The 113,100-nt window shown below is 67.6% G+C and carries 103 protein-coding genes, 1 tRNA gene, 3 pseudogenes and 1 riboswitch (2 of these 108 cut by a window edge); of the genes and pseudogenes, 67 read left to right on the plus strand and 40 right to left on the minus strand.

The features are described from left to right. The 6 genes from galU to QFZ69_RS04620 all read left to right on the plus strand — a co-directional run. Positions 1-554, plus strand: partial view of a UTP--glucose-1-phosphate uridylyltransferase GalU gene (galU, locus tag QFZ69_RS04595; protein WP_306915901.1) — the 3' portion only. 364 nt of this gene lie to the left of the window's left edge; only the last 554 of its 918 coding nucleotides appear in the window; the start codon falls outside the window, past its left edge; the stop codon is at positions 552-554. A gap of 5 nt (positions 555-559) precedes the next feature. After that, a complete protein-coding gene (locus tag QFZ69_RS04600) occupies positions 560-1,180 on the plus strand; it encodes a GNAT family N-acetyltransferase (RefSeq protein ID WP_306915903.1) in 621 nt (206 codons plus the stop codon). A gap of 142 nt (positions 1,181-1,322) precedes the next feature. Beyond that, positions 1,323-2,279, plus strand: a complete 957-nt coding sequence (locus tag QFZ69_RS04605; protein ID WP_306999945.1) for a hypothetical protein — start codon at positions 1,323-1,325, stop codon at positions 2,277-2,279. Positions 2,280-2,449: 170 nt separating this feature from the next. Then, positions 2,450-2,611 carry a hypothetical protein gene (locus QFZ69_RS04610; protein ID WP_306915907.1) on the plus strand — a complete coding sequence of 54 codons (162 nt, stop codon included), beginning with the start codon at positions 2,450-2,452 and terminating at the stop codon, positions 2,609-2,611. A gap of 495 nt (positions 2,612-3,106) precedes the next feature. After that, positions 3,107-3,179, plus strand: a tRNA-Ala gene (locus QFZ69_RS04615). 108 nt (positions 3,180-3,287) lie between these two features. Continuing rightward, positions 3,288-3,704 (plus strand): type II toxin-antitoxin system RelE/ParE family toxin, encoded by a 417-nt coding sequence (locus QFZ69_RS04620; protein WP_306915909.1) that lies wholly within the window; start codon positions 3,288-3,290, stop codon positions 3,702-3,704. A gap of 399 nt (positions 3,705-4,103) precedes the next feature. On the opposite strand, the gene QFZ69_RS04625 is transcribed toward QFZ69_RS04620, so the two are convergent. Continuing rightward, the gene (locus QFZ69_RS04625; protein WP_306915911.1) at positions 4,104-4,997 is read right to left on the minus strand and encodes a neutral zinc metallopeptidase; all 894 of its coding nucleotides are present in this window, start codon (positions 4,995-4,997) and stop codon (positions 4,104-4,106) included. A gap of 345 nt (positions 4,998-5,342) precedes the next feature. Here QFZ69_RS04625 and QFZ69_RS04630 point away from each other — a divergent pair, with 345 nt between their 5' ends. Both QFZ69_RS04630 and QFZ69_RS04635 read left to right on the plus strand, forming a co-directional pair. Continuing rightward, positions 5,343-6,935: an ABC-F family ATP-binding cassette domain-containing protein gene (locus tag QFZ69_RS04630; protein WP_306915913.1), complete on the plus strand. Its 1,593-nt coding sequence runs from the start codon at positions 5,343-5,345 to the stop codon at positions 6,933-6,935. Positions 6,936-7,033: 98 nt separating this feature from the next. Then, positions 7,034-7,357 (plus strand): hypothetical protein, encoded by a 324-nt coding sequence (locus QFZ69_RS04635; protein WP_306915914.1) that lies wholly within the window; start codon positions 7,034-7,036, stop codon positions 7,355-7,357. A gap of 39 nt (positions 7,358-7,396) precedes the next feature. Here QFZ69_RS04635 and corA read toward each other — a convergent pair whose 3' ends face one another. Together corA and QFZ69_RS04645 are read right to left on the minus strand one after the other, a co-directional pair. Beyond that, positions 7,397-8,392 (minus strand): magnesium/cobalt transporter CorA, encoded by a 996-nt coding sequence (gene corA / locus QFZ69_RS04640; protein ID WP_306915915.1) that lies wholly within the window; start codon positions 8,390-8,392, stop codon positions 7,397-7,399. 76 nt (positions 8,393-8,468) lie between these two features. Then, entirely contained in the window at positions 8,469-8,966 is a 498-nt protein-coding gene (locus tag QFZ69_RS04645; RefSeq protein ID WP_373461792.1) for an Lrp/AsnC family transcriptional regulator, read from the minus strand. Positions 8,967-9,140: 174 nt separating this feature from the next. Here QFZ69_RS04645 and QFZ69_RS04650 point away from each other — a divergent pair, with 174 nt between their 5' ends. After that, positions 9,141-10,382: an MFS transporter gene (locus tag QFZ69_RS04650; RefSeq protein ID WP_306915920.1), complete on the plus strand. Its 1,242-nt coding sequence runs from the start codon at positions 9,141-9,143 to the stop codon at positions 10,380-10,382. Positions 10,383-10,428: 46 nt separating this feature from the next. Here QFZ69_RS04650 and QFZ69_RS04655 read toward each other — a convergent pair whose 3' ends face one another. After that, positions 10,429-10,935, minus strand: a complete 507-nt coding sequence (locus QFZ69_RS04655) for an Lrp/AsnC family transcriptional regulator (RefSeq protein ID WP_306915921.1) — start codon at positions 10,933-10,935, stop codon at positions 10,429-10,431. Between the two features lie 132 nt (positions 10,936-11,067). Here QFZ69_RS04655 and QFZ69_RS04660 point away from each other — a divergent pair, with 132 nt between their 5' ends. Continuing rightward, complete coding sequence (locus QFZ69_RS04660) at positions 11,068-12,234, plus strand: PLP-dependent aspartate aminotransferase family protein (protein WP_306915922.1); 1,167 nt, start codon at positions 11,068-11,070, stop codon at positions 12,232-12,234. On the opposite strand, the gene QFZ69_RS04665 is transcribed toward QFZ69_RS04660, so the two are convergent. Continuing rightward, a complete protein-coding gene (locus QFZ69_RS04665) occupies positions 12,231-13,511 on the minus strand; it encodes an MFS transporter (protein ID WP_306915924.1) in 1,281 nt (426 codons plus the stop codon). The genes QFZ69_RS04660 and QFZ69_RS04665 overlap by 4 nt on opposite strands. A gap of 91 nt (positions 13,512-13,602) precedes the next feature. Here QFZ69_RS04665 and QFZ69_RS04670 point away from each other — a divergent pair, with 91 nt between their 5' ends. Next, the gene (locus QFZ69_RS04670; RefSeq protein ID WP_306919593.1) at positions 13,603-14,586 is read left to right on the plus strand and encodes a LysR family transcriptional regulator; all 984 of its coding nucleotides are present in this window, start codon (positions 13,603-13,605) and stop codon (positions 14,584-14,586) included. A gap of 308 nt (positions 14,587-14,894) precedes the next feature. Here QFZ69_RS04670 and QFZ69_RS04675 read toward each other — a convergent pair whose 3' ends face one another. Continuing rightward, the gene (locus QFZ69_RS04675; protein WP_306915926.1) at positions 14,895-15,947 is read right to left on the minus strand and encodes a nitronate monooxygenase; all 1,053 of its coding nucleotides are present in this window, start codon (positions 15,945-15,947) and stop codon (positions 14,895-14,897) included. Between the two features lie 36 nt (positions 15,948-15,983). Between QFZ69_RS04675 and QFZ69_RS04680 the strand changes: the two genes are divergently transcribed. Next, complete coding sequence (locus tag QFZ69_RS04680; protein WP_373461793.1) at positions 15,984-16,946, plus strand: N-acetylglucosamine kinase; 963 nt, start codon at positions 15,984-15,986, stop codon at positions 16,944-16,946. 91 nt (positions 16,947-17,037) lie between these two features. Here QFZ69_RS04680 and QFZ69_RS04685 read toward each other — a convergent pair whose 3' ends face one another. Further along, complete coding sequence (locus QFZ69_RS04685; protein ID WP_306915930.1) at positions 17,038-18,075, minus strand: pirin family protein; 1,038 nt, start codon at positions 18,073-18,075, stop codon at positions 17,038-17,040. Between the two features lie 66 nt (positions 18,076-18,141). On the opposite strand from QFZ69_RS04685, the gene QFZ69_RS04690 reads away from it, so the two are divergent. The 7 genes from QFZ69_RS04690 to QFZ69_RS04720 all read left to right on the plus strand — a co-directional run bounded on the left by QFZ69_RS04690 (position 18,142) and on the right by QFZ69_RS04720 (position 24,772). Continuing rightward, positions 18,142-18,594: an NUDIX hydrolase gene (locus QFZ69_RS04690; protein ID WP_306915932.1), complete on the plus strand. Its 453-nt coding sequence runs from the start codon at positions 18,142-18,144 to the stop codon at positions 18,592-18,594. Positions 18,595-18,944: 350 nt separating this feature from the next. Then, the gene (locus QFZ69_RS04695) at positions 18,945-20,039 is read left to right on the plus strand and encodes an ABC transporter ATP-binding protein (RefSeq protein ID WP_306915935.1); all 1,095 of its coding nucleotides are present in this window, start codon (positions 18,945-18,947) and stop codon (positions 20,037-20,039) included. Then, a complete protein-coding gene (locus QFZ69_RS04700; RefSeq protein ID WP_306915937.1) occupies positions 20,039-20,767 on the plus strand; it encodes an ABC transporter permease in 729 nt (242 codons plus the stop codon). The genes QFZ69_RS04695 and QFZ69_RS04700 overlap by 1 nt, the downstream gene beginning before the upstream one ends. Further along, positions 20,764-21,510: an ABC transporter permease gene (locus QFZ69_RS04705; RefSeq protein ID WP_306915938.1), complete on the plus strand. Its 747-nt coding sequence runs from the start codon at positions 20,764-20,766 to the stop codon at positions 21,508-21,510. Before QFZ69_RS04700 ends, QFZ69_RS04705 begins: the two co-directional genes overlap by 4 nt. Further along, entirely contained in the window at positions 21,507-22,469 is a 963-nt protein-coding gene (locus QFZ69_RS04710) for an ABC transporter substrate-binding protein (protein ID WP_306915940.1), read from the plus strand. Before QFZ69_RS04705 ends, QFZ69_RS04710 begins: the two co-directional genes overlap by 4 nt. 161 nt (positions 22,470-22,630) lie before the next feature. Continuing rightward, positions 22,631-23,851 (plus strand): pyridoxal phosphate-dependent aminotransferase, encoded by a 1,221-nt coding sequence (locus QFZ69_RS04715; protein ID WP_306915943.1) that lies wholly within the window; start codon positions 22,631-22,633, stop codon positions 23,849-23,851. 66 nt (positions 23,852-23,917) lie between these two features. Further along, on the plus strand, positions 23,918-24,772 hold the full coding sequence (locus QFZ69_RS04720; RefSeq protein ID WP_306915945.1) for a PPK2 family polyphosphate kinase: 855 nt from the start codon (positions 23,918-23,920) through the stop codon (positions 24,770-24,772). 29 nt (positions 24,773-24,801) lie between these two features. Here QFZ69_RS04720 and QFZ69_RS04725 read toward each other — a convergent pair whose 3' ends face one another. Both QFZ69_RS04725 and xseA read right to left on the minus strand, forming a co-directional pair. Further along, positions 24,802-25,059: an exodeoxyribonuclease VII small subunit gene (locus QFZ69_RS04725; protein WP_306915946.1), complete on the minus strand. Its 258-nt coding sequence runs from the start codon at positions 25,057-25,059 to the stop codon at positions 24,802-24,804. Positions 25,060-25,139: 80 nt separating this feature from the next. Beyond that, complete coding sequence (gene xseA / locus QFZ69_RS04730; RefSeq protein WP_306915948.1) at positions 25,140-26,426, minus strand: exodeoxyribonuclease VII large subunit; 1,287 nt, start codon at positions 26,424-26,426, stop codon at positions 25,140-25,142. A 251-nt stretch (positions 26,427-26,677) separates the two neighbouring features. Between xseA and QFZ69_RS04735 the strand changes: the two genes are divergently transcribed. Both QFZ69_RS04735 and QFZ69_RS04740 read left to right on the plus strand, forming a co-directional pair. Continuing rightward, positions 26,678-27,520: a hypothetical protein gene (locus QFZ69_RS04735; RefSeq protein WP_306915950.1), complete on the plus strand. Its 843-nt coding sequence runs from the start codon at positions 26,678-26,680 to the stop codon at positions 27,518-27,520. A gap of 123 nt (positions 27,521-27,643) precedes the next feature. Next, complete coding sequence (locus tag QFZ69_RS04740) at positions 27,644-28,735, plus strand: 4-hydroxy-3-methylbut-2-enyl diphosphate reductase (protein WP_306915952.1); 1,092 nt, start codon at positions 27,644-27,646, stop codon at positions 28,733-28,735. Here the strand turns inward: QFZ69_RS04740 and QFZ69_RS04745 are convergent. Then, positions 28,732-29,955, minus strand: coding sequence for a DNA recombination protein RmuC (locus QFZ69_RS04745; RefSeq protein ID WP_306915954.1), 1,224 nt, complete (start codon positions 29,953-29,955; stop codon positions 28,732-28,734). The two genes, QFZ69_RS04740 and QFZ69_RS04745, sit on opposite strands and share 4 nt — an antisense overlap. 116 nt (positions 29,956-30,071) lie before the next feature. On the opposite strand from QFZ69_RS04745, the gene ychF reads away from it, so the two are divergent. Further along, positions 30,072-31,157, plus strand: coding sequence for a redox-regulated ATPase YchF (gene ychF / locus QFZ69_RS04750; RefSeq protein ID WP_306915957.1), 1,086 nt, complete (start codon positions 30,072-30,074; stop codon positions 31,155-31,157). Positions 31,158-31,188: 31 nt separating this feature from the next. Here ychF and QFZ69_RS04755 read toward each other — a convergent pair whose 3' ends face one another. The 4 genes from QFZ69_RS04755 to QFZ69_RS04770 all read right to left on the minus strand — a co-directional run bounded on the left by QFZ69_RS04755 (position 31,189) and on the right by QFZ69_RS04770 (position 34,087). Continuing rightward, complete coding sequence (locus QFZ69_RS04755; RefSeq protein WP_306915958.1) at positions 31,189-32,238, minus strand: site-specific integrase; 1,050 nt, start codon at positions 32,236-32,238, stop codon at positions 31,189-31,191. 147 nt (positions 32,239-32,385) lie between these two features. Beyond that, positions 32,386-32,703: a multidrug efflux SMR transporter gene (locus QFZ69_RS04760; protein ID WP_306915959.1), complete on the minus strand. Its 318-nt coding sequence runs from the start codon at positions 32,701-32,703 to the stop codon at positions 32,386-32,388. Further along, entirely contained in the window at positions 32,703-33,059 is a 357-nt protein-coding gene (locus QFZ69_RS04765) for a multidrug efflux SMR transporter (protein WP_306915960.1), read from the minus strand. The genes QFZ69_RS04760 and QFZ69_RS04765 overlap by 1 nt, the downstream gene beginning before the upstream one ends. A gap of 38 nt (positions 33,060-33,097) precedes the next feature. Further along, on the minus strand, positions 33,098-34,087 hold the full coding sequence (locus tag QFZ69_RS04770) for a LacI family DNA-binding transcriptional regulator (RefSeq protein ID WP_306915962.1): 990 nt from the start codon (positions 34,085-34,087) through the stop codon (positions 33,098-33,100). Positions 34,088-34,226: 139 nt separating this feature from the next. On the opposite strand from QFZ69_RS04770, the gene QFZ69_RS04775 reads away from it, so the two are divergent. The 8 genes from QFZ69_RS04775 to QFZ69_RS04810 all read left to right on the plus strand — a co-directional run bounded on the left by QFZ69_RS04775 (position 34,227) and on the right by QFZ69_RS04810 (position 46,234). Beyond that, positions 34,227-35,528, plus strand: coding sequence for an MFS transporter (locus QFZ69_RS04775; RefSeq protein WP_306915965.1), 1,302 nt, complete (start codon positions 34,227-34,229; stop codon positions 35,526-35,528). A gap of 14 nt (positions 35,529-35,542) precedes the next feature. Then, positions 35,543-37,300, plus strand: coding sequence for a glycoside hydrolase family 3 protein (locus QFZ69_RS04780; RefSeq protein WP_306915967.1), 1,758 nt, complete (start codon positions 35,543-35,545; stop codon positions 37,298-37,300). 796 nt (positions 37,301-38,096) lie between these two features. Then, positions 38,097-38,429, plus strand: coding sequence for an ROK family protein (locus QFZ69_RS04785; RefSeq protein ID WP_306915970.1), 333 nt, complete (start codon positions 38,097-38,099; stop codon positions 38,427-38,429). 337 nt (positions 38,430-38,766) lie between these two features. Then, entirely contained in the window at positions 38,767-40,548 is a 1,782-nt protein-coding gene (locus QFZ69_RS04790; RefSeq protein WP_306915972.1) for an ABC transporter family substrate-binding protein, read from the plus strand. A 273-nt stretch (positions 40,549-40,821) separates the two neighbouring features. Continuing rightward, a complete protein-coding gene (locus QFZ69_RS04795; protein WP_306915973.1) occupies positions 40,822-42,507 on the plus strand; it encodes an ABC transporter substrate-binding protein in 1,686 nt (561 codons plus the stop codon). A 127-nt stretch (positions 42,508-42,634) separates the two neighbouring features. After that, positions 42,635-43,564, plus strand: a complete 930-nt coding sequence (locus QFZ69_RS04800; protein ID WP_306915975.1) for an ABC transporter permease — start codon at positions 42,635-42,637, stop codon at positions 43,562-43,564. Beyond that, positions 43,554-44,504: an ABC transporter permease gene (locus QFZ69_RS04805; protein ID WP_306915977.1), complete on the plus strand. Its 951-nt coding sequence runs from the start codon at positions 43,554-43,556 to the stop codon at positions 44,502-44,504. Before QFZ69_RS04800 ends, QFZ69_RS04805 begins: the two co-directional genes overlap by 11 nt. An 11-nt stretch (positions 44,505-44,515) precedes the next feature. Then, positions 44,516-46,234 carry an ABC transporter ATP-binding protein gene (locus QFZ69_RS04810; protein WP_306915979.1) on the plus strand — a complete coding sequence of 573 codons (1,719 nt, stop codon included), beginning with the start codon at positions 44,516-44,518 and terminating at the stop codon, positions 46,232-46,234. Positions 46,235-46,326: 92 nt separating this feature from the next. Here QFZ69_RS04810 and QFZ69_RS04815 read toward each other — a convergent pair whose 3' ends face one another. Then, the gene (locus QFZ69_RS04815) at positions 46,327-47,151 is read right to left on the minus strand and encodes an SGNH/GDSL hydrolase family protein (RefSeq protein ID WP_306915981.1); all 825 of its coding nucleotides are present in this window, start codon (positions 47,149-47,151) and stop codon (positions 46,327-46,329) included. A gap of 270 nt (positions 47,152-47,421) precedes the next feature. On the opposite strand from QFZ69_RS04815, the gene typA reads away from it, so the two are divergent. The 3 genes from typA to QFZ69_RS04830 all read left to right on the plus strand — a co-directional run bounded on the left by typA (position 47,422) and on the right by QFZ69_RS04830 (position 50,853). After that, entirely contained in the window at positions 47,422-49,350 is a 1,929-nt protein-coding gene (typA, locus tag QFZ69_RS04820) for a translational GTPase TypA (protein WP_306915982.1), read from the plus strand. A 54-nt stretch (positions 49,351-49,404) separates the two neighbouring features. After that, positions 49,405-49,761 (plus strand): hypothetical protein, encoded by a 357-nt coding sequence (locus tag QFZ69_RS04825; RefSeq protein ID WP_306915985.1) that lies wholly within the window; start codon positions 49,405-49,407, stop codon positions 49,759-49,761. A gap of 282 nt (positions 49,762-50,043) precedes the next feature. Beyond that, complete coding sequence (locus QFZ69_RS04830; RefSeq protein ID WP_306915987.1) at positions 50,044-50,853, plus strand: type IV toxin-antitoxin system AbiEi family antitoxin domain-containing protein; 810 nt, start codon at positions 50,044-50,046, stop codon at positions 50,851-50,853. A 623-nt stretch (positions 50,854-51,476) separates the two neighbouring features. On the opposite strand, the gene QFZ69_RS04835 is transcribed toward QFZ69_RS04830, so the two are convergent. Then, positions 51,477-51,719: a hypothetical protein gene (locus QFZ69_RS04835; RefSeq protein WP_306915989.1), complete on the minus strand. Its 243-nt coding sequence runs from the start codon at positions 51,717-51,719 to the stop codon at positions 51,477-51,479. A gap of 167 nt (positions 51,720-51,886) precedes the next feature. Between QFZ69_RS04835 and fdxA the strand changes: the two genes are divergently transcribed. The 3 genes from fdxA (at position 51,887) to QFZ69_RS04850 (ending at position 54,884) form a co-directional block, all read left to right on the plus strand. Then, positions 51,887-52,213, plus strand: coding sequence for a ferredoxin (gene fdxA, locus QFZ69_RS04840; protein WP_306915990.1), 327 nt, complete (start codon positions 51,887-51,889; stop codon positions 52,211-52,213). An 11-nt stretch (positions 52,214-52,224) separates the two neighbouring features. Beyond that, complete coding sequence (gene dapC, locus QFZ69_RS04845; RefSeq protein ID WP_306915992.1) at positions 52,225-53,373, plus strand: succinyldiaminopimelate transaminase; 1,149 nt, start codon at positions 52,225-52,227, stop codon at positions 53,371-53,373. A gap of 227 nt (positions 53,374-53,600) precedes the next feature. After that, positions 53,601-54,884: a citrate synthase gene (locus QFZ69_RS04850; protein ID WP_306915994.1), complete on the plus strand. Its 1,284-nt coding sequence runs from the start codon at positions 53,601-53,603 to the stop codon at positions 54,882-54,884. Between the two features lie 86 nt (positions 54,885-54,970). On the opposite strand, the gene galE is transcribed toward QFZ69_RS04850, so the two are convergent. Further along, on the minus strand, positions 54,971-55,984 hold the full coding sequence (gene galE / locus QFZ69_RS04855; protein WP_306915996.1) for a UDP-glucose 4-epimerase GalE: 1,014 nt from the start codon (positions 55,982-55,984) through the stop codon (positions 54,971-54,973). A gap of 104 nt (positions 55,985-56,088) precedes the next feature. On the opposite strand from galE, the gene QFZ69_RS04860 reads away from it, so the two are divergent. After that, the gene (locus tag QFZ69_RS04860) at positions 56,089-56,754 is read left to right on the plus strand and encodes a TetR/AcrR family transcriptional regulator (RefSeq protein ID WP_306915997.1); all 666 of its coding nucleotides are present in this window, start codon (positions 56,089-56,091) and stop codon (positions 56,752-56,754) included. Positions 56,755-56,802: 48 nt separating this feature from the next. Further along, positions 56,803-57,414: a hypothetical protein gene (locus QFZ69_RS04865; RefSeq protein WP_306919595.1), complete on the plus strand. Its 612-nt coding sequence runs from the start codon at positions 56,803-56,805 to the stop codon at positions 57,412-57,414. Positions 57,415-57,468: 54 nt separating this feature from the next. On the opposite strand, the gene QFZ69_RS04870 is transcribed toward QFZ69_RS04865, so the two are convergent. Both QFZ69_RS04870 and dapD read right to left on the minus strand, forming a co-directional pair. Beyond that, positions 57,469-58,320, minus strand: a complete 852-nt coding sequence (locus tag QFZ69_RS04870) for a hypothetical protein (RefSeq protein ID WP_373461795.1) — start codon at positions 58,318-58,320, stop codon at positions 57,469-57,471. Between the two features lie 79 nt (positions 58,321-58,399). Then, the gene (gene dapD / locus QFZ69_RS04875; RefSeq protein ID WP_306916000.1) at positions 58,400-59,410 is read right to left on the minus strand and encodes a 2,3,4,5-tetrahydropyridine-2,6-dicarboxylate N-succinyltransferase; all 1,011 of its coding nucleotides are present in this window, start codon (positions 59,408-59,410) and stop codon (positions 58,400-58,402) included. Between the two features lie 131 nt (positions 59,411-59,541). Between dapD and dapE the strand changes: the two genes are divergently transcribed. Further along, positions 59,542-60,693, plus strand: a complete 1,152-nt coding sequence (gene dapE, locus QFZ69_RS04880) for a succinyl-diaminopimelate desuccinylase (RefSeq protein WP_306916003.1) — start codon at positions 59,542-59,544, stop codon at positions 60,691-60,693. A gap of 80 nt (positions 60,694-60,773) precedes the next feature. On the opposite strand, the gene QFZ69_RS04885 is transcribed toward dapE, so the two are convergent. The 4 genes from QFZ69_RS04885 to QFZ69_RS04900 form a co-directional block, all read right to left on the minus strand. Beyond that, positions 60,774-61,616 (minus strand): amino acid ABC transporter permease, encoded by an 843-nt coding sequence (locus tag QFZ69_RS04885; RefSeq protein ID WP_306916004.1) that lies wholly within the window; start codon positions 61,614-61,616, stop codon positions 60,774-60,776. Beyond that, positions 61,613-62,263: an amino acid ABC transporter permease gene (locus QFZ69_RS04890; protein ID WP_306916006.1), complete on the minus strand. Its 651-nt coding sequence runs from the start codon at positions 62,261-62,263 to the stop codon at positions 61,613-61,615. Before QFZ69_RS04890 ends, QFZ69_RS04885 begins: the two co-directional genes overlap by 4 nt. A gap of 96 nt (positions 62,264-62,359) precedes the next feature. Continuing rightward, positions 62,360-63,247, minus strand: coding sequence for a glutamate ABC transporter substrate-binding protein (locus tag QFZ69_RS04895; RefSeq protein ID WP_306916008.1), 888 nt, complete (start codon positions 63,245-63,247; stop codon positions 62,360-62,362). A 62-nt stretch (positions 63,248-63,309) separates the two neighbouring features. Further along, a complete protein-coding gene (locus tag QFZ69_RS04900; protein ID WP_306916010.1) occupies positions 63,310-64,065 on the minus strand; it encodes an amino acid ABC transporter ATP-binding protein in 756 nt (251 codons plus the stop codon). Between the two features lie 317 nt (positions 64,066-64,382). Here QFZ69_RS04900 and QFZ69_RS04905 point away from each other — a divergent pair, with 317 nt between their 5' ends. From QFZ69_RS04905 to QFZ69_RS04920, 4 genes are all read left to right on the plus strand, one after another. Then, positions 64,383-65,135 (plus strand): TIGR00730 family Rossman fold protein, encoded by a 753-nt coding sequence (locus tag QFZ69_RS04905; RefSeq protein ID WP_373461927.1) that lies wholly within the window; start codon positions 64,383-64,385, stop codon positions 65,133-65,135. Positions 65,136-65,182: 47 nt separating this feature from the next. Beyond that, positions 65,183-65,530, plus strand: a complete 348-nt coding sequence (locus QFZ69_RS04910; RefSeq protein ID WP_306916013.1) for a DivIVA domain-containing protein — start codon at positions 65,183-65,185, stop codon at positions 65,528-65,530. 77 nt (positions 65,531-65,607) lie between these two features. Beyond that, positions 65,608-66,888 (plus strand): hypothetical protein, encoded by a 1,281-nt coding sequence (locus QFZ69_RS04915; RefSeq protein WP_306919597.1) that lies wholly within the window; start codon positions 65,608-65,610, stop codon positions 66,886-66,888. 232 nt (positions 66,889-67,120) lie between these two features. Next, positions 67,121-67,288 (plus strand): DUF3117 domain-containing protein, encoded by a 168-nt coding sequence (locus QFZ69_RS04920; protein ID WP_264354580.1) that lies wholly within the window; start codon positions 67,121-67,123, stop codon positions 67,286-67,288. 126 nt (positions 67,289-67,414) lie between these two features. Here QFZ69_RS04920 and QFZ69_RS04925 read toward each other — a convergent pair whose 3' ends face one another. Beyond that, positions 67,415-68,047, minus strand: coding sequence for an O-methyltransferase (locus QFZ69_RS04925; RefSeq protein WP_306916015.1), 633 nt, complete (start codon positions 68,045-68,047; stop codon positions 67,415-67,417). Between the two features lie 279 nt (positions 68,048-68,326). Here QFZ69_RS04925 and sigE point away from each other — a divergent pair. From sigE to QFZ69_RS04940, 3 genes and pseudogenes are all read left to right on the plus strand, one after another. Then, positions 68,327-68,951: pseudogene (gene sigE, locus QFZ69_RS04930) on the plus strand (RNA polymerase sigma factor SigE). A gap of 8 nt (positions 68,952-68,959) precedes the next feature. After that, positions 68,960-70,180 carry a hypothetical protein gene (locus QFZ69_RS04935; RefSeq protein WP_306999947.1) on the plus strand — a complete coding sequence of 407 codons (1,221 nt, stop codon included), beginning with the start codon at positions 68,960-68,962 and terminating at the stop codon, positions 70,178-70,180. Positions 70,181-70,261: 81 nt separating this feature from the next. Beyond that, entirely contained in the window at positions 70,262-70,660 is a 399-nt protein-coding gene (locus QFZ69_RS04940; protein ID WP_306916021.1) for a Sec-independent protein translocase TatB, read from the plus strand. Here the strand turns inward: QFZ69_RS04940 and QFZ69_RS04945 are convergent. From QFZ69_RS04945 to QFZ69_RS04955, 3 genes are read right to left on the minus strand one after another with little or no spacing between them, the layout of a single operon-like run. Continuing rightward, the gene (locus tag QFZ69_RS04945) at positions 70,657-71,823 is read right to left on the minus strand and encodes an Mrp/NBP35 family ATP-binding protein (protein ID WP_306916023.1); all 1,167 of its coding nucleotides are present in this window, start codon (positions 71,821-71,823) and stop codon (positions 70,657-70,659) included. The two genes, QFZ69_RS04940 and QFZ69_RS04945, sit on opposite strands and share 4 nt — an antisense overlap. Positions 71,824-71,834: 11 nt before the next feature. Further along, positions 71,835-72,668: a DUF1003 domain-containing protein gene (locus QFZ69_RS04950; protein WP_306916025.1), complete on the minus strand. Its 834-nt coding sequence runs from the start codon at positions 72,666-72,668 to the stop codon at positions 71,835-71,837. Continuing rightward, positions 72,607-73,890 (minus strand): magnesium transporter MgtE N-terminal domain-containing protein, encoded by a 1,284-nt coding sequence (locus QFZ69_RS04955; protein WP_306916026.1) that lies wholly within the window; start codon positions 73,888-73,890, stop codon positions 72,607-72,609. Before QFZ69_RS04955 ends, QFZ69_RS04950 begins: the two co-directional genes overlap by 62 nt. Positions 73,891-73,967: 77 nt before the next feature. Between QFZ69_RS04955 and QFZ69_RS04960 the strand changes: the two genes are divergently transcribed. Next, on the plus strand, positions 73,968-74,882 hold the full coding sequence (locus QFZ69_RS04960) for a general stress protein (protein ID WP_306916027.1): 915 nt from the start codon (positions 73,968-73,970) through the stop codon (positions 74,880-74,882). Positions 74,883-74,983: 101 nt separating this feature from the next. Here QFZ69_RS04960 and QFZ69_RS04965 read toward each other — a convergent pair whose 3' ends face one another. Further along, positions 74,984-76,567, minus strand: coding sequence for an aminopeptidase P family protein (locus tag QFZ69_RS04965; protein ID WP_306916029.1), 1,584 nt, complete (start codon positions 76,565-76,567; stop codon positions 74,984-74,986). A gap of 71 nt (positions 76,568-76,638) precedes the next feature. Here QFZ69_RS04965 and QFZ69_RS04970 point away from each other — a divergent pair. Further along, positions 76,639-77,485 (plus strand): annotated as a pseudogene (locus tag QFZ69_RS04970) (PHP domain-containing protein). Between the two features lie 47 nt (positions 77,486-77,532). On the opposite strand, the gene QFZ69_RS04975 reads toward QFZ69_RS04970, so the two are convergent. The 3 genes from QFZ69_RS04975 to QFZ69_RS04985 form a co-directional block, all read right to left on the minus strand. Continuing rightward, positions 77,533-78,405 (minus strand): site-specific DNA-methyltransferase, encoded by an 873-nt coding sequence (locus QFZ69_RS04975; protein WP_306916032.1) that lies wholly within the window; start codon positions 78,403-78,405, stop codon positions 77,533-77,535. A 7-nt stretch (positions 78,406-78,412) separates the two neighbouring features. Further along, the gene (locus QFZ69_RS04980; RefSeq protein WP_306916034.1) at positions 78,413-80,149 is read right to left on the minus strand and encodes a DEAD/DEAH box helicase; all 1,737 of its coding nucleotides are present in this window, start codon (positions 80,147-80,149) and stop codon (positions 78,413-78,415) included. A gap of 319 nt (positions 80,150-80,468) precedes the next feature. After that, entirely contained in the window at positions 80,469-81,953 is a 1,485-nt protein-coding gene (locus QFZ69_RS04985; RefSeq protein WP_306916035.1) for an RNB domain-containing ribonuclease, read from the minus strand. Positions 81,954-81,994: 41 nt separating this feature from the next. Here QFZ69_RS04985 and QFZ69_RS04990 point away from each other — a divergent pair, with 41 nt between their 5' ends. Beyond that, positions 81,995-82,666, plus strand: coding sequence for a ferritin-like fold-containing protein (locus QFZ69_RS04990; protein ID WP_306916036.1), 672 nt, complete (start codon positions 81,995-81,997; stop codon positions 82,664-82,666). 20 nt (positions 82,667-82,686) lie between these two features. Here QFZ69_RS04990 and thiE read toward each other — a convergent pair whose 3' ends face one another. Continuing rightward, on the minus strand, positions 82,687-83,382 hold the full coding sequence (thiE, locus tag QFZ69_RS04995; RefSeq protein WP_306916037.1) for a thiamine phosphate synthase: 696 nt from the start codon (positions 83,380-83,382) through the stop codon (positions 82,687-82,689). A gap of 31 nt (positions 83,383-83,413) precedes the next feature. Beyond that, positions 83,414-83,532: riboswitch (TPP riboswitch) on the plus strand. A gap of 5 nt (positions 83,533-83,537) precedes the next feature. On the opposite strand from thiE, the gene thiO reads away from it, so the two are divergent. From thiO to QFZ69_RS05015, 4 genes are read left to right on the plus strand one after another with little or no spacing between them, the layout of a single operon-like run. Then, complete coding sequence (gene thiO / locus QFZ69_RS05000; protein WP_306916039.1) at positions 83,538-84,923, plus strand: glycine oxidase ThiO; 1,386 nt, start codon at positions 83,538-83,540, stop codon at positions 84,921-84,923. Continuing rightward, positions 84,920-85,156: a sulfur carrier protein ThiS gene (gene thiS / locus QFZ69_RS05005; RefSeq protein WP_306916040.1), complete on the plus strand. Its 237-nt coding sequence runs from the start codon at positions 84,920-84,922 to the stop codon at positions 85,154-85,156. The genes thiO and thiS overlap by 4 nt, the downstream gene beginning before the upstream one ends. Before the next feature lie 5 nt (positions 85,157-85,161). Next, positions 85,162-85,980 (plus strand): thiazole synthase, encoded by an 819-nt coding sequence (locus QFZ69_RS05010; protein ID WP_306916042.1) that lies wholly within the window; start codon positions 85,162-85,164, stop codon positions 85,978-85,980. A gap of 49 nt (positions 85,981-86,029) precedes the next feature. Beyond that, positions 86,030-86,704 (plus strand): 4a-hydroxytetrahydrobiopterin dehydratase, encoded by a 675-nt coding sequence (locus QFZ69_RS05015; RefSeq protein ID WP_306916044.1) that lies wholly within the window; start codon positions 86,030-86,032, stop codon positions 86,702-86,704. 123 nt (positions 86,705-86,827) lie between these two features. Here QFZ69_RS05015 and QFZ69_RS05020 read toward each other — a convergent pair whose 3' ends face one another. The 3 genes and pseudogenes from QFZ69_RS05020 to QFZ69_RS05030 all read right to left on the minus strand — a co-directional run bounded on the left by QFZ69_RS05020 (position 86,828) and on the right by QFZ69_RS05030 (position 88,163). Next, on the minus strand, positions 86,828-87,130 hold the full coding sequence (locus tag QFZ69_RS05020) for a hypothetical protein (RefSeq protein WP_306919598.1): 303 nt from the start codon (positions 87,128-87,130) through the stop codon (positions 86,828-86,830). Positions 87,131-87,216: 86 nt separating this feature from the next. Continuing rightward, positions 87,217-87,442, minus strand: a pseudogene (locus QFZ69_RS05025) (DUF3107 domain-containing protein). A 52-nt stretch (positions 87,443-87,494) separates the two neighbouring features. After that, the gene (locus QFZ69_RS05030; protein WP_306916047.1) at positions 87,495-88,163 is read right to left on the minus strand and encodes a TetR/AcrR family transcriptional regulator; all 669 of its coding nucleotides are present in this window, start codon (positions 88,161-88,163) and stop codon (positions 87,495-87,497) included. Positions 88,164-88,269: 106 nt separating this feature from the next. Between QFZ69_RS05030 and moeB the strand changes: the two genes are divergently transcribed. Continuing rightward, a complete protein-coding gene (moeB, locus tag QFZ69_RS05035) occupies positions 88,270-89,484 on the plus strand; it encodes a molybdopterin-synthase adenylyltransferase MoeB (protein WP_306999949.1) in 1,215 nt (404 codons plus the stop codon). Between the two features lie 113 nt (positions 89,485-89,597). Here moeB and QFZ69_RS05040 read toward each other — a convergent pair whose 3' ends face one another. Continuing rightward, positions 89,598-90,944, minus strand: a complete 1,347-nt coding sequence (locus QFZ69_RS05040) for a glutamyl-tRNA reductase (RefSeq protein WP_306916049.1) — start codon at positions 90,942-90,944, stop codon at positions 89,598-89,600. Positions 90,945-91,102: 158 nt separating this feature from the next. On the opposite strand from QFZ69_RS05040, the gene hemE reads away from it, so the two are divergent. From hemE to hemL, 10 genes are all read left to right on the plus strand, one after another. After that, positions 91,103-92,272: a uroporphyrinogen decarboxylase gene (gene hemE, locus QFZ69_RS05045; protein ID WP_306916051.1), complete on the plus strand. Its 1,170-nt coding sequence runs from the start codon at positions 91,103-91,105 to the stop codon at positions 92,270-92,272. 4 nt (positions 92,273-92,276) lie between these two features. Further along, positions 92,277-93,752 carry a protoporphyrinogen oxidase gene (gene hemG, locus QFZ69_RS05050; protein WP_306916052.1) on the plus strand — a complete coding sequence of 492 codons (1,476 nt, stop codon included), beginning with the start codon at positions 92,277-92,279 and terminating at the stop codon, positions 93,750-93,752. An 86-nt stretch (positions 93,753-93,838) separates the two neighbouring features. Beyond that, on the plus strand, positions 93,839-94,681 hold the full coding sequence (locus QFZ69_RS05055; protein ID WP_306916054.1) for a hypothetical protein: 843 nt from the start codon (positions 93,839-93,841) through the stop codon (positions 94,679-94,681). 132 nt (positions 94,682-94,813) lie between these two features. Continuing rightward, positions 94,814-95,539 (plus strand): hydrogen peroxide-dependent heme synthase, encoded by a 726-nt coding sequence (gene hemQ, locus QFZ69_RS05060; protein WP_306916055.1) that lies wholly within the window; start codon positions 94,814-94,816, stop codon positions 95,537-95,539. Next, entirely contained in the window at positions 95,536-96,816 is a 1,281-nt protein-coding gene (locus tag QFZ69_RS05065; protein ID WP_306916057.1) for a ferrochelatase, read from the plus strand. Before hemQ ends, QFZ69_RS05065 begins: the two co-directional genes overlap by 4 nt. After that, entirely contained in the window at positions 96,813-97,811 is a 999-nt protein-coding gene (hemC, locus tag QFZ69_RS05070) for a hydroxymethylbilane synthase (protein ID WP_306916058.1), read from the plus strand. Before QFZ69_RS05065 ends, hemC begins: the two co-directional genes overlap by 4 nt. Before the next feature lie 19 nt (positions 97,812-97,830). Next, positions 97,831-98,778: a uroporphyrinogen-III synthase gene (locus QFZ69_RS05075; RefSeq protein WP_306916059.1), complete on the plus strand. Its 948-nt coding sequence runs from the start codon at positions 97,831-97,833 to the stop codon at positions 98,776-98,778. After that, on the plus strand, positions 98,775-99,755 hold the full coding sequence (gene hemB / locus QFZ69_RS05080; protein WP_306916061.1) for a porphobilinogen synthase: 981 nt from the start codon (positions 98,775-98,777) through the stop codon (positions 99,753-99,755). The genes QFZ69_RS05075 and hemB overlap by 4 nt, the downstream gene beginning before the upstream one ends. 6 nt (positions 99,756-99,761) lie before the next feature. Next, entirely contained in the window at positions 99,762-100,877 is a 1,116-nt protein-coding gene (locus QFZ69_RS05085) for an LLM class flavin-dependent oxidoreductase (protein WP_373463159.1), read from the plus strand. A gap of 23 nt (positions 100,878-100,900) precedes the next feature. Then, positions 100,901-102,232, plus strand: a complete 1,332-nt coding sequence (gene hemL, locus QFZ69_RS05090) for a glutamate-1-semialdehyde 2,1-aminomutase (protein ID WP_306916065.1) — start codon at positions 100,901-100,903, stop codon at positions 102,230-102,232. A 121-nt stretch (positions 102,233-102,353) separates the two neighbouring features. On the opposite strand, the gene QFZ69_RS05095 is transcribed toward hemL, so the two are convergent. The 4 genes from QFZ69_RS05095 to QFZ69_RS05110 all read right to left on the minus strand — a co-directional run bounded on the left by QFZ69_RS05095 (position 102,354) and on the right by QFZ69_RS05110 (position 106,135). After that, on the minus strand, positions 102,354-103,196 hold the full coding sequence (locus QFZ69_RS05095) for a MetQ/NlpA family ABC transporter substrate-binding protein (RefSeq protein WP_306916067.1): 843 nt from the start codon (positions 103,194-103,196) through the stop codon (positions 102,354-102,356). 157 nt (positions 103,197-103,353) lie between these two features. Then, the gene (locus tag QFZ69_RS05100; RefSeq protein ID WP_306916068.1) at positions 103,354-104,025 is read right to left on the minus strand and encodes a methionine ABC transporter permease; all 672 of its coding nucleotides are present in this window, start codon (positions 104,023-104,025) and stop codon (positions 103,354-103,356) included. Continuing rightward, positions 104,022-105,131, minus strand: coding sequence for a methionine ABC transporter ATP-binding protein (locus QFZ69_RS05105; protein ID WP_306916069.1), 1,110 nt, complete (start codon positions 105,129-105,131; stop codon positions 104,022-104,024). The genes QFZ69_RS05100 and QFZ69_RS05105 overlap by 4 nt, the downstream gene beginning before the upstream one ends. A 293-nt stretch (positions 105,132-105,424) precedes the next feature. After that, on the minus strand, positions 105,425-106,135 hold the full coding sequence (locus QFZ69_RS05110) for a 3'-5' exonuclease (RefSeq protein WP_306916070.1): 711 nt from the start codon (positions 106,133-106,135) through the stop codon (positions 105,425-105,427). 138 nt (positions 106,136-106,273) lie between these two features. Here QFZ69_RS05110 and QFZ69_RS05115 point away from each other — a divergent pair, with 138 nt between their 5' ends. The 3 genes in view from QFZ69_RS05115 to QFZ69_RS05125 are tightly spaced (each overlapping or abutting the next) and all read left to right on the plus strand, a layout consistent with a single transcriptional unit that may run on beyond the window. Next, positions 106,274-106,690, plus strand: a complete 417-nt coding sequence (locus QFZ69_RS05115) for an MGMT family protein (protein WP_306916072.1) — start codon at positions 106,274-106,276, stop codon at positions 106,688-106,690. Beyond that, positions 106,687-110,034: an ATP-dependent DNA helicase gene (locus QFZ69_RS05120; RefSeq protein ID WP_306916074.1), complete on the plus strand. Its 3,348-nt coding sequence runs from the start codon at positions 106,687-106,689 to the stop codon at positions 110,032-110,034. The genes QFZ69_RS05115 and QFZ69_RS05120 overlap by 4 nt, the downstream gene beginning before the upstream one ends. Beyond that, positions 110,031-113,100, plus strand: the 5' portion of a protein-coding gene (locus tag QFZ69_RS05125) for an ATP-dependent DNA helicase (protein ID WP_306916076.1). It continues 578 nt past the right edge of the window; the window shows 3,070 of its 3,648 coding nt (coding positions 1-3,070); its start codon is at positions 110,031-110,033; its stop codon lies off the right edge, out of view. Before QFZ69_RS05120 ends, QFZ69_RS05125 begins: the two co-directional genes overlap by 4 nt.

Consider the following 113,100-nt stretch of genomic DNA (forward strand, 5'->3'; position numbering starts at 1 on the left):
AGCAGCACGTCGGCTGCGAACCGTTTGCTGTGCTGCTGGGCGATGACCTGATCGACGCCCGCGATGAGCTCCTCAGCACCATGATCGAAGTCCAGGCCAAGACCGGCGGATCAGTTGTTGCCCTGATCGAGGTGGACCCTTCCCAGATCAGCGCCTATGGCTGCGCCGACGTCCAGGAGATCCGGGGCGAAGACTACGTCCGCATCAACCACCTCGTTGAAAAGCCCAGCGTCGAGGATGCCCCCTCAAACCTCGCCGTGATCGGACGCTACGTCCTCCACCCGGCCGTCTTCGAAGTCCTGGAAGGTACCGCGCCCGGTCGCGGCGGTGAGATCCAGCTCACCGACGCGCTCCAGTCGCTCGCAGCCGGTGACGGCGAAGGTTACGGCGTGTACGGCGTCGTCTTCCGCGGCCGCCGCTACGACACCGGTGACAAGCTCAGCTACCTCAAGGCCTGCGTGCAGCTCGCCTGTGACAGCGATGACCTCGGTCCCGGCCTGCGTGAATGGCTGCCCGACTTCGCCTCCAGCCTCACCGCCAGCCTGACCAAGTAACTCCCGTGGGGGGCAGCTTCAACTGGCCGGTGACGCTGGAATGCGGTGACATCCGGCTTCGCCCGATCCGGTACCGGGACCGCAGGGAGTGGACGGAAGTCCGTTTCCGCAACAGCGAGTGGCTCGCCCCCTGGGAGGCGTCCAACCCCCTTCCGGGCGGCGGACTTCCCGACTACCGGCAGATGGTGCGCTCCCTCAAGGCGCAGGCGGCGCAAGCCTCGGCGCTGCCGTTCGTCATTACTGAATGGACGCCGGGCTTCCGGGAGCCTGTGATCATCGGCCAGTTGACCGTGTCTTCCATTGTCTGGGGTTCGGCGATGATGGCCACGCTCGGCTACTGGGTGGACCAGCAACGGGCGGGCCACGGCATTGCCCCCACCGCCGTGGCAATGGCCACCGACCACTGCTTCGGCACCCTCGGGCTGCACCGGATGGAGATCAACATCAGGCCCGAGAATACCGCCAGCCTCAGGGTGGTGGAGAAACTTGGCTTCCGGGATGAGGGCTACCGTCCACGTTTCCTGCATATCAACGGGGAATGGGCGGACCACCGTACCTTCGCGCTGACCTCCGAGGAAGTGCCCGAGGGCCTGTTGGTCAGGTGGCTCAAAACCCGGTCGGCCTGACCGCTGAACTCTGCCGTGATCGGCCGGAACGTCGTAAATCAAGTCATTTGCCGGTTGCCGCGCGACACACCGCGGACAATGCGGGCCGGCCGGCCGTGTTGCTCATACCGTTTTGATTGTGGACTTCCCTCTTAGCAGCTCTGTGATCCTTGTCATTGCTGTTGCGCTCTGGATTGTGTGGGTGGCCCCCTACGTGCTCCGGAACGGACGCCACCAGTTGCAGCCTGCGGGCGAGCTCCTGGCGGATGTCGTTGATATTGCAACAGCAGACCCCCAAGCCGGGAAGGTCATGATGATGACGCCCCAGCAGGAGAAACCCATGACCAGTACACAGCGCACGCTTCCTGCCACGAGCCCCACTCCTACCGATGGCCTCCGGCAGTCGGGGGCCACCGTCCCGGTTTTCCGGATCCGGTATGGGCGCCTGGCCCTTGCCCTGGCAGGGTTGCTCGCCCTGCTCACCGGCGTCATCTCGGCAGCCCTGCGAATCTTCGGGCTCGGCCCAGCCTGGTTGCCAGTCGTGACCCTGCTCGGCGCCGCCGGCGCCGTCGTGGTGCTCCGACGGCTCGCCGTGCGTGACCGCAGGCGCAAAGTGAACGAGGCTTTCCGGTCCGCCATGAGCAAGCCGTCCAGAATCGCCCCGGCGGATTCCGCTCAGCGATCGGCCGTCTCACCGGAGTCTGAGCAGCGTGCTGACAGCCCCCTCTTCGACGCACAGGCCGTTGCTGCTTCGCCGCAGCCGGAACCGAAACCGCTCACGGCCCTGGAACTCCGGGAGGCCGCCCTTGCCGAAGCCGTGGCGTCCGGTGACCTCGCAGCCGGCGGGGTCCAGGGCACCAGGCCTCCCGTTGCTGAAGCCGCCAGCTGGGAACCGGTGGAAGTCCCCAAGCCCACTTATGTCGAAGCGGCGAAAGCGGAACGGGCGGCCCCGGAGCCGCTGGATCTGCCGGAAGCCCCCAAGGCGGTCGGTAAGCCGTCGCTGAAGCAGGACCTCAACCAGAGCGCAGCTTCCGCCTCTGCCTCCGCCGACGCGAAAGTCGGTAAGGGGCAGCGGGCCTTGAGCAACCTGGATGACGTTCTCCAGCGCCGCCGCGCCTGAATCGTTCTTCGCAACCCCGGGCGGCCCACTGCGGCCGCCCGGGGTTTTTGCGTCCAGGGGACTGCCCCGGAACGCTTCTTGGCGGGAAGCTCCGGGCAGAACTCGACTTTGCGTGCCGGCGGAACCGGGCAGGTGGGCCGTGAGGGTGGTGCGCCACACGATCGGGGAGGGTGATAGCGGCGCTTGTTGGCGTCGGCGTCGTGATCGATTGCCGTGAGGGCCAGTTGGGAAAGGCCTTGAAGAACTTCGCCGACGGCGGTGCGAGGCTTCTGGCCGCCGCCCAGGACGCCGGGGTGACGAAGGGCGTGGTTGCTGTCCATCATCAACTGTGATCGGAGCGGTGTCGGTTGCCACCGTTCGAAGGGGCCAAAGAGCAGGTCTACGAACGGTCCGGTCTCGAGACAGTGGCGCTCCGGGCAGCGCTGTTCCATCCGCTGCTGGCCCCGGACGTTCGCGGCCGGATCGAAGGTCCGGATGCTCCCTGTGGTGAAGGGCGCCCGGTTTCAGCCGGTCTCGCCCGCCGAGGCTGCCAGAGCCCTGCTCGACGCCGCACTTGCGCCGCCGTCGGGCGTGCGTCACCGAGTCCGGACCATCGGGGGACCGGAGATTGCCGGCATGAGGACTGGAAGCAGGCGGCCGCTTCGCGCGGACGTCCGGTGCGGCTGCCGCTGCCGGGGCCGATGGGAAATACCTCCGGGCAGACCTGAACCTGATCCCGGAGGAACGACACGGCAGCGAGACATTCCGTGGCTGGCTGGCAAAGAGCGAAGATACTTTGTAGCCTAGGGTCACCGGCAACGCCGTTCCTCCTGGACCGGCGTTGCTTCGGGGCTATAGCTCAGTTGGTAGAGCGCTTCGTTCGCATCGAAGAGGTCAGGAGTTCGAATCTCCTTAGCTCCACTGCAAAAGCCTTCTGACCCGCGTAAACGTTGGGTTGGAGGGCTTTTCTCTTGCCTGTTTTGGGGCCGGCCTGACGTTTTGGGAACCTCGGTTTGCGAGACGACGCAAATGCGCGAGGTCTGCAAGGCACGACGCCGTCTCGCAAGTCGCGGATTGCAACACATGTTGAAAAGACAAATCACGTCCGGGCAAAATCAACTGTGGACGCTCTGTCTACCCTTTGTCTCCCAAGTAGGGGAGAACTGTTGTGAGACTCATGAGGCGGGAATCCTCCGCTGGCCTTCCGTCCAGAAAACCGAAGCCGCCGCGATCGTCGAATTCGTCACGGGGGCGCTTGCAGAGAATCCCTATCGGCTCAGCAAGCACCTTACGAACGAACTGCTCGGCCTGCACACAGCCCGACGTGGCGACTATCGGGTGCTGTTTACCCTTGATATCGAAGACCACATTTTGTACGTCCACCGCATCGAGCACCGTTCCGACGTCTACAAACCGCGCCAGCAGCCGGGTGACGACACTTCGTGACGAAGTCAGGCTGCAGCCCCCAGCCTGCACGACCTTTCAAGGGCGCCCGACGGCGGCAGGTGGAGGTATCCACGGCAAGCAGCGGCGGCGTTCCTAGTGAACTTCCGGCCCACGTTTTCTACGCTCAGCCATTCACTATCGGGGGCCAATCAGGGTTCGGCAAGACCAGCAGAGAGCTGCTCGCTGTGGCAATGAGGGGCCCGAGGCGTTTCGGATGGACGCGGTACAGGGTGACTCGCGGCTAATAGGATGCGGAGATGGCGGCCGAGATGACTGGTCCCGGAGCGGCAGAAGGCTTGGGACAGCCGGCGAACATGCGGCCCTCCCGCGGCCGCCCGGAGCCGGCCACCCGGCCCGGAGCCGGCTACCCGCCCGGAACCGGACCTGGCCCGAAGCCGGCTACCCCGCCAGGATCGGCGTCTCAGGGAAAAACGAGTTGCAGCCCGGAAGACCGCTGGTATATCCGAGCTGGAACGCAGCCACCCGCTCCGGGACCGGGATGACGTCGTCGCCCGGGCCCGGGGGAGCGACTGCTGCCATGACGGCATTCAGGTCGCCGAGATCCGCCGGGTACTCCAGGTTCCCGGCCTGTGCAGCGTGCTGCGCCCAGGCGCCCGCGATGCAGTCGGCCTGCTTTTCCAGAAGCGCATTTTCTTCGGGCGACTCCGGCTCCGGTACGTTCATGAACGTCTGGACATGGTGACCCCATTCGTGGGCGTAGGCCACCGCCGGAGCCGCCAGGCCGACCCCGCTGTAGAGGGCCCAGAGGGCGTCCTGGCCGGCGTAGATCGCCCGGTCGGCCGCGCAATAGGAGAGATCGGTGCTGGCGTACGGTTCAGGGGTTCCGTCGTCCTGGACACACGCGGTGGGCCCGGTCAGGCCCGCTGCCACGTAGTAGAAAGCCGCCGGGCGGCTCACGGTGCCGTACTTTTCGTCGAACAGCGGCGTGAGAACCGCCAGCAGATCGTCGAAGTAGCCCGCCATGTCCGCCTGGCTGCGGCAGCCTGCCGTCGCGCCTTTCGGGCAGTAAAGCGACGCCCGGTTGGCAGCGAGCTTATCGGCCGGTGCGGGGACGGCCGCCTTCAACGTTGCCGGGGGAGGCTCCGGCGCGGTGGTGGTCGGCGTCGCCGTCTCCGTCGCTGTCGGTGTTCCGGTCGCGGTGCCGCCCGGGGACACCGTCCCGGTGGCTGCGCCGGTTTCTGCCGCCGGCGGCGGTGTACCGCCTGGTGAACACGAGGTCAGCAGCATCGCTGCCAGTAGGAGAGGGATAGCTGCTGATATTTGGCGGGGCATGGGGCACTCCTTGGTTATCCATGAGACCAAAGTGATTGTCGTGTCCGACGTGACAGATGTGAGTCATTCCCAGGGGATAAGGATAGGAGCCTTCCTTCCGGGGTGTCCATGACTTCGTGCCTGCGTTATGAATCCGCAATCGCAGCGGGGCTGGAGCTGGCGGCCTTCCGGAGCATCGCCGGCACCGCCACGGTGGGGCAGCCAGTGCGCCGCATGAACTAAAATGGCAAGGATGCCGGAGCGAATTCCGGCTGCCCACAAGCGTGGCCCTCCTGGCCGGCGTATCCGCCGGCAGGGAGGGCTTTCCCTTTGGCGCCCCAGGAACACCCCTCGAGAGGACAGCCAATGAGCCTGATCAGGCTCCACGACGTCAGCGTCCGGTATGACAACACCCAGATCCTGCGCGACGCGTTTTTCCGCCTGGAAGCCGGGGACCGCGTCGGCCTGATCGGCAAGAACGGTTCGGGCAAGACGACGATCCTCAAACTGGTGCTGGACCAGGTGGCACCTGACTCCGGCACCGTAAGCCTGGAGCAGGGCACGAGGGTCGGCTACTTCTCCCAGTTCTCCGAGCTCAACGGCGAAGCCACAATCCTCGAGACGCTCGACGGCCTGTTCGTTGAGATCAAGGCCGTGGAGGCCGAGCTGGCGTCCATCGATGCCTCAATCGCCCAGGATCCCGCCGGCGCCGAACTGGACCGCCTCATCCGGCGCCAGGCTGAGCTCTTCGAGGACATGGACCGGCTCGACGGCTGGGACTATCCTCGGCGCATCGATACCGTCCTCACCACCCTGGGCTTCGATGAGGCCCACCGCAGCTGCGCGATCGACGAGCTGTCCGGCGGCTGGCGCAACCGCGCCGCTCTGGCCAAGATCCTGCTCGAAGGCCCGGACATCCTGCTCCTGGATGAGCCAACCAACTTCCTCGACGTGGCCGGCGTCGAATGGCTCGAGGGCTGGTTCCGGGACTTCCGCGGCGCGGCGATCATCGTCTCCCACGACCGGAAGTTCCTCGACGCCGTCGTGACCCGGATCATCGAGGTGGAGAACTATCATCTGCACGAGTACCCGGGCAATTTTGCCGAGTACGTGGTGCAGAAGCAGTTCCGCCTCAAGACCCTCGAGTCGCAGTTCGTGCACGAGTCCGAGCTGCTGGCCTTTGAAGCCGAGGGCATCGCCGACCGCCGCGAGGCCGCCAAGGCGGCCAGCCGCGGGCTGGGGAACCAGCTGGCCAAGATCAAGAAGTCCCGCACGCCCCGGCCGGTGGACCAGATCGTCACCGAGATCTACGGCGGCCTGCACGTGAAGGATGTGCTCTGCCGCGTGGAGGGGCTGGGCAAGTCCTACGGGCAGAAGGTCCTGTTCGAGGACCTGAGCTTTGAGATCCGCCGCGGCAACCGGATCGTGGTCCTCGGCGCCAACGGCAGCGGCAAGTCCACGCTGCTCAGGGTGCTGACCGGTGAAGAGCAGGCCGATGCCGGTGTCGTGGCCTGGGCGAAGGGGCCGGGTTTCGTCTCCTACAACCAGATGCTGGAGGACCTCGACGACGGCGACACGGTGTCCCATGCGGTCAACGCCCTGCCGGACAGCCTGGCCTTCAGCGCCACTAAGAAGTCTGTCAACAGGTTCCTGGCGATGTTCCAGTTCTCCGAGGCCGACCTCAAGCAGAAGATCGGAAACCTCTCCGGCGGGCAGAAGGCACGTGTCGCCATGGCGCAGTGCCTGTTGTCCGGCGCTTCGGTGCTGCTGCTCGACGAGCCCACCAACCACCTGGACATGTCCAGCACGCAGGTCATGGAACGGGCGCTGGTCCACTTCCCGGGGGCCGTGGTCGTGGTCAGCCACGACCGTTTCTTCAGCGAGAAAATCGCGAACCGGCATCTGGTCTTCGGCGCTGACGGCGCGGAGGCCGGTGAAATCGACGTTCGCGCCGCGTAGCCGGGGCCCAGGCTCAGCTGCTGCGGAACCGGAACCGGAACCTGACCACAGGGCGCCGTGGCAGGTCCGGGCGGACGGAACCGCAGGATAATGGAAGTATGACCGAGCAGGATCAGGACCGGGACCCGTGGGAAGAGTTTGACCGGCTCAAGCCGGCAGGCCCGGACCGCATCGCGGGGTACCCCGGCGGCGAACCGCAGGGCTTCGGCTTCCGTACCGGGGTGCGGAGCGCAAAGGTGGCCATCGGCTTCGCCGTCTACTCCCTGACGCTGGGGACCGTCCTTGTCGTCATCGGGGTAGTCGACTTCCTCGGCCGGGGACAGTGGTTGTGGCTTGGACTCCTGGTCCTGATCGAGGTCCTCTTTGTGCTGGCCTTCAACCGCTTGCTGGCACAGGCCCGGAACCGGCGCTCCTCCCGGTAGCCGGGGCGCCCGCACGGCCGGCGCAGGCTGACCTGGCGGCTAGAGCCAGCCCTTCTTCTTGAAGATGGCGTACATCAGCGCCGCCGTGGCTGCCATGAGCAGGATCGCCATGGGGTAGCCCAACGTCCAATGCAGCTCCGGCATGTGGTCGAAGTTCATACCGTACACGCCTGCCACAAAGGACGGTGCAAAAAGGATTGCGGCCCAGGACGAGATCTTCTTGACCTGCTCGTTCTGCAGCGCGCTGGCCTCATTCTGGCGGTTGGCTGTCAGCGTACCGTCGAGGGTGAGGGCGTTCTGGAGCAGGTCGCGGAAAGAATCGGCGCGGGAGATCAGCCGCTCTACGTGGTCCTCCACGTCGCGGAGGTTGTGCTGCAGCTCGGTGTCCACCTGGTACTTGTCAAAGCCGCGACGCAGCTGCTGCATCATGGCCGGGAGCGGATGGATGGCCCGCTGGAACTGGATTACTTCCCGCGCAAGTTCGTAGATACGCCGGGAGACCTTGGAGTCCCCGCTGAAGAGCTGGTCCTCGATCTCATCAATGTCATTTTCCAGGCCGGCCACTACCGGAACATAGTCATCGACCACCTGGTCCAGCAGGGCGTACAGCACCGCCTCGGGGCCGTGCCGCAGGAGGTCCGGGCGTTCTTCCAGGCGGCGCCGCACCTGCGCGACCCCGCCGGTCTCGGCATGCCGGACGGTGACCACAAAGTTCTTGCCGGTGAAGATGTGCAGCTCGCCGAACTCCACCGTTTCGCTCTCGTCGAGGTACCTCGCCGGCCGCAGCACAGTGAAGAGGTTGTCGTCGTAGCGCTCCAGTTTCGGGCGCTGGTGAGCTGAAATCGCGTCCTCGACGGCCAGCCCGTGCAGTCCGAACTCGGCGGCGACCGCAGCCATTTCCGTTGCGGTCGGCCGGTAGAGCCCGATCCACGCTATCCCGCCATGCATGTTCAGGGTCTCGAAGGTCTGCTCGAGGCCTTCCGGCTCGGCATAGCGGACGCCGTCAACGTAGACGGCGTTATCGATGATAGTCACGTCCCAATTATCCCGTCTGTGGCTCGGCACGAGCGCCAGGACACCAATGCCACGCTGCCTGTCCAGGTTCCCGCTGTCACTTGGCCGGTCCAGGTGCCGGGCCGCTGCCCTGGGTCAGGCGGCTGATGAGCGGCTCTGTCCGGTACTGGATATGGGTGTGCAGGGCCAGCACGGTCTCAGTCCGGATCACGCCCTTGATCCTGAGAATGGACCGCAGGGCGGCCTGGAGATTGTGCGTGTCGGTCGCCACCACACGGCACCAGACATCGCCGCGCCCGGAGATTTCGTGGACCTCCAGTACCTGCGCGATCAGCCGCAGCGCGCCCACCACGCCGTCGAGCTCGCGGTGGTTCACCTCGATGGTGACAAAGGCGACGACGTCGTAGCCCACCGCCTCGAGGTCGATCTCACGGCCGCCGTCGTGCAGCAGCCCGGAGCGCTGCATCCGCCGCAGCCGCGACTGCGCGGTGTTCCGCGCGATGCCCAGCGCTTCGCTGATCTCGCCGATCTGGATCCGGGGATCCCGGATCAGTTCGAGCAGGATTTTCAGGTCGGTAGGGTCCAGAGCGTTCAAATCGTCACTCCTGTTCATTCTGACAGCCTGTAATTGAGGGTTTTGATCAATCTTGGCACGGTGATCAGCTCGATAAGTCGTGAATGCCTCATTGTTTAGGTATCAATCTTCGACCGGACCTCTCGGCGACGCGACCCGTACGCCGTGAAGGCCGATTTCTGCAAGGGCACGGACATGACTGTTTTCAGCGAACTCCGCATGCGCCCGGCCACCGCTGATCGCCGGGGCTGGGATGCTTCCGTCACCGCACGGCTGGTGATGGCCGGCGTCGTGATCTTCACGCTGCTGGTCGGCGCGAACCTGGCGACGCCGCTGTACCCCCTGCTGCAGGCCAGGCTCGGGATTACCGCCCTGGATGTCACGGTGGCCTTCTCTGCCTACGTACTGGCGCTGGTGGCCACCCTCATGCTCGCCGGGCACTGGTCCGACCACATCGGCCGCCGGGCTGCCCTCGTCCTGGCGGTGCTGGTGGGGCTGGCCGGGGCTGCCGTTTTCGCCTCGGCCGACAGCCTGCTCGTGCTCTGCGTCGGCCGGGCCCTGCAGGGCGTTGCGGTGGCACTCGCCACCGGCGCCAGCTCCGCTGCTTTGCGTGAGCTGCTGCCCAGCCGTCCCGGGTGGGCCTCCCGGTTCACCCTGCTGGCGTCCGCCGGAGGAGTCGCGGCCGGGCCGGCGATCGGCGGGGTGCTCTCGCTCCTGCCGGGGCCGACGTCCACGCCTTACTTTCTGCTTTCCTGCGTCCTGGCCGCGCTGCTGGTCCCGCTGTTCCTGCTCAAGGCACGCCCGGCCATCAAAGCGGCCGCCGTTCCGCAGCCGCTCCGTGTGCTGGCGCCGCGCCGGCCATCCGTGCCCAGCGAGGCGCGTGGCGCCTTCTGGCTGGCATCCTCCGTGGGGTTCCTGAGCTTCACCGTTTTCGGATTCTGCCTCTCGCTCGCGCCGGGTTACTTTGCCCAGATCGTGCACGCCGATTCGCGGCCGCTGATCGGCCTGCTGGCCGGGCTGACGCTCGGCTCTTCGGCCGTGAGCCAGCTGATTGCCGTGCGCGGACGCTTTGTGGTGCCGGCGGGGCTGGGTCTGCTGGCGGTCTCCGTGGCACTGATCGCCGTGGCTGCCGCGTCCAGCAGCCCCGGGCTGTTGGTCCTGGCAAGCATCACCGCCGGCCTCGGCCAGGGCGTCTCCTTCCGGACCGTCTTCAATGGCGTGGCCGGAAAAGTCGAGGCGCCACGGCACGCCCAGATCATCAGCACCGTCTACGTCATCACATACCTTGGCAGCGCCTTCCCGGTCATCGGGCTGGGCCTCGCTGCCGGGGCGGTAGGCCTGCAGGCGGCTGTCGCCGGCTTCGTCGTGCTGTGCGCGATTCTGGCAGCCACCATCGCGGCGATCACCCTGCGGGCGGCGCTACGCCCGGCGGTCTGATCCCGGGACTCCCGCGGCACCGCGGGCACCTGTCGTCGGGCCGGCGTCAGTCCGGCAGCGGCCCGTGATTGCCCTGGATGTGGTCGAACACCAGCGTGGTTTCGGTATGGCCCACCACCGGGTCGGTGGCCAGGTTGTCCAGCACCCAGTCCCGCAGATCCTCCGTGGTGGCCACGGCGATATGCAGCAGGTAGTCCACCGAGCCGGAGGTGTGGAAGGTCGACAGCACGGCGGGGAGCTTGGGGACCCGGGCGGTGAAGCGGTCGATCTGCTCGCGGTCGTGGGCCCTGAGCCGAACGGCGATCAGCGCCTGCACCGATCGCCCGATGGCCGACAGGCTGAGCGTGGCCTCGAAGCCCTGGATGATCCCGCGCTCCGAGAGGGCACGGGTGCGCATCAGGGCCGTGGACGGTGCGATGCCTACGAGTTCAGCCAGTTGTTTATTTGAAATGCGGGCGTCCGCCACCAGCGCGGCGAGAAGCCGCTCGTCGACCGCATCCAGCGGCTCACTGGCAACGGCTGTCGGCCGAATATTCTTCGCACTGCTCGTCACGAATCCTCCTCAAAGTGTTACCTCTTCATCATAAGCGGGGAATTCCGGCAGTTCTATTCGCGGGGCCTGTAAAAGTCCGAATTATTGCCAGATACTTGCCGCATTCAATGGTGAATATTCATAAGGAGTAACGTGCTTTCTCAAGACTCGCTGGCCGTCCATGCCGGCCGGAACGGCCTCACCGAACTGGGCGTGCACGCCGTGCCCATCGACCTGTCCACCACGGCGCCCCTTCCCTCGGTGCACGACGGCGGCCTTGCCTATGAGCACATGGCCACCGGCGGCAGCCATGTCGAGGGCCAGAGCACCGTCTACCAACGCCTCTGGAATCCCACCGTGGCCCGTTTCGAGGACGGTGTCGCACTGCTGGAGGACACCCCGGAGGCCGTGGCATTCGCCACCGGCATGGCGGCCCTGAGCGCCGTCCTGCTCGCCGCGGTGGCCACCGGCAAAAAGCATGTGGTGGCCGTCCGGCCGCTCTATGGCGGCAGCGACTACCTCCTCGCCTCGGGGGTGCTGGGCAATGAGGTCACCTTCACGACGTCGGAGCACGTCCGCGCCGCCCTCCGTCCGGACACCGGGCTGGTCATCCTGGAAACGCCGGCCAACCCCAGCCTGGAACTGGTGGACATTGCCCGGGTAGCCGCCGCGGCGGACGGCGTTCCGCTCCTCGTCGATAACACCTTTGCCAGCCCGGTGCTGCAGCAGCCGTTCAAGCACGGTGCGGCCATGGTGCTGCACAGTGCCACCAAGTTCCTCGGCGGCCACGGCGACGCGATGGGCGGCGTGGTGGCCGCCGCTCCCGAATGGGCCACCAGGCTGCGCCAGATCCGCGCCGTCACCGGCGGCATCCTGACGCCGTGGCCCGCATACCTGCTCCACCGGGGGCTCGCGACGCTGCCGGTCCGGGTGCGCGCGCAGCAGGCCAGCGCCCAGAAGGTCGCGTCCGCCCTCGCCGGTCACGGGCTGGTCGAACGGGTCTTCTACCCCGGACTGCCGGAATGCGATCCGCTCGGCCTGATCGGGACGCAGATGGCCGGCCCGGGTTCGCTGCTGGCCTTCGAGGTGGCCACGGCCGAGCACGCCGAACGCATCCCGTCCGCTGTCCGGATGATCACCCACGCCGTCTCCCTCGGCGGCATCGACACCCTCATCCAGCACCCGGCGGGGCTAACGCACCGGCCGGTGGCCGCCGCCGCCAAGCCGCACGCGAACCTGCTGCGTGTCTCCGTGGGGCTCGAAGACCCCTCGGATGTCGTAGCCGACCTCGTGCAGGCTATCGAGGCGACGAGGCGCTAGGCCGCTGCCGCGGCCGCCTCGTGTGCCGGATGCGCCGAGGGGTGCACGACGGCGGTGATCGCCGCCGTCGTGCACGCCAGTCCGATGACGGTCAGGGCCAGCGCGGTCCAGCCGAGCGACTGGAAGACCAGCCCGCCGGCCCAGCCGATGATGCTGGAACCCAGGTAGTACGCGAGGTTGTAGAGCGAGGCGGCCTGGGCGCGGCCGGTGCTGGCGATCACTCCGGTCCAGCCTGCGCCGATGCTGTGCGCCGCGAAGAATCCGCCGGTGAACACCAGCAGCCCCAGCAGGATCAGCGGCAGTACCTGCGTGACGGTCAGCGCCAGGCCGCCCGCCATGAGTCCGGTCCCCGTGATCAGGACATTGCGCCGGCCGAACCGGAGTGTCAGGCCCGCGGACCAGCGGGCCGAGACCGTCCCGGACAGGTAGGCCAGGAAGATGAGGCTGATGGCCGTGGCGGGAAGGCTGAACGGTTCGCCCGAAAGCCGGAAACCGAGGTAGTTGTAGACAGCCACGAACCCGCCCATCAGCAGGAAAGCCTGGATGTAGAGGGCCAGCAGCCGAGGGTTCCGCCCGTGGCCGGCCAGCGTCCGGACCGCCCCGCGGAAGCCGCCTGCCGCAGCAGCCGTGAATCCCCGCGCCTTGGGCACCAGGACCAGGAACAGGACCGCGGCCGCCGTGGCCAGCACGGACACCGCCAGCGCCGCGGCCCGCCAGCCCCACAATTCACCCACGGGGCCGGCCACCATCCGCCCCGCCAGTCCGCCTAGCGTGGTGCCGGCGACGTAGCTGCCGGCGGCGAGCGCGGCATGGGCCTTGTTGACTTCCTCATTGAGGTAGGCGATGGCGATGGCCGGGATCCCGCCGAGCGCCATCCCCTCCAGCATCCGCAGGCCCAGCAGCATCGGGAAACTTGAGGCCAGCGGCACCAGGAGCCCCAGCACGGTGGCGGCCGAGATGCCCCACGTCATGGCCCGGACCCGGCCGATGCGGTCCGCCACGAACGACCACGGCAGCACGGTGACCGCGAGCCCCACCGTGGCAAGGGAGATGGTCAGCGCGGCCTCGGCCGCCGTCACCCGGAGGTCTGCCGCAAGGATGGGCAGGATTGCCTGGGTGGAGTACAGCTGGGCAAAGGTCGCGACACCGGCAAACGCCAGCCCGGCGAGGATTTTTCCGTACGCCTTCGAGCCCTTGGCATGCCCCGCCCACGGTTGCGCGGGCTTGGGGGCCGGAAGCGTGGCCCTGGGTCGGCGGAACGGGAGGAATTGTGGCATCTGCCCAGAATAGGCTTCCCCAAGCCATGCTTCCAATGCATGATTTACATAGAATCAATGCTGGAATCGGAACGATTGGGCGGTGGCCTTCATGGACGTGGAGCACAAGCAACTGGTGCAGCTGTTGCCGCTGCTGCCCCTGCTGGCGGAACTCGGCCGCACCCGGCACGTCACGGCGGCCGCCGAGGTGTTGGGTCTGCCGCAGTCGACCGTCAGCCGCGGGATCGCGCGGGCCAGCGCCATCGTTGGCACCGAACTGCTGATCCGTGACGGCCGCGGGGTGCGGCTGAGCCCTGCTGCTAAAGCACTCTTGCCGCACATCGAGGCGGCGCTGGGCGAGTTCCAGGCCGGGCTGGACCTGGTCCGGCACGAGTCCGAGGTGGTGCGCGGCCGGATCGCGGTGACCTTCCAGCACACCTTCGGCGAGGCGATGCTGCCGCTGCTGATCAGCGCCTTCCGCAGCCGCCATCCGCAGACGTTGTTCGAGCTCAGCCAGGGCGCCAGGGACGGCTGCCTGGCGGAACTCGCCGGGGGTGATGCCGACGTGGCCCTGACCGCCCCGGTCGCGGCGCCCAGCCGGACGATTGCTTCCGCCGCGCTTTACCGCGAGCCGCTGCGCCTGGTGGTGCATCACCGGCACCGGCTGGCAAAGCGCCGGCGCGCAGGGCTCGAGGAGATCCGGCAGGAGCCCTTTGTGGCCCTGGGGCCGGGGTATGGCATGCGCTCGCTGACCGACGCCCTGTTCCGGGAGGCGGGTTTCCGGCCCCGGATTGCCTTTGAAAGCCAGGATACCCATACCGCCCGGGGACTCGTCTCGGCCGGGCTCGGCGTGAGCATCCTGCCGCCGGGCGGCGCAGCGCCAGGCCGGCACCCCTCGGCGGACTCCGGCGAGCTGGGCTGGGTCGAGATCGCATTGGATTCCCACCTTGCCTACCGGGAGATCGGTTTGGCCTGGCGGGAACGCCGCGGGGGAGCGGGTGCCGAACCGGATCCGGTGCGGCTGTTCCGTGAGCTCGTGCTGAGCGAGGGTCCGGCGCTCCTGGCCGGATTCGTGCGGGAAGGCTCGGGCGGCTGAGGCCTGGCCGGGTGGCGGATTACCGCGGCCTCGCCGGATTCGCCCGAATGATGCGGGAAGGCTCGGGCGGCTGAGGCCTGGCCGGGTGGCCGACTACCGCGGCCTCGCCGGATTCGCCCGAATGATGCGGGCTCGCCGTAGCCTTCCGGCGAGCGGGCACGTTTCCGGCTTTCTCGGCGGGGTGCGGGGTGGTGGGGTGCTGGGCGGGAAGCTCGGCGGGGTGCCGGCGGGGTGCTCGGCGGGGTGCTGGGCGGGGTGCGGGGTGGTGGGGTGCTCGGCGGGAAGCCCTGCGGGGCCGCCGAGGGCGGTCAGTCCTCGGCCAGCAGTCCGGCCAGGATGCCTGCGACCGGTCCGGCCTGCGCCTGCTGCCAGCCGGTGCCCGCCCAGAGGTTCAGCCGCTCGGGGTCCCCGACGGCAGCCGCGGCCGCCCGCAGCGGTGCGGTGAGGTGATGGACGGCTGGGTACAGCTCGGGGGCGTCGGCATGGTCGCGGACGAACTCGTTCACCAGCGCCCGTGCCGGCCGGCCGGTGAAGGCTAACGTGAGCCGGGTCTGGGTGAAATGCGGGCTGGCCAGGGCGTCCTTGTGCAGTTTCCGGGCGCCGCTTTCATCCGAGCGGAGGAAGGCCGTGCCCAGCTGGGCAGCGTGCGCTCCCGCGGCCAGCACGGCCTGCAGCCTGCCCCGGTCCATCACGCTTCCGGCGGCGGCGAGGGGAAGGTCGACGGCGGACCGCACCGAAGCGACCAGCTCCGCCGTCGTGCCCGGCCGGCCGGCGTCGTGCCCGCCGCTCGGTCCGCCGGCACCGCCTTGGAAGGCCGCGCTGTGCGCGCCGGCGCTCCCGTGCTGGACCACCAGCGCATCCACGCCCTGCTCCGCGGCAGCCAGTGCCTCGTCCCGGGTCGTGACGGTGGCGAGCACCGTGGAGCCGGCCCGCTGGAGCGCGCGCACCACGTCCGGGCCCGGGAGGCCGAAGACGAAACTGACCAGTTCCACCGGGTCGGCCAGGAGCGCGTCGATCTTGCCCTGCCAGGCGTCGTCGTCGTCGAGCCGAAGCGGCGGAAGCTCCATGCCGTACCGGGCCGCATCCGCCCGGAGCCGGGTGCGGTACTGCTCCAGTTGCGCTACCTGCGCCGGGGACGGACTCAGCTGCACCGGGTCGGGGACAAAAACATTCACTCCGAACCTGGCGCCGGAGGCCCGGGTGCTGCGGATCTCGGCCTGCATCGCCGCCACGCTCTTGTACCCCGCGGCGAGGAAACCCAGGCCACCCGATGCGTCGACGGCCTGCACGAACGCCGGGGTGGAGGTTCCGCCCGCCATCGGGGCGGCGATGACGCGGGTGCCGAAGAGGGTGTGTGGCATGGCTTACTCCTGGGGACGATTCAGTAGGCTGGTCTCGTGACTAATACTGACATCCCGCCGGCGGCGGACTCTGCTTCCTCGCCTTCGGGCTCCACGGGTACTGCCCCGGTTGCGCCCGGCGGCGCCGTGATCGGGCTCGATATCGGCGGCACCAAGACACACGGTGTCCGGTTCGAAGACGGCCAGGCCGTGGCGGACGAGTCCGTGGGCAGCTCAAACGTCCAGAATGTCAGCCGCGAGGAAGCGGCCCGAAACCTCGCCGAGCTCTTCTCCCGGATCGGCGGCGGGACCGTCGCCCAGGTGTATGCCGGCGCCGGCGGGATAGACACCGACGACGACGCCGCTGCGCTCGCCGCGCTGATTGCGCCGCACGTGCCCGGCGCACGGATCACCGTGGTCCACGATTCCCGCCTCCTGCTCGCCGCCGGAGGCGCCAGTACCGGAGTCGCCGTTATCGGTGGCACGGGCTCGGCGGCCTGGGGACGGAACAGCCAGGGCGAGGAAGCGCGTGCCGGCGGCTGGGGCTACCTGCTGGGCGATGAGGGCGCCGGCTACTGGCTGGGCCGCGAGGCCGTCCGCCACACCCTGCGGCGGATGAACCAGGGCCTCGAAGCGGACGAACTCACCACCGCCCTGTTGGCATCCTGCGGGGTGGACCACCCCAACCAGCTGATCGCGCTGTTCCACTCCGCCTCCACCGGGCGGCGCTACTGGGCACAACGGGCCCGCCTAGTGGTCGAGGCGGCCGACGCGGGCCACGCAGCGAGCCGCGAACTTGTCGACCAGGCCGGCCGCGACCTGGCGCAGCTCGCGGAACAAACGCTCCGGCAGCTCGGCATCGACGGGCCGGTGATCCTGGGGGGCGGGCTGGGCATGAACGTCCCGCGGCTTCAGGAATCATTCCGCTCGGCCCTGGCCGCAGCCGGCATCAGCGACGTCCGCGTCCTGCACGAGGAGCCGGTATTCGGTGTACTCCGGCTGGTCGCCGAAAACGGCTGAGAGCCGAAACGGCTGACGGCCGGGAACGGCTGGTCGCCGAAAAACGGCTGAGAGCCGAAACCGACGAGGGCCGGCCGGGACCACGGAAACTTCAGAACCGGCGGCGCGGCCTCAACTGCACGCCGGGCAGGGGAGGGGCCGGAATGCGCCCCGCCTCGCGGCCCGCCTCAGGGCCGTGGCCACGCACCAGCCCGAAGCGTGCCGCGGCGGCTGCGGGATCCGGCAGCCCGGCCTGATCTTCCCAGTCCTGCCGGGACTGTTCGATCTCGGCATGGGTGCGGCCGACGAAGTTCCACCACATCAGCAGCTCCTCCTCGAAGGGCGCGCCGCCGAGCAGGATGAATCGGGTGCCGGGGAGCGCGTCCAGTTCGAGGCCGCCGCGGCCGGTGCCGAGGAAGCCCAGGGGGCCCGGGGGTACCTCCTGGCCGTCGAGGGTGAGGCCGCCGTCGAGCACCAGGACGGCGTGTTCAAAGTCCGGGTTCAGCGGCAGGCTGAGCCGGCCGGCGCAACTGAGGTCCACCCCGACGATGGGAGAAAACATTGTCGCCGGGGACGTGGCACCGGCGAAGCTGCCTACCATTACGGTGGCCGTGTAGCCATCCCCGGTGACCTGCGGCAATTCGCGGTGCTGTTCAAACGCCGGCGCCCGGTGCCGCTCGTGCTCCGGCAGCGCCACCCAGAGCTGGAGCCCGCGCTGCAGCGGCAACTGCCCGGAGGGCTCACCCGTTCCCTCCGGTCCCTGGTCCGGGAGTACCGCGAATTCGGAGTGTGACACGCCCCGCCCGGCCGTCATGATATTGAGTTCGCCCGGCCGGACTAGCACGTCGCTGCCCACGCTGTCCCGGTGCCGGACGGTCCCGAGAAGCGGCCAGGTGACGGTCTGCAGGCCCGTGTGGGGGTGCGGGAGTACGGACATCGCGACCCGCTCGGGGCCGAAGCTGTCCAGGAAACACCACGCGCCCACCGTGGGCAGCCCCCGCTGCGGCAGTGTGCGGGACACCTTCATGGCGCGGACGCCGCCCAGCGGCACCTCGCGGGCGGGCCACAGCTGCAGGCACGGGCCGGCGCCGGGGCCCGCGTAGGCGGGCGGACAGATTTCTTCCATCGGGAGGACTTCAAGGTTGGTCACAGTCAAACTCTAGGACGGAACCGCCCGATCCGGCAGGGCCCGCGGTCCGGACACTACGCTGGTGGGATGAGCTTGAATTTCGATACCCGCCCGGCCGCCTACGCCGTTATTGTGCGCGACGGTGCCATCCTGCTGGCGTACTGGAAACAGGGCGGCAAGGAAGGCTGGACCCTGCCGGGCGGCGGGCTGGACCTGGCCGAGCACCCGGTGGACGGGTGCCGCCGGGAGATCTACGAGGAAACCGGCTACGACGCCGAGATCGGCGCCATGCTGGGGGTCGACGTCGGACACTGGCCCGCGGAGATCCGGATCGACGGCGGGGAACGTGATTTCCAGTCGCTGCGGCTGGTCTACGAAGCGTGGACCACCGGCGGCGAGCTTCGGCATGAGGTGGACGGGAGCACCACGCACGCGGCCTGGATCCCCCTGACGGAGCTCGCGGGCCTGAACAAAGTCTCGCTCGTCGACGTCGCGCTCCGGCTCTACCGGGAACGGCCGCTGAGCGGCAAACTTCCCTGACGGTTTCCCTAGCCGAGGTGGTGACCACCTCGGCCGCACAGGGCGACGGCCTCGATGAGCTCCTGGCCAGCTCTGTTCGACGCCGACGACGGGGGCAGTGGAAAGGGTGGGGCCGACGCCGGCGCTGACCGCCGGCCCGGTGCCTCGGGCAGGCCGGAACAGGAATCCGGGCCGGCACCCATCCAAAATCGTTGTGACACCGAAGCCAAAGGGTAGCCGCGGCGCCGCTGACTTCGTCGGCCGCGCTGGCTACGCTGGGTCTTACCCGCTTTACAGCCGAAAATCAGCGCACATATGATCAGTTTGCTGGACCGTCTGATGTTGCCGTCAACAGTTAGGTAAGCCCGGAAATGGCCGAAGCCATGATCGAGTTCCAGAGCGTTACCAAGCAGTATCAGAGCGGGCAGCCTGCCGTTGACAACTTGACCATGTCCATCGACAAGGGCACCATCACGGTGTTCGTCGGACCCTCCGGCTGCGGAAAGACCACTTCGCTGCGGATGATCAACCGCATGGTCGAGCCGACGTCGGGGATCATCACCGTGGGCGGCGAGGACGTCACCTCCGTGCCGGCGGCAAAGCTGCGGCGGTCCATGGGCTACGTCATGCAGTCCTCCGGCCTGATGCCACACCGTTCCGTGCTGGACAACATCGCGACCGTTCCCCGTCTCAACGGGGTGTCCAAGGCCGAGGCCCGGAAACGCGCCGAGGAACTGCTCGACGTCGTCGGGCTGGCCCCGGCGCTGGGCAAGCGCTACCCCTCCCAGCTATCCGGCGGCCAGCAGCAGCGCGTCGGCGTGGCCCGCGCACTGGCCGCCGACCCGCCCGTGCTGCTCATGGACGAACCGTTCAGCGCCGTCGACCCGGTGGTACGCGATGAACTCCAGCAGGAACTCCTCCGGCTCCAGCAGGACTTGGCCAAGACCATTGTCTTCGTCACCCACGACATTGATGAGGCCACGGTGCTCGGGGACAAGGTGGCCGTGTTCGGCATCGGCGGCAAACTTGCGCAGTACGCCACGCCCGAGGAAATCCTGCGGGCCCCGGCGAACGACTTTGTCGCCTCGTTTGTGGGCCGGGACCGGGGCTTCCGGCACCTCGGGTTCAGCCCGTCCGACGGCGTCACGATCCACCCTGTCCGGACCCTCACCGTCGCCGACCTCGAGCACGGGGGCAGCTCCCGGGACGACTGGCAGCTGGTGGTCGACGGTGCGCTGCGCCCGCTGGGCTGGTCCGGCCCCGGCCAGGACAACCCGATGGTCCCCGGCGGATCGCTCTTCCACAAGGGCGACACCCTCCGGCGGGCGCTGGACGCCGCGCTGTCCTCCCCCTCCGGGCTCGGCGTCGCCGTCGACCCCGACGGCGGGGTGGTCGGCGTCATCAGGGCCGATGAAGTACTGGCGGTCATCGAATCGGACCGCCGGGTCCGGCAAGGCGTTCTCTGATGGAATGGTTCCTGGCCAACAGCGGGCAGGTGTACAGCCTCGCCGGGCAGCACCTGGTGCTCGCCGTGCTGCCGATGATCTTCGGACTGCTGATCGCGGTTCCGCTGGCCCAGTTCGCCCGGCAGAGCCGTGTCCTGCGCTCCGTCGTGGTGACGGCGTCCTCGCTGCTCTATACGATCCCGTCGCTGGCGCTCTTCATCATCCTGCCCACCGTGCTCGCCACGAGAATTCTGGACCCGGTCAACGTTGTGGTGGCCCTGACCATTTACGCCGTCGCCCTGCTCGTCCGGGCCGCGCTGGACGCGTTTGATTCGGTCGACGAAGACCTCCGCCAGGCCGCCGTGGCGATGGGCTTCAAACCCGCCGCCCGCTTCCTGCAGATCGACCTCCCGCTCTCCCTGCCCGTGCTCTTCGCCGGGCTCCGCGTCGTCTCGGTCAGCAATATCTCGCTCGTCAGCGTCGCCGCGCTGCTTGGCATCGGGAACCTCGGGATGCTGTTCACCTCCGGGCTGCAGCGCGACTTCGTCACCGAGGTCATCGTCGGCATTATTGCCATCCTGGTCCTGGCGCTGCTGATGGATGCCGTGCTGGTGCTGCTGGAGCGGCTGCTTACGCCGTGGACCCGGGCCGCAGCACCGCGCGGCGCCGGCCAGGACCGGCGCATGGCCGCGACCCGGGGCCGCCGGACCAACGCACCCGCCGCAACGTCCGGAGGTGGTTCCGCGTGAGCAACGTCGTCACGGATACCTTCGCCTGGCTTGCCGAGCCGGAACATTGGACCGGCAGCGCCGGGATCCCGGCCCGGCTGGCGGAGCACCTGCAGTACACCGGCCTCGTCATGCTGATCGCCACCGCGTTTGCAGTCCCGATCGGACTCTACGTCGGACACACCGGACGCGGCCGGGTCGCCATCGTGGCGCTGGCCGGCGCCCTCCGGGCCCTGCCCACGCTCGGCCTCCTGACGCTGTTCGTGCTGCTGGCCGGCATCGGGCTCATGCCGCCGATCTGGGCGCTGGTGATCCTGACGGTGCCACCGCTGCTGGCCGGGACCTATGCCGGAATCTCCAGCGTCGACCGGAACGTCGTGGACGCCGCCCGGGCCATGGGCATGACCGAACTCCAGGTCCTTTTCCGGGCCGAGTTCCCCAATGCGCTGCCGGTGATGTTCGGCGGGTTCCGCACCGGCGTGCTTCAGGTCATCGCCACCGTCTCGGTGGTCGCCTACATCAACCTGGGCGGACTCGGACGCTACCTGTTCGACGGGCTCGTGCTCTCCGATTTCCCCCAGATGCTCGGCGGCTCCCTCCTGATCGCGGCGCTCGCGATCGCCGTCGACCTCGCCCTTGCCCTGTTCCAGCGGCTCTTCCTGTCACGGAGGGCCCTCTCACAGCCAAACCGGAGCCAGCAGGCTGCGGTTGATCTCACAGACCCCGTAACCGCGGAGACTGTTCTTCAAGGAGGTACGTCATGAAGGAAACCCGCCAACGAGCACTCGGCAGGCGCGCACTGGGCGGCCTGGCCGCCGGCGTCGGCCTGGCCATGGCTCTGTCCGCGTGCGGAGGCTCGTCCGATCCGCTGTCAACGGCCCCCGCTACGGGCGGAGCCACGTCTGGCGCCGGCGCGGCCCTGGTCATCGGTTCCGCGGATTTCCCGGAGAGCCAGATCATTGCCGAGGTCTACGCCGGTGCGCTGAACGGCGCCGGCGTGACGGCGAGCACGAGGCCGAACATCGGTTCCCGCGAGGTCTACTTCAAGGCTGTGCAGGACGGTTCGGTGGACGTCATCCCCGACTACAGCGGAAACCTGCTGCTGCACGTCAGCAAGGACGCCACCGAGGTCTCGGCCGAGGACATTTACCGGGCGCTGCCGGGCAAGCTGCCCGAGGGCCTCGCCGTGCTGGAGCCCTCCAAGGCTGAGAACAAGGACGCAATGGTGGTTACGAAGGCCACCGCCGAGAAGTACCAGCTGAAGTCCATCGAGGACCTCGCCAAGGTCTGCAGCGAGATCGTGGTGGGCGCCCCGGCAACCTTCGCGGAGCGTGCCTACGGCCTGCCTGGCCTGCAGAAGAACTACAACTGCGTGCCCAAAAAGCTCGAACCGTTTAGCGACGGTGGCGGTGCCGTCACGCTCAAGGCCCTGCTTTCGGATCAGGTCCAGGTGGCCGACATCTACACGACCACGCCCTCGATCGCGGACAACGACCTGGTGGTGCTGGAGGACCCGAAGAACAACTTCATCGCCCAGCAGGTCCTGCCGCTCTACAACAAGTCCAAGATGACGGACAAGGCCGAAGAGGCACTGATCGCGGTATCCAAGGCCCTCACCACCGAGGACCTGATCAACCTCAACCGCGCCGTCAGCGGCAGCCAGAAGCAGAACCCCAAGGACGCCGCGGCCGGATGGCTCAAGGACAAGGGCCTGGTCAAGTAAGGCGCCCGGCCTTCGCTTTCTGGCGTACGACGGCGGCCGCCGCACCCACCCTGTTGCTCAAGGGTGCGGCGGCGGCCGTCGTTCCTGTGCCGGTGACGGCCTCACCCGCCTGTGAGGCAAGTCTCACGGGAAGTACATCCCCCATATGGCATATTTGATGAATGGCAGAATTCAAGCAGTCCACCAAGCTTCATAATGTCCTTTACGACATCCGTGGACCGATCCTTCAGGCCGCCCAGCAGATGGAGGCGGAGGGTCACCGGATCCTCAAACTGAACATCGGAAACCCCGCCCCGTTCGGGTTTGAAGCGCCGGACGCCATCCTGGTGGACATGATCCGCCACCTGCCGCACGCGCAGGGCTACAGCGATTCCCGCGGCATCTTCTCCGCCCGCACCGCCGTCTCGCAGTACTACCAGACGCGCGGGATCCAGAACATCCATGTCGATGACATCTACCTGGGCAACGGCGTCAGCGAACTCATCACCATGTCGCTGATGGCCCTGCTGAACGACGGCGACGAGGTCCTCATCCCGACCCCGGACTACCCGCTGTGGACCGCGTCCGTGGCCCTCGCCAGTGGCCGTCCCGTGCACTACCTGTGCGACGAGGAATCCGGCTGGCAGCCTGACCTGGAGGATATGGAAGCCAAGATCACGCCCCGGACCAAGGGCATCGTGGTGATCAATCCCAACAACCCCACCGGTGCCGTGTATCCGGAGGAGACGCTCAAGAAGATCGTTGCCCTCGCCGAGAAGCACGGCCTGGTCCTCTTCGCCGACGAAATCTACGAGAAGATCCTCTACGAGGACGCCGTCCACGTTAACATGGCCAGCCTCACCGGCGACGACGTCCTGTGCTTGACGTTCAGCGGCCTGTCCAAGGCCTACCGGGTCTGCGGCTACCGGGCTGGCTGGATGGCCATTTCCGGCCCTAAGCATGACGCCGCCGATTATCTGGAAGGCATCAGCCTGCTGGCCAACATGCGCCTGTGCGCCAACGTGCCGGCACAGCACGCCATCCAGACCGCCCTCGGCGGATACCAGAGCATCAATGACCTCATTCTGCCCGGGGGACGGCTCCTGGAGCAGCGGAACAAGGCGTACGACCTGCTCAACGCCATCCCCGGGGTCAGCACCCAGCAAGCCCGGGGCGCGCTGTACCTCTTCCCGCGGCTGGACCCGGAGGTCTACCATATCCGGGACGACGAGAAATTCGTGCTGGACCTGCTCCGCGAGCAGAGGATCCTGGTTTCCCACGGCCGCGCGTTCAACTGGGTCCGCCCGGACCACTTCCGCATGGTCACGCTACCGCTCGTCAAGGACATCGAAGAGGCGATTGGCCGCATGGCGGACTTCCTGAGCAGGTACAAGGGGAACTAGCCTAAGGGCAGCAGCGCAGCCGGGCGACCTTCCCGCGTACAGGCTGCCCGGACGGAAGAGGCTTCCATGACAGACGGTGTGACTTTCGAGAAGCGTCCCTCGGAAACGCTGATTGCCGGAAAAGGGTTCAGGCTCCAGGACTCCGATCCGGATTCCACCCCGGGCTATCCGGGTGCCAAGTCCGACGGCGAGGCGCTCCTGGCGCACCTGGACGGCAGGCTGACCATGCTCCAGGAGCAGCTGTTCGCCGAGTCCCGGTTCGGCGGGACCAAGCGGATCCTGTTGATCCTGCAGGCGATGGACACCGCGGGCAAGGGAGGCATCGTCAACCACGTCATGGGGACGATGAACCCACAGGGAGTCCAGCTGAAATCCTTCAAGGCGCCCACGCCGAAGGAGAAGTCCTACGACTTCCTCTGGCGGATCGAGAAGGCGGTTCCGGCCGCAGGGATGGTCGGTGTCTTCGACCGGTCGCACTACGAGGACGTCCTGATCCACCGGGTGCACCGCTGGGCCAGTCCGGAAGAACTCGAACGCCGTTACACCGCCATCAACGAATTCGAAACCAGGCAGACGAACGCCGGGACCAAGATCGTCAAGGTCATGCTCCACATCAGCCGCGACGAACAGAAGGAACGGCTGCTGGCCCGGCTCGACGACGAGACCAAACTTTGGAAATACAGCGGCAACGACGTGAAAGAACGGCCCTTCTGGAGCGACTACATGGACGCCTATCAGAAGGCCATTGAAAAGACGCACACCGACGTCGCGCCCTGGCATGTCGTGCCGGCGAACAAGAAGTGGTACGCCCGGATCGCCGTCCAGCAGCTGCTGCTGGACGCGCTGGAGGGGTTGCATCTCAAGTGGCCGGTGCCCGAGCTGGAAGTTGCCATGGAGCGGGATCTGCTCGAACGGTCCTGAGCCGGGACCGCCTGCAATGGGGGACAGCCCTACTTCTGGCCGGCCTGGTCCTTCTGGCCGGCCTGCTCCCTGGCGGTGGCCAGGCGCTTGCGGGCACCCTCAAGCCACTCCTCGCAGCGCTTGGCCAGCGCCTCGCCCCGCTCCCACAGCGCGAGTGATTCCTCCAGGCTCGCGCCTCCGGCCTCCAGCCGGCTCACCACACCGACCAGTTGTTCGCGGGCGTCCTCGTAGCTAAGGCTGTCGATGTCCGCATTCGGACTGCTCGTGCCGGTGGTCTCTGCTGCCATGTGATGCTCCTTGCTCGGTCCGTGGGAATGCTGTGTCAGTTGTTTGCCGCGGAGCCGGATGGCCCGTCGGGTTGCAGGGGTCAGTCGTCGGCGGGCACGTGGCCGCCGGTGGACTGTGCGGTGAATCTGCCGCCGGCCACCCGGACAGTCAGCTCGGCGCCGGCGGGAGCCTGCGAGGGGTGCCGGACCACTTCCCGCCGGGCGCCGGGCGCCGCCTGGCCGCTGGCGAGCTGCACCACGGCATAGCCGCGGTCCAGGGTCTTCTGCGGGGACAGGGCCAGCACCTGGGCTTTGAGGTGGACCAGCTGGTCGGCGGCCCTCGTCACCGCCGTCGTGATTGCCGAGTGCGAGCGGCTCTTGAGCCGTTCGACGTCGTCGTGCCGGGTCATGACCATGACCTCGGGCGAGGCCAGCACCGGGCGTGAGCGCAACGACGACAGCCGGTCTGTTTCCCGCTCCACCAGCCGGGTGGCGCCACGGCGGAGCTGCTCCCGCGCCTGCCGGACCCGGGCGAGTTCTTCCACCACGTCCGGCACGATCCGTTTGGCGGCGTCGGTGGGGGTCGAGGCGCGGAGGTCGGCCACGTCATCGAGGATCGGGCGGTCCGCCTCGTGTCCGATCGCGCTCACCACCGGCGTCACGGCACCCGCCACGGCACGGATGAGTTCCTCGCTGCTGAACGGGAGCAGATCCTCCAGGGAGCCTCCACCGCGGGCGATGACGATCACGTCAACATCCGCGCGCGCGTCCAGTTCACGCAGCGCGCCGATGACCTGGGCGACGGCGGTGTTGCCCTGCACCGCCACTTCGCGGATCTCGAATTCGACCGCAGGCCAGCGCAGGGCCGCGTTGCGGAGCACGTCTTTCTTGGCGTCCGAATCCCGGCCGGTGATCAGCCCGATCCGGTGGGGGAGCAGGGGCAGGCGCATCTTGCGGGCGTCGGAGAACAGGCCCTCCGCCGCCAGGGCGTGCCGCAGCCGCTCGATCCGGGCCAGCAGGTCACCGAGCCCCACCGGCCTGATGTCCTTCACCGACATGTTCAGGCGGCCCGTCTTCAGCCAGAACTCGGCCTTGATCAGGGCCACCACCCGGGAGCCGCGTTCCAGCGTCGACACCTGGCGGTCCAGCACGTTGGTCCAGACGGATGCCGGGAGGGAGATCTCCGCGTTGATGTCGCGCAGCGTCAGGTACGCGTTGGTGCCGCGCCGGTTCAGCTCGATGACCTGGCCCTCGACCCAGGCGGACGGAGCCCGGTCAATGTGCATCTTCAGTTTCTGGGACAACAGCTGCAACGGCCAGGGGTTATCCGGGCTGGTTTCCGCAGCCGTGGCCGGGACCGTCGAGGCCGCGGTGACGTCTTCAGACATGCGTGTACCCCGAGGCGGGGCGGGCGGTGTTCATGTGCGTGCTGGTCCTTGCGTGCTGGTGTGTGCAGGGCTGGTCTGTGCAGGGCTGGTCTGTGTAGGGCGGAGCGTGGTCGGGTTCAACTCTATCCATAGCTCTACCACGGGGGCGCGACGATATTGCCGGCTTTGTTCCTCGCCATTGCCGGCTTTGTTCCTCGCCGCCGCGGCCCCCGTAGGATGGCACTACCCCCACGACTTCCTAGGACACTCTCTTGCGTACTTTCGTCTCGGCCGTAGCAGTACTCATCGGGCTTGCGATGGCTGCCGTCGCCGTCCCTGCCATGTGGGTGGACCGGAACATTGTCCAGGAAGACGGCTTCGTCACGTTGACCGCACCGCTTGGCAAGGACCCTGCCTTCCAGCAGCGGCTGGCCGCCGCCGCCGTGAACAGCTTCAGCCCGGACCAGGTCCCCGAGTCCGTCGTCGAATTGATCCGTCCGGTCCTCGAGGACGCGGCCCAGTCACTGACCGGACTGCCAGGCTACTCCGAAGCCTGGACGGAAACCCTCCGCAAGAGCCATCGGCTCAGTTTCGCCGATCCGAACTCCTTGCCCGCAGAGATGCAAGGGGTCAGCTCCCTTACCCTGGACGTTGCACCGCTCGTCGGGCTCGTAGCGAAGCGCGTGGCTGAGGCCACGAGCCTCCCGCTGGAAAGTCCGGCCCAGGTGCTGATCACCATCGGTCAGCCCAGCCAGCGCCAGGTCATTGAACAGGTCTCCGCCTACGCGCCGATGGGGTACGCAGTGGCGGTGGGATCCGCCATCGCGTTCGTCCTGGCCTTTGTTGCCGCGCGCCGACGGTGGACAGTGCTGGCCGGTGCCGGCGCCGGTGCGCTGCTCCTGTCAGGGGTCTGGACGCTGGCGGCGGATGCGGTCGGCCGGGCGGTGGAGCGGACCTCCAGCGGCAATGCCATGGCGGAGATCTTCAAGCGGGAATTTGTCGCGGCCTCCACCTCCGGTTTCGGCCAGTGGACCCTGGCTGCCGCGGTGGCCGGAGCCGTACTGCTGGCACTCGGGATCGTGCTCAGGGCCGTCGGCGGACGCCGCCGGCCCTGAAGTCAGTCCGGTCCGGGCCGGACACCGCAGGTCCGGGCTGAACAAGCTGGGCCACGCTGAACAACTCTGGTACGGGGTCTGGGCCAAAACCGGGAGGGCAGTCATCACCGGTAGCATTGAGGGATGACTTCCACCGCTGTTTCCATTCCGATGCCAACCGTTCCGCGCCGGCGGCGCACACCGGAAGACGTTCTGGCGGCGGCCCCTGTCTCCGGGCCGAAGAGGGTGCTGCTTGCAGCCCCGCGCGGCTACTGTGCCGGGGTGGACCGGGCTGTCATCGCGGTGGAAAAAGCCCTTGAGCACTACGGGCCTCCCGTCTACGTGCGCAAGCAGATCGTGCACAATGTGCACGTGGTCAGCTCCCTCGAAGAAAAGGGCGCCATCTTCGTGGACGAGACCGACGAGGTCCCCGAGGGTGCCCTGGTGATCTTCTCCGCCCATGGCGTCTCACCGGCCGTGGTCCAGTCCGCCGAGGACCGGGGCCTGCGGACCATCGATGCGACCTGCCCCCTCGTGACCAAGGTGCACAAAGAAGCGGTCCGCTTCGCGAAGGACGACTTCGACATCCTGTTGATCGGCCACGACGGCCATGAGGAAGTCGAAGGCACCGCCGGTGAAGCGCCCGAGCACATCCAGATCATCAACGGCCCGCACGAAGTGGACAAGGTCACGGTGCGGGACCCCGAAAAGGTCATCTGGCTCTCGCAGACCACACTCAGCGTGGACGAGACCATGGAGACCGTGCGGCTCCTGAAGGAACGCTTTCCCACCCTGCAGGATCCGCCCAGCGACGACATCTGCTACGCGACCACAAACCGCCAGGTGGCCATCAAGAAGATCTCGCCCCAGGCCGACCTCGTGATTGTGGTCGGTTCCGCCAACTCTTCGAATTCGGTCCGGCTGGTGGAAGTCGCGCTGGAGTACGGTGCGAAGACCTCCTACCGCGTCGACTTCGCCAACGAGGTGGACGAGGCCTGGTTCGAGGGCGTTGCCACCGTGGGCGTGACCTCGGGCGCGTCCGTTCCGGAAGTCCTGGTCAAGGACGTGCTGCGGCTGCTGGCCGACTACGGCTACGGCTCAGTGGAGGAAGTTGTCACGGCCGAGGAAGACCTGCTCTTCTCCCTGCCGAAGGAGCTCCGGGCCACCCTCAAGCAGGCCGGCGACGTTACCCGTGCCCTCGGCGGCCGTGGCTCCCGCCAGGCAGAGAACTCCTAAGCGGCGGACTCCGCGGCATCGTGCTCTGACTGCAGTTCCGGGGCCGCCACCGACCGGGGCGTGACCTCGATCGAAACCGGCGTGGTGAGCCCCGCGGCGTCGAGGGAATTAAGCTTCCTGGCCGTCGGCAGGACCCGGGCCTCCAAGGTGCCAATCATGGAGTTGTAGCGGTCTACCGAGGTCTTCAGCGACGTTCCCAGTTTGGTGACATTCTCACCGAGCGTTCCCATCCGCTCATAGAGCTGGTGGGCGAGCTCGAAGAGCTCCCGGGCGCTGTCCGTCAGCACGTCCTGGCGCCAGGTGAACGCGACCGACTTCAGGACCGCCAGCAGGGTTCCGGGCGAGGCGAGCACCACGTTCTTCGACAGTGCATAGTCCAGCAGGGCCGGGTCGGCCGAGAGGGCAGCCGCCAGGATCGATTCCGCCGGCAGGAAGCACACCACCAGCTCCGGGGAGTTGCCCGGGATGTCCCAGTACTTCTTGTTGCTCAGCGCGTCCACATGGACCTTGAGGGCCTTCGCGTGGGCCAAGAGCAGGACCTGCTGACCGTTGGGCCCGTGCGGCGGCGTGCGCTGTCCGGCGGCGGCACCGAGCTCCTGGGCCTCCAGGTAGGCCGCGAGCGGAACCTTCGCGTCCACCACAAGCTGCTTCGCCCCGGGAAGCTGCACGACGAGGTCGGGCCGGACGCTGTTATCCGTCGCGGCGCTGTGCAGCTGTTCGTGGAAATCGACATGCCGCAGCATCCCGGCCGCTTCCACGACGCGGCGCAACTGGACCTCGCCCCACTGGCCCCGGGCGCTGTTGGATCTCAACGCCGACTCCAGGGCGTGCGTCGAGCGCAACAACTGCTCGTCGGAGAGCCGTGCTTCCTGCAACTGCTGGGCCAGCTGGCCGTACTGCTCCAGCCGGTCCCGCTCCAGCAGGGAAACCTGCTGCTGGACCGCCGTGAGCTTCTCCGCCACCGGCGCCAGTGCGCGCAGCACACTGCCGTCCTGCGTCCTGGATTCGCCGAGCTCCCGGTTCTGTGCCGCGAGGAGGCGCCGCTCGGCGTCGGCCGCGGCAAACCGGGCGTTGACCTCGGAGAGCCGGGCCGAGACGTCGTCGAAGTCCTGTTCGACGGCCTGGTAACGGCGGCGGAGGAACACATAGGCTGCCGCGGCGCCGGCAACGGCGCCCACGAGAAGCATGAGCAGGGCGAGAATCAGTGCAAAAGCATCCATAGCTTCACTGTGGCATGCCCCTCTGACAGTTTTCGGCCCGACGCACGGCACGGGCACGCACCGAGGCAAAGGGATCCCGCGAAGCTCCCCGGCCGCAGCGGGTAGAATATATGCTCGTGGCTCTTACTATTGGCATCGTCGGACTGCCCAACGTCGGCAAATCAACTCTTTTCAACGCACTGACCCGCAACCAGGTGCTCGCAGCGAACTACCCGTTCGCGACGATCGAACCCAACATCGGTGTCGTGAACCTGCCCGACCCCAGGCTGGAAAAGCTCGCCGGGATCTTCGGCTCCGCCCGGCTGCTGCCCGCTCCCGTGTCCTTCGTGGACATCGCCGGGATCGTCAAAGGCGCGTCGGAGGGCGAAGGCCTGGGAAACAAGTTCCTCGCCAACATCCGTGAGGCCGAGGCCATCGCCCAGGTTGTCCGTGTGTTCGATGACCCCGACGTCATCCACGTTGACGGCAAGGTCGACCCCCGCTCGGACATGGAGACCATCAACACCGAGCTGATCCTGGCCGACCTGCAGACCATCGAAAACGCCATCCCCCGGATCGAAAAAGAAGTCAAGATCAAGAAGCGTGAAGCTGCCGAGCTCGCTGCCATCAAGGCGGCCCAGGCGGTACTGGAGCGCGGTGACACCATCTTTGCATCGGTCAAGAGCGACAAGCTGGAGATGGAGCACCTCAAGGAGCTCAGCCTCCTGACGGCCAAGCCCTTCATCTATGTCTTCAACGCCGACGAGGGAATCCTCGGCAGCCCGGAAAAACAGGAAGAACTGCGGGCCATGGTTGCCCCGGCGGACGCCATCTTCCTGGACGCCAAGCTCGAATCCGACCTCGTCGAACTGGACGAGGAAGAAGCCCGCGAGATGCTGGAAATGAACGGCCAGGACGAATCCGGCCTCGACCAGCTGGCACGCGTCGGATTCCACACCCTGGGGCTCCAGACCTACCTCACGGCAGGACCCAAGGAAACCCGGGCGTGGACCATCCACCGGGGGGACACCGCCCCGCAGGCCGCCGGTGTAATCCACTCCGATTTCCAGCGCGGCTTCATCAAGGCGGAGGTCGTCTCCTTCGAGGATCTGCTCGAAGCGGGCTCCATGGCAGAGGCCAAGGCCCGGGGCAAGGTCCGGATCGAAGGCAAGGAATATGTCATGGCCGACGGCGACGTGGTGGAGTTCCGCTTCAACGTCTGATATCGCCCGTTTTCCCTTACAAACAAAGGGATCAGGCCCCGCCAGTCCGCAGGGAGTCCGCAGAAATCCCGAGAGCTTCGTTCATCATGGCCCCGGCAGCGGACCTTGTGCGGTCTTCCGCCGTCGGCCAAAGGTGCGAATACGTGTTCAGGGTGGTGGTGGCCTTGGCATGGCCCAGTGCCCTTTGCACGGTCACAACATCGCATCCGGCAGCGATCAGGCCCGAAGCGTAGAAGTGCCTCAGGTCATGCAGCTTGACGTCTGAGAGCCCCGCAGCCTTGACGGTCTTCCGCCACCAGTAGCCGGAAGTGTTCTGATGGGGAGGCAGGCCGCCGTCCCCGATGAAAAGCCACTGGTGAACGCTGTGAACCCCGACGTGCTCGACGTGCTGGGCGAGCATCTGCACCAGGGCATCAGGGATATGCACAAGACGCTCCGAACCGTACTTCGGAGGAGTGATGGACACCTGGCCCGCGCCAGCGCGTTGAACTTGCCTCTGAACGTTGAGGGTCCGGTGCAGGAAATCGATGTCGGAAAGCTGCACCGCGGCAGCCTCGCCCAGCCTCAGCCCGGCGAAAGCGCACATGGCTACGAAGGGCCTGAACCAATCGTCAGAGGCCTCCAGAAGCTTCCCAACATCGGAGGGGGAGGGTATGAGCATTGCGTGCTCGGCCTTGCGTCCACGGGGCAGGGAGACCCCCTCAGCAGGGTCTGCGGCAAGGCACCTGTCGTTGCGGGCACCATGAAGCACGGACCGCACGTTGTTCAGTCGGGTTTTGATCGTCCCGGCAGCCAAGCCGTCCTGACTCATCTTCTTGACCCATGTCTCCACATGGGAGCGCTTCAGGTTGCGGAACTCGACGTTGGCAAAAGTGCAGGAACGCACTGCAAGGCTCATGGCCTTGGCAGTCCCAGCCGCCCATATCTGGCGTTTTGACCAGTCCTCGAAGAAAGCGGGGAGAGTAATCGTTCCAGCCTTTGGGCCCACGTACGTGCCGGTGACGACCGCGGTGGTTACTTCGTTCAGCCACTTCTGAGCGTCGATCTTCCGGGCGAAATGCCGGGCGTGTTCTTTGCCCACCGATGTGGATCACAGCGATAAGTGGCCGCGTTTTCGCAGCGTTAAATGTCACCCGTGGTGCCCCGTTAACGATCCTTCATCGGGCGTAGGTTCATCAGTGATCTGTCCCGGTCTGGCTGCTACCGGCTGGCTTGTGCGGGGGTCCTGTTAGTGAGCTGCGCCGAGCTCGACGAGCAGGACGCCGCCGATTACGAGGATTATTCCAAGGCCCATTAGCCAGGTGAGGGGTTCTTTGAACAGGAATTTGGAGATGATGGCCGTGAGGGCGACGCCTGCAGCTGCCCAGATACCGTAGGACACGCCCAGGGGAAGACCGTTGGAGAGGGTGAGGGTGAGCATCATGAAGGCGACGAGGTAGCCGACGGCGACGGCGCCATACCAGCGTTTGTTGTCGACAGCGAGGCGAAGGCTAACGGTGCCGGCGACTTCGAAGATGATTGCGCCGGTGAGGAACAGGTAGGCCATTATGCGGACTCGGCTTTCTTGTGTGCGGCTTGAGCTCCGAGTTCGACGCATAGGACCCCGGCGATGATGACGACGATGCCGATACCCATAAGGAAAGTGAGCGGCTCACCGAAGATGACGAGCGAGCCGATCGCGGTAAGCGCGACGCCGCTTGCCCCCCAGATGCCGTAGGCGACACCGAGCGCCATGCCGGCACGGAGCACGACGGCGAGCAGGGCGAATGCGCCGAGGTAGCCAGCGGCTACTACGACGTACAGGGCAGAGTGTTCGAGCGCACCCTTGAGGGACAGTGATCCAGTCACTTCTGCCAGGATTGCGGCAGCCAGAAGCAACCACCCCTTGGTGGTCTTGTTCATTGGGTGATTCCCTTGGTGATGAGGAGGTGCTGGGCGATCTATGCAGACTGTCGTTTACGAAGAGTGGGGACGATCGTTTGGCGCTCTGCGGCCAGGGGCCGGGTCTGGGCTTGAATCGCGAGTGATACCGCGAGAGCACCGAGTTCTTCATAGGGCTGCCGGATGGTGGTCAGCGGTGGATCCGTGAGTTTAGCCGATTCCTCGTCGTCGTAGCCGACCACGGCAACGTCGCCCGGCACCGTCAATCCGGCTCTGCGTAGTGACCTTAATGCAGGACCTGCCATCCGGTCGTACTCGCAGAACATCCCGTCGATGCGCATGCCGTCTGCGAGGAGTTCGTCGAGCTCCTTGAAGGTGAACGGTGGATCGTCCCATGGGTTCTCACACCTAAGGATTAGCCGCTCATCGACTTCAATACCCGCGGATTCGTGGGAGTCTCTAAATCCTTGAATGCGCTGATCAACGAAGTTACCCGCCCATGTGTTTCCGACATATGCGAGCCTATGCCGGCCTTGGGAGAGCAGGTGTTCGGTTGCCATCCGACCACCTGCTCGATTGTCTACCGATACGGTCGGGAGAATCGGCTTAGCCGCCGTGTCGTCTACGGATACGACTGGTAGACGAAGGGCGCCGGCGGCGTTTTGCACTTCCCGGCTCGCGCTGAATCCGAGAACTATCACTCCATCTGTGGGCACGTTTCCCAGTGCCGAGATAGTACCGGCAGCTCCGTCCCTGCGTTCGCCAACCGGATGCACGAGAAGGTGGTAGCCATGCTCTTCGGCGGCGTTGTACGCGCTACGGACTACCGGCTCCCACCAGCCCCATTCGAAGTCCGGAACGATGACGCTCAGAGCCCGGTATTCGCCGGTCCGTAATGCCCTGGCCGCGAGTGAGGGCCGATAGCCAAGATCATCGGCGATCCTGCGGATGCGTTCGCGGGTCGCAGGGCTGACATCCCGGTGTGGTTCTGCCGCCAGGGCCCGTGACACGGTTGCCACGCCGACTCCAGCCTGTTTTGAGACATCCATGAGCGTTACTCGACGTGTCATCCTGCACCTCCTACAGCGAGCGTTGACATTTTGGGGACTGCGGGTTTACCTTAGCAACACCAGTACCGGTAACGATACCGGTAACGTTTTAGTTAGACAAGCCAAGGACGTCTTCCCTGTGACTGCAACCCCTCCCGATTCGGTATCCCCGCTCGCAACAACCTTTGAGGGGGCGGCATCCCCCGCTCCCAAACCACTCCCCCGCGTCGGGGCACTGTTCATCGGCGTATATGCGCTGGCGATGTTCGGCATCTGGATGGCGATCAACCTCCCGGCCACTGTTACGGTGGCACTGCGCATTGCCGAGCTCGATCCCGCAAACAAGACCACGACGTACTCCCTGGTCGCCGGCATTGGGACGCTGGTTGCGGTACTCGCCAATCCCTTCTTCGGCCGGCTGAGCGACCGCACCAGGAGCAGGTTCGGCCGCCGCCGCCCGTGGATTGTGGTCGGCCTCGCCGGTACGACCGTCGGTGCCGCGGTTATCGGCCTGAGCGATTCAATACCGATGTTGATCCTCGGATGGGTTCTCATGCAGGCTTTCATCAACGCCGCAATCGCAGCGACGCTCGCCATCGTTGCCGACCGAATCCCCGAATCCCAGCACGGCCTCGTCGGCGCGCTCTCCGGCACGGCCGCCGCCGCGTCCACCGTGGTGGGAATTTTCTTCATCCAGGCGTTCCCCACAAGTATCCTCGCGCAAATCGGGCTCCCGGTAGCCATCGCCATCGTCTTCGGGTTCGCCCTGGTTGCCCTGATGAAGGACGACAAGCCGGCGGCAGGCGAACGCACCCCGTTCACCCTCAGGGAGTTCGCCGGCAGCTTCTACATCAACCCGCGCAAATCCCCGGACTTTGCCTGGTTCCTGCTCGCGTTCTTCCTAATCAATCTTGGCCTGGGCGTCATCGCAACATACGCGGTGTACTACCTGCAGGACCAGGTCAAGATCGCCGAGGCTGACCTGCCAGGGACTCTCTTCGTCACCTTCCTGCTCAGCGGCCTCGTCGCGCTACTCGTTGCCCCCTTGGCTGGCTGGATCAGCGACAAGACCGGGCGGCGCAAACCACTCTTCATCCTCGCTGCTGTCCTCATGGCCACCGGGATGGGCGTGATCGTTCTCGCACAGGACGCCACGATGTTCATCATCGGGCAGACGCTGGGAGCTGGTCTTGCCGCCGGCATCCTCTTCGGCATCTATATCGCCTTCGCCGTAGCAACACTCAAAGACACGTCCACGGTCGGGAGGGACCTCGGCATTGTGAACATCGCCTTCACCCTCCCGTTCTCCCTGGTCCCGTTCGCCGCACCGCTCCTCCTCGGCTCCGGTGACGACCCGAACTACCTGCTGCTGTACATCGTCGGCGGCATCCTCAGCCTCACCTGCATCCCCGTGCTGTTCAAAATCCGCGCGGCACGGTAACCAGAAAGAAATCCATGAGCCAACCTGACTACCTCAATCCCTCACTCACCGCCGAGCAGCGGGTGAACGACCTCCTTCCGCGCATGATGCTGGAAGAAAAAGCAGGACTGCTCTTCCAGCCCGTCACACGGCTACCGGAAGAGGGCTACAGCGACGAAGAAGCCCGCGCCGACGCCCGCGCCTCCGTGCAGGACAAGCTCCTGAATCATCTCCACGTCCTCAACGGCACCAAGGCCGCAGAGATAGCTGAATGGACGAACGAACTACAGGGACTCGCGGCGGATACACGCCTGGGCATCCCCATCACGTTCTCCACGGACCCGCGCAGCGGGTTCCGCAGCACCCCATTCACCGGGCAGAGCACCGACGAACTGTCCCGCTGGCCCGAGCACACCGGCCTCGCTGCAATTGGAGACACCGACCTTGCCTACCAATACGGCGACACACTCCGCCAGGAGCAACTCGCGATGGGGATCCGCGTCTACCTCGGCCCGATGGCAGACCTATACTCAGAACCACGCTGGTCACGAGGGTTCGGAACCTTCGGTGAAGATGTCGACATGGTCTCCCGTCTCACCGCGGCGTTCATCCGGGGACTGCGCGGCAGCAACACCCTCGGACCCGAAAGTGTAGCCGCGGTCGTCAAGCACTTCCCGGGCGCCGGCCCCCAACTTCGCGGTGACGACGCCCACGACAAACGCTTCCCCGAGCAGGTCTACCCGGGTGGGCAGCAACAACTTCACCTGCGCCCCTTCGAGGCCGCATTTGAAGCCGGAGTCACACAAATCATGCCGTACTACGGTATGCCCGTAGGAACAGACTGGCAGGAGCGCGGCTTCGCCTTCAACGAGCCCGTTATCCGTGATCTACTCCGCGGAAAGTACCGCTTCGAAGGCATTGTCCTCAGCGACTGGTTCCTCCTTGAACCCACTATCCACGCCGGCCTAACCTTCGGCCCCAATGGGTACGGATTGGAAGACCTCACGCCGACCGAACGCCTGGTCATCGGCATCGGCGCCGGAGTTGACCAGTTCGGTGGTGACAGCTGCACCTGGCGTGTTCTCCAAGCCGTCCGCGACGGTCAGCTCGACGAGACACAGGTAAACCGATCGGTCGCGCGGCTGCTGCGCGAAAAGTTCACGCTAGGCCTGTTCGAGAACCGCTACGTAGACGTTGAGCACGCCCACGAGATTGGGACGAACCCCGAGTTTAGGGCTCGTGGAAACTACGCGCAGGCAGCATCACTGACGCTGCTCAAAAACGGCGACACCATGCCGCTGCGCGCCGGCACACGGGTGTACTCCGAGGGCATCGACTGGTCCACTGTTGAGCACGACCTCGAAATTGTCGGAACCCCTGCCCATGCGGAGGTCAACCTGGTTCGCCTCGACGCACCGTGGCAGCCCGACCCCGATAACGCACTCGGGGACTTCTTCCACCGCGGCCAGCTCGACTTCCCGCAAGACACCGTAAAACACATCGCTGAACTCGCAGCACAGGCCCCGACAATCGCAGCGATCTACCTCGAGCGCCCGGCGGTGGTAACGGAGCTCCTTCCACACCTCGCCGGCCTCATCGGCGAATTCGGCGCGAGCGACCAAGTCTTAGCCGACGCGCTTCGTGGACGGACTCCGTTCACCGGCAAGCTGCCGTTCGATCTACCAAGCAGCATGACAGCAATCGAAATTTCACGGGAAGACGTCCCCTTCGACACCGAAAACCCATCCTTCAGTCACGGCCACGGCATCACAGTCACGCCAGCCACCTTGTAAGCACAGATCAGCGCACCTTTGCACTAGTCGACGGGCGGTTGGCCCTGCAAAAGCGGGCGCGGGGGAAGGTAGGGGCACCTGGCAACGCCAGAACCTTCACCTTCCCCCGCACCACCCCTAACTCAACAGCTCTAATAACTACTTCCCCCAGATGCGAGACCCCAGTGACAACAACAACACAAACCCAACCATCACCGGGAATGGTCGAAATAAGCGTTGACGCCGCCTCACGGGTAGACCAGGCCATAACCGACGCAGTTGAAACCGTAAGAGCCGCGGCCACCCGCCACGAGACAGGGATCATGATCACCCGAACCGGCCCCGGCCGCTACATCGTCCGCACACCCGGCAGTGCCCTTCGGGCTCATCCGGGAGCAGCACAACTAAATTAGGAAACCGGGCCTATATAAGCCGTCAAGCGGTTACGTGTGAATCACCGATCCTTCAACGGGCACTCGAAGCGATTGGAGCCGGTGTATATCTGAGCCCCAGGTCAACCACCTCAAGCGGTAAACCAATCTTGCCGGTGAAAGGGTCACCGTCGGCAACGAAGTACCGCAGGGCAACGGCCTCGCACTGGAGAACTACACAGTCGGCGGCGAAGTAATCGAAAAGGATGCCAACAACTGGGCTATTACCAGCTCGGAAGGATCGGGTTCGACGGCGAGAACTGGGACAGCTGGAACGCCTACCGGGCAACCCCATAACCAAACCAAAGTAGATACCAGCTAGAACCGAAGTGGGCGGCAGTACCGAAACTGCCGCCCACTTCGGTCCCACCGAAGAGAAGGACCGCATGACCACCGACACCGCCACCACCGGCCACTACATCAGCATCGACATCGGCGGCACGGGAATCAAAGGCGGCATCGTGGATCTCGATGCGGTCCGAATTCAAGGCAACACGCTCCGACTACCCACACCCCGACCAGCCACACCCCACGACATCGGCGATGCCGTCGCTCAACTCGCGGACGAACTGGAAGCTGAACACAACCGGCCGGTGCAATCTTCCATCGGCATCACCTTTCCCGGTATCATCCAGCACGGCATCTCACGAGCCGTAGCAAACGTCGACAGCGCCTTCATCAACCTCGACATCCAAGCCTTCTTCACCGCGCCAGCGTGAAGTTCCGGACATCCGGCTGAATCGATTCTGCTTCCCCCATCCGCAAGTAATGAGGAATTAACTCGACAATCCGGATGCTCCCAACGGGAGCTTTCTTATTCCGTCGCTTTTATCGCCCGCTTCCCGACCGGCCAGGTTCTTGTCGATTTACTCGGGACGGTCCTGCCCCGAAGTGTTGCAACTCGCTAACAAACATTACAAGGAGTCAGCTTTCCCGGGCGCGCGGGTTTACGCTTCATCCCATATGAGACAAGCTCACCTGCTGCCGGGGGAGGGGGACCCCTGTCCGGTGTCGCCGGACCCGGTATCGTCCACACCGCGGAAACAAGGAGGCCGGATGCGCTGGGTTCGGACTGCCCGGGCAGTGGGTGTGGCCGCAGCCGTTGCCCTGGCGCTCGGCGCCTGCGCCGGGAACAGCGAGGGCACAGCCCCGACTCTTGCTGCAGCGCCAGTCGCGTCGGACGGGTCGGCGACGGTCATCGAGGTGAACGCCTTCAACACGTTCAACCCCAACACCGCTGAAGGCAATACCGACATCAACGCAAAAATCAGCTACGCCACCCACTCGGGGTTCTTTTACCTCGATAACAAGCTGAACGTCGTGCGCAACGAGAAGTTCGGCAAGATGGAAAAGACCTCGGACAACCCGCTGACGGTCAAGTACACCATCAACGAGGGTGTGAAGTGGTCGGACGGAACACCGGTCACGGCGGCGGACCTGCTGTTGCAGTGGGCCGCCTTCTCCGGGTTCTACGACGACGCCGACCCGGAAGCCGGTACCGGTACGTCCTACTTCTCCTATGCCGGAGACCCGACCGGCGTCGCCCTGACCGACTTTCCGGAACTCGGCGCGGACAACCGCTCCATGACCCTGAAGTACTCCAAGCCCTTCGCCGACTGGGAGGTCGCTATTGGCGGGCCCGGGGTCGATATCCCGGCGCACGTCCTCGCCACAAGGGCGGGGCTGAACGACGTGGGCGACTTCGTTGACCTCCTGAAGAACACACCGCGCGGTGACGCCGGGGCGCCGGAGCCTGCCAACGCCCGGCTCCGGGCAGTGGCGGAGATGTGGAACACCGGCTTCGACACCACGACCCTGCCGGCCGACCCGATCCTGTACCTGTCCAACGGCCCGTACATCGTCAAGGCCGTCAACCCGGACCGGTCCCTGACCATGGTCAGGAACAAGGACTACAACTGGGGTCCGGAACCCAGACTGGACGAAATCACCGTCCGCTCCATCGGTTCCGCTGCGGCCCAGGTGCAGGCGCTCAAGGACGGCGAAGCCGATATCATCGCCCTGCAGCCTGCTGCCGATACGGTGGACCAGCTCACGGCACTGCAAGGCCAGGGCGTCACGGTGGACGTGGGCAACCAGCTCGCATTCGACCACATCGACCTGAACTACACGGGTCCTTTCGCCGAAAAGAACGTCCGCGAGGCCTTCCTGAAAACGGTGCCGCGCAAGGACATCGTCGACAAGCTCGTCAAAAAGCTCGACCCGAAGGCTGCACCGCTCGACTCGCAGATGTTCTTTCCAGCTCAGGCACCGTACGCCGACGCCGTCAAGGACAACGGCTCGTCCGCCTACCAGGACGTGGACATCGACGCCGCAAAGAAGCTGCTGGACGGAGCCACTCCGGAGGTGCGCATCCTCTACAACAGGGACAACCCCAACCGCGTCGAAGCGTACTCGCAGATCCGCGGGTCAGCAGCCGAAGCAGGCTTCCGGATCGTCGACGGCGGCCTTGGCGCCTCCGACTGGGGCAGGGCACTCGGCGGGGGCACCTATGACGCCGCCATCTTCGGGTGGATCAGCACGGGTGTCGGCGTCACCGGTGTTCCGCAGGTCTTCAAGGCGGGCAATGACTCCAACTTCAACCGGTACACCGACCCGGAAGCCGACAGGCTGATGGACGAACTCATTGCCACGACCGACCGCAGCAAGCAGGACGGCCTCATCCAGCAGATCGACAGGAAGCTCTGGGATTCTGCCTACGGCCTCCCGCTGTTCCAGACAGTCGGCGTCGTCGCGTACAGCGATCGGATTACCGGAGTCAAGCACATGCCGACCCAGACCGGTGTCTGGTGGAACTTCTGGGAGTGGACCCAGAAGTAAATCAACACGTACTGCCGCCAGTTAACCCCGGATAACCCGGAGGCCCGCAGAGACGTATGCTACCAGCCAGTAGGTGTGACCTGCAATACAGTGCAGCCGACTCCGGCGGTCGCTATATTGGGGGGTCACGGTTTGGCAACAGGGTTCCACTATTCGGACTTTTTGGGGCTAGGCTACTTCCACATGTAGGCCACGTCACAGGGAAAATCCCTGTGCCAGCCTGCGGGGAAGCACAAGTTTTCCCATACGAACTCCCAACCCATAGGAGGCGGAATGCGTTTTTCGCGCACTTCCAAAGCACTGGGCATATTGGCTATCGCCGCTCTTGCCCTGACCGGATGCGGTGCCGGTGGCAGCACCTCGAACGGCGCCAGCCAGGCTCCCGGTGATCCCAACAAAGTCATCACGGCCTACAGCAACGAGCCGCAGCACCCGCTCCTGCCGGGCAACACCAACGAGGTTTACGGCGGCCGTGTCGTCGAGCTCCTCTTCGAGGGCCTGCGCAGCTACGATCCAAGCGGCAAATCGGTCAACGCCCTTGCTGAGTCTGTGGAATCTCCCGACGGCCAGAATTACACCATCAAGGTCAAGAAGGGCACCAAGTTCACGAACGGCGAGGAAGTCACCGCCAAGAGCTTCGTTGATGCCTGGAACTTCACCGCGCTGAGCACCAACGCCCAGGGCAACAGCAGCTTCTTCGAATCAATCGAGGGCTACGACGCCGTCAGCGCCACCTCGAAGCAGACAGGCGCGGACGGCAAGGAAACCGAAGTTCCCGCCCCGACCGCCCAGACCCTTTCCGGCCTGGTCCTGACGGACGACTCCACGATCACGGTCAAGCTGGCCCAGCCGGAAGCGGACTGGCCGCTGCGCCTTGGCTACTCGGCGTTCATGCCCCTGCCCGCCGACGCCATCAAGGACCCGAAGGCGTTCGGCGAAAACCCGATCGGCAACGGCCCTTACAAGATGGCCAAGGAAGGCGCCTGGCAGCACGACAGCCAGATTGAACTCGTCAAGAACGCTGACTACAAAGGTCCCCGCGAAGCCAGGAACGGTGGCGTGACCTTCAAGTTCTACACCGACCCGGCACCGGCCTACACGGACATCCAGGCCAACAACCTGGACGTAACGGACGTCCTCCCCACGAACGCGCTGAAGACCTACACCTCGGACTTCCCGGAGAACCACCTGAACAAGCCGTACGCCGGCAACTCCACCCTGAACATTCCGGGCTACCTGCCGGAGTTCCAGGGCGACGCGGGCAAGTTGCGCCGTCAGGCCCTGTCAATGGCAATCAACCGCGAGGAAATCACCAAGGTCATCTTCTCCGGCACCCGTATTCCGGCCAAGGACTTCACCTCCCCGGCGGTTGACGGCTACAACGACAACGTTGCCGGCTCCGACGTCCTCAAGTTCGACGCCGCCAAAGCCAAGGACCTCTGGGCCCAGGCCGACGCGATGACCCCGTGGCCCGCCGACAAGACCCTGCTGCTTGCCTACAACACCGACGGCGGCAACAAGGAATGGATCGACGCGGTCGCCAACAACTTCAAGAACAATCTGGGAATCAAGGCCGAAGGCCAGCCGTTCGCCAAGTTCGCTGAGATCCTGACGCTGCGCACCGCCCAGAACCTGCCGGGGCTGACCCGCGCCGGCTGGCAGGCTGACTATCCGTCGCTGTACAACTTCCTGGGCCCGCTCCTGAAGACCGGCTCCAGCGCCAACTACGAGGGCTATACGAACCCCGAGTTCGACAGGCTCCTCAGCGAAGGCCTGGCCGCCAAGTCCACGGACGATGCCAACAAGAAGTTCACCCAGGCCCAGGAGGTCCTGTTCGAGGACCTTCCCAACCTGCCGCTGTGGTACTCCGCCCGCCAGGCTGTCTGGAGCCAGAACGTCAGCAACGTTGACGCTGGCTGGAACGGCGTTCTGCAGTACTGGGCCATCACGGCCAAGTAGTTCTTGGAACTCGTCCACATCACTGAGCTGTGGGGGTCCGGCCTGGCCGGGCCCCCACAGCCTTGAAACGGCAGGAAAGCTGTCCAATGATTCCCCTTAGTTCCACAAATGCACGGGAGGCCATGCTGTGATCCAGTACATCCTCCGGCGCCTGCTGCAGGTCATTCCGGTTTTCCTCGGAACCACCCTGCTCGTCTACTTCATGGTCTTTGCCCTTCCGGGCGACCCCATCCGGGCGCTCTTCGGAGACCGCCCGCCAAGCGAAGCGGTCATCGCCCAGCTCCGCCAGCAGTACAACCTGGACCAGCCCTTCTGGGTCCAGTACGGGCTCTTCCTCAAGAACCTCTTTACCTTTAACCTCGGCGTCGACTTCACCGGCCAGCCGATCGCCGCCACGCTGGCCCGCATCTTCCCCGTCACGGCCATGCTCGCCGTGGAGGCCCTCGTCATCCAGGCTGTCTTCGGCGTCGCCTTCGGCCTCGTCGCAGGCCTGCGCAAGGGCGGCGTCTTCGACAGCACGGTCCTCGTTCTCTCGCTCGTCGTGATCGCCATCCCGACCTTCGTCCTCGGCTTCATGCTGCAGCTGTTGATCGGTGTGCAGCTCGGCTGGGCGAAACCCACGGTCGGTTCGAACGTCGACTGGGGGACACTGCTGCTGCCCGCGACGGTGCTGGGGCTGGTGTCGTTCGCCTATGTGCTGCGCCTGACCCGAGCGTCCGTGATCGAAAACATGAACGCCGACTATGTGCGCACCGCAACCGCCAAGGGCCTGTCCCGGCCGAAGGTTGTGCTGACCCACGTGCTGCGCAACTCGCTGATCCCGGTGATCACCTATCTGGGCGCCAGCCTTGGCGCCCTGATGGGCGGCGCGATCGTGACCGAAGGCATTTTCAATGTTCCCGGTGTTGGCCAAAAGCTGTACCAGGCGATCCTGCGAAGCGAAGGCCCCACCGTTGTCGCCATCGTCAGCGTGCTGGTGCTGGTCTTTGTCGCCGCCAACCTGTTGGTCGATCTGCTCTACGCCTGGCTTGACCCGAGGATCCGCTATGAAAAGTAACCGCCAAATCGAGCACTTCGTTGCCCCGGTCGAGGAGACCCCGCTGCTCGCCACGGATGCTGTCAAAGCCGGCGAGGCCCCGCTGAGCCTCTGGGCGGACGCGTGGCGCAAGCTCCGCCGTCGTCCGCTCTTCATCATCTCCGGCGTTCTGATCGCCCTGATCATCGTCGTGGCCGTGTTCCCGGGGCTCTTCACCCAGGTTGCACCGGACAACGGCTGCGAGCTCGCGAACTCCAACGGGGCGCCCGCGTCCGGGCACCCGCTCGGCTTCACTTTCCAGGGCTGCGACATTTACTCGCGCATCATCCACGGCACCCGGGCCTCGCTGATGGTGGGTGTCTTCTCCGTGATCTGCGTGACGATCATCGGTGTGACGCTCGGCGCCCTCGCAGGCTTCTTCGGCGGCTGGGTGGACGTCGTCATCGCCCGCCTCGGTGACATCTTTTTCGCCCTGCCCATCATTCTGGGCGCGCTCGTCATCACCCAGCTTCCGCTGATGCGGGAAAACCGCGGGGTCTGGACAGTGGTGCTGGTGCTGGTGCTGCTCGGCTGGCCGCAAATGGCCCGCCTCACCCGCGGAGCGGTCATCGAGGTCCGCAACGCGGACTTCGTCACGGCGGCCCGCTCGCTGGGCGTGTCCCGGATGGGCTCGCTGATCCGCCATGTCCTCCCGAACGCGCTGGCCCCGATCATCGTGCTCGCCACGATGGAACTCGGCGTGTTCATCGTTGCGGAAGCCACGCTGTCGTTCCTCGGAATCGGCATGCCCGGGTCCGTGATGTCCTGGGGTAACGACATCTCCGCCGCGCAGTCCTCCATCCGCACCAACCCGGCTGTGTTGCTGTACCCGGCAACAGCCCTGTCCATCACGGTCTTGAGCTTCATCATGCTGGGCGACGCCCTCCGTGATGCCCTCGATCCGAAGAGCCGTCAGCGATGAAGGAGGCAAACATGACAACTTCCCGCGTCACCATTCAAGAGGCCGGAACCCGGGACGATCGGCCGCTGCTGGAAATCCGCGATCTCGCGATCACGTTCAAGACCGGCAGCGGCGAAGTCCCGGCCGTGCGCAACGCACACCTGACCATCATGCCCGGCGAGACGGTCGCCATTGTGGGCGAGTCCGGTTCCGGCAAGTCGACGACGGCACTGGCCGCGATCGGTCTGCTGCCGGGCAACGGCCGCGTCGCCGGCGGCCAGATCCTGCTGGACGGCGAGGACATTTCCCATGCCTCCGAAAAGCGCATGATCGAACTCCGCGGCAACATCATCGGCATGGTGCCGCAGGACCCGATGTCCAACCTGAACCCGGTCTGGAAGATCGGCTACCAGGTCAAGGAAACGCTCAAGGCCAACGGCCGCCCCAGCGGTCCGGACGACGTCGCCACCGTCCTGGCGGAGGCCGGCCTGCCGGACGCCGCCCGGCGCGCCAGGCAGTACCCGCACGAGTTCTCGGGGGGCATGCGCCAGCGTGCCCTGATCGCGATCGGCCTGTCTTGCCAACCGCGCCTGCTGATCGCAGACGAGCCGACGTCGGCCCTGGACGTGACGGTGCAGCGGCAGATTCTCGACCATCTGGACAAGATGACGACGGAACTGGGGACCGCCGTGCTGCTGATCACCCATGACCTGGGACTGGCCGCGGAGCGTGCCGACAAGGTCGTGGTCATGTACCGCGGCAACGTCGTCGAGGCCGGCCCGTCACTGGAGCTGCTGCAGAACCCGCGGCACCCGTACACCCGGCGGCTGGTTGCCTCGGCGCCGTCGCTGGCGTCACGACGTATCCAGGTGGCCAAGGAACTCGGCGTGGAGACCGACGAGGTGCTCGCCGCCGGCGAGGCAGCCGGCGTCGGACCGGCCCTCACGGAAGAGGTACTGCAGATCCAGAACCTGAGCAAGGTGTTCAAGCTGCGCTCGGGGATAGGCAAGTCGGCGGATTTCACCGCCGTCGACGACGTCTCGTTCAACGTCAAGCGGGGAACGACGACGGCGATCGTGGGTGAGTCGGGTTCCGGCAAGTCCACCGTGGCGCAGATGGTGCTGAACCTGCTTGAGCCGACCTCCGGCAAGATCGTGTTCGACGGGGTGGACACGTCCACGCTGAGCCGTAAGGAGATCTTCGCCTTCCGGCGCCGGGTACAGCCGATCTTCCAGGATCCCTACGGATCCCTGGACCCGATGTACAACATCTTCCGGACCATCGAGGAGCCGCTGCGGACCCACAAGATCGGGGACAAGGCCAGCCGGGAGAAGAAGGTCCGCGAACTGCTGGATCAGGTGTCGCTGCCGCAGTCCACCATGCAGCGCTACCCGAACGAACTCTCCGGCGGTCAACGCCAGCGTGTCGCCATCGCGCGGGCACTGGCGCTGGATCCGGAGGTAATCATCTGCGACGAGGCCGTTTCCGCGCTGGACGTCCTGGTCCAGGCGCAGGTGCTGAACCTGCTTGCCGGGCTGCAGTCCCGCCTCGGCCTGACGTACCTGTTCATCACCCACGACCTGGCCGTGGTCCGGCAGATCGCGGACCACGTCTGTGTGATGGAAAAGGGCAAGCTGGTCGAGACCGGGTCCACGGACGACGTCTTCGATTCGCCGCAGCAGAACTACACGATGGCGCTGCTGAACGCCATCCCGGGCGCGAGCCTGATGCTGCCCCCGGAAGTTGCCTGAACGGGAACGTTTCGGGCCGGCGACGTTTCGGGCCGGCGGCCCGTGGGCTGACGGTTTGTGCCGGAAGCCTGCGCTGAGGAACCCGGGGGTGCTTACCGGTCCTCGGCCTGCAGGCGCATGTCCTTCAGCATCGTGCCCAGAATGGTGCCCAGCTTCCGGTGGCCCTCGGTGTCCAGATGCACCCGGTCCGACGCGTACTGCAGCAGGTCATACCTGGTCATCCAGTCCCCGACGCTGACGAAGGGAATGCCCCGCTTCGCCGCGACCGTTCCCAACAATGTGTCCACCTCGGTGCGGCGGCCGCCGCCATGGTCGGCGCCGAGGGCAAGGGTGCCGATCATGGCCAGGGTAGCGCCGGGATAGCGTTGCCGTAGCATGCCGATCAGCCTCTCGGCGTTGGCCGTGATCTCGCCATCACTGGCTCCCTTGGTGGCATCGTTCCCGCCGCCCTGGATGACCACCAGCGCCGGTGACCCGTAGGGGAGTCTCCAGTCGCCGCGGTCCAGGGCGTCACTGTAGTTGCCGGTTTTGCCGTTCGCCGCCACGAATCCGGTGCCGCCCGCGCCGCAATAGTAGACGTGGTAGCCCACGGCGGTAAGCGCCCGGCGGGGCCATCCGACGGCGGGGGCGGACTGGGAGTCGCCGATCAGCAGCGCGGTGTGCCCGAGGTCCTTCAGAACGACTTCTTCCCGGCCGCTGGCGGGGTTCCGGTGGATCGAACACGGCGGCATCGTGGCCGGATCCGGACCCGCATCCGGACCCGCATCTGGACCCGGGGCAGGGGTGGTCAGCGTCGACGCCGCACACACATCAGGGTTGTAGGGCTGGGGTGGGGTGGCCTGTCCGCAGCCGCCCACGAGTACGCCTGCGGCGATCATCGGTGCGAGGAAACGGAACAGAGCCGTTGCGTTCCGCATGAAGAATCTCCGGGCTGGCTTGCTGCTTTCCAGCAATCATGGGGCACGGCGTCGCGAAAATCCAGTGAGATTGCTCATAGTCCGCGACCGATCCGGTGCATTCGGGCCGGCGATGGCTGCCCCGGCAATCCGCCATTTTAGGCCAATAAATGCCCTAGCGTTTAGACTTGTAGAAGGTGCCCTGTGCGAAAGGGGCGTAACCGTCGTGCGTTCCGGTTGGAAATGTCGCGATACAACAGCTGACTTCACCACTGAATCGAGCAATAACGCATGTCTGAAACCACCACCAACACCGCGGTAGCCACTGCATCGCGCAGTGATCTGCGCAACGTCGCGATCGTGGCCCACGTTGACCACGGCAAGACCACTCTGGTCGACGCCATGCTCAAGCAGACCAACTCCTTTGCCGCCCACAACCACCTCGAAGACCGGGTCATGGACTCCGGCGACCTCGAGCGGGAAAAGGGCATCACCATCCTGGCCAAGAACACCACGGTGGCCTACAACGGTCCGTCCTCCAAGGGCGAGACCATCACGATCAATGTCATCGACACCCCGGGCCACGCGGACTTCGGCGGCGAGGTCGAGCGCGGCCTGTCCATGGTCGACGGCGTCGTCCTCCTCGTCGACGCATCTGAGGGCCCGCTGCCCCAGACCCGCTTCGTGCTGCGCAAGGCCCTCGCCGCGCACCTGCCGGTGATCCTCCTGGTCAACAAGACCGACCGTCCCGACGCGCGGATCGAAGAAGTTGTACACGAGTCCATGGACCTGCTCCTGGGCCTGGCCTCCGACCTGGCCGACGAAGTTCCGGACCTGGACCTGGACAAGATCCTCAACGTTCCCGTCGTCTACGCCGCCGCCAAGGTCGGCCGCGCCTCCCTCCAGCAGCCGGCCGACGGCTCCGCTCCGGAGAATGAGGACCTCGAGCCGCTGTTCCAGGCCATCATCGAGCACATCCCGGCACCGACGTACAACCCGGACGGCGTCCTCCAGGCCCACGTCACCAACCTCGACGCCTCCCCGTTCCTCGGCCGCCTCGCGCTGCTGCGTATCTACAACGGCACCCTGCGCAAGGGCCAGACCGTCGCCTGGGCCCGGGCCAACGGTGAACTGAAGAACGTCAAGATTACCGAACTGCTGGCCACCAAGGCCCTGGACCGCGTCCCGACCGAGTCCGCAGGCCCCGGTGAGATCGTCGCCGTCGCCGGCATCGAGGAGATCACCATCGGTGAGACCCTGACCGACGTCGACAACCCGCAGCCGCTGCCGCTGATCACGGTTGACGATCCGGCCATCTCCATGACCATCGGTATCAACACCTCGCCGCTGGCCGGCCGGGTCAAGGGCGCCAAGGTCACGGCCCGCCAGGTCAAGGACCGCCTGGACAAGGAACTGATCGGTAACGTCTCCATCAAGGTGCTCCCCACCGAGCGTCCGGATGCCTGGGAAGTCCAGGGCCGTGGCGAGCTCGCGCTGGCCATCCTGGTTGAGCAGATGCGCCGCGAAGGCTTCGAGCTGACCGTCGGCAAGCCGCAGGTTGTCACCAAGACCATTGATGGCAAGATCCACGAGCCGATGGAGCACATGACCATCGACGTGCCCGAAGAGTACCTCGGTGCCGTCACGCAGCTCATGGCCGCCCGCAAGGGTCGCATGACCAACATGGCGAACCATGGCACCGGCTGGTGCCGGATGGAATTCATCGTTCCGGCCCGCGGCCTGATCGGTTTCCGCACCAAGTTCCTCACGGACACCCGTGGCGCCGGCATCGCGGCCTCCATCTCCGAGGGCTACGAGCCCTGGGCCGGCCCGATCGAGTACCGCACCAACGGCTCGATGATCGCGGACCGCGCCGGTGTTGTGACGCCGTTCGCCATGATCAACCTGCAGGAGCGCGGCTCCTTCTTCGTCCGCCCCACCTCCGAGGTTTACGAAGGCCAGATCGTCGGCGAGAACTCCCGCGCGGACGACATGGACGTCAACATCACCAAGGAAAAGAAGCTCACCAACATGCGTGCCGCTTCCTCCGACACCTTCGAGAACCTGACGCCGCCGCGCGACCTGACCCTCGAAGAGTCCCTCGAATTCGCCCGCGAAGACGAGTGTGTCGAGGTCACCCCGGAATCGATCCGCATCCGGAAGCTCATCCTGGACGTCAACCAGCGCGCCAAGTCCAACCGGGCACGCGCGAAGGCCTAGTCCTGACTTCCTAGCCTCGGCAACGGATCATTTGTGAATAGAAGAGCTGCCGGTATGGCAGGCGGCCTGGCCGCCGCCGTACCGGCAGCTCTTTTTGTTGCCGCGGCTGGCACGGCCCTGCACCGGCAGGGTCTGGTGCTTGCCGGCGTCGACGTCCCCTGGGGTGCCGTTGCCGCGCTTGTGCTGCTCGGTTCGGCCCAGCTGTGGCTCGGGGCCGCTTTCCGTTCCATCGTCCCGACGGCCGTCTGCGGGGTACTCTGCTACGCCCTCACCGGCTGGTGGTCCACCGTGGAAAACGGCAAACGACTCGTAATCGCCGACACTCCGGGCAATCTCTGGATCTTCGGCAGCGCGGCGGTCACTCTCGTGATGCTCGCCTGGTGCCGGAGGTACCGCCCCGGGCAGGCGTAACATCCGGTCCGTGCACAACCCTCCCCGCGGGACATGCTCATTCTTCCCTGGCGGTTCTGCGGGACATGCTCATTCTTCCGGCGGTTCCGCGGGACATGCTCATTCTTCGTGGCCACGGCCGGGCATAATGGCACTATGTCCATCGCCGGTGTCCGCCACCGGACATGCCCGCTTCTGACCGTGGGATACGCGCATTTCTGCGCGTTCGGTGGGGCATGCGCTTGTGCACATAGCTGAACAGGCCTCTGTGCTAACCGACGTCTGCGGCGCCACCATATCCACATGGCCCAGATCACCGAAGTGCTTTCAAATTACGACGGCGTAGCACGCGCCAAACACCTCGCTGCCGCCGGGGTCTCCGACTTCCAGCTCAAGGCCGCCTTGGCCAGCGGAGCAGTTTCCCGGGTCGCCCCGGGCGTTTACGCTGTCCCCGGCGCCGACGAGCAGCTCACCTCCATCCGGTCGTTGCCAGCCGAGCCGACGTGCGTCACAAAGGCGCAGCTTCAAGGTCTCTGGGTGCTGGAACCGCCGCAACACCCGCATATTGCACTCACCCACAGCCGCAACTACCCGGGTTTCATATGCCACCGGTCCGCCGCGCCGCCCACGCTGCTGGACACGGTCGTCCAAAGCCTGCGCTGTCTGCCGGAACTCGACGGCCTCGTCGTTGCGGAATCCGCCGTCGTTTTGAAGGGCGTGCCGGTATCGGCGCTGCGACAACGGCTATCGGGCCGCAACGATGCTCGGGAGCGGCGGATCGTTGCCGGAATCGTGCCGCAATCCCAATCCATCATCGAATGCATGGCAAGGTACCTGCTCCGCAGGGCGGGGTTCCACGTTGAATCCCAGGTCAATGTTCCTGGCATGGGCCATCTGGATCTGATGGTGGACGGCAGGCTCGGCATCGAAACTGATGGGGCAGGATTCCACATGGACAGGGCGAGCTTCGAGGAAGACCGGCGGCGGTGGAACATGACGACCCGGCGCGGCATCCCGACCCTTGTCGTCAGCTATCCCTTGCTCCGCAACCGGCCCGATGAGTTCATCGCGATGGTCCGCGCCGCCCTGAACAAGCTTCCCTCCGCCGCCTAAGACTGAGCACGCTCTCTTCCCCACCTAAGGCCGGACATTTCCCCTTGATAGACGATATGAACCCGCGCGACCTGCCCGGCCTTCAGAGCAAAGCATGGACATGTCCCAGGCTGCCGCACTCGGCCGATGAGCCCGCGCTCCCGCCCAGCAATGGACATAGTGCCTATATGTCCATTGGCGCGGCCAAGGGGAGGGCTTGTCCACTGGGCAGGTCTGGACGCGACAAGAACCGGGCGGCCCACGGGAGGGCATGTCCCGCGGCTCCGCCCAGCAATGGACATAGTGCCTATAGGTCCATTGGTGCGGCCAAGGGGAGGGCATGTCCACTGGTCAGGTCTGGACGCGACAAAAACCGGGCGGCCCAGGGGAGGGCATGTCCCGCGGCTCCGCCCAGCAATGGACATAGTGCCTATAGGTCCATTGGTGCGGCCAAGGGGAGGGCATGTCCACTGGTCAGGTCTGGACGCGACAAAAACCGGGCGGCCCAGGGGAGGGCATGTCCCGCGGCTCCGCCCAGCAATGGACATAGTGCCTATAGGTCCATTGGTGCGGCCAAGGGGAGGGCATGTCCACTGGTCAGGTCTGGTCAGGACAGGCCGGGCCGTAGCAGGGCCCCTGGCGGGTCAGGTTTGCCGTGGGTTGCGGCGAGGAGGCGCGGGCGGGACTTCCTTGGCCGCGACTACGCGGGCCAGCGGAATAACCACGTCCTGGCGCCGGGTGCGGACGGTGCAAGCCCCCTCGCCGAGTCCCACCAGTTCGCCGAGCGCGTCCGTCAGGCCGCCCTCGATCCGGTACCTGACCACGACGCGGGTGCCAATTGGGGCACCGGAAAGGAATTGCTGCGGCGGGGGCATGGGCTGGCTCACTAGTTCATACTAGGACCAGTTCCGGCACCCGCCCGGGCTTCTGTGACGCCCGGCTAGGTTCGCGGGAACCCACAGGGAGATAATAGGCTCAGAAGTCAGCAGCCCGGCGCTCAGGCCGGGAGCAACATCCGGCCGGTCGCCGGACCCAACGTGGAGAGGCCAGGGACGTGACGTACGTAATCGCGCAGCCGTGTGTAGATGTCAAGGACAAGGCATGTATTGAAGAATGCCCCGTCGATTGCATCTATGAGGGTGAGCGTTCGCTGTACATCCACCCGGACGAATGCGTGGACTGCGGTGCCTGTGAGCCGGTCTGCCCCGTGGAGGCGATCTACTACGAGGACGACACCCCCGAGGAGTGGGCCGACTACTACAAGGCCAACGTTGAATTCTTCGACGACCTGGGATCCCCGGGCGGGGCCGCAAAGGTCGGCAACACCCACACCGACCATCCGATGATCGCCGCCCTCCCGCTGCAGAACCAAGAGAGCTAGGCGGCGCTTCGGTGACATCCGCGCTGCGCAGTTTCGGCCTCAGCCTGCCCGACTACCCGTGGGAGGCAATGGCGCCGTACCTCGCCAGGGCAGCCGGACACCCCGATGGAGTGGCCAACCTCTCCATTGGGACACCGGTGGATCCGACGCCCGAGGTCGTGCAGGAGGCCCTTCGGGCCGCGGCCAACGCCCCCGGCTACCCCACGGTCCACGGCACCCCGGCACTTCGGGAGGCCATCGCGGCCTGGTTTGGGCGCCGTCGCGGCGTCCCCGGCCTGGATCCGCAGAACATCATGCCCACGCTGGGATCCAAGGAACTCGTGGCCTGGCTGCCGTTCCTGCTGGGACTGAAACCGGGCGACGTCGTCGTCCGGCCCACCGTCGCGTATCCCACCTACGACATCGGTGCCACCTTCGCCGGCGCCGAGCACATTGCCGCGGACGACCTTGACGAACTCGACGCCGCGACCCGGGCCCGCGTGCGCCTGGTCTGGGTCAATTCCCCGGCCAACCCCACCGGCAGCGTGCGGGACACCGCATCACTCCGCCGCATCGTGGCGCAGGCCCGCGATCTCGGCGCCGTGGTCGCCTCGGACGAATGCTACGCGGAACTCGGCTGGGGCGAATGGGATCTCCAGCGCGGAGGCTCCGCGGTGCCGAGCATCCTCGATCCGGAGGTGGCCGAGGGTTCCCATGAAGGCCTGCTGGCCGTCTACTCCTTGAGCAAGCAGTCCAACCTTGCCGGCTACCGCGCCGCTTTTGTCGCCGGAGACCCCGCCATCATGGCGAACCTGGTCAACAGCCGCAAACACGCCGGCATGATCGTGCCCTATCCGGTCCAGGAGGCCATGCGCGCGGCCCTGGGCGATGATGCGCACGTCCAGCACCAGAAGGATCTGTACCGTGGCCGCCGTGAGCGGATCGTGCCGGCACTGCAGGGCTTCGGACTGACGATCCAGGAATCCCGGGCCGGGCTCTACCTGTGGGCCACCGCGGGGGAGGACACCTGGCGCACGGTGAGCCGTCTCGCGGACCGGGGGATCGTCGTCGGGCCCGGCGTCTTCTACGGCGACGCCGGCGACGGGTTCATCAGGGTCGCTCTGACGGCCACGGATGAGCGGATCGACGCCGCCGCCGCACGGCTGGCCCTGGGACCGTAACAATGCTGTGACGCGTGCCACAACGGGCGCATTTTCGGCCGCTCCGGGACGTCCCGGATTAGTAGCGACCGCGAACTGAAGGTAGTTTTTAACTGACTATCAATGGTGGCTTTCCACAAGAAGGCAGTCCGGCCGTTGGAATCCGTCTCCGTACGGTTCCGTGGGCGGCTTCACCAGAAGTTGGACCAGCTTTCTACAGAGGCCCCGATGCCTCATGAGGAGACTCCATGACTGAGACCACCAGCGCAACCCTGCGCCATGCCGGAGGCGAGCTCGAACTCCCGCGCATCAAGGTTGTAGAAGGAAACGAGGGCTACGACGTTTCCAAGCTGCTGAAGCAGACCGGCGCCGTTGCCTTTGACCCCGGCTTCATGAACACCGCGGCCACGACGTCCGCCATCACCTACATCGACGGTGACGCGGGAATCCTGCGTTACCGCGGTTACCCGATCGAGCAGCTCGCGCAGCACTCCAGTTTCCTGGAAGTTTCCTACCTGCTGATCTACGGCAACCTGCCGACCGCCACCGAGCTGGAAGCGTTTGACCAGCGGATCCGCCACCACACCCTGCTGCACGAAGAGCTCAAGGGCTTCTTCAGCGGCTTCCCGCGGGACGCCCACCCGATGCCAGTGCTGTCCTCGGCCGTGTCGGCTCTCTCGACCTTCTACCAGGACTCGCTGGACCCGTTCAACGCCGAGCAGGTGGAGGTCTCCACCTACCGCCTGCTGGCCAAGATGCCGGTTATCGCCGCCTACGCCCTGAAGAAGAGCATCGGCCAGCCCATGCTCTACCCGGACAACTCCCACAACCTCGTGGAGAACTTCCTGCGGCTGAGCTTCGGCCTCCCGGCCGAGCAGTACGAGGTGGACCCGGTCGTCGCCAAGGCACTGGACCTCCTGCTCATCCTGCACGCGGACCACGAGCAGAACTGCTCCACCTCCACGGTCCGGCTGGTGGGTTCCTCCAACGCCAACCTGTTCGCCTCCGTCTCCGCCGGTATCAACGCCCTCTTCGGCCCCGCCCACGGCGGCGCCAACGAGGCCGTGCTGAAGATGCTGCGCCAGATCCAGGCCGACGGCACCAAGCCCGAGGACTACATGGAGAAGGTCAAGAACAAGGAAGACGGCGTCCGCCTGATGGGCTTCGGACACCGCGTCTACAAGAACTACGATCCGCGCGCCAAGATCGTCAAGGCCACGGCGCACGAGATCCTCAGCAAGCTCGGCGGCAACGACCAACTGCTGGACATCGCCATGCGGCTGGAGGAGAAGGCCCTGAGTGATGACTACTTCATCCAGCGCAAGCTCTACCCGAACGTGGACTTCTACACCGGCCTGATCTACAAGGCCATGGGCTTCCCGGAGAAGATGTTCACCGTGCTGTTCGCGATCGGCCGCCTGCCGGGCTGGATCGCCCAGTGGCGCGAGATGATCAGCGACCCCAACACCAAGATCGGCCGCCCGCGGCAGCTGTACGTCGGTGAGCCGGAGCGCAACTACCCCTCGGTGTAGTGCACTAAAGACCACAGCAGTACGACGCCGGCCGCGCACCTCAGCTGAGGAGCGCGGCCGGCGTCGTGCTGTCCGCGGTGGATCGGTCAGGCGTTGTAGCCCTGCGGGTTGTTTTTCTGCCAGCGCCAGTGGTCCTCGCACATCTGGTCCACCGTCCTGGTGGTGGACCAGCCCAAATCGGCCAGGGCCGAGGAGGCGTCGGCCCAGAACGCGGGCAGGTCTCCGGGGCGGCGGGCGGTGATCTCGTAGGGGATGGCTTTGCCCGCGGCCTTCTCGAACGAGCGCAGGACCTCCAGCACGGAGGAGCCGTGGCCGGAGCCGAGGTTCCAGCGGCGCACCCCGGACCGGTGGGCGATGTGGTTCAGGGCCGCGACGTGGCCATCGGCGAGGTCGACGACGTGGATGTAGTCGCGCTGGCAGGTCCCGTCCGGGGTGTCGTAGTCGCCGCCGAAGACCATCAGCTTCTCGCGGCGGCCGACGGCGACCTGGGCGATGAACGGGACGAGGTTGTTGGGAATGCCCTGAGGGTCCTCGCCGATCCGGCCGGAGGGGTGCGCACCGACCGGGTTGAAGTAGCGCAACAGGGCGATGTGCCAGCGCTCGTCCGCGGCGCCGAGGTCGGCGAGGATGTCCTCGATCTGTTCCTTGGTCCGGCCGTAGGGGTTGTTCGCGCCGATCTCCATTTTCTCCAGGTAGGGGCTGGGGTTGTGCTCGCCGTAGACGGTGGCGGAGGAGCTGAAGACGATGGAGCGGACGTTGTGCCGGTCCATCACGCGGAGGAGGTTCAGGGTGCCGGTGAGGTTGTTGTGGTAGTACAGCAGGGGCTCCCGGACGGACTCGCCGACGGCTTTGAGGCCGGCGAAGTGGATCACGGCGTCGATCGCGTGCTCGGCGAAGACGGCGTCGACGGCGGCCTCGTCCACCAGGTCCACGCGGTGGAACACCGCGGCCGTGCCGCTCAGCTCCGCCACCCGGCGCAGGGCTTCCTCGCTGGAGTTCACCAGGTTGTCGAGGACCACGACCTCGTGGCCGGCTTCCTGCAGGGACAGCACAGTGTGCGAACCGATGTAGCCGGTGCCGCCAGTAACCAGAATTCTCATGAGTCTTAGGCTATCCCACCACGGGAACCGCCCCGCGGAGGCCAGCCCGGCCGCAACCGGTGCGCCCCGCCGTCGTGCGGGCACATCCGTGCTAAAAAAGACTAATGCCCAAATTTGTCGACGCCGCTTTGCGGCGCCAGGAAGTGGTCGAAGCGGTCTTCCGCATCATAGCGGCAGACGGACTGGAACGGGCGTCGCTCCGGGAAGTTGCCGACGAGGCGGAACTCGCCGTCGGCTCGGTCCGGCACTACTTCGCGAGCAGCGATGAACTGCTCACGCACTCCTTCGGCGTCGTCGTGGACCGGATCGTGGGCCGGCTCACGGCAGCCGACGAACGGCTCGGCGAGGTGCTGCCAGGGACGGCGGACCACCATGAAGCCGTGTTAACCCTGCTGGGCGAGCTCCTGCCGCTGGATGAGGAGCGGGCCGTCGACGCGTGCGTCTGGATGGCTTTCAAGAATGCCGCCAGGACCAAGCCGTTCCTGGCCCCGGAGGCCGACCGCAGCCACCGTGCCGTGGCCGCGATCATGGGCCGGCTCGTGATGGAGCTTTCCACCGCTGCCGGCGACGGCGCGGAGCAGCCCGGCCTGTCCGACCCTGGCCAGCAGAGGCTCGTCACCGAAGCCGAAAGGCTGCTAGCCACCCTTGACGGGCTCACCATGCACGCGCTGCTCCAACCCGAATGGATGACGGCGCAGATGTGCAGGGACGTGCTGGAAGCCCATCTGGCGGGCCTCGGCGGCCTGGTGCACGCCATTAACCTGCGTTAGCTTGAGGAATACACTGGGATAGTACGTCTTGCCAAGGGAGGCAATTTGATGCACGACACCGGCGGACCTGGCTGGCGGATCACCATGGACACTTCGGGTCCTATGCTCATTGCCCTGTACATTCGTGACGCAGCCGGCCTCGACGGCGTGGGGCACCCCGCCCTCTGCCACGTGGCACCAAAGATCCGCCCCTCGGACCACGCCCACCTCATCGCCGAGGTCGGCGGTTCCAGCGCCCTCAGGACCGAGTGGGAGGCGTGGTGGGAGCAGCTCCTCAAGGCGCATCCGGATATGTCCCCCGAACTGGGGCCGCCTGGGTTCCGTTCCTTCAGTAATTCCCCCGCCCTGCGGCGCGTGCTGCAGGCGCACTTCGGCGCCGCGTTGTCCTGGGCCAGGGAACGCCGCGGCGAGTATGCCGCGCTCGAGGCAGAGCGGGAAGCCGGCGGCGAGGTGCAGCTGCTGACCGACATGGTGGACGACAGGCTGCTGGAGCTCGGCCGCACCGCGAATCCTTTCGACCTGACCATCATCGAGCTTCCGCTGGCCGAGCAGCGGGCGTGGTACCTGGAGCCGGACAGGATCTTCATGAGCCGCGAGCTGCTCTCCGATCAGGAACTGTTCCGCAGCTACGTCCAGCCCGTCGTGGACCTGCTGGCCTGAGGATGCGCCGGAGCCGACGTCCGCCCTGGGAGGACGCGCCGCCGCCGGCGTCCGCTACTTCTGCGGAGCCTCCGCGACTGTGATGCTGACCTGGCCCGCCGGCGCGTCCGAGGGCTGCCAGCCATCGCGGGCCGCGCGGGTCCAGCTCCGGCCATCCGTCCGGACCTCCGCGATCGAGAGGGCCTTGGCGTTGGACACCGCCCAGTGCGCCACCGCCCAGGCCAGGGGTCCCTCGGCCTCGATCAACAGGGACCTGCCCTCGGCGGTGGCCGGGACCTCGCCGAAGGACGCGGACAGGCGTAGCTGCACCGCTGCCGGGTCGCCGGCGTCATCGGGTGAACGCAGCGTGCAGTCCAGGCCGGCGGCGGTCTGCCCGGTCAGCGAGGAGGCGAAGGCACGGGCCATCACCTCGTGCTGGGCGTAAGCTCCGGGGAACGCTGAGCGCTGCACCCGCTGCGCGGCGTCGGTGATCTCCAGCGACTGGTAGCCGGAGACTTTCACGAGGGCGTTGTAGAAGGCGTTGCTGGCGTAGACGGGATCCATCACCTGCTCCGTGGTGCCCCACCCCTGCGAAGGGCGCTGCTGGAACAGCCCGCGGGAGTCGGGGCCGGCCTGGTCCCCGTGGCCGATGTTCCGCAGCTTGGATTCCTGCATGGCCGTGGCCAGCGCAATGCTGGCGGCCCGGGCCGGGAGCCCCCGGCGGACGGCGACGGCGGTGATCAGCCCGGCATTCGCAGCCTGGTCGGTGGCAAGCTCGGCGCTTCCCGACCCTACCGCCGTGCAGCGTTCACTGACCAGGGTTTCGGACCGTTGCAGGAACGCCACCGCCGTGTAGACCGCGCCGGCAACCATTGCAAGTGTCAGCAGCAGCACCATCCGACGGCGCCAGCTGCCTCTGCGTGCCACGAAACTACTCCCTTGGGCCCTGTCGGGCCGGTCATTCTTCTGCAGGCTCTTCTGACGGCTTGTGTCCTTCGGCTCCACCCTAGTTCGCGTGCAGATCCTCGTTGAGGGCGACGGTCTGACCCTTGCGGGGAAGGACCTCCACTTCGCCGGTGGACGAATTGCGGCGGAACAGCAGGTTGGGGACGCCGGAGAGCTCGACCGCCTTGACGATCCGGCTGGTGTCCTCCCCGTCGGCGTCCTTGGACCCGACGAGCCGGACCCGGGTACCGGCGGTGACATACAACCCGGCCTCGACGACGGAGTCGTCGCCGATGCTGATGCCCACGCCGGAGTTGGCGCCCAGCAGGACACGCTCGCCCAGGGAGATCTTTTCCTTGCCGCCGCCGGAGAGGGTGCCCATGATCGAGGCGCCGCCGCCGACGTCGGACCCGTCACCGGTGACCACACCGGCCGAGATGCGGCCTTCAACCATCGAGGTGCCGAGGGTTCCGGCGTTGAAGTTCACGAAACCCTCATGCATGACCGTGGTCCCTTCGGCCAGGTGCGCGCCGAGGCGGACCCGGTCGGCGTCGGCAATCCGGACGCCGGAGGGGATGACATAGTCGACCATCCGCGGGAATTTGTCCACGCCGTAGACCGTCACGGCGCCGCGCTTGCGCAGGCGTGCACGGGTCAGCTCGAAGTCCTCCACGGCGGCCGGGCCGAAGTTGGTCCACACCACGTTGGGGAGTTTGCCGAAGATGCCGTCGAGGTTAATGCTGTTCGGCTGGACGAGCCGGTGGGAGAGCAGGTGGAGGCGCAGATAGGCGTCTGCCGTGTCTGCCGGAGCCTCGTCGAGGTGGATCTGCACGAAGACGAGCTGCTGCTCGGTGCCGCGGTCCGGATCGTTGCCGTTGGCCGCGATGTCGCTCAGGCTCCGGTCCGCGTTGGCGACGTCGCGGAGGCGCTCCGCCGCGATGCCGAGGGCCGGCGCCGGGAACCAGACGTCCAGCACGGTGGCTTGACCGTTGCGGGTGGAAACGGTGGCGACACCAAAGCCATAGGCAGAGCGGGCGTCGGCGGGCACGGCAGAAGAAGCGGTCTCAGTCATGCCCCAAGTCTATAGAGGGCGCCCGCGGTGGCTGAAACTCACGACGCGCCGGTGGCCTGCGTCAGCTGCCAGACGGGGCCGAACCTGACCGCTGCGGGCCCGGCGCGGTGGGCAGCGGATAAAGTGGAGCGGTGACTGCCCCGGAATCCACTGCCCCCGCCACCCGCCCCCACGCCCCGGCCCGCCTTGACCTCCGTCAGGACGTCGCGCTGCTGACCGCGGCACTGATCGACATCAACAGCGTGTCCGGCAACGAAACGGTGCTGGCGGACGCCGTGGAGCATGCCCTGCGCTCCCTCCCGCAGCTGGAGCTGGTGCGGGACGGCGATTCGATCATCGCCCGGACCAACCTCGGCCGCGCCGAGCGCGTGATCCTGGCCGGGCACCTGGACACCGTCCCGCTGCCGGCCATCGAGGGATCCCTGGGCACGGTGCCGTCCTACTGGCCCTCCGGCGCCCCGGGCGAGGGCGTCCTCTACGGCCGGGGCGCCACCGACATGAAGGGCGGCGTCGCGGTGCAGCTTGCCCTCGCCGCGGGCCTGTTCGACGCCGGCGCGGAACCCGCCCGGGACGTCACCTTCGTGTTCTACGACCACGAGGAAGTCGAGGCCGTCAAGAGCGGACTCGGCCGGCTGGTCCGGAACCACGGAGGCCTGCTGGGCGGGGACTTTGCGATCCTGCTCGAGCCCACGAATGGAACGGTGGAGGGTGGCTGCAACGGCACCAGCCGCTTCGAAGCGACCACCCGCGGGGAAGCGGCCCACTCCGCCCGCGCCTGGATGGGCAGTAACGCGATCCACGCCGCCGCACCGATCCTGGCCCGGCTGGCCGGCTACGCGCCGCGGACCGTCAACGTGGACGGGCTCGATTACCGGGAAAGCCTCAACGCGGTGAAGATCAGCGGCGGCACCGCCGGCAACGTCATTCCGGACCGCTGCGTCGTTGAAATCAACTACCGCTTCGCTCCGGACAAGACCCCGGATGAGGCGGAAAACCATGTGCGGGAACTGCTCGAAGGGTTCGACGTCGTCCGCACTGACAGCGCCGCCGGCGCGCGTCCGGGACTGACGCACCCCGCCGCCGCGTCCTTTGTGGCCGCCGTGGGGGCCGAGCCCAAGCCGAAATACGGCTGGACCGACGTCGCCCGCTTCAGCGAACTCGGCATTCCCGCGGTGAACTTCGGCCCCGGGGACGCGTTGCTGGCGCACAAGGACAATGAGCACGTGGAGGCGGACGCCATCCGCGAATGCCTGCGCGCGCTGCGGAGCTGGCTTTCGGCATAAGCGGGCCTTTCCGATGGTGCAAGGGGGAAGGCCCGGATCCTGGCGGATCCGGGCCTTTCTTTGCATGCTGTGTGCAGCGGTTAGGGCTTTGCAGCGGCGGCTTCCACCGCAGGTTCGGCCTTGGCCACGCCGCCCGCGGCCTTCTTGGACCCCCGGCGTTCGATCCACACGGCGATGCGGGACACGCAAATGTTGATCGCAATGTAGATCGCGGCGGCTACAAAGAAGATCGGGAACAGGAACTGCGTCCCCAGGAAGTCGGCCATGACCTGTACCGCCCGGAGCAGCTCACCGTAGGCGACGATATAGCCAAGCGAGGTGTCCTTCAGGAGCACCACGAGCTGGGCCACCAGGGATGGCATCATCCGGCGGACGGCCTGGGGGAGTTCGATGATCATGCGGGACTGGAAGCTGGTCAGGCCCACCGTCAGGCCGGCTTCGCGCTGGCCCTTGGGCAGCGACTGGATGCCGGCGCGGATGATTTCCGCGAACACGGCAGCGTTGTATAGGACGAGGCCCGCCACGACGGCGATGAACTGGTTGGTGCCGAAGACCAGCAGGACAAAGAGCATCATCAGGACAACGGGCATGCCGCGGAGGAATTCCAGCACGATGCGGATGGGAATCCGGATGCCGGGCACGTCGGAGATCCGCAGGAGGCAGAGCAGCAGGCCGAGCGGGAAGGCGATGACGGCCGCAACCAAGGCTGCACTGAGGGTGGCACCGATTCCGTTGCCGATGAGGGACCAGACATCCGCGCGGGTGAAGATGGCCCAGCGGCGACCCTCAAAGATTCCCTGCTGGGCCAGCGTGCTGATGATCCACGCCAGCAGGCCTGCGATGAGCAGGGAGCCAACCACGGAACCAACAAGTGAAACCCGGCGGGCCTTGGGCCCCGGGACGTCGTAAAGGACTGAGCTCATCGGGCGATCGCCACCTTTCGTTCGACCGTGCTGGCCAGGATGCCGAGCGGGACGGTGATCAGCAAGTAGAAGAAGGCAACGCCCAGCAGGACTGGCATGACCTGGTCACCGTGGGCGTTGGCGAGCTGCCGGCCGTAGCCGAACAGCTCAAGGACGAAGAAGGCGCCGGCAACTGAGGAGTTCTTGACAAGGGCGATCAGGATGTTGATCAGCGGCGGAACGACTGTCCGGAGGGCCTGGGGGAGGATGATCAGCGACAGTACCTGGCTAAACTTCATCCCGATGCTGCGGGCGGCCTCGGCCTGGCCCACCGGAACGCTGTTGACGCCGGAGCGGACAGCCTCGGCGATGAAGGCTGCGGTGTACGCGCTCAGCGCGATGATAGCTGCAACCTCGAACTGCCCGAATGTCACTCCGAGGCGGGGCAGCACGATCGCCGCGAAGAAGAAGGCAATGGTGAGGGGTGTGTTCCTCAGGACTTCCACGTAGGTCATGCTGAAGCCGCGGAGAGCCGCGACGGGGGAGACCCTGGCAGCGGCGAGCAGCGTCCCCAGCAGCAGGGCGATCACTCCGGACACGGCAGACAGGAAAAGGGTTCGGAGAAAGCCGTTCCAGTAGAGTGGCAGGCTTTCGATGACGGCGTCCATAGGATCCTTCGGCTGGGTGTCGTGGACTGGAGCGAAGACGGGAGCGGCGGGTGCCGGAGCCGCGGCGAGCGGACTCCGGCAACCGCCTGACGTTACTTAGTAACGGTTGATGGCAGGGAGATCCGGGGCCGTCTTGATGACAGCGCCTGCGGTAGCTTCCCAGGCCTTCTTGTAGGACCCGTCCTTGGCGAACTCTTCCAGCTGGTCGTTGATCCAGTTACGGAACTCGGTGTCGTCCTTCTTCAGGCCGATGCCGTAGGGCTCCTTGGTGAACGTCTCGTCCGAGGCCAGCTTGAAGGCGTCCGGCTCCTTGTCCACGAAGCCGGCCAGGATCACGTTGTCCGTGGTGATGGCCTCAACCTGCTTGTTGCGGAGCGGCTCAAGGCAGGCCGAGTAAGTGGCGGCCGGAACAAGCTCTGCCTGGTACTTCTCCACGATCGTGGCGGCCGGCGTGGAACCGGTCACGGAGCAGACCTTCTTGCCCTTGACGTCCTCCGGCTTGGTGATGGCCGTGTTGTCCTTATTGACCATCAGTGCCTGGCCGGCCTCGTAGTACGGGCCCGCGAAGCTGACAACCTGCTTGCGCTTGTCGTTGATGGTGTAGGTGGCGATGACAAGGTCCACCTTGCCCTGCTCAATAAACGGTTCGCGGTTGGCCGAAACGGTCTCGGACCATTCGATCTTCTCGGCGGCAATTCCGAGCTTGGCGGCGATGAGCTTGCCCATCTCGACATCAAAACCGACCGGCTTGCCGTCCAGGCCCACCTGGCCGAACAGCGGCTGATCGTACTTGGTGCCGATCTTAATGGTTCCTGCGGAGGAGAGTTTCGCCATGGTGCTTCCAGCAGCGAATGTCGGCGTCTCGGCAACGGTGGGGTTGCTGGTGGTGCCGGTACCGCTGCCGCCACATGCGCTGAGGGACAGCGCCAGGGCTGCGGATGCTGCTACCAGGAGGGATTTCCTCCGGGTCAAAAATGCCTTCATGACATTCCTTTCATTGGGCGGCCGCCTGTGACGGCCTGGGTGCGAACTCTGAGGGTGTCAGGTCAGTGAGTCAGGAGCTTGGACAGGAAGTCCTTGGCCCGGCTGCTCTGGGGGTTGGTGAAGAACTCCTCGGGCTTCGCGTCCTCGACGATCTGGCCGCCGTCCATGAACACCACGCGGTCCGCGGCCTTGCGGGCGAAGCCCATCTCGTGCGTGACCACGATCATGGTCATGCCTTCCTTGGCCAGCTGGATCATGACGTCGAGGACTTCGTTGATCATTTCCGGGTCCAGCGCGGACGTGGGCTCATCGAAGAGCATGACCTTCGGCTTCATGGCGAGGGCGCGGGCAATGGCGACGCGCTGCTGCTGGCCGCCGGAGAGCTGGGCGGGAAGCTTGGGGGCCTGGTGGCCCACCCCCACCCGCTCCAGCAGCGCCATGGCGTCCTTGTCAGCCTGGGCCTTGGCGACGCCCTTGACCTTGATGGGGCCGAGCGTGACGTTCTCAAGGATCGTCTTGTGGGCGAAGAGATTGAAAGACTGGAAGACCATACCGACGTCGGCCCGCAATCTGGCCAGCTCCTTGCCCTCTTCGGGCAGCACCTTGCCATCGATCTGGATCACGCCGTCGTCGATCGTCTCAAGCCGGTTAATGGCGCGGCAGAGCGTCGATTTCCCGGACCCCGACGGCCCGATGACGACGACAACCTCGCCCTTGCGGACGTTCAGGTTGATGTCCTTCAGGACGTGCAGCTGGCCGTAATGCTTGTTCACGGCATTCAGGGAGACGAGCGCATCGCCGGGCACTTGAGTAGTCATAAGAAGAATCTAGCGAACATCAGAGCATTATGACTGCAATCACTCCCAGTTCCTGCAGATCGTGATTCAAGAGATACCTGCAGGTCAGCGTGCCTGCGGCGGGCTCCCGTCCGGGCCAGCACCGTCCGGCGGGCGAGCACGCGCTGCAGGGGAACGCAAGGAATTCCGGCTAATCTGTGGGCATGAGTACCGATCCGAAGCAGAGCCCAGGCCAGGACCCCAGTGGAAAGCGGCCGCCCGAAAAGCGTGATGCACCTGTCAACGGCATCCGGCACAAGGGCCCGCTGGAGCTGCGGCGTAAGCAGGCGACGGTCACGATGTCTGATCAGACTCTGCTGGACACGAAGGGGCCGGGGCAGTTCGTGCACACCGACCCGTGGCGCGTGCTGCGGATCCAGAGCGAATTCGTGGAGGGATTCGGCGCACTGGCGGACCTTGGCTCGGCCGTCAGCGTCTTCGGCTCGGCCCGGACCCTCCCGGGCAGCGCCTATTACGAACTCGGCGTCGAGGTCGGCCGGAAGCTGGCCGAGGCCGGGCTCGCCGTGATCACCGGCGGCGGCCCGGGCTCGATGGAGGCCGCGAACAAGGGTGCCGTGCAGGGAAACGGCGTGTCGGTGGGCCTCGGCATCGAGCTGCCCTTCGAACAGGGCATGAACCAGTGGGTGGACCTGGGCATCAACTTCCGCTACTTCTTCGCCCGCAAGACCATGTTCGTGAAGTACGCGCAGGGCTTCATTGTGCTGCCCGGCGGCCTCGGGACCCTCGACGAGCTCTTCGAGGCAATGGTCCTGGTCCAGACCCGCAAGGTGACCTCCTTCCCCATCGTGCTCGTGGGTATCGCATTCTGGAGCCCGATGGTGGAGTGGATCGAGAGCACCCTGGTCGCCGAGGGCATGGTGTCGGAGGAGGATCTTGACCTGATTCACGTAGTGGACGATCCGGCGCTCGCGGTGGAGCTGGTGGTGGAGGGGGCGGCACGGCACCGGAACCCGAACGGCGGCGGTCCGGTCAACATCAATGGCGAGGGCAGCAGCGGGCGCGGACGCGGGCCTGAGCGGCCGGCTGAATAGGCCGGCTGGGTAGACCGGCGGCCGCCGGCTTCTGGCACGATGGGGTGGTGAGCTTTTTCCTGATCTTCCTGGCGATCATGCTGATCGGCGTCGCGGTCCTGCTGGGCACCGGCGTGGCGTCGACGGTCTTCCGTCGCGGCGCCGACGCGCGGCCCTTCGACGACGGCTTCGATGAGCCGGTGGCGTCCCTGCCCCCGGTGCTCCTCCCGGAGGACCCTAAGCCGTCCGACGTCGACCACCTCCGCTTCGCCGTCGGGCTGCGCGGCTACCGGATGGACCAGGTGGACCAGGTGCTGGACGAGCTGCGGGACCAGCTCGCGGCCAAGGACAGGAAGATCGCTGACCTCGGGGAGGAAGTGGGACGCTTGCGCCACGCCGCCGGGCAGGTCCGGTGAACGACCCCGCCAACCCGCCGGTCAACGCTCCGGCGGTCACTCCGGACGGGCATCCTCCGGCGGCCGGACCGGCGGCCCTGAATGCTGCCGTACGGGCCCGCCTGGCTTCCGCCGGCGGCCGGGTCTCCCGGTGGCCGTGGTGGATCCAGGTGGGCGGGCTGTACCTGGCCGCCCGGCTGGTGAGTGCCGGGATCTTCATGGCCGCCGCCCTGCACCAAGGCGTCAATCCCTGGTTCCCCGCCAAGCCCGACTACTGGTCCTTCGTCAATATCTGGGACGCGCGCTGGTACGGGGAAGTCCTGCAGAACGGTTATCCGGAGGTCCTGCCGGCGGACGGGACGGGCGCGGTACAGGAGAACGCCTGGGCGTTTTACGCCTTGTTTCCGACGCTGGGCAGGGTGCTCGCCGGCGTGACCGGGATGCCCCCCGCCTTCAGCCTGACGCTGATCGCCTCCGTGTGCGGCCTCGGCGCGGCGCTGGTGGTGTACAGCCTGTTCAGGCTCAAAGCCGCCCACGGCACGGCGCTGTGGGGGACGGTGTTCTTCTCCACGTTTCCCGTGTCGGCGGTGTTGCAGGTGCCCTACGCCGAGTCCCTGAATCTCCTCCTGCTCGCCACAGCACTGCTGCTCGTGGTGCAGCGCCGGTATCTGGCGGCGATGCCCGTCGTCGTGCTGATGTGCCTCTCCCGCCCCACCGGGGTGCCGTTCGCGGCGACGGTGGGGCTGCTGCTGCTCTACCGCCTCTGGCAGCGGCGCGCTGCGGGCCGGCAGCCGGCACGCGACGCGGAGCCCGGTGCCGGCTCCCGGTTTCCCGCCCCGAAGCTGCGGACCCCAACACCGCACCGCAACTCCGAGCTCTGGTCGTTGGCCGGCCTGGCCGCGGTCAGCGGGATCGGGGCCCTGCTGTGGCCCGCGATTGCCTGGGCTGTCACGGGCGACCCGCAGGCCTATACCAGGACCGAAACCGTCTGGCGGGGCCATGACCTCGTGCCGTTCAAACCGTGGTTCGATACCGGCGTCCTGCTCTTCGGGCCCACGCTCGGACTCCTGGCGCCCTTCGTTTTCGTTGCGCTCTTCATCCTGCTGATGATGTCCCGGCCCGTGGCCGCTCTGGGCACCGGATTGCGGCTGTGGTGCAGCTGCTACATGGGCTACTTGCTGGTCTTCCTGCACCCCCAGACCAGCACCTTCCGGATGTTGCTTCCGCTCTTTCCGCTGGCCCTCAGCGCCGCGCTGGTCTCCCGGTCGCGTGCCTACCGCGGCACCGTGGTCCTGATGTTCCTGCTGCTTCAGATTGTCTGGATTGTCTGGTTGTGGGCCTGGGCACCCTTGCCCGGCGGCGGTGACTATCCGCCGTGACACATAGCACATTTCTGCGGCGCCGGGCCGGTTCCGCATGGCGGGAGGAAAACTCCAACGATTAGCTACAGTCGCGCAGTTACGCGATAATAGAAGGTAAGCAAGGGCAAGAAGCAAACTGAGTTCATGGCCATGATGGCTCCCATCACGGCCGCCGGGCGGCTTGATTGACTAAGCGGACGCAGCCCGGCCGGGCTGGTAAGTCACTGGACTAATGGAGGGGATATTCCTTATGGCGGCTATGAAACCACGCACCGGCGACGGCCCGATGGAAGTGACCAAAGAGGGACGGAGCCTGATCATGCGGGTCCCGCTCGAAGGTGGGGGTCGGCTCGTCGTTGAACTGAATTCCGCCGAAGCAACAAACCTGAAGGACTGCCTCGTCGGCGCTACCGAGTAGCGTCCGCAGCCAGCTAGGCACCGGAATTCAAGAGGGCGGGAGCTGCAGTCGGTTGACTGCAGGTCCCGCCCTCTTTCTGTCCGCTCCAGTGGTCCGGCCGCAGCGGAAAGGCTGCGGCCGGACGGCCTATTTCTTGACGGCGATCAGGAGGCCATCCCCGGTGGGCAACATGGCCGACTCGAGCCGGTCGTCGTCGCGGATCGACTTGCCCACCTGCCGGAGCACCGCGGTGGTGGTGTCGCGTGCCGCGGGGTTGGCGACACGGTCCTTGTCCAAAGCATCGTTGACCACCAGCAGCCCGCCGCGTTTGAGCAGCCGGATGGCCTGTTCGACATAGCCCGGGTAGTTCGGCTTGTCGGCGTCAATGAACACCAGATCGTAGGCGCTGTCGGTCAGCCGGGGAAGGACGTCGCCGGCCCGGCCGGAAATCGTCCGGGTCCGGTTGGCCGGGCTGCCGGCCTCCTGGAAGGCTTCCCGGGCCGCCTTGAGGTGCTCGACGTCGACGTCGATGGTGGTCAGAACAGCGTGCGGGCCCAGGCCACGGAGGATGCACACGCCCGAGACGCCGGCGCCGGTTCCGATCTCCACCGCGGTCTGCGCCTTCGATGCGGCGGCCAGCACCGTCAGGACCGCACCTACTCCAGGGCCGATGGGCGTGACGCCAAGCTCGAAGGACCGTTCGCGCGCGTGAATCAGGACCTCATCCTCGGCAGGCAGATCTTCTGCATAGGACCAGCTCGTGGACTTATCGGCGCTCATGGATTTTCGCTTTCTGGGCGGCAGGGGGAGTGTCCTGTACAGCCTACTGTGTCGGGCCGGGCACGGCCGGGAGGCGCCCCCGCCGCGGTCTGGACGACGGCTCAAGCCGCCGTTCCGCCGTGGGCGGAAGAGCGGCCGACGTCAGGAAATTCCCAGCTTGCTTTGAAATGATGGATATCCGATCATCCGCGCGATGATCGGCGCCGAATAAAGGGTGCAGGAGCTTGCCCCGGCAAGCACCATCCACGGCGTAAGTGCCATCCAAGAGGGGAGCGGACGATGTCGATTCCGACGGTAGTCCCTGCAGCTGAAGAGTCCCGGCCTGCCACGGACAGCGAGTGGGTCCGGCCGACGTGGGAGGAAGTGGTAACCAACCACTCCGCCAAGGTCTACCGGCTCGCGTACCGGCTCACCGGCAACAAGTACGACGCCGAGGACCTCACCCAGGAAGTGTTCGTCCGGGTCTTTCGTTCGCTCGAAAACTTCAAGCCCGGCACCCTGGACGGGTGGTTGCACCGGATCACCACAAACCTCTTCCTGGACCAGGCCCGCCGCAAGAGCCGCATCCGCTTCGACGCGCTGGCCGAGGACGCCGAGTCCCGGCTGCCCGGCCGCGAGCCCGGCCCGGAGCAAAGCTTTGAATTCAACAACCTGGATCTCGACGTGCAGGCCGCCCTCGAGGAGCTGCCCCCGGACTTCCGTGCCGCCGTCGTGCTGTGCGACCTGGAAGGGCTGTCCTACGACGAAGTGGCTGTCGCCCCTGGGCGTCAAGCTCGGAACGGTGCGCTCCCGGATCCACCGGGGCCGGACCATGCTCCGGGAAAAGCTCGCGCACCGCGACCCGCGCCCGAAGCAGGGCCTCGCACCGCGGCTCAAGATGCCGCGCATCGCCGGCCTCCTCTGAACAGGTCGATGAAGCTGCTGAACCGGCTGCTGCGCGGTCTGCCGTGCAGCTACCCCCGGTGGCTCGGCCGCGGGGGCAGCAACGGCGCGGGGCTGGCCGCCGGGGCCGGCGCCTGGCGCCGGAAACACCGCGAGGCGTGCGATGAATGCCGGCTGCAGGAGCGCAGGGAGCGGCAGTACCTGGAACGGCTGCGCGGTGCCGCCGTGCCCGTTGCCAGTGACGACCTGACCGCCCGGCTGCTGGCCCGCACGGAGGAACTCGCACGCGAAGCCCGGCCCGCTGCAGGCCATCCTGCCGGGGATCCGCCGTCGTTGCAGCCCGGAACAGTTCAAGGCGGCACGCAGCACGGGGGACGTGTGCGCAGCGGCGTGCCTGCGCGTCCGCGGTTGGCGGCCCTGTCAGCCGGGGGCGCCGCGGCCGCCGTGGCCCTGATGACCGGGTCCGCCTACCTGATGGGCGGAAGCCCGGCGCCGCTGGCTGGCAGCGAAATCTCGTCCGCTTTCCCGCAGAAGGACTTGCGCGTTTCCGCGGCGGCCGGGACGCCGGAGGCCGGGACGGCCTCCGGCTGGGGCCTGACCGTCGAACCGGACATCACGCCGGCTGACGCGCTCACCGCCGGGCAGCTCACCGCCCTGCGGGCCCAGGGCTGGAGCTGTCCGGAGCTACGCGAGCTGGGCTTCCACCTCGTCTGGGCGCGCGGCGGCGTGGCGGCCGGTGGCGACATGGTGGAACTGCGGCTCACGGACGGACACCACTTCACCACGGTGCTCGAGCAGCACGCCCGCCAGCCGTCGCAGCATGGCGGATCCGGATTCCAGCACACCCCCGATGCGCCGCCAGTGAACGTGCTCACCGGCCGCTCCGCGGCCGCGGACGGCTTCACCGCCGCCGCCGGCGCGGAGGGCACGGCCCTGCCGGCAGGCACTTTGCCCGAAACGCTGTCGGGGGAGGGAAGCGGCGGGCTCTGGATCAATGCGGCGCCGCCTTTCCGTGCCATCTACCAGGATTCCGCCGGCGCCACCCTCACCTATGTCTCGGATCAGCCTGCCGCTGAGGCCGCCGACGGCCTGGCCGCCCTGATCCGGGCCTCGGCACCGCAGCGGGCTGAAACGCGGGCGGCCGACGGAACGGCCCCGGACGACGCCACCGGGAGCGAAGTCTTCCTGGAAGGCATCAGGGCCCGGATCGAGCGGGGCCTCGGCAGGATTCCGGAGCTCCTGGCTCCATGACGACTGGCCCGGCCGGCAACCGGCGTGTTGTTGGCGCCGCCGAATCGTCGCCGCTCCGACGGAGAGGGTAATCTTCCTACAGTGCTTGGAATCAACGGACCGGAGTTTCTACTTCTGCTGATCATCGGACTTCTCGTGATCGGTCCCAGCAGGCTGCCCGAATACACCCAGAAACTTGCCAACATCGTCAAGGAAGTCCGGCGGATGGCCTCCGGCGCGCGGGAGCAGATCAAGGAAGAAGTCGGCATCGACATCGACGATGTCGACTGGAAGAAGTACGATCCGCGGCAGTACGATCCGCGCCGGATCATTCGGGAAGCCCTGCTCGAGGACGATACGAAGCCGGTGAGCGCCGGGGCGCCGGCCGCGGCTTCAGCGGTCGCCGGCGCCGCGGTGTCCGCCGCGGAGCACCGTCCGGTGCGCGTGGTCGAGCGATTGCCCGAAGGGGAGCCTGCCCCCTTCGACGCAGAGGCCACCTAGCGCGGCTGCAGCCCGAGGGACATCCCCTTGAGCCCGCGGGGAACCGCGGCGAGCCTGCCTGCGATATCCAGCAGGGCCACGGCCGCAGGGGTCTCCGGACGCCCGAGCACCAGCGGAACCCCCGCGTCGCCGCCCTCGCGCAGCAGGATGTCCAGGGGAATCTGCCCCAGCAGCGGTACATTCGTTCCCACGGTGGCGGACAGCCGTTCGGCGAGCACCGCTCCTCCGCCGCTGCCGAACAGCTCCATCCGGCCGCCGTCGGGCATCTCCAGGAAGGACATGTTCTCCACCACGCCGGCCACGGACTGGCCGGTCTGGGTGGCGATGGCGCCGGCCCGTTCCGCCACGTCCGCGGCAGCGGCCTGCGGGGTGGTCACGACGAGGATCTGGGCGCTGGGCAGCAGCTGGGCCACCGAAATCGCGATGTCGCCCGTGCCTGGCGGCAGGTCCAGGAACAGCGCGTCGAGGTCACCGAAGTAGACGTCCGTGAGGAACTGCTCGAGGGCGCGATGCAACATCGGCCCCCGCCACGCGACCGGTTGGTTTCCGCTGACGAACATGCCGATGGAGATGACTTTGACCCCATAGGCAACCGGCGGCAGGATCATGTCATCCACCCGGGTGGGGGACTGGGTGATGCCCATCAGCGCCGGAACGGAGAAGCCGTACACATCCGCGTCGACGATTCCGACGCGCAGTCCCCGGGCCGCCAGGGCGCAGGCCAGATTGACCGTCACGGACGATTTCCCGACCCCGCCCTTGCCGCTCGCCACGGCGTAGACCCTGGTGAGGGAGCCGGGCTGGTTGAAGGGGATCCCGCGCTGGCCGCCCGGCCCGCGCAACTGCTCCTTCAGCGCGTCGCGCTGCTCCTGCGTCATCACCTTCAGCTCGACCTCGACGCCGGAGACCCCCGGCACCGCGGCCAGCGCCGCTTCGCAGTCGGCGGTGATGGTGCCGCGCAACGGGCACCCTGCAATGGTCAGGAGCACGGCAACCCGTACCCGGCCGCCGTCGGAAACCTCCACGGAGTCCACCATGCCCAGTTCGGTGATGGGGCGGCGCAGCTCCGGGTCGATCACGGTGGCGAGGGCCGCGTGCACGGCCCTTTCCAGGGGGAAGCCCCGGGAAGAGTCGAGGGGGGTGCTGCCAGGCGTGGTGCTCATGCGGTGGATGCTCAGCTCTCGGGGAAGGTGCGGGGTGCGGGCGGCGCGGGATTGTCCGGGTTGGTGTCCGTCCGGGCGTCGGTCCGGGCGTCGGCCGGGCCGTCCGGCGCGATGGTGCGCTTGCGGGTGGCCGGGAGCCGGGGGATCTGCTGCGTCCGGGGGCTGCGCTGCTTGTCGCGCCGTTCCTTCAGCTTTTCCTTGACTTTGTCGCGCGGGGTTTCATGCGCCCCGGCCGACGGGTCGTGGCTGCGCAGTTCCTCCTGCGCCTCCAGCATGTCCTCCAGCAGGCTGCGCAGCTCCGCCCGGACATAGTCGCGGGTGGCAACTTCGCGCAGCGCGATCCGGAGCGAGGCGAGTTCCCGGGTCAGGTACTCGGTGTCGGAGAGGTTGCGTTCCGCGCGCTGCCGGTCCTGCTCGAGCGAGACGCGGTCCCGGTCATCCTGGCGGTTCTGCGCCAGCAGCAGCAGCGGGGCGGCGTACGAGGCCTGCAGCGAGAGCATCAGGGTCAGCAGCGTGAAGCCGAGGTCCCGGGAGTCGAACTGCCAGGCCAGGGGAGCCCAGGTGTTCCAGACCAGCCAGAGGAGGACGAACACCGTCATGTACACCAGGAACTGGGGCGTGCCCATAAAGCGGGCAAAGCCTTCGGTGGTTTGGCCGAAGGCATCCGGGTTCGGCGAGAACTTGGGCAGGATCCGCTGCCGCCCGCTCAGGGGCGTGTCGAGACTGCCTTTGCCGGTGGCCTTGCTGCCCGGGCGGTTGCCGGGGCCCCGCGGTGCGCCGATTTCAGCCAATGCGGCCTCCCAGTTTCCGGATCGGGGCGTCGTCGTCGTGGGCGCGCCAGTCATCGGGCAACAGGTGATCCAGCACGTCATCAACGGTGACTGCCCCGACAAGCCGCCCGTCGCTGTTGACTACGGGGAGCGAGTTGAGGTTGTAGGTGGCCAGTGTGCGGGCCACCTCACTGATGTGGGCCTGGTCCGAGACCGGTTCCAGGGTCTTGTCCACGAGGTTGCCCAGCGGTTCGGGCGGCGGGAAGCGCAGCAGCTGCTGGATGTGCACGACGCCGAGGAAACGCCCGGTCGGCGTCTCTAGTGGAGGCCGGGCGATGAAGATCGAGGACGCCAGGGCGGGGGAGAGTTCCTCGCGCCGGACATGGGCGAGGGCCTCCGCCACGGTTGCCTCCGGCGGCAGGATGACCGGGACAGGGGTCATCAGGCCGCCCGCGGTGTCCTCGTCATATTCGAGCAGGCGCCGGACGTCCTCCGCGCCTTCGGGTTCCATCAGCTGGAGCAGCTCTTCCGCCTGGGCGCTCGGGAGCTCGGCGAGGAGGTCGGCGGCGTCGTCCGGGTCCATTTCCTCCAGCACGTCGGCGGCGCGATTGACGTCGAGGGCGGAGAGGATCTCCACCTGGTCCCCTTCGCGCATCTCCTGCAGGACGTCGGCCAGGCGTTCGTCCTGCAGTTCGCTGGCGACCTCGAAGCGGCGTTTGTCGCTCATCTCCTGGAGGGCCTCGGCGAAGTCGGCAGGCTTCAGGTCCTCATGCGTGGCGACGAACTGGGTGGCCGCCTGCGGCTCGGTCCGGGCTCCCTGCCGTGCGTCCGCCCAGTCAATGATCATGGTCTCGTTGCGCCGCAGCCTGCTCAGCGGAGAGAGGGAGTGGCCGCGGCGGACAAAGAGCTTGCTGACAAACCAGTCGCCGGAGCGGTGCCGGTCCATCGCGATGTCCTCGATCGTGGCGTCCCCGCTGCCGTCGGCGAGGGTCACGCGGCGGTCGAACATTTCGGCCACCACGAGGGTCTCCGCGCCGCGCTGTTCAAAGCGTCGGAGGTTCACGAGTCCGGTGCAGATGATCTGGGTCTGGTCGATCGAGGTGATCCGGGTCATCGGCACAAAGACGCGTTTCTTGCCGGGGACCTCGACGACGATGCCGACCACATGGGGGGAACCCCGGTTGCCGCGGGACAGCACGACGACGTCACGCAGCCGGCCCAGACGGTCGCCCAGCGGGTCAAAGACGTCCAGTCCGAGGAGGCGCGCAACAAACACCCGCGTCAGATTTGTGCTCACTTGTACAGGCTACCGAGTCTGCTCTCTTTTAGCTGAATTTACAGGCGCAGCCCAGCCGGATAGGTAAGAATGGGCTTATGTCAAACATTTTTGGTGCTCCCAGGACCGGCGCCCCCGGCGGTCCGGACGAGGCCCGCACTGTGCCCAAGGGCGACCCTGTCGGTTCCTACACTTCCTACCTGGATGCCCAGAAGGCGGTGGACTACCTGGCGGACCAGCAGTTCCCGGTGCAGATGGTCTCGATCGTGGGCAACGACCTCAAGATGGTGGAGCGGGTCACCGGCCGGCTCAGCTACCCCCGCGTGGCACTCTCCGGGGCACTGAGCGGTATGTGGTTCGGCCTCTTTGTCGGCGTCATGCTGTCCTTCTTCTCGCCGACCGGCGGTTACTTCTCGATCATCACATCGGTGCTGATGGGCGCCGCGTTCTTCATGCTCTTCGGCATCGTCACCTACGCGATGCAGCGCGGAAAGCGGGACTTCACCTCAACGAGCCAGGTCGTGGCGACCAGCTACGACGTCGTCGTGTCCTTCGAGGCCGCCAACGAGGCCCGCCGGCTGCTCCACCAGCTGCCGATGACCCAGCGTGAGGCCTCTGCGCCGGCCGGCTACGCGCAGCAGGACTACCAGCAGCAGCCGTACGTCCAGCCCGGCCAGCAGGGCCCGCAGCAGAACGAACAGGCCCAGCCGGGCCAGGCGCCGCAGCGCCCCGCGGGCTGGAACGATCCGTACGGCCAGCGCGGCGCGGACGCCGGCACCGGCGCGGACGCCGGCACCGGCGCGGCCGCAGCGCACCCGGCCGAACCCTCACGCCAGCCCGAGGCCGGCCAGCCCGGCTCGGGCCAGCCTGCCGAGGCGGCTCCCCAGGGCGAGCCGGGTCCGGCCCGTCCGGCGGCGGTCCGCTACCCGGACCTGCCCGATGGCCGGCCGCAGTACGGCGTGCGGGTCACCCCCAAGCACGATCATCCTGGCCAGGACGGTACCCGGCCGTAGCGGCAAGAGAAGAGCCCCGGCCCGGATATTCCTCCCCGGGCCGGGGCTCTCTGCGCTTCTGTGATCGTGCGCTCCCGTGGTCGCGGGAACGGCGGTGAAGGCTACGGCTGCCGGCCGTCGGCTTCCTGGTAGATCCCCGCCATCCAGGACTCGACGTCGTCCGCCTTGCGCGGCAGCGCGGCGCTGAGGTTGACGGGTCCGGTGGCGGTCATCAGGATGTCGTCCTCGATGCGGATGCCGATGCCGCGGTATTCCGCGGGAATGGCCAGATCCTCGTTCTTGAAGTACAGTCCGGGTTCAATTGTGAACACCATGCCGGGCGTGAGGATACCGTCCAGGTACAGTTCACGCTTCGCCTGGGCGCAGTCGTGCACGTCCAGCCCCAGATGGTGGCTGGTGCCGTGGGGCATCCAGCGGCGGTGCTGCTGGCCGGCGGGGCTGATGGCTTCCTCGACGGACACCGGCAGTAGGCCCCATTCGGCGAGCCGTTCCGCCAGTACGGTGGTGGCCGCGGTGTGGATGTCGCGGAACTTCGTGCCGGGCTGCGCGGCGGCGAAGCCTGCGTCGGCGGCGTCGAGCACGGCCTCATAGACCTTCCGCTGGATCGCGGAGAAGGCGCCGTTGGCCGGCAGGGTGCGGGTGATGTCCGCGGTGTAGAGCGATTCAGCCTCGACGCCGGCGTCCAGCAGCAGCAGCTCGCCGGCCGTGACCTTGCCGTTGTTCCGGGTCCAGTGCAGCACCGTGGCGTTGTTGCCGGCGGCGGCGATCGTGTCGTAGCCGAGCTCGTTGCCTTCCTCGCGGGCCCGGGCGAAGAACGCGCCTTCCACGACGCGTTCGCCGCGCTGGTGGGTCAGCGCCCGCGGCAGGGCCTTGACCACGTCGGTGAAGCCCTCCACGGTGGCGGCGACGGCGAGCTTGAGCTGCTCGACTTCCCACTCGTCCTTGAGCAGGCGAAGCTCGGAGAGCGCCTCGGTGAGCAACTCGTCCAGGGCATCGAAGACGCCGAGGTCCAGGTTCTCCGGATCCTTGGCCGTGTTGTACCGGGCGGTGTCCACGAGGGCGTCGATGTTCTCGTCCACCTTGCGCACCAGCCGGACCGAGATGCCACCGATTTCCGGAGCGCCGACGCTCTTGGTGATGGCGAGTTCCAGTTCGCTGAGGTCGGCGGTCGCCAGGCCGAGACGGGCCTTGAATTCGGCGAGCGTCGGGCGGGCACCGATCCAGAACTCGCCGGAGCGGGAGTCGGCGTAGAACTGCTCCGTGTCGCGGCCGGCCAGCGGGCGGAAGTAGAGCGTTGCGTGGTGGTGGCCGCCGTCGTCGCCCTTGCCTTCTGCCGCGGGCTCCAGGATGAGGACCGCGTCCGGCTCATGGTCCAGGCCCAGCCCGGTGAGGTGCGCGAAGGCCGAGTGCGGGCGGAAGCGGTAGTCGCAGTCGTTCGAGCGGACCTTCAGCGGACCGGCAGGGATGACCAGGCGCTCACCCTTGAACAGCTCTGAGATGGCGCGGCGGCGGCCCGCCGCGTGGCCGGCGACGGCGTCCCGCTCCGGGAGCTGCTGCCGGGACGGCGCCCAGTTGCTGGCCATGAAAGCCTTGAAAGCGTCGGAACTGGGCCGCTGCGAGCGGTTGTTGACGCGCTCTTCGAGAGGCTGGGAAGCGGAGACTGGGGTGTTATCGGCATCGTTCACCGTCCCATCGTCTCATCAGCGGCGTGGCTGGGGCCAACAGGCTGCCGGGACCCATCTACTAGGCTGGTGGGGTGAGGATCGACCTGCATACGCACTCGAATGTTTCCGACGGCACCCAGGCCCCGGCCGACGTGATGGCGTCAGCCGCCGCGGCCGGGATCGACGTGGTCGCCCTGACGGATCACGACTCCACCGACGGCTGGGCCGAGGCCGCCCGGGCCGCCCCGGAATGCGGGGTCGCGCTCGTTCCCGGAATGGAAATTTCCTGCCGGACGTCCGAGGGCATCAGCGTCCACCTGCTCAGCTATCTGCACGACCCGGAGCATCCCGGGCTGTTGGAGGAAATCACCAAGGCCAAGGATGCGCGCTACACGAGGGCCGAGCGGATGGTCAGCCTGCTCGCGGAGGACTACCCGCTGACCTGGGACGACGTCATCCACCACGTGGCGCCCGGGGCCACCCTGGGCCGGCCGCACATCGCCGACGCGCTCGTCGCCGCCGGGGTCGTCGGGGACAGGTCCGAGGCCTTCAGCTCGATCCTCACCTCACGCTCGCGCTATTACGTGCAGCATTACGCGCCCGATCCCGCACTCGCCGTCGAGCTGGTCCGTGCCGCCGGGGGCGTCCCGGTGTTCGCCCATCCGGTGGCATCCGCCCGCGGACGCATCGTGGGGGACCGGACCTACCACGAGATGATTGACGCCGGCCTGGCCGGGCTGGAGATCCACCACCGGGATAAACCCCGAAGAGGGCCGGGAGTTCCTGCGCAGGCTTGCGCAAACGCACGGCCTGCTCGTGACGGGGTCCTCGGATTATCATGGCGCCGGGAAGCCGAACCTGCTGGGAGAGAACGTGACCTCGCCGGAGGTCTTCGCCCGGATCGAGGAACTGGGCACCGGGTCCTCCGTGGTGCGCTGACGGAGCGGCCTGACCTCCAGCCGGGGTGAGGGGCCTGGCGGGACGCGCTAGCTGGCCGGGAAGGCGGTGAATTCTGCGTGGGCCGCGAGGCGATTGGCCATGACATCAATGGCCGGTAGGTTCTGGTCCACGCAGACGAACCTGCGCTCCAGCTTCGCTGCGACGGCTCCCAGCGTTCCGGAGCCGGCGAAGAAGTCGAGGCACCAGTCGCCGGGCCTGCTTGATGCGGCGACCACACGCCGGATCAGGCCCTCGGGCTTCTGCGTCGGATAACCGGTCTTCTCCTTGCCGGTCGGGGACACAATGGTGTGCCACCAGACATCGGTGGGCAGCTTGCCGAGTTCCCGTTTCGCCGGGGTCACGAGGCCCGGAGCCATGTAGGGTTCCCGGTCCACCTCGGCGCTGTCGAAGTGGTACCGGGCCGGGTTCTTCACGTACACGAGGATGTTGTCGTGCTTGGTGGGCCAGCGGTACTTGGCCCGGGCACCGTAGTCGTAGGCCCAGATGATCTCGTTCAGGAAGCACTCGCGGCCGAAGATCGCATCGAGCATGACCTTGGCGTAATGGACTTCCCGGTAGTCGAGGTGCAGGTACAGGGTCCCGTCGTCCGCGAGCAGCCGCCAGGCCTCGACCAGCCGTGGCTCCAGGAAGGTCCAGTAGTCGCTGAACGCGTCGTCGTAGCTGTGCAGCGCACCCTTGATCGTGTCGTAGGACCGGCCCTTGAAGCCCACCCTGTCGCCCTCGCCGCCGGCGTTGAGCACCATCCTGGTCTCCTGGCGCCGCTGCACCCGGCCGGTGTTGAAGGGCGGGTCCACGTAAATGAGTGTGAAGGCGCCGTCCGGCAGCGTGGGCAGGTACTCCGCGTTGTCCGCGTGTACCACCAGGTTGCTGCCGTCCGGCGCCCAGACGGTGTCAGTCATGTACGGGTTAGGCCTCGGCGTTGCTGGGACGGGCGCTGGCCTGCTGGCCTTCGCCGGCGACTACCTCGCCGTTGCGGCGGCGCGTGCGGCGGCGGGCGCGGGTGGCGCGGTCGACCTCGGTCGGGACGCTGGCCGCCTTGGCCGGTGCCTCAGCCGCCGGCCGGTTGCTGGTTTCGGCCTCGGCGGGACGACGACGGCGCTCGCCCGACCGTCCGCCGGATTCTCCGCCGCTGCGCCGGCTGTCGCGGCCGCTGTCCTTGCTACTGCCGCGGCTGCCGTCACGGCCGCCGCTTTGGCCCGCGCGGGCACCGTCGCGGCTGCTGTCCCGGCCGGCGTCGCGGCCGCTGGGGCGGGCGTTCTTCTTGCCGGTCTCGCCCAGGTCCTCAAGGACCTCGGCGTCGACGCCGGCCAGCACACGCTTGTTCCGCGGCAGCCGGCCCTTGGTGCCTTCGGGGATATCCAGTTCCTCAAAGAGGTGCGGGGAGGAGGAATACGTCTCCACCGGCTCCGGGACGCTGAGGCCGAGGGCCTTGTTGATCAGTCCCCAGCGCGGCATGTCATCCCAGTCGACAAAGGTCACGGCCGTGCCCTTGTTCCCGGCCCGGCCGGTGCGGCCGACGCGGTGCAGGTAGATCTTTTCGTCCTCGACGCACTGGTAGTTGATCACGTGCGTGACGTCGTCGACGTCGATGCCGCGGGCGGCGACGTCGGTGGCCACGAGGACATCCACCTTGTTGTTGCGGAAGGCGCGCAGCGCCTGCTCGCGGGCGCCCTGGCCAAGGTCACCGTGGATGGCGGCGGCTGCGAAGCCACGGTCCACCAGCTCCTCGGCAACTTTCGCCGCGGTGCGCTTGGTCTTGGTGAAGATAATGGTGCGGCCGCGGCCCCGGGCCTGCAGGATGCGGGCGACGACCTCGATCTTGTCCATGCTGTGGGCACGGTAGATCAGCTGGCGGATGTCGCGCTTGGTCAGGCCTTCGTCGTCCGGGTCGGCGGCGCGGATGTGCGTCGGCTTCGTCATGTAGCGGCGGGCCATGGCGACGACCGGGCCGGGCATGGTGGCCGAGAACAGCAACGTCTGGCGGACCGCAGGGGTGCCGGCGATGAGCGTCTCGACGTCGGGCAGGAAGCCGAGGTCCAGCATTTCGTCGGCCTCATCAAGGATGACCATCTTGACGTTCTTGAGCACGAGGTGCTTCTGCTTGTAGAGGTCGATCAGGCGGCCGGGGGTGCCGACGACGACCTCGACCCCCTTCTGGAGCGCCTCGACCTGCGGCTCGTAGGCGCGGCCGCCGTAGATCGTGGTGATCCGGGCATTGCGCCTGCGGGCGGCGTTCTGCAGGTCGTTGGCGACCTGGACAGCCAGTTCACGTGTCGGCACGATCACAAGGGCCTGCGGTGCACCGGGGGCGGGCAGCTTGTCGAACCCTTCGTCGTCGGGTCCGATCACGCGCTGCAGGGCCGGAATGCCGAAGCCGAGGGTCTTGCCGGTGCCGGTCTTGGCCTGGCCGATGATGTCGTGGCCGCTCAGGGCCACGGGCAGCGTCATCGCCTGGATCGGGAAGGGGTGGGTGATGCCGGCGTCGGCGAGGGACGCTACGATGTCGGCGCGGACGTTGTAATCGGCGAAGGTCTTCTCGGCGATCTCGTGCGGCATTTCGTCCGAGATGATGGTTTCTTCAGGCTCGAGCGTTTCCGTTCCGGATTCGTCGATCAGAAGCTGGTGCGTGTGCAATTCACTCACTAGGGGAGTTTCCTTATTCATTTTGGGCTGCGCTGCTTGCTCAACGGGGCCGGCCGGAGGCCGTTCCGGAGCACGCTCAGGCGCGCAGGCAATTCCAGTGGAAGCCGATCGCGGGCTATCTAAATGCTGGCACTGGGGACCAGCGGGTCTGTCTCAAGATCGCGTAGGGGCGGGCTTGTTGAATTCGAAAATCAAGGAAATCAACGACCGGGCATCCATATCTACCTTCCCAGTCTAGCCGTACGCGGCCCGGAACCTCGACTGGGCGCACCATGCCCGGCCCGCGCGGCCGGAACGCCGGGCGGATAAACCGGCAGCGTCAGCCCACGAGTTCCAGCCGGATCTCCCCGCTGGCGATGTCCGCCGACAGCACCCGGACCCTGACCTGTGTGCCCGACTCCAGCTCGCCGGGGCACCTGGCGGTCACGGCCGGTTCCGCGATCTGGACCATGCCGGACGGCCCGTTGCCGTTCCCGTTCTTCCCGTTGCCGTTCTTCCCGTTCCCGTTCTTGGCGGGTTTGGAACCGGAGATAACGACGGCGTCGAATTCCTCACCGATGTGGTTGCTCAGCAGCGCCGCCTCCACGATATCCAGGGAGAGCCGCTCCAGCCTGGCCGCGAGCTGGTCCGAGGTCCCCATGATCGAGGGCAGCGAGGGCAGGGCCGCGCGCGCCCAGTCCGGAACGTCCGTGCCATTGCTGAGCGCCTCGCAGATGACGAGCACGAAGCGGTCAATCAGCCGGCGCAGCGGCGCGGTGGCGTGGGCATACGCCGCGCCGATGGCGGACTGGGCAGCGGCCTCCGGAACGCTCCCGTCGAAGGGTGTGTAGCCGGCGCCGCGGAACAGCATGCCGGCCGAGTGCACGATCGCCAGCTGCTGCGGGTCTGTCGGGTCCAGGGTGCGCAGGTATTCGCCGTAGCTCATCTCCCCGTCCCAGGGCTTGCCCAGGGCGCGGGTCTGACGGTGGAAGTGGGCCAGCGAGTTCTCGTCCGGGGCGGGCATGGTGCGGAGGATGCCGACCTTGCCTTCGAGCATGATCCCTGCGGCCGCCATCCCGGTCATGAGCGAAATCTGGGCGTTCCAGTCCTCCACCGGCAGCGGCGGGGCCGCGACGATCCGGTAGCCGCCGTCGGGCAGCTGTTCGATCTCCTGTTCCGGCATATTCAGGCTGGCGCCGCCGCGGAGCCGCTCCAGCTCCACCCGCTTGATCCCGACTTCCTTGAGCAACTGCAGCACGGGCGCCGCGGAGCCGGCGTCGAGCTCCGCCTGGACACCCTGGTAGCTGAGTTTGGCCCGGCTGCGGACGCGGGCCCGGCGCACCAGCACCGAGGAGACCTCGGCGTCGGCATCGAGCTCGAATTCCCAGACGAAAGCGGCGCACAGCTGCCCGGCGAGCAGGCTGCCGGCTTCCTCGCTGATGACCTCCGGATGCAGCGGGATCCGGCCGTCCGGGGTGTAGAAGGTCTGGCCGCGGCGGCGGGTCTCAGCGTCGAGCACCCCGCCGGGGGAGACGAAGGAGGGAACGTCCGCGATGGCGTAGTGCACTTTGTAGCCCGTGCCGGCGCGGGCAATGTGGAGGGCCTGGTCCAGGTCCGTGGAGGACTCCGGATCGATGGTCACGAAGTCGATGTGGGTGAAGTCGAGCTCCGGCAGCTCATGCCCGGCCACGGCCTCCTTGGCTTCCCGCAGGACGTCTTCCGGGAACGGTCCGGGCAGTTCCAGCGTGGTGCGCAGCGCGGTCAGCGCCAGGGCAAGCTGGTTCTCCTGCCGGTGGATGCTGGGGGTCAGGCGATGATGGGACACGAAAATCAGGTTAGCCCGAAATGCGCTATTAGTCTTGGATCATGAGCACATCCCCGGCTGATCCTGCCCGCTACAACAGCTTCCTGAGGGATCTGCTCGGCGTGATGGCCTACGGGGAGCTGTCGGCCTTCGAACGCTTGTCCTCCGATGCCCGCTATTCGCCCACCCTGCACGACCGCGCCGTGCTGGGCAGGATCGCCGTGCTCGAATTCCAGCACTATGAGCTGGTCAGCGCCCGGCTTGATGAAATGGGCCTGGACCCGGAGGTGGCCATGCTCCCCTTCCAGCCTTCCGTGGACCACTTCCACGAGCGCACCCGCCCGGCGGACTGGTTTGAATCGCTCATGAAGGCGTACGTGATCGACACCGTCTCCGCGGATTTCTACCGCGCCGTGGCCCGTCATGTGGACGCCTCGACCCGCCGGCTGGTGGAACGGATCCAGGCCGATGAAGAGGCCACGGCGGTGCTGCGGGACCGGCTCAAGACGGCCCTTGCCGAGGACCCGCGGCTGGCTTCCCGGCTGGCGCTGTGGGCGAGGCGGCTGCTGGGGGAGGTCCTGACCCAGGCCCGGCGGGTCGGCTTCGAGCACGCGTTCCTGGGCGGCCTGATCGGCGAGGACGAGGAGGGGTCCCGGGAATTGGTCCGGGACCTGGCGGCCCAACTCGTGGCCAATCACTCGCGCCGGATGACGCAGCTGGGGCTGGCCGGCTGAGCAGACAGCCCGGACCGGACTCAGTTCTCCGCGGCGTCGAGCGCGGCGAGCAGGGCCCGGGCGGCTGCGGCCGGATCGTCAGCCTCGGTGATCGCCCGGACCACGACGATCCTATGTGCACCCGCTTCCACCACCTGCTCCACGTTCCCCAGGTCAATGCCGCCGATCGCGAACCACGGCACTACCCCCGCGACCTTTCCCTCGTCCGCGGCTTCGGCCCGGCGGATCGCCGCAGCGGCATACCGCACCAGCTCCAGTCCGACGGCGGCGCGGCCCGGCTTGGTGGGAGTGGCCCAGACGGGGCCCACGCAGAAGTAGTCCAGCCCGCTGCGGCCCGGCGAGGCCATGATCGCGGCGTCCACCTGGTCCGTGTCATGCGTGGACAGCCCGATCACGGCCTCCTTGCCGAGGAAGCTCCTGGCGGCCGCGAGCGTGATGTCCTTCTGGCCCACGTGGAACACGGGCGCGCCGGACAGTGCGGCCAGATCCGCGCGGTCGTTGACCGCCCAGAGACGTCCGTGCCGGCGGGCGGACTGCTGCAGGACCTCGAGCAGCTCGAGTTCCTCGGCCGCCTCAAGGGACTTGTCGCGCAGCTGGATGATATCGACGCCGCCGGCAAAGGCGGCATCCACGAAGGACTCAAAGTCGCCGCGGCCCCTGCGGGCATCGGTGCACAGGTACAGGCGGGCGGTGGTGTGGACGTCATCGCGGCTCATGCCCCAAGCCTAGTTCCTCTAAACTGGGCCCATACCGCGGGAGCCCGCTGCAGGACCATGCGCCAACTGGTGTGCGGCACTGCAGGGCTGAGAGGGCATCAGAGCCGACCGCTTGACCTGATCCGGTTAGTACCGGCGTAGGGAAGGAATCCGCCATGGGCACTCCAGCCGGCTTGAGAGATGCGCGCGCCGCGGCGCCGCATGACGCGGCCGCCGGGCAATGTTACGACGTGGCCGTGATCGGCGGCGGCGTCGTCGGGCACGGTATCGCGTGGGAGATGCGTCGCTCGGGCCGGACCGTGGCCCTGATCGACGACGCCCCCGGCACCGGCGCCAGCTGGGCTGCGGCCGGCATGCTTGCCCCGGTGAGTGAACTCCACTACCAGGAGGAGGACCTGCTGGAGCTGATGCTCGAGTCCTCCCGGCTGTGGCCCGACTTCGCGGCGCAGCTCCGGCCCGTCGCCGCGGAACCCTCCGACGGCGGCGGCAACAGGGCAGCCGCCGGAACCGGAGCAGCCAGTGGGACGGGTTACCTCACGACGCCGACCCTCGCCGTCGGCGCCGATGCCGCCGACCGCCGGGTGCTCGCGGACCTCCGGACCGTGCAGGAGGCCTGCGGACTCTCGGTGGAGCCCCTCACCGTGCGCGAGGCCCGCGGACGCGAACCCCTGCTGAGCCCGGGCATTTCCTGCGCCTTCGACATTCCGGCCGACCACCAGGTGGACCCCCGGGCCCTGCTCGCCAGGATCGCGGCGCTGCTGGGGGCGGACAGCGGGAGCCATGCCGTGCAGCGCCGCGCCGCGGGGCTGCTCTGGCAGGACGGACGCGTCGCCGGCGTCAGCCTGGCGGGCGGAGGGGAGGTCCGCGCCGGGGAGACCATCGTGGCCAACGGCCTGGGTGCTGCCGGGCTTGGCGGGCTCCCGCAGGGACTGCGCCTGCCGCTGCGGCCGGTCCACGGCGACATTCTCCGGCTCCGGGTGCCGGCCCGGCTCCGGCCGCTGCTGGGCTCCACCGTGCGGGGCCTGGTCCGCGGCGTGCCGGTGTACATCGTCCCGCGCCAGGACGGCACCGTGGTGATCGGGGCCACCCAGCGCGAAGATGCCCTCGCGGAGCCGGCCGCGTCCGGTGCGGGCGCGGTCTCCGCCGGGGGCGTGTATCAGCTGCTGCGGGACGCCCAGCAGCTGCTGCCCGCCGTCGCCGAATTGGAACTGCTGGAAGCCACCGCCCGGGCCCGGCCTGCGACACCGGACAACGCCCCGCTGCTGGGCCGCGTTGCAGACCTGGCCGCCGGCCGCCCGGCGGACGTCGCGGGAGTTCTTGTCGCTACCGGCTTCTTCCGGCACGGCATCCTGCTGACGCCCGTGGCCGCGCGGATCTGCCGGCAGCTGCTGGACGGCACGGCGGACCCTCGCTGGACCCGCTTCCGGCCGGACAGATTCTCCGCCGGCGCTTCCAATCCGGGCCCCCGGACCCCGATCCCCCGGACCCCGAAACCCCCGTACCCCAGCCCCCACCTCGAGCGCAGCAAGGAAACACCATGAAGATCAGACTCAACGGCCTGGACCACACAGTCCCCGACGGCGCCTCCGTCAGCACCCTGGTCAGCCAGATCACCGGGCGGATGCTGGCCCCGAACGGGCAGGCAGCGGACGGCCGGAAACTCGGCGTCGCCGTTGCCCGCAACGCCGGGGTGGTGCCCCGCAGCCAGTGGCACGGCACGGCGCTCGCCGCCGGGGACGACGTCGAACTGGTTACGGCAGTACAGGGAGGTTGAGCAGCATGGCAGCAACTACACGCACCGCAACTCCGGGGGCATCGCAGGGCACCGGGGATGCGTTCACCGTCGACGGCGTACAGCTGGGTTCCCGGCTGATCATGGGAACCGGCGGGGCGCCGAGCCTCGACGGCCTCGGGGCGGCCCTCGTGGCGTCCGGCACGGAGCTGACCACCGTGGCCATGCGCCGCTACTCGCCTGCCGAGGCCGGTTCCTTGTTCCAGTTACTGGTGGACCACAACATCCGGGTGCTGCCGAACACCGCGGGCTGCTTCACCGCCCGGGACGCCGTGCTGACCGCCGAACTGGCCCGCGAGGCCCTTGAGACGGACTGGGTGAAGCTCGAAGTCATCGCCGACGAGCACACCCTGCTGCCGGATGCCGTGGAACTCGTGGACGCCACCGAGCAGCTCGTGGGACGCGGCTTCAAGGTGTTCGCGTACAGCAACGATGACCCGGTGCTGGCCCTGCGCCTGGAGAATCTTGGCGCCACGGCCGTGATGCCGCTGGGCTCACCCATCGGCACCGGGCTGGGGATCCTCAACCCGCACAACATCGAGCTCATCGTCTCGCGGGCTTCCGTGCCGGTGGTCCTGGACGCCGGCATCGGCACCGCCTCTGACGCGGCGCTGGCCATGGAGCTCGGCTGCGATGCCGTGCTGCTCGCCACCGCGGTGACCCGGGCACAGAATCCGGCGCAGATGGGAGAGGCCTTCAAGCATGCTGTCATCGCCGGTAGGCTGGCGAAAAAGGCCGGCAGGATCCCGCGCCGCGAGCACGCGCTCGCATCCTCGGCCATGGAAGGCCGGGCCGAATTCCTGTAGGTCCCGCACAGGGGCCGGGCCGTCAGGTCCGGCCAGCAAAGGAGTCGTCATGGGAGCCACGGACAAAGTCCTCAACCAGAGCCAGGTCGACGCCGCCCTTGCCGGCCTTCCCGACTTCCGGTACCGCCTGGGCGGACTGGTCACGGTCTACAAGGCGCCGACGTCGGCCGCGGCGCTCGAGCTGATTGCCGGCCTGGGGCGCCAGGCCGAAGAGCAGAACCACCACCCGGACCTGGACTGGCGCTACAACCGGGTCTTTCTTCGGTACAGCTCCCACGACGCCGGCGGCCAGGTCACCCGCAAGGACGTCGAGGCCGCGGCGGCGGCCAGCGCGGCGGCCGCCGCGCTGGGTGCCGCCGCGGAGCCGGGGCTGTACCGCACCGTGGAGGTGGCCATTGATTCCGAGGACCCGGCGGCTATTTCCGAGCTCTGGCGGCTGGCCCTGGGGTACCGCAGGGGAAGCACCGGGGACCTCCGTGACCCGTACGGACGCGGCCCGACCCTCTGGTTCCAGGAGACATCCACGCCCAACCCCAACCGCCTCCATCTCGATATCTATCGCAGCAAGGCCGAATCGGGGCCGGTGCTGGACAAAACGGCGGCCGCCGGGGCGTTAATGAACCGTGACCACGCACCCGCTTGGGTGGTGGTCACGGATGCGCAGGGAAACAGGCTGTGCCTCTGCACCGAAGCAGGCCCCCGACCGGAGCTGCCGGAAGCCTGAACGAGGACTGAACGGCCCGCCTGGATGGCCCGCCTAGATGGGGCTAGCCCGAACGGCCCGCCGATTTGGCCTGCCGGGCCGGCCGGCTGGGTCCGCCCGCCGGGAGGGCCGGCGCGGAGCGCCTTAGAGGCGCAGGATGGCGGTGAGGCGGGCCGTGTCGTGCTGTGTGCGGCGACGGCCCAGGTACAGCGCCACGGCGACGGCGGCCGCCGTGCCGATCACCATGGGCAGGACCCACGGTATCCAGGTCAGGCCGGGCTGGTAGCCCAGTCCCGCCGCCGTGAAAATGATCCAGCTCAGCATCCCCACGGCGACCGCAACACCCGCCGGCACGCTGATGCCGTACTTGGCGTGCCGCTTGTCGTTGGCCCAGACCACGAAGCCGGCGGCCACGGTCACCATCGCAACCACAATCAAGGACAGAATTTTCGAACTCCTACTTCTCGTGGGGCGGCAGTTCCGGGAACGGCGGCCGCAGGGGCGGCTGTTGTTGGAGCGGCGTTGCCGGGTGGCTAGAGGGCGCCGAAACCGACGCGGCGTACCTCTTCGGCGCCGATCTCGACGTAGCCGAGGACGTTGGCGGGGATGATGATCTGGCGGCCCCTTCTCATCGGTGAGGCGGAGCTCGGTGCCCTTCGAGATGGAATCCGCGACGACGGTGGCCAGGGCGTCCGCATCCTGCGTCGACTCCAGGACAATTTCGCGGCCGATGTTCTGAATGCCGATCTTTACTTCCACAGCAAGGCCTCCCAGCCAATCAAAGTTCTAAAACGTGTTCTCTATTTGTAGTCTAGGACTCCTTGGGAAATCGGGAGATTCCGCGCCAAGCTAAACGATAGATCAGGTCGCTGGCGACATCGAGGTCCAGATTCCCGTCAGTTTCCAGCCAGTACCGGGCACTGACCTGCGCCATCCCGGCGAGTCCGCGGCCCAGCAGCTGGGCTTCGAGCTCCGGCAGCTTCGTGTCCTCGGCGATGACACGCGCGACGGCGTCGGCGAAAGTCTTGTTGAACGACTCCAGCCGGGCGCTCACGTCCGGATCGTTGATCAGGTCGGATTCAAAGACGAGACGATGGGCCTGGTCATCGTTGGCAATGAACCGGAAATAGGCGCGCATGACGGCCTGGACCCGCTCGTCGTTGTCGGTGGTGGAGTTCAACGCACCCAGCAGCAGCTCGATGAGCTTGCTCAGGTGGCTGTCCAGCAGCGCCAGGTACAACTCACGCTTGGACGGAAAGTGCTGGTAAAGCACCGGTTTGCTCACCCGCGCGGTTTCTGCGATTTCGTCCATGGCGGCACCGTGGTAGCCGTTGGCAACAAAGACCTCCTGGGCGGCGGCCAGCAACTGCGCCCGGCGTTCGTCGCGGGGGAGACGCGCCGACCGCGGTCCGCCGCTCCGGGGCTGCCCGGACGCCGCCCTGCCGGCGGGGCCATGCTCAACCGGTGCCTGATGAACCACTGTCGGCCTTCTTTCCTTCGCTTTTAGGTCTACTTTACGCGCGGGTAATATGACCTGACGGCATCTTCGGGCATAGATTGAACTATGGCCTCCAAGATCACCGCAAATGCCGCACCCGCAAGCCCGGAACTGCTGCTGGATCCGGCTGCTTGATCCAGTGCCTGGCCCGCTCGTGGAGCCGGCCGAAGGCCTGAGTCCGGACGAAGTGGAACGCTACTCCCGGCACCTGATCATTCCCGAGATCGGGTCGCTCGGCCAGCGCCGGCTGAAGAACGCCAAAGTACTGGTGATCGGCGCCGGCGGCCTCGGCTCGCCGGCGCTGTTGTACCTCGCCGCCGCCGGAGTGGGCACCCTGGGCATCGTCGACGACGACGACGTGGACCTGAGCAACCTCCAGCGGCAGGTGATCCACGGCGTCGCGGACGTCGGCCGGCCCAAGATCGAGTCCGCGCGCGACGCCATCGCGGCGCTGAACCCGCTCGTCGACGTCCGGCTGCACAACGTCCGGCTTGACGCTTCCAACGCCCTGGAGCTGTTCGCCGGCTACGACCTGATCCTCGATGGCGCCGACAACTTCGCCACCCGTTACCTGGTCAACGACGCGGCGGCCATCCTCGGCAAGCCCTACGTCTGGGGCTCGATCTTCCGCTTCGACGGGCAGGTCAGCGTCTTCTGGGAGAAGCACGGACCGACGTACCGGGACCTGTACCCGGAGGCGCCGCCGGCCGGTTCCGTCCCGTCCTGCGGGGAGGGCGGGGTGTTCGGCATGCTCTGCGCGTCCGTCGGCTCGCTGATGGTGACAGAAGCGGTCAAGTTGATCACCGGCGTCGGGCGCTCCCTGCTGGGACGCGTGGCGCTCTTTGATGCCCTCGGCGGAAGCTGGCGCGAAATCAAGGTATCCCGGGACCCGGAGGCGGAACGCGTCACGGAACTCACCGACTATGAGGCGTTCTGCGGCATCACTCCCTCCGCCGGGGCGGGTGCCGAACACACCATCACCGCCACGCAGCTCGCCACCATGCTGGCCTCCCGCGAGGCCGGGCTCAAGGACTTCCAACTCGTGGATGTACGCGAGACCGGGGAGCACGAGATCGTCCGGATCGACGGCGCCGTGCTGATCCCGCAGGGCCGGATCCTGGCCGGGGAAGCCTGGGGGGAGCTGCCGCAGGACGTGGACATCGTGTTCCACTGCAAGGGCGGAACCCGCTCCGCCGCCGTCCTCGCCGCGGCACGCGCCGCCGGCTACGAACGGGTGAGCCACCTCGACGGCGGAATCCTGGCCTGGGTGCGGGATGTGGAACCCGAAAAGCCGGTGTACTGAACATTTCCGGCCGGCTGAACGTGCGGCCGAGGTTGCCGGCAAAGCCGGCCGGCATCAACGCCGGGGGACGGGGCTTGGGCCGGGCCGCCAGCGGATGTCGCGTCAGACGGAAGTTACGCCGTTTCCCGCTTGTCTGCCGTTGGCATCGGTCCGGCCAGGCCGTCGTGGTCGACCGGGCAGGCGGCTTCTGTGGCCCGGGCGGCCGGCTGTTCGACCGTAATGCCGTACAGCGCCTCGAGGGCTGCGACGTAGTCATCCTGCTGGCCGTTGGCGGCGAGTTCGCGGGCGCGGACCGTCGGCACATGGAGCAGCTGCTTGACCATGCGGCGCAAGGCAAACTCGACTTCTTCGGCCGCGGCGGTGCAGCCGTGCCGGGCCCGGACTTTTTCCATTTCCGTGTCCAGGACATTCATGGTGTGCCGGCGCAGCGCGACAATCGCCGAGTCCACGGATCGGGCTTCACGATCCTGTTCAAAGGCACTGGCGGCCCCCGCGACAATGCTGCCCGCCTGCTCCAGCGACTCTGACTGTTCCTGCGGGGCGGCAAGGCGCACGGACTCAAGGGTGAGGAGCTCCACGCCGGCGAGCTCGCCGACGGCGGGATCGAAGTCGTGCGTGAGGGCGAGGTCGATGGCGATCAGCGGCTGCGGCGAGCCGGACCGGACCCGGGCCAGGTCCGAGGCCTCGACCCGGGTGTCGGATCCGCTGCAGCCGATCATGACATCGGCGGCCGCGACGGCGGCCGGGAGGCTCGCCTCGTCCAGGGCCGTGCCCCCGCGGGTGGCGACGAAGCCGGCCGCGCGGCCTGAGGAGGAGTAGACGGAGACGTCCGTGCAGCCGCGTTCGCGCAGCAGCGACATGGTGGCCCCGGCATAGGCTCCGGTGCCGAAGACCACGGCCTTCTTGCTGGACCAGTCCGGGTCCTCGGAGAGTTCAGTGGCGAGGTCCAGGGCCACGGAGACGATTGAGAGGCCCCGGGAGCCGAGGGCAGTCTGCGCGCCGACGTCCTTGGCGGTCTTGGACGCGGCCTGGAACAGCCGGACAAGGCCGGAGCTGGCCGTGCCTTCGTGCTGGGCGGTGATCAGGGCCCGGCGGACCTGGCCCGCGATTTCGCGTTCACCGACGACGGCGGAGTCCAGACCGGAGCTGACCGAGAACAGGTGCCGGCTGACGTCGGAGCCGGTCCGGGTGCTGAAGGATCGCGAGACGAGATGTTCGTTGAGCCCGGTGGAGCCGCTGATCTGGGAGATGAGGGCGGCGCGGGCGGCCTCGACATCGTCGGGACGCGGCGCCTCGCCGTAGATTTCGAAGCGGTTGCAGGTGGCAAGGACAATGGCACCCGCCACGGCCGGCGATCCGGCAAGGGCGGATGTGGCGAGCTCTGAAGCGCCGGTGCTCAGTTGAGCAACGGTCTCGAGGTCGATGTCGGCGTGAGTCGCCACCAGTGAGAAAAGAACCACAGCAGAACAATCATAGCTTTGACGTCACCGCGCCGAACAACAATGCGCCGCGGAACCGCGCACGCTGCCCTGTGATTCCCGCCACGGGAGCACCCGCAATCGCCGCTGTGACAGGTTGTCATTATCTTTTGAAGCCGATTTTGGGCACAATCGAAGTCATGACTCCCAGCCCTGCGGCCACAGACGGCACGTCCCGGATGAGCACGTCGCACCTCCACTCCTCAACCGCCGGTTCGTCCATTGGATCAGAAGCAGATGGCCGCCCCGGTCTCCCTGCCGATCACCCGCTGATGGACGGCCGCACCGCGGATTCCCCGCTCATCACCGCCTACCGCGGCGGCACGCCATCCCGTCGTCCGGTCTGGTTCATGCGGCAGGCGGGGCGCTCGCTGCCCGAATACCTCAAGGTCCGCGAAGGCGTGGCCATGCTGGACTCCTGCCTGCGCCCCGAGCTTGCCTCCGAGATCACCCTGCAGCCGGTGCGACGCCACGATGTTGATGCGGCCATCTTCTTCTCGGACATCGTGATCCCGCTCAAGCTGGCCGGCGTCGGAGTGGACATTGTTCCCGGCGTGGGACCCGTGCTGGACAAGCCGGTGCGCACCGCCGCGGACGTCGCCGCCTTGCCGCAGCTGACCTGGGAAGCCCTCGAGCCCATCCGCGAAGCCGTCCGGCTTACGGTGGCCGAACTGGGCAGCACCCCGCTGATCGGCTTCGCCGGTGCCCCGTTCACGCTCGCGGCCTACATGGTCGAAGGCAAACCGTCCCGCGACCACCTCGGCCCGCGCACCATGATGCACGCGGACCCCGGGACCTGGACCGCGCTGGCCAACTGGGCGGCCGACGCGTCCGGAATGTTCCTGCGGGCCCAGCTGGAGGCGGGCGCTTCGGCCGCCCAGCTCTTCGATTCCTGGGCCGGTTCGCTGGGGTTGGCGGACTACGAGCGCTTCGTGGCCCCGGCGTCGTCGCGTGCCCTGGACCATGTCCGGCACCTCGGCGCCCCGCTGATCCACTTCGGCACCGGCACCTCGGAACTGCTCGTGGCCATGCGCGACGTCGGCGTCGACGTCGTGGGCGTGGACTACCGGCTGCCGCTCGACGAGGCGAACCGCCGCCTGGGCGGAACGGTGCCGCTGCAGGGCAACATCGACCCGGCCCTGCTGTCCGCACCCTGGGAGGTCCTGGAAGCCCACGTCCGGGAGGTCATTGCCGCCGGCGCGTCGGCTCCCGGGCATGTGCTGAACCTCGGTCACGGGGTCCCGCCGGAAACGGATCCGACGGTGCTGACGCGCGTCGTCGAACTGATTCACTCGATTTCCCCGGCGTAGCGGCATGGGCGCAGCTGAGCGCGGCCGCGGCCTCACTGCCGTCGTGGTGGGCGGGGGGATCTCCGGCCTGCTGGCCGCCCGCGAGCTGGCCTGCGCCGGTGTCAGCACCACCGTGCTGGAGGCTTCCAAGGAATGGGGCGGCTGCGTCGGCAGCCATGTCGTCGGCGGCCTGACCCTGGACAGCGGCGCCGAATCCTTCGCCACCCGCTCCTCGGCTGTGGCGGACCTCGCCGCCGAGCTGGGTCTCGCGGCCGAGATCGTGGCGCCGGACCCCGGGGGCGCCTGGGTCCAGCTCCCCGACGGTCCCCGCGAACTGCCCCGAACCGGTGTGCTCGGCATCCCGGCCAACCCCTGGGATCCCGAAGTCCGGCGTTCCCTCGGCATGCTGGGCTCGCTCCGCGCCTCGCTCGATGCCCTCCTTCCGGCCTCGCTCGGCACCGGCAGCGGGGACACGAGCGTCTCGGCGCTGGTCCGCGCCCGGATGGGGCGGCGTGTCCTGGAGCGTCTCGTGGCGCCGGTCGTCGGCGGGGTGCACTCGGCCGACCCGGCCGTGCTCGACGTGGATATGGTGGCGCCGGGACTGCGCGCCGGAATCAGGCAACACGGGTCCCTCGCCGCCGCTGTCGCCGCCCAGCGCCGGGGAACCCCCGGTGCGGAGCCCGGCAACAGCAGCGCCGGGGCCGGTGCGGCCAAACCCGCCCTGCAGAAAGCAGGCTCGGCCGTGGCGGGTCTCCGGGGCGGAATGCACACGCTTATTTCCGCGCTCGTGGCCGATCTCCGGGAACGCGGCGTGACGCTGCTACCCAGCACCCGGGCCGATACCATCGAGCGAACTGCCGCGGGCTGGCGGGTCCGGTCCGGGGACCTCGCCTACGACGCCGGGCTGCTGGTCGTCGCGGTCGAAGGTCCGGCCGCCGTCGGGCTGCTTTCCGGGGCTCTGCCGGAGCTGGCGAGCCGCCGCCCCGCCGCCGGACCGGACGTCAGCCTGGTCACCCTCGTGGTGGACCAGCCGGAACTCGACTCCGCCCCGCGCGGCACCGGGATCCTGGTGGCGCCGCAGAGTCCGGGCATCGCGGCCAAGGCCCTCACCCATGCCACCGCGAAGTGGCGCTGGCTTGCCGGCCAGACCGCCCCCGGCACCCATGTCCTCCGTCTGTCCTACGGGCGCGGGACGCGGCCCGCCGACGGATCCGCCACGGACCCCCGGACCGACGCCGAACTGTTCGACACCGCCTTGCAGGATGCCTCGGCCCTGCTCGCCGTTCCGGTCCGGCCCGGCGCAGTCCTGGCCTGGGACGTGGTGCGCTGGTCCGGGGCCCTGCCGTTCGCGTCCCTCGGGCACAAGCGCCGCGTCGCCGACGTCCAGGAGATCTGCGCTGCAGACGGCACCCTCGCCGTCGTGGGCGGCTGGCTGTCCGGCAACGGGCTCGCCGCGATCGTCGCCGACACGCCGAAAGTGCTGCGCACCCTGTTGCCGTGATCGCCGCTTCCGGCCGCCGCTGAGCATGCCCACCGGCCGGCAGTCAAAATTCCCCCCGGACCTGATCCCGGTTAGGGTCGATGACCATGGTTATTCACAGGTCCAACGATTCCAGGCCCCGAGCGCGGACGCAGGCCGGCCGCCATCGGGGACTCCGCCGCGGCCTGGCAGCTGTCGCGCTCGGTGCGGTGCTGGCCGGGTCGGCAGGAGTTCCTGCCGCACATGCCGCAACCGGAGTCCTGGCCCCCTCGGCAACGACAGCGGGGGGTTCGCTGTCGGTCGGTCTCGACGGGCTGCTCGATAACGTGCTCGGTTCGCCGCAACCGACGCCGTCGCAACAGCCCACCTCGTCCGAACAGCCGACGTCATCACCGGAGCCGACGCCGACGAACCCGGCACCCTCGCAGCAGCCCGGGCAGGACGAAGACGACGACGACGACGAGGCGGCCGCGCCGGACCGGACGGCGGAACCGTCCCCGACGCAGTCCGGCAGCGCACCGCCGGAGGCTCCCCAGGACGCCCCGCCGTCCGAAGGCCAGCCGCCCGCACCGCAGCCTGCCGCCCCGGCCGCGGAGGGCACTGCCGCGGACGGCACCGCCGCTGTCCAGCCCGGCAGCGGTGCGGCGCCAGGCCGGGAACCGTCTCCCGCCGGCCGGAACGCCGCCGGGGATCCGGCTCCCGGGACGACCGCCCCGCCCGGAACAGCCGGAACGCCGACACCGGCCGGCTCCGACTTAGTCCCGACGTCGGAGCCCGGGCCGGCGCGGACGGCGGTTCAGTCCGGGACCAACGGCCGCTCCGGCAGCACCTCGCTGAAGGCCACCTCCGCCGAAGAATCCGGCACCTCCCCGCTGCTCGGCTGGGGAATAGGCCTCGTCGGGCTGTCCGTGATCGCCGGCGTCGTCCTCACCAGACTGCGCAAGGTCTGAGCGAAACGCAGCCGGGGACGTCGGCGCCTGGACCACGGCGCCCGGACCCCAAAGTGTGAAATCCAGCACTTCTACGCGTTGTAGAAGTTCTCGGTTTCGACTTCGCTGAAGGGAAGAGGCAGACTGGTATCCATGAGCCACACTTCTGCCGAATCTGTCACTAAAACCGGATCAGTCACCGAATCAGCAACCGAAGAATCCACCGAGCAGTTCTTCACGCTCTGGACGGTCTTCAAGCGCTCCGCCGACGTCCTGCGCAGCGGCGATGCTGCCGAGGAGTTCGAGGCACTGACGGCCCGGCTGGCCGATGCAGGAGTGGTACACCGCGGCAGCTACGACGTTTCCGCCATGCGGGCGGACGCGGACATCATGGTGTGGCTGCACGGGCCCCAGCCGGAGGCCCTGCAGCGGGCGGTCCGGGATATCCGGCGCAGCAAGCTCTTCGCGGGCACCGAGATCACCTGGTCCGCGATGGGCGTGCACCGCGAGGCCGAGTTCGCCAAGAACCACACGCCCGCCTACTCCCGCGGCGTGGCACCGGCAGAATGGCTCTGCGTCTACCCCTTCGTCCGCTCGTACGAGTGGTACCTGCTGCCCGACGCCGAGCGCGGCGCCATGCTCCGCGACCACGGCATGCTGGGCCGCGAGTTCCCCCAGGTCATCTCCAACACCGTCTCCTCCTTCGCCCTGGGCGACTGGGAATGGATTCTCGGCCTGGAAGCCCCCGAACTCGTGGACCTCGTGGACCTGATGCGACACCTCCGCGCCACCGAGGCCCGCCACCACGTCCGCGAGGAAATCCCCTTCTACACCGGCCGCCGCGTCACCGCCGCCGAAATCGCCGAGGTCCTTGCATGAGCCCACTCGATCCCCAGGGATCCGCTCCCCAGGTGACCGCCGTCAACCCGGTCACCGAGACCGGCCGGATGGCCCCCAAGGACTACGACGCCGTGCTCCTCGCCTCCTTCGGCGGCCCCGAAGGCCAGGACGACGTTCTTCCGTTCCTCCGCAACGTCACCCGCGGCCGCGGCATCCCGGACGAGCGGCTCGAAGCCGTCTCGCACCACTACCGCGCGAACGGCGGCATCAGCCCGATCAACCAGCAGAACCGCGAGCTGAAGGCCGGCATCGAGGCCGAACTCGCCTCCCGCGGCATCGAACTGCCGGTGTTCTGGGGCAACCGCAACTGGGACCCGTACATCCCGCAGACGCTTCAGGACATCTACGACGCCGGGCACCGCAAGGTCCTGATGCTCACCACGAGTGCCTACTCCTGCTATTCCAGCTGCCGCCAGTACCGCGAGGACATCGGCATGGCGCTGACCGAGACCGGCCTCGACGGGAAACTCGAGGTGGACAAGGTGCGGCAGTACTTCGACCACCCGGGTTTCGTGGAGCCGTTCATCGAGGGCACCGCGGCCGGCCTCGCCGACGTCCGTGCCCGGCTGGCGGCGGCCGGCACCCCGGACGGCCCGGTGCACATCCTGTTCGCAACGCATTCCATCCCGACCCGCGATGCCGAAGCCGCCGGACGCTCCGCTGAGGAGCCCCGCCACTTCGCGGAGGACTCCGCCTACGCCGCCCAGCACCTGGCCTCCGGCGCCGAGATCATCCGCCGGGTGGAAACCGGGTCCGGCCTGACCGCCCCGTGGTCGCTCGTCTACCAGTCCCGCTCCGGCGCACCGCACGTGCCGTGGCTGGAACCGGACATCAACGACGCCATCGAGGAGCTCGCGGGCAAGGGAGTCAAGGGCGTCGTGATCGTGCCGCTGGGCTTCGTCAGCGACCACATGGAAGTCATCTGGGACCTCGACACCGAGGCGCTGGAGACCTGCGCCAGGCTCGGGCTTGCCGCCACCCGCGTCCCCACCCCCGGAACGCACCGGACTTTCGTCGGCGGGCTCGTGGACCTGATCTGTGAGCGGACTGCCGCGAACAACATCGCCGACCGGCCGCACCTGACCACGCTCGGCCCCTGGTACGACGTGTGCCGGCCCGGCTGCTGCGCCAACTTCCGCGAGGGGAAGCCTGCCATCGCCGAAGCCGACACCACCGTCGGGACCGGCCACGATCCCTACCCGGCAGCATCCGCCGCCGGCACTTCCGCCCTGGCGGCAGGTCGGGGGACCCCGTGACCGTCCGGATCGGCACCCGCGCCAGCAGGCTCGCCCTCACCCAGACGCAGCAGACCGCGGACCAGCTTTCCGCCGTCGGCGGGTTCCCGGTGGAACTCGTCCACATCAAGACCGAGGGCGATGTGCTCCCCGGCTCGCTGTCCCAGCTGGGCGGCACCGGCGTCTTCGTCGCCGCGCTGCGCGAGGCCCTGCTGCAGGACAGATGCGATGTCGCCGTGCATTCGCTCAAGGACCTGCCTACCGGTCCCGCCCTCGGGTTGAGCCTTGCGGCGACGCCGAAACGCGCCGATGTCCGGGACGTGCTCTGCGCCCGCGACGGCCTCAAGCTCGCCGATCTGCCCGCCGGGGCCACCGTCGGCACCGGCTCGCCGCGGCGGGGCGCCCAGCTGCGCGCCGCGCGTCCGGACCTGGTCATCCGGGACATCCGCGGCAACGTGGACACCCGGCTGGGCCGGGTCCCCGGGCTGCCGGGCAACAGCACCGACACGGTCGTGGACGGCAAGTCCTGCGATCTCGACGCCGTCGTCCTCGCCGCCGCCGGGCTGCACCGGATCGGCCGGCTGGACGCCATCAGCGAATACCTCGAGACCGGCATCATGCTGCCGGCCGCCGGGCAAGGGTCGCTGGCGATCGAATGCCGCACCGCCGACGCCCCCCGCAAGGCGGGATCGACCGAAGGCTCCCAAGGTGTGCTGGCGCAGGCCCTCGCCGCCCTCGACGATCCGGACACCCGGCTCGCCGTCACGGCAGAACGCGCCTTGCTGGCCCGGCTGGAGGCCGGATGCGCCGCGCCGGTGGGCGCCTACGCCTACCGCAAGGGCAGCATGCTGCACCTCGAAGCCGTCGTCTGTGCGGTCGACGGCACGGCCACCATGCGGGACAAGCTTGCCACCGACGGTCTCACCGAAGTCGGGGCAACGCTGCTGGGGATCGAGCTGGCGGAGGTCCTGCTCGCCCGGGGAGCCGCCGACATCGCGGACCTCAGCGCGTCCTGAACCGCGGGATCAACGGTTCATGGGAGGGTACAGCGACCGCAACGGTGCGGACGGGCCACACGGCATGAGCGTGCCCGACGGAGCCCGGGTGCTGGTTGCCCGCAGCCCGGACCGGGCCGGGGAACTCGTTACGGCCCTGCGCCGGGTCGGCGCGGATCCGCTGCTGCTGCCGCTGATCGACTTCGAGCTCGCCCGCGACCAGCATTCCTTCGACGTCACCTTCGATGCCCTCGGCGCCGGCGCCTACAACTGGCTCGTGGTCAGCAGCGTGACCGCCGTCCAGGCACTCGAGGCCAAGGCAGCCGAGCGCGGCGTGGAGCTGGCCAGCTGGTTGCCCGGCAGCGTCCAGGTGGCAACGATCGGGCCGGCCACCCGGCGGGTGCTCGAGGCGCGCGGAATCGCCGTCGACCTGGCCCCGACCGGCCGCCAGTCCGGCGCCGGCCTGCTCGAAATCTGGCCGGAGGGCCAGGGCACTGTGCTGCTGCCGCAGGCCGACATCGCCGACGCCCGGCTCCGGCGCGGCCTCGCCGCCCGGGGCGCGCTCGTCCAGGCCGTCACCGCCTACCACACCGTGGACTACCCGGCCGATCCCGGCCGCCGCCTGCCCGATTGCCCGCCCGTCCCCGGCGCGCCCGGCACCGCGGCCGGCCCGGCCGCGGTGCTCACCGCCACCGAAGCCAGAGCCGAAATCGCCGCCGGCAGCCTGCAGGCCGTCGTCGCCGCCTCGCCCAGCGCAGCCCGCCGCATCCACGCCGACCTCGCACCGCTGGGAGCGTGCCGGTTCGTCGCGATCGGGCGTTCGACGGCGGCGGAGGCGGAAGCGCTCGGGCTCACCGTTGCTTCCGTCGCCGAGGAGCCGACGGCGTCGGGCCTGGTGGCCGCCGTCGTGGAGTCCCTCGCGGCGTTGCCAGCCCCTTCACCATCGCAGCCGCCCGCCGCAGAGCCCACCGCAAAGGACCCAGCATGAGCTTTCCGACCCACCGTCCCCGCCGCCTCCGCACCACCCCGGCAATGCGCCGGCTCACCGCCGAACACCGTCTCTCGGCCGCGGAGCTGATCCTGCCGGCCTTCATCCGGGAGGGCCTGGCGGAGCCGAACCCGATTGCCTCGATGCCCGGCGTGCAGCAGCACACCACGGATTCGCTCAAGCGCGCCGCCGCCGAGGCCGTGCGGCTGGGTGTCGGCGGCATCATGCTGTTCGGGGTCCCCGCGCAACGGGACGCCCGGGGCACGGCCTCGCTGGACCCGGACGGCGTGCTGAACAAGGCCATCCGGGACGTCCGGGCCGAGGTCGGCGACGAGCTCGTGGTCATGAGCGATGTCTGCCTGGACGAATTCACGGACCACGGCCACTGCGGTGTCCTCGATGCCCACGGGTACGTGGACAACGACGCCACCCTGGAGATCTACGGCCGGATGGCGGTGGCGCAGGCGGAGGCCGGAGCCCACGTCCTCGGCCCCTCCGGGATGATGGACGGCCAGGTGGCGGTCATCCGGCAGGCCCTGGAGGAAGCGGGCCACGCCAACACCGCGGTCGTGGCCTACGCCGCCAAATACGCCTCGGCGTTCTACGGCCCCTTCCGCGAAGCCGTCGACTCGCAGCTGAAGGGGGACCGGCGCACCTACCAGATGGAGTCCGCCAACCGCCGCGAAGCCATCCTCGAGGTGGAACTGGACCTCGCCGAGGGCGCGGACATGGTCATGGTGAAACCCGCCATGAGCTACCTCGACATCCTGGCCGACGTCGCCGCCATGAGCCCCGTGCCGGTCGCGGCCTACCAGATCTCGGGCGAGTACGCGATGATCGAGGCGGCGGCGGCCAACGGCTGGATCGACCGGCGCGCCGCGATCACCGAATCCGTCCTGGGCATCAGGCGGGCCGGCGCCAACATGGTGCTGACGTACTGGGCCAGCGAACTCGCCGGCTGGCTGAAGGAGTCCTGATGAGTGCTGCGTCCGTGCCGGATCCGGAGTTTATGGCGCACCCCACGGCGCCCCGGGGGGCCCGGGCGCATCCTGCTGGGCCTGAACAGCTTCGGCGACGTCGGGGTCTTCCCGGACGGGCACCCCGTCCCGCACGCCCAGGTGCTGCGCCAGCTGCTGGAACAGGCCGAGCTCGCGGACGAGGTCGGGCTGCACGCCTTCGCCGTGGGGGAGCACCACCGCCGGGACTTTGCCGTCTCCGCCCCGGAGGTGTTCCTTGCCGCCGCGGCGGCCCGGACCAGGAACATCCGGCTCGGCTCGGCCGTGACCGTGCTCAGCTCGGATGATCCCATCCGGGTCTTCCAGCGCTTCTCCACCGTGGACGCCATCGCCAACGGCCGCGCCGAGGTCATGCTGGGCCGGGGCTCCTTCATCGAATCCTTCCCGCTGTTCGGCCTCGACCTGGCGGACTACGAGGTCCTGTTCGAGGAAAAGCTTGAGCTCTTTGACAAGGTCCGGGCGCAGCAACCCGTGCACTGGGAAGGCCGCACCCGGCCCGCCATCAACGGGTTGAGTGTCTACCCGCCGCTCGAACACCATCTGCTGCCGGCCTGGATCGGCGTCGGCGGGACCCCCGAGTCGGTGCTGCGCTGCGCCGAGTACGGCTACCCGATCATCTTCGCCATCATCGGCGGACAACCCCGCGCCTTCGCGCCCCTGGCCGAGCTCTACCGCGAGGCGATGGCCAAGTACGGCCACCCGATGCAGCAGATGGCCACCCATTCACCCGGCCACGTTGCCGCCACCGATGAGGAGGCGCGGGAGGAGTTGTTCCCGCACTGGCTCGCGCAGCGCAACCGGATCGGGTCCGAGCGCGGCTGGGGACCGGGCAACCGGGGCGAATTCGACGCGATGTGCATGCCGGAGGGCGCCTTGTACGTCGGGTCGCCGGAGACCGTCGCCGCGAAGATCGTGCTGCTCAAAAAGAACCTCGGCGTGGACCGCTTCGACCTGAAGTACAGCAGCGGCACGCTGCCGCACGCCGCCATGATGCGGTCCATCGAACTGTTCGGCACCGAAGTGGCGCCCCGCGTGGCTGCCGTGCTGGCCGGGACTACCCTGGGCACGGCAGCAGCCAAGTGAAAGCACCTGAAAGAATAGGAACCATGACTTCCAGCAGCCCTCGCAACGAGGAACTCTTCGACCGTGCCCGCCAGTTGATGCCCGGCGGCGTGAACTCGCCCGTCCGCGCCTTCGGCTCCGTCGGCGGGACGCCGCGGTTCATGATCTCCGCCAAGGGCGCCTACCTGACGGACGCGGACGGGGCCGAATACGTCGACCTTGTCTGCTCCTGGGGGCCGGCGCTGCTGGGGCACGCCCACCCGGCGGTCCTCGCGGCCGTCCACGCCGCCGTCGACCGCGGTCTGTCCTTCGGCGCCTCGACGCCGGATGAGGCCAACCTCGCGGCGATCGTCAAGGAACGCGTCCCCGCCGCGGAGCGGGTCCGGATGGTCTCCACCGGAACCGAAGCGACCATGACCGCCGTCCGGCTGGCGCGCGGCTTCACGGGCCGGGACCTGATCATCAAGTTTGCCGGCTGCTACCACGGCCACCTCGACGGGCTCCTCGCCGCTGCCGGCTCCGGTGTCGCCACCCTCGCGCTGCCGGGCTCGGCCGGCGTCACCGCCGCGACAGCCGCCGAGACCCTCGTGCTGCCCTACAACGACCTCGACGCCGTCGAAGCCGCCTTCGCCGCGCACGGCCCCAACATCGCCGCCGTCATCACCGAGGCCGCGCCGGCCAACATGGGCGTGGTTTCCCCCGGCGAAGGGTTCAACGCCGGGCTGGCCCGCATCACGCGCGAACACGGCGCCCTGCTGATCCTCGACGAGGTCCTGACCGGCTTCCGCACCGGGTACTCCGGCTACTGGGGGCTCACCGGCGGAGCGGCCGGTGCGGACCGGCCGTGGGCACCGGACCTGCTGACCTTCGGCAAGGTCATCGGCGGAGGCATGCCGACGGCGGCCCTCGGCGGACGCGCGGAGGTCATGGACTATCTCGCCCCCGTGGGCCCGGTCTACCAGGCCGGCACCCTTTCCGGGAACCCGGTGGCCATGGCCGCCGGCGTCGCGACCTTGACCCATGCGACCCCGGAGGTCTACTCCTTCGTGGACGCCCGGTCACTGGAGCTCTCCGCGGCGCTGTCCGCGGCGCTGGACACGGCCGGGGTGGACCACTCCATCCAGCGCGCCGGGAACCTGTTCTCGGTGGCCTTCGGCACCTCCGCCCGCGGCGTCCGCAACTACGATGACGCCCAGGGCCAGGAGTCCTTCCGGTACGCGCCGTTCTTCCATTCCATGCTGGACTCCGGCGTCTACCTCCCGCCGTCCGTCTTCGAGGCGTGGTTCCTCTCCGCCGCGCACGACGACGCCGCGATGAACCGGATCTTCGACGCCCTGCCCGCCGCGGCCAAGGCGGCGGCGGCCGCGAAGGCGTAGGCACCGGCCGGGTCGCACCCGGCTGCGTCGTTTTGACCAGTCGTTGTTAAACACTCAGGGCACCCGCCGCGGCGGGTGCCCTGGGTGTTTAAGCTGCGGCCGGGCCGCGGCCTGGAAACGCCTAGAAAGCGACAGTCACGTCGCCGTTCGGCCATTCCTTTTCAATGAAGGCCTTGACCTCGGGGGAGTGCAGGAGCTCTTCGAGCTTCTTGATCCGGATGTCGTCCTTGGAATCCTCGCGCCAGGCCAGGAAGTTGGCGTAGGGGTTGTTCTCCACGGACTCCACGGCCAGGGCGTTCTCGGTGCTCAGTCCGGCCTTGAGGATGAAGTTGCCGTTGATCAGGGCCAGGTCCACGGAAGGATCCTTGAGGTCGTTGATCAGCAGTTCGGGCTGGTTCTCGGAGAACTTGAGCTTCTTGGGGTTCTGCTCGTCGGTGAGGGTCAGCACGGAGCTGTCGTCCTTGATGTCCTTGACCAGGCCGGCGACCTGGAGGACCTTGAGGGCACGGACCTGGTTGGACGGGTCATTCGTGATGGCGACCTTGGCGCCGTCCTGGATGTCCTGGATGTCCGTGACCTTTTCCGAGAATGCGGCGTACGGCTCGATGTGGACGCCCTCGCCGTGGCCGAACTTGTAGCCCTTGGTCTTCACCTGGTCCTCGTACCACGGCAAGTGCTGGTAGTAGTTGGCGTCCAGCGAGCCGTCGCTCAGTGCGGTGTTCGGCGTCTGGTAGTCCTCGATCTCCTTGATGTCCAGCTTGAGGCCGGCCTTGGGCGCGAGGTCCTGGTTGATGAACTCCAGGATCTTCGCCTGCGGGACGGGGCTGGCGCCGACGGAGAGGGTGACCGGGTTGGCGGGGTCAAGGGTCTTGACCTCGGCGCTGGGGGTGGATGAACCACCGCAAGCCGTCAGCGTCAGGGCGGTGACAATGCCGGTGGCCAGGAGGGTAAGTGACTTACGCATTGGATGTGTTCCTTTCGAAGTAGCTGGAATCACGACGTCGACGCCGTGATCCGCGCAGATGCAGAGGGTGGCTACCCGCTGCAGGGGTAATGGTTTGGAAGACGGCGGTCCGGCGGGGTCAGGCCGCGCTGCAGGGTTAAGCCGCTGGAGCCGAGGGTCAGCGGTGGTCGAGACCGCGGGATATCCGCTCGCCCACGAGCTGGATGACCTGGACCAGGACGATGATCAGCACGATGGTGACGAGCATGACCGTGACATCGAAGCGCTGGAAGCCGTAGTTGTACGCCAGCTTGCCGAGGCCTCCGCCTCCGACCAGCCCGGCCATGGCGGAATAGCCGACGAGCGTGACTACCGTGGTGGTGGTGGCCGCGACGAGGGCGGGCAGGGATTCACGCAGCATCACCTTGCTGATGACCTGCATGTTCGTGGAGCCCATCACCTGGGCCGCGTCGATCTTGCCGTGGTGCACATCGCGCAGGCATGTCTCCACGAGCCGGGCAAAAAACGGGATGGTGCCGATCGACAGGGACACCGAGGCGGCGACTGGACCGAGGCTGGTGCCGGTCAGGGCGCGGGCCAGCGGAATGAGGGCGACCATCAGAATGGCGAACGGGATGGACCGGGTGATGTTGACGATCACATCGCTGAGGATCCGGTTGATCACCGGCATCGGCCGCAGCCCGCCCGGGGCGGAGACGTGCAGGAAAACGCCCAGCGGAAGGCCGATCAGCACCGTGAAGAACGCGGAGATGCCGACCATCTGGAGGGTCTCGACGATGGCCTCGGGCAGTGCCTTGACCAGGACGGGATTGCTGAAGATGTCGTTCATGAGATATCTCCCTGTTCCCCGCGGGGAAGGACAGAATTCCGGAGAGGAGAGCCGGAGCCGGTGTCCGCAAGGTCGGTCCCGGTGTCCGGAAATTCGGGCTCCGCGGCGGCCGCCGGCGCGGCGCGCTTGGCCGCGATACCGCGGTCGTGGAGGTAGCCCAGCACGGCGTCGACGTCGGCGTTCTCGGCCAGCTGCACGCGCAGGTGGCCGAACTGCTGGCCGCCCAGGGTTTCGACGCTGCCGGCCAGGACGTTGATGTCGATGTCGAAGTGCCGCGCAACGCCGGTCAGCACAGGCTCCTTGGCGCTGTCGCCGGAGAACAGGATCTCCAGGGCAGGGCCTCGCTGCAGTGCGCCGGGCAGCGGTTCCGACGCCGGAAGCGGCAGCAGCGCGCGGGCAAGCCTGCTCTCCAGGTTGCCGGCCACCTCACGCAGGGCGCCGTGTTCAATGATCCGGCCCCGGGACAGCAGGGACACGGACTCGCAGACGCGCTTCACGACGTTCATTTCGTGCGTGATGATCAACACGGTGAGCTGCAGGCGCCGGGTCAGCTCCTGGATCAGGTCCAGGATTTCATCGGTCGTGGCGGGGTCCAGGGCGGATGTGGGCTCGTCGCAGAGGAGCACATCGGGGTCCGAGGCCAGGGCGCGGGCGATACCCACGCGCTGGCGCTGGCCCCCGGAAAGCTGTGCGGGATAGGCATCCTCGAAGCCCTCCAGCCCCACGAGCTTCAGGAGTTCGGCGACCTTGCCCTGAAGTTTGTCCTTCGGGGTTTTCACCAGTTCGAGCGGGTGGGCCACGTTGCCGGCCGCGGTCCGGGAGTCCATCAGGTTGGCGTGCTGGAACACCATGCCGATGCGGCGGCGGGCCGCGCGGATTTCCGAGTCCCGGACGGAGCTGAGTTCGGTTCCGTCAATGCTGACGGAGCCGGACGTCGGGCGGTCCAGCAGGGTCAGGCAGCGCACGAGGGTCGACTTGCCCGCGCCGGAGTGGCCGATGATGCCGTGGATGGACCCCTTCGGTACCGAAAGAGTGACGCCGTCGAGGGCCACCACTTCCTTCTTGCCCTGCCGGTAGACCTTGCGAAGGTCGGTAACTGTGATCATTGATCCTCTGGCGTTTGGGGATTCGGCGCGGGATAACACACGCACGCGTCTGAACTAAATTATGTCAGCGCGCCTATTTCGCATCCACTTACGCAGAAAGTTCAGCGAATCACGGTGCTTGGCGTAGATCGTTCGGGATTCGAAGCCCGCGGGCGCGCTGCGGCCATGCGGACCCCGGGCTGGGCGGAATCCCTGCCCCGCCCTCCCTGCGCGTCGGCGCCGGGAACGGCCTGTGATCTCCGTCCCAGCATACCGATAGGGGCGCTGCGGGGCCGGCTTGGGCTGGTGCACGGCTAGAAGTCCCCGCGGCTGGCATCTTCCGGGGGCAGCACCGGCCAGTCGCCCTCGATCACGGCGGCAGGCTTGGTCTTGCGCAGGTACGTCTGGAAATCCGTGGCCTGGGCGGAGGCCCAATCGACCTGCAGCTGGTGCAGGTGACTGGCCGGCATCCGCAGCTTCGGAAACTTCCCCGCCATGGCATCGAGCATGCGCAGGGTGGCGAGCGCGTCCGCCGCCGAAGTGTGGGCGTTGTCCAGGCTGACGCCGTACTCCTCGCACAGGGCGGTCAGGGTGCGCTTGCCCTTGCGGTAGCGGTCCACCTGCTTGTTCATGATGTAGGGGTCCAGCACCGGGAAGCGGCTCAGCTGGGGCACCCCGTGCCGGGCCGATTCGGCAGCGAGCACGGTGAAGTCGTAGCTGGCGTTGAAAGCGATCACGGGGACGCCGGTGTCGAACAGTTCCTGGAGCACCGCGGCCACTTCCCGTGTCACGTCTGCGGCAGGCCGGCCCTCGCTGCGGGCCTTTTCGGTGGTGACGCCGTGGATATCACTGGCCTCGGTGGGAATCTCCACACCCGGATCGGCGAGCCATTCATGTTCCTTGATGAGCCCGCCGTCGGAATCCACCACGGTGACCGACGCGGTGACGATCCTGGCCGAGCGCGAGTTCCGGCCGGTGGTTTCGAGGTCGAAGGCTGCGCGGGGGAGGGTGTTCCAAGTGGTCATGCGTCAACGCTACCTGCTGCCGCCGACAGTCATGCGCCACCCGCGCCGGCCGCCTCGCATGGTGGTTAGAGGCCCTGTCAAAGGAGCGGACGGGCCGGCGCTGAACAGACGGGGGCCTTGCCCGGCTACGCTTAAGTCATGCGGATGGAGTATGTGGAGGCGGTGCTGGAACTTGTGGCATTGATCCCCGCAGGCACCGCAGTGTCCTACAGTGACGTTGCCGAACTCCTGGGTTCCGGCGGCGCCCGGCAGGTCGGATCCGTTTTGAGCCACCACGGCAGCTCCGTCCCCTGGTGGCGCGTCCTGAAGGCCAGCGGGGAGGCGCCGCCGGGTCACGAGCGCGAGGCCTTGGCACTGTACATCCGGGAGGGCACCCCGCTGCTGGGAAGCTACACGGAGTACCTCCGCACCGGCGAAGGGCGGTGGCGTGTCGACCTGATGTCGGCGCGGTGGGCTCCCTCGGACGCTGACTTCGACCGGATTGACGCGATCGCCGGACGGCTCGAACGCACCCTGCATAAAATGTCGGCGCCCGATGATGAAATGACTGTGTGAGCACCTCCAGCCAGAACCCCACTCTCCGCCTGCTTCCACCCCGCAAACAGCACACCGCCGTGCCGTCGCTCTCAGCGGACCAGCGCGCCGCCGTCGACGTTCCGCATGGTTCCGGACCCGTCCTTGTCCCCGGCGCCCCGGGGACCGGCAAATCCACGGTGCTCGTGGAGGCGGCCGTGCACCGCGCCCGGCGCGATGGCCTGGACCCGGAACGGGTGCTGATCCTGGCACCGGGACGGCTCGCGGCCGACACGCTGAGGGACCAGTTCACCGCCCGGCTGGACCGCAGCCTGAGTACGACGCCGGCCCGCACCTGGGCGTCCTATGCTTTCGATGTGATCCGGCGCGCCAAAGCCGAGGGCATCCTGCCGCTGCCGCGTCCGCCGAAGCTGCTGTCCGGCCCGGAGCAGGACCTGATCATCAAGGAACTCCTCGAAGGCCATGCGCGGCCCGGACTCGAGTTGCCCTGGCCGGAAGACCTGGGGGCCGCCCTGCAGACCCGCGGATTCCGGCAGGAGGTCCGCCAGCTCTTTGACCGGGTCATCGAATCCGGACGCACGGCCGAGGACCTGGTGGTCCTGGCGGCGCGCTGCCACCGGCCCGACTGGGTGGCCGCGGCCACCCTGTATTCCGAATACCGGGATGTCCTGGACCTGCGGATGCCCGAGGCCTTCGACCCGGCGGGCATCATCACCGCAGCCCGCCAGATCTTCCAGGACGCCCCGGACTTCCTGGCGGCCGAGCGCGGCCGGCTGCAGCTGGTTTTGGTGGATGACATCCAGGAAGCGAACCCCGCCGTGTTCGAACTGCTCGCGGACATCGCAGCGGGCAAGGATTCCCTCATCACCTTCTCCCCGGACACGGTGGTCCAGGGCTTCCGCGGCGCCCGGCCGGATCTGGTCGCCGAGCTGCCGCGGCTGCTTGCCTCCGCCGGCGGCGCCGTCCTCGAACGCCCGCTCTCGACGGCGCACCGCCACACCCCCGCCGTGGCGGAGGCCTGGCTCTTGGTGGCCGGGCGCATCTCCCGCCGCGCCGGCGGGCAGTCGGCCCGCCGGCTCCAGCAGCCCGGCCGGGACGCATCCCCGGGTACCGACGGCGCGTGCGCCGGCGGCCCGGAAGCAGCCGATCCGGCAGCAGCCCGCCCGGAAGCGGGCGACCTCGGAGCCGGCCGGGTCGAGGCGCACCTGCTGCCGTCCCCGGTCCACGAACTGCGCTACGTGGCGCAGCGGATCCTCGAAGCACAGCTGAACGACGGCCGGGAACTGGGCGAGATCGCCGTGATCGTCCGCAACGGCGGCCAGCTCGGACAACTGCAGCGTTACCTCTCGGGCCAGGGCATCCCGGTCCGGATCCCGGTGGCGGAATCCGCCGTCCGCGACGAAGTCGCCGTCCGGCCCCTGCTCGATGCCTACGCCGTCGTGCTGGATCCGGCCGTGCTGACTCCCGAGGCGGCCGTGGCCCTCCTGACGTCACGGATCGGCGGCGCCATGTCGATTGAACTGCGCCGGCTCCGCCAGTCGCTGCGCCGGGAGGAAATCTTGGGAGGTGGCGGCCGCACCAGCGATGCGCTCCTCGTCGAGGCCCTGCTGGAGCCAGGGGCATTGGCCACGCTCGGCATCGAGGGGCATTCCGCACGCCGGATAGCCCGGATGATCCTCGCCGGCAGGGAAGCCGCGCAGGCGCCCGGCGGCAATGCCGAAACGGTGCTGTGGGCCCTGTGGAACTCCACCGGACTCGCTTCACGGTGGACCGAGGCTGCGCTGGCCGGGGGAGCGGCCGGAGCCCGCGCCGACCGCGACCTCGACGCCATGATGGCCTTGTTCCACACTGCCGAGCGCTACGTGGACCAGCTTCCCGGCTCCGGTCCCGAACAGTTCCTTGAGTACCTGCTCAGCCAGGAACTGCCGATGGACACCCTGGCGGCGAGGGCGCAGCTGGAGGACGCCGTGGAACTTCTGACCCCCGCCAGCGCCGCCGGACGGGAATGGCCGGTCGTGATCGTTCCGGGACTCCAGGAGGGCGTATGGCCCAACACCAGGCTCCGCGGAGAACTGCTGGGCAGCACCCTGTTCGCGGACGCCGTCGAACACGGGGTGGAGTATGCGCTGCAGCTGGACCCGCTCAGCCGGCTGCGGGAAATCCGCTACGACGAGCTGCGGAGCTTCTCCACCGCGGTCTCGCGGGCCCGGCAGGAGCTGATCTGCACCGCCGTGTCTTCGGAAGACGAGCAGCCCTCATCGTTCCTGGACTACGTGGCGCCACTGCATCCGGACCAGGACCGGCGAGGCTTCACCCCGGTGGAACGGCCCTTGACCCTGCGCGCCCTCGTGGCGGAACTGCGCCAGTATGCGCAGCTGGACGCTGCCGAGGCTGCCGAGGCAACCGCCGTGCTGGGCGCCCTGGCGGCCGCGGAACCGCCCGTGCCCGGGGCGCATCCCGGAAGCTGGTGGGGTCTGGCGCCGCTGTCCTCCGATGCGCCCGTGGTGCCGGCGGGGGGCACGGTGTACGTCTCACCGTCGAAGGTTGAAACGGTGCAGAAATCACCTCTGGACTGGTTCGTCCAGGCGGCGGGAGGCGAGGCGGCGACCGACTTCGCCCGCAGCCTCGGGACCCTCGTCCACGCCATCGCGCAGGACCTGCCGGACGCCTCGGGCAACGAGTACGTGGCCGAACTCGTGCGCCGCTGGCCCGCGCTCGGGATGAAGGACAACTGGGAAGGCCGGCTCGACTTCCAGCGCGCCGAGGCCATGGTGCGGAAGCTGGCACAATACGTGCTGCTCATGCGCGCCGAAGGCCGCAGCCTGGTGGGCGTCGAACAGGACTTCGAGGTGAAGCTGCCGGACGTCGCCCCGGAATCCCGGGCCGCCAGCACCGGCAGCGACGACGGAGGTGAGCCCTGGCCGGCCCGCCCGGCCGTGCTGCGAGGGCAGGTCGACCGGCTTGAGATCGACGCCGCAGGCCGTCTGGTCGTTGTGGACCTCAAGACCGGGAAACGGCAGCCCGGCAAAGCCGACCTGGAGCGGCACCCGCAGCTGGGCGCCTACCAGGCAGCCGTCCTGGCAGGAGGCTTTGCCGGCCCCGACGACGGTCCGCCGCCACTTCCGGGCGGTGCCGTCCTGGCCCAGCTCGGGACCACCACCAAAAGCCCCGGCATCCAGGCCCAGGCAGCGCTGGACCCGGCGGTGAACTGGGCGCTGGACATGGTGGGTGATGCCGCGCGCGTGATGTCCGGCAACACCTTTGAGGCGCGGCACGACCCGTCCAAGAGCGGACACGGCGGCCACGGCTGCCGGCTGCCCGAAGTCTGTCCGCTGTGCGCACGAGGAAAGCAGGTTACCGAATGACCACCGAGGAAACGCCGCGGACCCGGCCGGCGGTGCTTCCCGCAGCTCTTCCGGTCCCCAGGTTCAGCCCCGAGGAGCTGTCCGCGATGCTGGGGGAGAAGAACAGTCCGACGCCGGAACAATCGCTGATTATTGCGTCCCCCCTGACGCCCCGGCTGGTCATCGCCGGTGCAGGCTCCGGAAAGACAGCAACCATGGCGGACCGTGTCGTTTGGCTCGTGGCCAACGGGTGGGTCCGGCCCGAGGAAGTGCTCGGCGTGACCTTCACCCGCAAGGCCGCCGGGGAGCTTGCCACGCGCATCCGTGCCAAGCTGGCCGCGCTGCAGCGGATTGCCGCCGCGGACTCCGGGAACCAGGTCTTTCCGGCCGGACTGCTCAGTACCGATGCACTCGAGCCCAAGGTCTCCACCTACCACTCCTATGCGAGTGGAATCGTGTCCGACTACGGCCTCCGGCTCGGCGTGGAACGCGACGTCGTGCTGCTCGGCGCTGCCCAGTCCTTCCAGCTCGCCAGCGAGGTCGTGGAGGCGTTTGACGGTGAGTACGAGCATTTCCGCGCAGCCAAGTCCACCCTGGTCAAAGCGGTGATCCAGCTCGCCGGGGAATGCGCTGAGCACCTGCAGGACCCTGCCGGGGTCCGCGGCTGGCTGCTTGAGCGGGTGGCGGAGTTCGAGGCCCTGCCGTACCTCGCCACCGCCAAGAAGAACCCGAGCCAGGCCGCCGGCGAGCTCAGCGCCCTGCTCCGCACGCGGGCCAGCGTCGCGGACATGGTGGGGCGCTACACCGACGCCAAACGTGCCCGGGGCGCACTGGACTTCGGCGACCTCGTGGCCCTGGCGGCGCGGGTGGCGAACGAAATCCCGGTCGCCGCGGAAACCGAGCGCCAGCGCTACAAGGTGGTGCTGCTGGACGAATTCCAGGACACCTCCCACGCCCAGCTGGTGCTCTTCTCCCGGCTCTTCGGCGACGGCCACGCCGTGACCGCGGTGGGCGACCCGAACCAGTCCATCTACGGCTTCCGCGGCGCCTCCGCCGGGCAGCTGTTCCATTTCGTCCGGGAATTCCCGCTCCGGATCGACTCCGCCGACAGTGCCGCCGACAGTGCCGCCGACAGCCCCGCCGACGGCGCCGAAGGCGAAGCGGACAGGAACGTCGGCGCGCCCCGCTTCGCCGTGGCGCCGACGTCGTACCTCACCACCGCGTGGCGCAACGGCCGGAACATCCTCTCCGCCGCCAACGTCATTTCCGGGCCGCTCAGCAAGGCAGCCGCCCATGCAGGCGCCGCCGGCGCACGGGACACAGCCGAAACCGTAGAGGTGCCGCCCTTGCGGCCGAGCCCGGCCGCGGTCCAGGGCAGGGTGGTGATGGGCCGCTTTGCCACGGACGAGGATGAAGCCGCGGCCATCGCCGGCGACGTGCTGAAGTTCCGGGTGACGGACTTCGAGGCGTCGGCTGCGGAGCATCCCGAGCCCCCCGCGATGGCGGTGCTCTGCCGGCGGCGGGCGCAGATGGAGTGCGTCCGCCGCGAATTCGAGCAGCGGGGCATCCCGTACGAAATCGTCGGTCTCGGGGGACTGCTGGATACTCCCGAAATAGTGGATTTGGTCGCCACTTTGCGGGTCCTGGCCGATCCGGGACGGTCGGATTCCCTGATGCGGCTGCTGGCCGGAGCGCGCTGGCGGATCGGGCCGGCCGACCTGATGGCCTTCCATGACTGGTCCAGTTTCCTTGCGCGGCGCCGGGGACGCCCCGGCAGCTCCGACGCGGACGATGCCGACACCGACGCCGGCGCGGATGGAACGGTGATCGAGGGCGACCTCACAGATGCCGCCAGCCTGATCGAAGCGCTGGACTGGCTGCCGCGCGAAGGCTGGGTTTCCCGGCACGGCCGCGCGCTCACCCCCGAGGCGCTGGAACGGCTCCAGCGCCTCTCGGCGGAACTGCGCCAGCTGCGGGGTTTCATGGGTGATGACCTCACCACGCTGCTCGGCGAGGTCGAGCGCGCGATGCTCCTCGATATTGAGGTCGCCGCGCGGCCGGGGATCAGCGTCCACCAGGCGCGACGGAACCTGGACGCTTTCCAGGATGCTGCAGCAGGATTCCTGTTCACCTCCCACCGCGTCGACGTGCTGGCCTTCCTCGCCTGGCTGGAGGCCGCGGCCGCTGAGGAAAACGGCCTGGATGCCGCCGCAGCCGAAGTGAACCACGCGGCCGTGCAATTGCTGACCGTGCATGCGTCCAAGGGCCTGGAATGGGATGTTGTGTTCGTCCCCGGGCTCAATGCCGGCGCTTTTCCGAGCAGCCGCGACTCGCGCTGGAGCAGCGGCAGCGCCGCGCTCCCCTGGCCATTGCGCGGGGACCGGGCGGACCTGCCGCAATGGGACGTGGACCAGCCGGACCAGAAGGGCTGGCTCGACGCCGAGAAGGAGTTTAAGTCGGCCGTCCAGGTCCACGGCGAGGCCGAGGAGCGGCGTCTGGCCTATGTGGCCTACACCCGCGCCAAACATGTCCTCTGGGTATCCAGTGCAGCCTGGGTAGGCTCCCGGGCGGGCATGGCGGAGATGTCACCCTTCCTGGCGGAGCTTGAGGGGCTCTCCGGCGGTGGGCACGCGGAGATCCATCCCCGGTCCGTCAGCGAGGAATCACTGCCGGAGAAGAGCCCGCTGACCTCGGAACTGGAGCTGGCGCTGTGGCCCTACGACCCCCTCGAGGGTCCGGTCGACCCGCGCACCGGCTCGCGGCTCAGGCTCGTCGCCGGGCGGGCGGCAATGGAGGCAGCCGCGGCCCGGGTGCTGGCGTCCCTGGCCGGCGGCGCGCCGGAAAGCGTTCTGGACCCGACCGGCCCGACGGAGGGCTTCCGGAGCGGCGAACAGCTCCGGCTCCTCCGCGGACCGGCCGCGGGCTGGACCCGCGAGGCAGCGATGCTGCTGGAGCGCCGCTCCCGGCGGAACGTCGTGCAGGATGTCCACCTGCCGGGCCACATTTCCGCGTCCACCCTTGTCGAGCTGGAAGACGACCCCGACTCCGTGGTCGCGCGGCTGCGGCGGCCGATCCCGCGGGAGCCGG

Origin of the sequence: Arthrobacter sp. V1I7, from assembly GCF_030817015.1 — a bacterium.
Classification (GTDB): Bacteria; Actinomycetota; Actinomycetes; order Actinomycetales; family Micrococcaceae; genus Arthrobacter.

Bases quoted from the DNA above. Each gene is read 5' to 3' on its own strand.
- QFZ69_RS04620 (WP_306915909.1), top strand. From the start codon at position 3,288: ATGCGCGAGGTCTGCAAGGCACGACGCCGTCTCGCAAGTCGCGGATTG.
- QFZ69_RS04625 (WP_306915911.1), bottom strand. From the start codon at position 4,997: ATGCCCCGCCAAATATCAGCAGCTATCCCTCTCCTACTGGCAGCGATG.
- QFZ69_RS04630 (WP_306915913.1), top strand. From the start codon at position 5,343: ATGAGCCTGATCAGGCTCCACGACGTCAGCGTCCGGTATGACAACACC.
- QFZ69_RS04635 (WP_306915914.1), top strand. From the start codon at position 7,034: ATGACCGAGCAGGATCAGGACCGGGACCCGTGGGAAGAGTTTGACCGG.
- QFZ69_RS04650 (WP_306915920.1), top strand. From the start codon at position 9,141: ATGACTGTTTTCAGCGAACTCCGCATGCGCCCGGCCACCGCTGATCGC.
- QFZ69_RS04665 (WP_306915924.1), bottom strand. From the start codon at position 13,511: ATGCCACAATTCCTCCCGTTCCGCCGACCCAGGGCCACGCTTCCGGCC.
- QFZ69_RS04670 (WP_306919593.1), top strand. From the start codon at position 13,603: ATGGACGTGGAGCACAAGCAACTGGTGCAGCTGTTGCCGCTGCTGCCC.
- QFZ69_RS04675 (WP_306915926.1), bottom strand. From the start codon at position 15,947: ATGCCACACACCCTCTTCGGCACCCGCGTCATCGCCGCCCCGATGGCG.
- QFZ69_RS04690 (WP_306915932.1), top strand. From the start codon at position 18,142: ATGAGCTTGAATTTCGATACCCGCCCGGCCGCCTACGCCGTTATTGTG.
- QFZ69_RS04695 (WP_306915935.1), top strand. From the start codon at position 18,945: ATGGCCGAAGCCATGATCGAGTTCCAGAGCGTTACCAAGCAGTATCAG.
- QFZ69_RS04700 (WP_306915937.1), top strand. From the start codon at position 20,039: ATGGAATGGTTCCTGGCCAACAGCGGGCAGGTGTACAGCCTCGCCGGG.
- QFZ69_RS04710 (WP_306915940.1), top strand. From the start codon at position 21,507: ATGAAGGAAACCCGCCAACGAGCACTCGGCAGGCGCGCACTGGGCGGC.
- QFZ69_RS04715 (WP_306915943.1), top strand. From the start codon at position 22,631: ATGGCAGAATTCAAGCAGTCCACCAAGCTTCATAATGTCCTTTACGAC.
- QFZ69_RS04720 (WP_306915945.1), top strand. From the start codon at position 23,918: ATGACAGACGGTGTGACTTTCGAGAAGCGTCCCTCGGAAACGCTGATT.
- QFZ69_RS04725 (WP_306915946.1), bottom strand. From the start codon at position 25,059: ATGGCAGCAGAGACCACCGGCACGAGCAGTCCGAATGCGGACATCGAC.
- xseA (WP_306915948.1), bottom strand. From the start codon at position 26,426: ATGTCTGAAGACGTCACCGCGGCCTCGACGGTCCCGGCCACGGCTGCG.
- QFZ69_RS04740 (WP_306915952.1), top strand. From the start codon at position 27,644: ATGACTTCCACCGCTGTTTCCATTCCGATGCCAACCGTTCCGCGCCGG.
- QFZ69_RS04745 (WP_306915954.1), bottom strand. From the start codon at position 29,955: ATGGATGCTTTTGCACTGATTCTCGCCCTGCTCATGCTTCTCGTGGGC.
- QFZ69_RS04760 (WP_306915959.1), bottom strand. From the start codon at position 32,703: ATGGCCTACCTGTTCCTCACCGGCGCAATCATCTTCGAAGTCGCCGGC.
- QFZ69_RS04765 (WP_306915960.1), bottom strand. From the start codon at position 33,059: ATGAACAAGACCACCAAGGGGTGGTTGCTTCTGGCTGCCGCAATCCTG.
- QFZ69_RS04770 (WP_306915962.1), bottom strand. From the start codon at position 34,087: ATGGATGTCTCAAAACAGGCTGGAGTCGGCGTGGCAACCGTGTCACGG.
- QFZ69_RS04780 (WP_306915967.1), top strand. From the start codon at position 35,543: ATGAGCCAACCTGACTACCTCAATCCCTCACTCACCGCCGAGCAGCGG.
- QFZ69_RS04785 (WP_306915970.1), top strand. From the start codon at position 38,097: ATGACCACCGACACCGCCACCACCGGCCACTACATCAGCATCGACATC.
- QFZ69_RS04790 (WP_306915972.1), top strand. From the start codon at position 38,767: ATGCGCTGGGTTCGGACTGCCCGGGCAGTGGGTGTGGCCGCAGCCGTT.
- QFZ69_RS04795 (WP_306915973.1), top strand. From the start codon at position 40,822: ATGCGTTTTTCGCGCACTTCCAAAGCACTGGGCATATTGGCTATCGCC.
- QFZ69_RS04805 (WP_306915977.1), top strand. From the start codon at position 43,554: ATGAAAAGTAACCGCCAAATCGAGCACTTCGTTGCCCCGGTCGAGGAG.
- QFZ69_RS04810 (WP_306915979.1), top strand. From the start codon at position 44,516: ATGACAACTTCCCGCGTCACCATTCAAGAGGCCGGAACCCGGGACGAT.
- QFZ69_RS04815 (WP_306915981.1), bottom strand. From the start codon at position 47,151: ATGCGGAACGCAACGGCTCTGTTCCGTTTCCTCGCACCGATGATCGCC.
- typA (WP_306915982.1), top strand. From the start codon at position 47,422: ATGTCTGAAACCACCACCAACACCGCGGTAGCCACTGCATCGCGCAGT.
- QFZ69_RS04825 (WP_306915985.1), top strand. From the start codon at position 49,405: ATGGCAGGCGGCCTGGCCGCCGCCGTACCGGCAGCTCTTTTTGTTGCC.
- QFZ69_RS04830 (WP_306915987.1), top strand. From the start codon at position 50,044: ATGGCCCAGATCACCGAAGTGCTTTCAAATTACGACGGCGTAGCACGC.
- QFZ69_RS04850 (WP_306915994.1), top strand. From the start codon at position 53,601: ATGACTGAGACCACCAGCGCAACCCTGCGCCATGCCGGAGGCGAGCTC.
- galE (WP_306915996.1), bottom strand. From the start codon at position 55,984: ATGAGAATTCTGGTTACTGGCGGCACCGGCTACATCGGTTCGCACACT.
- QFZ69_RS04860 (WP_306915997.1), top strand. From the start codon at position 56,089: ATGCCCAAATTTGTCGACGCCGCTTTGCGGCGCCAGGAAGTGGTCGAA.
- QFZ69_RS04865 (WP_306919595.1), top strand. From the start codon at position 56,803: ATGCACGACACCGGCGGACCTGGCTGGCGGATCACCATGGACACTTCG.
- dapD (WP_306916000.1), bottom strand. From the start codon at position 59,410: ATGACTGAGACCGCTTCTTCTGCCGTGCCCGCCGACGCCCGCTCTGCC.
- QFZ69_RS04885 (WP_306916004.1), bottom strand. From the start codon at position 61,616: ATGAGCTCAGTCCTTTACGACGTCCCGGGGCCCAAGGCCCGCCGGGTT.
- QFZ69_RS04890 (WP_306916006.1), bottom strand. From the start codon at position 62,263: ATGGACGCCGTCATCGAAAGCCTGCCACTCTACTGGAACGGCTTTCTC.
- QFZ69_RS04895 (WP_306916008.1), bottom strand. From the start codon at position 63,247: ATGAAGGCATTTTTGACCCGGAGGAAATCCCTCCTGGTAGCAGCATCC.
- QFZ69_RS04900 (WP_306916010.1), bottom strand. From the start codon at position 64,065: ATGACTACTCAAGTGCCCGGCGATGCGCTCGTCTCCCTGAATGCCGTG.
- QFZ69_RS04905 (WP_373461927.1), top strand. From the start codon at position 64,383: ATGTCTGATCAGACTCTGCTGGACACGAAGGGGCCGGGGCAGTTCGTG.
- QFZ69_RS04920 (WP_264354580.1), top strand. From the start codon at position 67,121: ATGGCGGCTATGAAACCACGCACCGGCGACGGCCCGATGGAAGTGACC.
- QFZ69_RS04925 (WP_306916015.1), bottom strand. From the start codon at position 68,047: ATGAGCGCCGATAAGTCCACGAGCTGGTCCTATGCAGAAGATCTGCCT.
- QFZ69_RS04935 (WP_306999947.1), top strand. From the start codon at position 68,960: ATGAAGCTGCTGAACCGGCTGCTGCGCGGTCTGCCGTGCAGCTACCCC.
- QFZ69_RS04945 (WP_306916023.1), bottom strand. From the start codon at position 71,823: ATGAGCACCACGCCTGGCAGCACCCCCCTCGACTCTTCCCGGGGCTTC.
- QFZ69_RS04950 (WP_306916025.1), bottom strand. From the start codon at position 72,668: ATGACTGGCGCGCCCACGACGACGACGCCCCGATCCGGAAACTGGGAG.
- QFZ69_RS04960 (WP_306916027.1), top strand. From the start codon at position 73,968: ATGTCAAACATTTTTGGTGCTCCCAGGACCGGCGCCCCCGGCGGTCCG.
- QFZ69_RS04975 (WP_306916032.1), bottom strand. From the start codon at position 78,405: ATGACTGACACCGTCTGGGCGCCGGACGGCAGCAACCTGGTGGTACAC.
- QFZ69_RS04990 (WP_306916036.1), top strand. From the start codon at position 81,995: ATGAGCACATCCCCGGCTGATCCTGCCCGCTACAACAGCTTCCTGAGG.
- thiE (WP_306916037.1), bottom strand. From the start codon at position 83,382: ATGAGCCGCGATGACGTCCACACCACCGCCCGCCTGTACCTGTGCACC.
- thiO (WP_306916039.1), top strand. From the start codon at position 83,538: ATGGGCACTCCAGCCGGCTTGAGAGATGCGCGCGCCGCGGCGCCGCAT.
- thiS (WP_306916040.1), top strand. From the start codon at position 84,920: ATGAAGATCAGACTCAACGGCCTGGACCACACAGTCCCCGACGGCGCC.
- QFZ69_RS05010 (WP_306916042.1), top strand. From the start codon at position 85,162: ATGGCAGCAACTACACGCACCGCAACTCCGGGGGCATCGCAGGGCACC.
- QFZ69_RS05015 (WP_306916044.1), top strand. From the start codon at position 86,030: ATGGGAGCCACGGACAAAGTCCTCAACCAGAGCCAGGTCGACGCCGCC.
- moeB (WP_306999949.1), top strand. From the start codon at position 88,270: ATGCCGCACCCGCAAGCCCGGAACTGCTGCTGGATCCGGCTGCTTGAT.
- hemE (WP_306916051.1), top strand. From the start codon at position 91,103: ATGACTCCCAGCCCTGCGGCCACAGACGGCACGTCCCGGATGAGCACG.
- hemG (WP_306916052.1), top strand. From the start codon at position 92,277: ATGGGCGCAGCTGAGCGCGGCCGCGGCCTCACTGCCGTCGTGGTGGGC.
- QFZ69_RS05055 (WP_306916054.1), top strand. From the start codon at position 93,839: ATGGTTATTCACAGGTCCAACGATTCCAGGCCCCGAGCGCGGACGCAG.
- hemQ (WP_306916055.1), top strand. From the start codon at position 94,814: ATGAGCCACACTTCTGCCGAATCTGTCACTAAAACCGGATCAGTCACC.
- QFZ69_RS05065 (WP_306916057.1), top strand. From the start codon at position 95,536: ATGAGCCCACTCGATCCCCAGGGATCCGCTCCCCAGGTGACCGCCGTC.
- QFZ69_RS05075 (WP_306916059.1), top strand. From the start codon at position 97,831: ATGGGAGGGTACAGCGACCGCAACGGTGCGGACGGGCCACACGGCATG.
- hemB (WP_306916061.1), top strand. From the start codon at position 98,775: ATGAGCTTTCCGACCCACCGTCCCCGCCGCCTCCGCACCACCCCGGCA.
- hemL (WP_306916065.1), top strand. From the start codon at position 100,901: ATGACTTCCAGCAGCCCTCGCAACGAGGAACTCTTCGACCGTGCCCGC.
- QFZ69_RS05095 (WP_306916067.1), bottom strand. From the start codon at position 103,196: ATGCGTAAGTCACTTACCCTCCTGGCCACCGGCATTGTCACCGCCCTG.
- QFZ69_RS05100 (WP_306916068.1), bottom strand. From the start codon at position 104,025: ATGAACGACATCTTCAGCAATCCCGTCCTGGTCAAGGCACTGCCCGAG.
- QFZ69_RS05105 (WP_306916069.1), bottom strand. From the start codon at position 105,131: ATGATCACAGTTACCGACCTTCGCAAGGTCTACCGGCAGGGCAAGAAG.
- QFZ69_RS05110 (WP_306916070.1), bottom strand. From the start codon at position 106,135: ATGACCACTTGGAACACCCTCCCCCGCGCAGCCTTCGACCTCGAAACC.
- QFZ69_RS05115 (WP_306916072.1), top strand. From the start codon at position 106,274: ATGCGGATGGAGTATGTGGAGGCGGTGCTGGAACTTGTGGCATTGATC.